Annotated in this window: 90 protein-coding genes, 5 tRNA genes, 1 other RNA gene and 1 pseudogene (1 of these 97 running past the window's edge); 36 read left to right on the forward strand and 61 right to left on the reverse strand. The window is 36.4% G+C overall.

Features of this window, described 5'->3' with window-relative positions:
* Positions 1-3,775 (reverse strand): DUF7507 domain-containing protein (locus DZ858_RS00005; protein WP_147309547.1); only part of this gene is annotated, 3,775 nt, incomplete at its 3' end.
* A gap of 487 nt (positions 3,776-4,262) precedes the next feature.
* On the opposite strand from DZ858_RS00005, the gene DZ858_RS00010 reads away from it, so the two are divergent.
* Positions 4,263-5,849, forward strand: a complete 1,587-nt coding sequence (locus DZ858_RS00010; protein ID WP_117157541.1) for a peptide chain release factor 3 — start codon at positions 4,263-4,265, stop codon at positions 5,847-5,849.
* 25 nt (positions 5,850-5,874) lie between these two features.
* Here DZ858_RS00010 and DZ858_RS00015 read toward each other — a convergent pair whose 3' ends face one another.
* The 29 genes and pseudogenes from DZ858_RS00015 to DZ858_RS00155 all read right to left on the reverse strand — a co-directional run bounded on the left by DZ858_RS00015 (position 5,875) and on the right by DZ858_RS00155 (position 33,252).
* Positions 5,875-6,711: an alpha/beta fold hydrolase gene (locus tag DZ858_RS00015; protein ID WP_117157542.1), complete on the reverse strand. Its 837-nt coding sequence runs from the start codon at positions 6,709-6,711 to the stop codon at positions 5,875-5,877.
* Positions 6,712-6,840: 129 nt separating this feature from the next.
* Positions 6,841-7,164 carry a DUF3467 domain-containing protein gene (locus tag DZ858_RS00020; RefSeq protein ID WP_117157543.1) on the reverse strand — a complete coding sequence of 108 codons (324 nt, stop codon included), beginning with the start codon at positions 7,162-7,164 and terminating at the stop codon, positions 6,841-6,843.
* Positions 7,165-7,290: 126 nt separating this feature from the next.
* Positions 7,291-11,589 (reverse strand): DNA-directed RNA polymerase subunit beta', encoded by a 4,299-nt coding sequence (rpoC, locus tag DZ858_RS00025; protein ID WP_117157544.1) that lies wholly within the window; start codon positions 11,587-11,589, stop codon positions 7,291-7,293.
* Between the two features lie 96 nt (positions 11,590-11,685).
* Positions 11,686-15,498: a DNA-directed RNA polymerase subunit beta gene (rpoB, locus tag DZ858_RS00030; protein ID WP_117157545.1), complete on the reverse strand. Its 3,813-nt coding sequence runs from the start codon at positions 15,496-15,498 to the stop codon at positions 11,686-11,688.
* A gap of 136 nt (positions 15,499-15,634) precedes the next feature.
* Positions 15,635-16,009, reverse strand: a complete 375-nt coding sequence (rplL, locus tag DZ858_RS00035) for a 50S ribosomal protein L7/L12 (RefSeq protein ID WP_117157546.1) — start codon at positions 16,007-16,009, stop codon at positions 15,635-15,637.
* A 57-nt stretch (positions 16,010-16,066) separates the two neighbouring features.
* Complete coding sequence (gene rplJ / locus DZ858_RS00040) at positions 16,067-16,588, reverse strand: 50S ribosomal protein L10 (RefSeq protein WP_117157547.1); 522 nt, start codon at positions 16,586-16,588, stop codon at positions 16,067-16,069.
* Between the two features lie 12 nt (positions 16,589-16,600).
* The gene (rplA, locus tag DZ858_RS00045) at positions 16,601-17,296 is read right to left on the reverse strand and encodes a 50S ribosomal protein L1 (protein WP_117157548.1); all 696 of its coding nucleotides are present in this window, start codon (positions 17,294-17,296) and stop codon (positions 16,601-16,603) included.
* Between the two features lie 21 nt (positions 17,297-17,317).
* Positions 17,318-17,755, reverse strand: a complete 438-nt coding sequence (gene rplK / locus DZ858_RS00050) for a 50S ribosomal protein L11 (protein ID WP_117157549.1) — start codon at positions 17,753-17,755, stop codon at positions 17,318-17,320.
* 72 nt (positions 17,756-17,827) lie between these two features.
* Positions 17,828-18,382 (reverse strand): transcription termination/antitermination protein NusG, encoded by a 555-nt coding sequence (gene nusG, locus DZ858_RS00055; protein WP_117157550.1) that lies wholly within the window; start codon positions 18,380-18,382, stop codon positions 17,828-17,830.
* Between the two features lie 2 nt (positions 18,383-18,384).
* Entirely contained in the window at positions 18,385-18,573 is a 189-nt protein-coding gene (gene secE / locus DZ858_RS00060; RefSeq protein WP_117157551.1) for a preprotein translocase subunit SecE, read from the reverse strand.
* 24 nt (positions 18,574-18,597) lie between these two features.
* A tRNA-Trp gene (locus DZ858_RS00065) sits at positions 18,598-18,670 on the reverse strand.
* 110 nt (positions 18,671-18,780) lie between these two features.
* A complete protein-coding gene (gene tuf / locus DZ858_RS00070) occupies positions 18,781-19,965 on the reverse strand; it encodes an elongation factor Tu (RefSeq protein WP_117157552.1) in 1,185 nt (394 codons plus the stop codon).
* Positions 19,966-20,020: 55 nt separating this feature from the next.
* Positions 20,021-20,092 (reverse strand) — tRNA-Thr (locus DZ858_RS00075).
* A gap of 201 nt (positions 20,093-20,293) precedes the next feature.
* Positions 20,294-20,366: transfer RNA gene (locus DZ858_RS00080), tRNA-Gly, on the reverse strand.
* A 167-nt stretch (positions 20,367-20,533) separates the two neighbouring features.
* Positions 20,534-20,616 (reverse strand) — tRNA-Tyr (locus DZ858_RS00085).
* Between the two features lie 36 nt (positions 20,617-20,652).
* Positions 20,653-20,726: transfer RNA gene (locus tag DZ858_RS00090), tRNA-Thr, on the reverse strand.
* Between the two features lie 110 nt (positions 20,727-20,836).
* Positions 20,837-21,139, reverse strand: coding sequence for a ribosome hibernation-promoting factor, HPF/YfiA family (hpf, locus tag DZ858_RS00095; protein ID WP_117157553.1), 303 nt, complete (start codon positions 21,137-21,139; stop codon positions 20,837-20,839).
* A gap of 23 nt (positions 21,140-21,162) precedes the next feature.
* The gene (locus DZ858_RS00100) at positions 21,163-22,053 is read right to left on the reverse strand and encodes a tyrosine-type recombinase/integrase (RefSeq protein ID WP_117157554.1); all 891 of its coding nucleotides are present in this window, start codon (positions 22,051-22,053) and stop codon (positions 21,163-21,165) included.
* Between the two features lie 153 nt (positions 22,054-22,206).
* The gene (gene rpsU, locus DZ858_RS00105) at positions 22,207-22,401 is read right to left on the reverse strand and encodes a 30S ribosomal protein S21 (protein ID WP_117157555.1); all 195 of its coding nucleotides are present in this window, start codon (positions 22,399-22,401) and stop codon (positions 22,207-22,209) included.
* An 80-nt stretch (positions 22,402-22,481) separates the two neighbouring features.
* The gene (locus DZ858_RS00110; RefSeq protein ID WP_117157556.1) at positions 22,482-23,906 is read right to left on the reverse strand and encodes a carboxypeptidase-like regulatory domain-containing protein; all 1,425 of its coding nucleotides are present in this window, start codon (positions 23,904-23,906) and stop codon (positions 22,482-22,484) included.
* Between the two features lie 20 nt (positions 23,907-23,926).
* Complete coding sequence (locus tag DZ858_RS00115) at positions 23,927-25,093, reverse strand: acyl-CoA dehydrogenase family protein (RefSeq protein WP_117157557.1); 1,167 nt, start codon at positions 25,091-25,093, stop codon at positions 23,927-23,929.
* A gap of 76 nt (positions 25,094-25,169) precedes the next feature.
* On the reverse strand, positions 25,170-26,042 hold the full coding sequence (locus DZ858_RS00120; protein ID WP_117157558.1) for a ComEA family DNA-binding protein: 873 nt from the start codon (positions 26,040-26,042) through the stop codon (positions 25,170-25,172).
* Positions 26,043-26,054: 12 nt separating this feature from the next.
* Positions 26,055-27,728 (reverse strand): alanine/glycine:cation symporter family protein, encoded by a 1,674-nt coding sequence (locus tag DZ858_RS00125; RefSeq protein ID WP_117157559.1) that lies wholly within the window; start codon positions 27,726-27,728, stop codon positions 26,055-26,057.
* Positions 27,729-27,834: 106 nt separating this feature from the next.
* Entirely contained in the window at positions 27,835-28,845 is a 1,011-nt protein-coding gene (locus DZ858_RS00130; RefSeq protein WP_117157560.1) for a potassium channel family protein, read from the reverse strand.
* A gap of 83 nt (positions 28,846-28,928) precedes the next feature.
* Positions 28,929-29,159 carry a PspC domain-containing protein gene (locus DZ858_RS00135; protein WP_117157561.1) on the reverse strand — a complete coding sequence of 77 codons (231 nt, stop codon included), beginning with the start codon at positions 29,157-29,159 and terminating at the stop codon, positions 28,929-28,931.
* A gap of 58 nt (positions 29,160-29,217) precedes the next feature.
* Positions 29,218-30,497, reverse strand: a pseudogene (locus DZ858_RS00140) (DUF2851 family protein).
* Between the two features lie 46 nt (positions 30,498-30,543).
* On the reverse strand, positions 30,544-30,900 hold the full coding sequence (locus tag DZ858_RS00145; protein WP_117157562.1) for a DUF202 domain-containing protein: 357 nt from the start codon (positions 30,898-30,900) through the stop codon (positions 30,544-30,546).
* Positions 30,901-30,976: 76 nt separating this feature from the next.
* Entirely contained in the window at positions 30,977-31,957 is a 981-nt protein-coding gene (locus DZ858_RS00150; protein WP_117157563.1) for a PLP-dependent cysteine synthase family protein, read from the reverse strand.
* Positions 31,958-32,016: 59 nt separating this feature from the next.
* On the reverse strand, positions 32,017-33,252 hold the full coding sequence (locus DZ858_RS00155; protein ID WP_117157564.1) for an ABC transporter permease: 1,236 nt from the start codon (positions 33,250-33,252) through the stop codon (positions 32,017-32,019).
* A 10-nt stretch (positions 33,253-33,262) separates the two neighbouring features.
* Between DZ858_RS00155 and DZ858_RS00160 the strand changes: the two genes are divergently transcribed.
* The 3 genes from DZ858_RS00160 (at position 33,263) to DZ858_RS00170 (ending at position 35,949) form a co-directional block, all read left to right on the forward strand.
* Positions 33,263-34,606, forward strand: coding sequence for an exo-beta-N-acetylmuramidase NamZ family protein (locus tag DZ858_RS00160; protein ID WP_117159465.1), 1,344 nt, complete (start codon positions 33,263-33,265; stop codon positions 34,604-34,606).
* Between the two features lie 64 nt (positions 34,607-34,670).
* On the forward strand, positions 34,671-35,333 hold the full coding sequence (locus DZ858_RS00165) for a carboxypeptidase-like regulatory domain-containing protein (RefSeq protein WP_117157565.1): 663 nt from the start codon (positions 34,671-34,673) through the stop codon (positions 35,331-35,333).
* On the forward strand, positions 35,317-35,949 hold the full coding sequence (locus DZ858_RS00170; RefSeq protein ID WP_117157566.1) for a hypothetical protein: 633 nt from the start codon (positions 35,317-35,319) through the stop codon (positions 35,947-35,949). Before DZ858_RS00165 ends, DZ858_RS00170 begins: the two co-directional genes overlap by 17 nt.
* Here DZ858_RS00170 and DZ858_RS00175 read toward each other — a convergent pair whose 3' ends face one another.
* Entirely contained in the window at positions 35,950-36,441 is a 492-nt protein-coding gene (locus tag DZ858_RS00175; RefSeq protein WP_117157567.1) for a YkgJ family cysteine cluster protein, read from the reverse strand.
* 96 nt (positions 36,442-36,537) lie between these two features.
* Here DZ858_RS00175 and DZ858_RS00180 point away from each other — a divergent pair, with 96 nt between their 5' ends.
* The gene (locus DZ858_RS00180; RefSeq protein ID WP_117157568.1) at positions 36,538-37,242 is read left to right on the forward strand and encodes a class I SAM-dependent methyltransferase; all 705 of its coding nucleotides are present in this window, start codon (positions 36,538-36,540) and stop codon (positions 37,240-37,242) included.
* Positions 37,243-37,379: 137 nt separating this feature from the next.
* The gene (locus DZ858_RS00185; protein ID WP_147309548.1) at positions 37,380-38,168 is read left to right on the forward strand and encodes a hypothetical protein; all 789 of its coding nucleotides are present in this window, start codon (positions 37,380-37,382) and stop codon (positions 38,166-38,168) included.
* A gap of 120 nt (positions 38,169-38,288) precedes the next feature.
* Here the strand turns inward: DZ858_RS00185 and DZ858_RS00190 are convergent, their stop codons facing one another.
* The 3 genes from DZ858_RS00190 to DZ858_RS00200 all read right to left on the reverse strand — a co-directional run bounded on the left by DZ858_RS00190 (position 38,289) and on the right by DZ858_RS00200 (position 44,902).
* Entirely contained in the window at positions 38,289-39,926 is a 1,638-nt protein-coding gene (locus DZ858_RS00190) for an amidohydrolase (protein WP_117157570.1), read from the reverse strand.
* 117 nt (positions 39,927-40,043) lie between these two features.
* The gene (locus DZ858_RS00195; protein ID WP_239990688.1) at positions 40,044-41,834 is read right to left on the reverse strand and encodes a TonB-dependent receptor; all 1,791 of its coding nucleotides are present in this window, start codon (positions 41,832-41,834) and stop codon (positions 40,044-40,046) included.
* A gap of 47 nt (positions 41,835-41,881) precedes the next feature.
* Positions 41,882-44,902, reverse strand: coding sequence for a tetratricopeptide repeat protein (locus DZ858_RS00200; RefSeq protein ID WP_117157571.1), 3,021 nt, complete (start codon positions 44,900-44,902; stop codon positions 41,882-41,884).
* A gap of 146 nt (positions 44,903-45,048) precedes the next feature.
* Here DZ858_RS00200 and DZ858_RS00205 point away from each other — a divergent pair, with 146 nt between their 5' ends.
* From DZ858_RS00205 to DZ858_RS00215, 3 genes are all read left to right on the forward strand, one after another.
* Positions 45,049-45,510, forward strand: coding sequence for a tail fiber protein (locus tag DZ858_RS00205; RefSeq protein ID WP_117157572.1), 462 nt, complete (start codon positions 45,049-45,051; stop codon positions 45,508-45,510).
* Entirely contained in the window at positions 45,510-45,836 is a 327-nt protein-coding gene (locus tag DZ858_RS00210; protein ID WP_117157573.1) for a hypothetical protein, read from the forward strand. The genes DZ858_RS00205 and DZ858_RS00210 overlap by 1 nt, the downstream gene beginning before the upstream one ends.
* A gap of 70 nt (positions 45,837-45,906) precedes the next feature.
* On the forward strand, positions 45,907-46,590 hold the full coding sequence (locus tag DZ858_RS00215; protein ID WP_117157574.1) for a cell division ATP-binding protein FtsE: 684 nt from the start codon (positions 45,907-45,909) through the stop codon (positions 46,588-46,590).
* 239 nt (positions 46,591-46,829) lie between these two features.
* On the opposite strand, the gene DZ858_RS00220 is transcribed toward DZ858_RS00215, so the two are convergent.
* Positions 46,830-48,410, reverse strand: a complete 1,581-nt coding sequence (locus tag DZ858_RS00220) for a S8 family peptidase (protein ID WP_158548327.1) — start codon at positions 48,408-48,410, stop codon at positions 46,830-46,832.
* A 50-nt stretch (positions 48,411-48,460) separates the two neighbouring features.
* Positions 48,461-49,285 (reverse strand): 2OG-Fe(II) oxygenase, encoded by an 825-nt coding sequence (locus tag DZ858_RS00225; RefSeq protein WP_117157576.1) that lies wholly within the window; start codon positions 49,283-49,285, stop codon positions 48,461-48,463.
* A 97-nt stretch (positions 49,286-49,382) separates the two neighbouring features.
* Here DZ858_RS00225 and DZ858_RS00230 point away from each other — a divergent pair, with 97 nt between their 5' ends.
* Both DZ858_RS00230 and DZ858_RS00235 read left to right on the forward strand, forming a co-directional pair.
* Entirely contained in the window at positions 49,383-50,273 is an 891-nt protein-coding gene (locus tag DZ858_RS00230) for a glycosyltransferase family 2 protein (protein WP_117157577.1), read from the forward strand.
* Positions 50,266-51,213, forward strand: coding sequence for a glycosyltransferase family A protein (locus DZ858_RS00235; RefSeq protein WP_117157578.1), 948 nt, complete (start codon positions 50,266-50,268; stop codon positions 51,211-51,213). Before DZ858_RS00230 ends, DZ858_RS00235 begins: the two co-directional genes overlap by 8 nt.
* Here DZ858_RS00235 and DZ858_RS00240 read toward each other — a convergent pair.
* Positions 51,196-51,597: a sugar 3,4-ketoisomerase gene (locus tag DZ858_RS00240; protein WP_117157579.1), complete on the reverse strand. Its 402-nt coding sequence runs from the start codon at positions 51,595-51,597 to the stop codon at positions 51,196-51,198. The two genes, DZ858_RS00235 and DZ858_RS00240, sit on opposite strands and share 18 nt — an antisense overlap.
* A 2-nt stretch (positions 51,598-51,599) precedes the next feature.
* A complete protein-coding gene (locus DZ858_RS00245) occupies positions 51,600-52,706 on the reverse strand; it encodes a glycosyltransferase (RefSeq protein WP_117157580.1) in 1,107 nt (368 codons plus the stop codon).
* A 47-nt stretch (positions 52,707-52,753) separates the two neighbouring features.
* Here DZ858_RS00245 and DZ858_RS00250 point away from each other — a divergent pair, with 47 nt between their 5' ends.
* The gene (locus tag DZ858_RS00250; protein WP_117157581.1) at positions 52,754-53,890 is read left to right on the forward strand and encodes a glycosyltransferase family protein; all 1,137 of its coding nucleotides are present in this window, start codon (positions 52,754-52,756) and stop codon (positions 53,888-53,890) included.
* 83 nt (positions 53,891-53,973) lie between these two features.
* A complete protein-coding gene (locus DZ858_RS15195) occupies positions 53,974-54,465 on the forward strand; it encodes a DapH/DapD/GlmU-related protein (protein WP_117157582.1) in 492 nt (163 codons plus the stop codon).
* Positions 54,466-54,480: 15 nt separating this feature from the next.
* Here DZ858_RS15195 and DZ858_RS00260 read toward each other — a convergent pair whose 3' ends face one another.
* The 6 genes from DZ858_RS00260 to DZ858_RS00285 form a co-directional block, all read right to left on the reverse strand.
* Positions 54,481-55,131 (reverse strand): acyltransferase, encoded by a 651-nt coding sequence (locus DZ858_RS00260; protein WP_147309549.1) that lies wholly within the window; start codon positions 55,129-55,131, stop codon positions 54,481-54,483.
* Between the two features lie 95 nt (positions 55,132-55,226).
* The gene (locus DZ858_RS00265) at positions 55,227-56,678 is read right to left on the reverse strand and encodes an O-antigen translocase (protein ID WP_158548328.1); all 1,452 of its coding nucleotides are present in this window, start codon (positions 56,676-56,678) and stop codon (positions 55,227-55,229) included.
* 35 nt (positions 56,679-56,713) lie between these two features.
* The gene (locus DZ858_RS00270) at positions 56,714-58,015 is read right to left on the reverse strand and encodes an O-antigen translocase (protein WP_117157585.1); all 1,302 of its coding nucleotides are present in this window, start codon (positions 58,013-58,015) and stop codon (positions 56,714-56,716) included.
* A gap of 45 nt (positions 58,016-58,060) precedes the next feature.
* Entirely contained in the window at positions 58,061-58,426 is a 366-nt protein-coding gene (locus DZ858_RS00275) for a four helix bundle protein (RefSeq protein WP_117157586.1), read from the reverse strand.
* Between the two features lie 91 nt (positions 58,427-58,517).
* Complete coding sequence (locus DZ858_RS00280) at positions 58,518-59,624, reverse strand: DegT/DnrJ/EryC1/StrS family aminotransferase (protein WP_117157587.1); 1,107 nt, start codon at positions 59,622-59,624, stop codon at positions 58,518-58,520.
* Positions 59,621-60,622, reverse strand: a complete 1,002-nt coding sequence (locus DZ858_RS00285) for a GNAT family N-acetyltransferase (protein WP_239990689.1) — start codon at positions 60,620-60,622, stop codon at positions 59,621-59,623. Before DZ858_RS00285 ends, DZ858_RS00280 begins: the two co-directional genes overlap by 4 nt.
* A 76-nt stretch (positions 60,623-60,698) precedes the next feature.
* Between DZ858_RS00285 and DZ858_RS00290 the strand changes: the two genes are divergently transcribed.
* The gene (locus DZ858_RS00290; RefSeq protein ID WP_117157588.1) at positions 60,699-62,000 is read left to right on the forward strand and encodes a glycosyltransferase family 39 protein; all 1,302 of its coding nucleotides are present in this window, start codon (positions 60,699-60,701) and stop codon (positions 61,998-62,000) included.
* A gap of 54 nt (positions 62,001-62,054) precedes the next feature.
* Here DZ858_RS00290 and typA read toward each other — a convergent pair whose 3' ends face one another.
* Complete coding sequence (gene typA / locus DZ858_RS00295) at positions 62,055-63,851, reverse strand: translational GTPase TypA (protein WP_117157589.1); 1,797 nt, start codon at positions 63,849-63,851, stop codon at positions 62,055-62,057.
* A 66-nt stretch (positions 63,852-63,917) separates the two neighbouring features.
* Between typA and DZ858_RS00300 the strand changes: the two genes are divergently transcribed.
* The 4 genes from DZ858_RS00300 (at position 63,918) to DZ858_RS00315 (ending at position 70,706) form a co-directional block, all read left to right on the forward strand.
* Positions 63,918-65,399 (forward strand): T9SS type A sorting domain-containing protein, encoded by a 1,482-nt coding sequence (locus tag DZ858_RS00300; protein WP_117157590.1) that lies wholly within the window; start codon positions 63,918-63,920, stop codon positions 65,397-65,399.
* A gap of 84 nt (positions 65,400-65,483) precedes the next feature.
* Entirely contained in the window at positions 65,484-66,302 is an 819-nt protein-coding gene (kdsA, locus tag DZ858_RS00305; RefSeq protein ID WP_117159468.1) for a 3-deoxy-8-phosphooctulonate synthase, read from the forward strand.
* A gap of 469 nt (positions 66,303-66,771) precedes the next feature.
* Positions 66,772-68,736, forward strand: a complete 1,965-nt coding sequence (locus tag DZ858_RS00310) for a DUF3857 domain-containing protein (protein WP_117157591.1) — start codon at positions 66,772-66,774, stop codon at positions 68,734-68,736.
* Between the two features lie 5 nt (positions 68,737-68,741).
* On the forward strand, positions 68,742-70,706 hold the full coding sequence (locus tag DZ858_RS00315) for a hypothetical protein (RefSeq protein WP_117157592.1): 1,965 nt from the start codon (positions 68,742-68,744) through the stop codon (positions 70,704-70,706).
* 6 nt (positions 70,707-70,712) lie between these two features.
* Here the strand turns inward: DZ858_RS00315 and DZ858_RS00320 are convergent, their stop codons facing one another.
* Complete coding sequence (locus DZ858_RS00320) at positions 70,713-71,921, reverse strand: NAD(P)-dependent oxidoreductase (RefSeq protein ID WP_117159469.1); 1,209 nt, start codon at positions 71,919-71,921, stop codon at positions 70,713-70,715.
* Positions 71,922-72,076: 155 nt separating this feature from the next.
* Here DZ858_RS00320 and ssrA point away from each other — a divergent pair.
* Positions 72,077-72,476, forward strand: a transfer-messenger RNA (tmRNA) gene (gene ssrA, locus DZ858_RS00325).
* Positions 72,477-72,536: 60 nt separating this feature from the next.
* Here ssrA and DZ858_RS00330 read toward each other — a convergent pair.
* On the reverse strand, positions 72,537-77,246 hold the full coding sequence (locus DZ858_RS00330) for a M36 family metallopeptidase (protein WP_117157593.1): 4,710 nt from the start codon (positions 77,244-77,246) through the stop codon (positions 72,537-72,539).
* A 492-nt stretch (positions 77,247-77,738) separates the two neighbouring features.
* On the opposite strand from DZ858_RS00330, the gene DZ858_RS00335 reads away from it, so the two are divergent.
* On the forward strand, positions 77,739-78,233 hold the full coding sequence (locus DZ858_RS00335) for a YqiA/YcfP family alpha/beta fold hydrolase (RefSeq protein WP_147309550.1): 495 nt from the start codon (positions 77,739-77,741) through the stop codon (positions 78,231-78,233).
* A gap of 135 nt (positions 78,234-78,368) precedes the next feature.
* Entirely contained in the window at positions 78,369-79,193 is an 825-nt protein-coding gene (locus DZ858_RS00340; RefSeq protein ID WP_117157595.1) for a T9SS type A sorting domain-containing protein, read from the forward strand.
* A gap of 100 nt (positions 79,194-79,293) precedes the next feature.
* On the opposite strand, the gene DZ858_RS00345 is transcribed toward DZ858_RS00340, so the two are convergent.
* Positions 79,294-80,040, reverse strand: coding sequence for an arylesterase (locus DZ858_RS00345; RefSeq protein WP_117157596.1), 747 nt, complete (start codon positions 80,038-80,040; stop codon positions 79,294-79,296).
* A 23-nt stretch (positions 80,041-80,063) separates the two neighbouring features.
* Here DZ858_RS00345 and DZ858_RS00350 point away from each other — a divergent pair, with 23 nt between their 5' ends.
* The 3 genes from DZ858_RS00350 to DZ858_RS00360 all read left to right on the forward strand — a co-directional run bounded on the left by DZ858_RS00350 (position 80,064) and on the right by DZ858_RS00360 (position 83,825).
* The gene (locus DZ858_RS00350; RefSeq protein ID WP_117157597.1) at positions 80,064-80,753 is read left to right on the forward strand and encodes an ABC transporter ATP-binding protein; all 690 of its coding nucleotides are present in this window, start codon (positions 80,064-80,066) and stop codon (positions 80,751-80,753) included.
* A 47-nt stretch (positions 80,754-80,800) separates the two neighbouring features.
* Positions 80,801-83,296, forward strand: coding sequence for an ABC transporter permease (locus tag DZ858_RS00355; RefSeq protein WP_117159470.1), 2,496 nt, complete (start codon positions 80,801-80,803; stop codon positions 83,294-83,296).
* Between the two features lie 67 nt (positions 83,297-83,363).
* Positions 83,364-83,825 (forward strand): RlpA-like double-psi beta-barrel domain-containing protein, encoded by a 462-nt coding sequence (locus DZ858_RS00360; RefSeq protein WP_117157598.1) that lies wholly within the window; start codon positions 83,364-83,366, stop codon positions 83,823-83,825.
* A 28-nt stretch (positions 83,826-83,853) separates the two neighbouring features.
* Here DZ858_RS00360 and DZ858_RS00365 read toward each other — a convergent pair whose 3' ends face one another.
* From DZ858_RS00365 to DZ858_RS00395, 7 genes are all read right to left on the reverse strand, one after another.
* Complete coding sequence (locus DZ858_RS00365) at positions 83,854-85,029, reverse strand: AraC family transcriptional regulator (protein WP_158548329.1); 1,176 nt, start codon at positions 85,027-85,029, stop codon at positions 83,854-83,856.
* A 70-nt stretch (positions 85,030-85,099) separates the two neighbouring features.
* Positions 85,100-86,797, reverse strand: a complete 1,698-nt coding sequence (locus DZ858_RS00370; RefSeq protein ID WP_117157600.1) for an SBBP repeat-containing protein — start codon at positions 86,795-86,797, stop codon at positions 85,100-85,102.
* 345 nt (positions 86,798-87,142) lie between these two features.
* Positions 87,143-90,454 carry a fibronectin type III domain-containing protein gene (locus DZ858_RS00375; RefSeq protein ID WP_117157601.1) on the reverse strand — a complete coding sequence of 1,104 codons (3,312 nt, stop codon included), beginning with the start codon at positions 90,452-90,454 and terminating at the stop codon, positions 87,143-87,145.
* Positions 90,455-90,487: 33 nt separating this feature from the next.
* Positions 90,488-91,972: a T9SS type A sorting domain-containing protein gene (locus DZ858_RS00380; RefSeq protein ID WP_239990690.1), complete on the reverse strand. Its 1,485-nt coding sequence runs from the start codon at positions 91,970-91,972 to the stop codon at positions 90,488-90,490.
* 304 nt (positions 91,973-92,276) lie between these two features.
* Positions 92,277-93,929 carry a tetratricopeptide repeat protein gene (locus tag DZ858_RS00385; protein ID WP_117157603.1) on the reverse strand — a complete coding sequence of 551 codons (1,653 nt, stop codon included), beginning with the start codon at positions 93,927-93,929 and terminating at the stop codon, positions 92,277-92,279.
* A gap of 483 nt (positions 93,930-94,412) precedes the next feature.
* Entirely contained in the window at positions 94,413-94,640 is a 228-nt protein-coding gene (locus DZ858_RS00390; RefSeq protein ID WP_117157604.1) for a hypothetical protein, read from the reverse strand.
* 126 nt (positions 94,641-94,766) lie between these two features.
* Complete coding sequence (locus DZ858_RS00395; protein WP_117157605.1) at positions 94,767-96,341, reverse strand: serine hydrolase; 1,575 nt, start codon at positions 96,339-96,341, stop codon at positions 94,767-94,769.
* 158 nt (positions 96,342-96,499) lie between these two features.
* Here DZ858_RS00395 and DZ858_RS00400 point away from each other — a divergent pair, with 158 nt between their 5' ends.
* The 4 genes from DZ858_RS00400 (at position 96,500) to DZ858_RS00415 (ending at position 103,677) form a co-directional block, all read left to right on the forward strand.
* Positions 96,500-97,648 (forward strand): DUF2254 domain-containing protein, encoded by a 1,149-nt coding sequence (locus DZ858_RS00400; protein ID WP_117157606.1) that lies wholly within the window; start codon positions 96,500-96,502, stop codon positions 97,646-97,648.
* 185 nt (positions 97,649-97,833) lie between these two features.
* A complete protein-coding gene (locus DZ858_RS00405; RefSeq protein ID WP_239990691.1) occupies positions 97,834-99,330 on the forward strand; it encodes a TolC family protein in 1,497 nt (498 codons plus the stop codon).
* A 19-nt stretch (positions 99,331-99,349) separates the two neighbouring features.
* Positions 99,350-100,558 (forward strand): efflux RND transporter periplasmic adaptor subunit, encoded by a 1,209-nt coding sequence (locus DZ858_RS00410; protein ID WP_117157607.1) that lies wholly within the window; start codon positions 99,350-99,352, stop codon positions 100,556-100,558.
* Between the two features lie 26 nt (positions 100,559-100,584).
* Positions 100,585-103,677, forward strand: coding sequence for an efflux RND transporter permease subunit (locus DZ858_RS00415; RefSeq protein WP_239990692.1), 3,093 nt, complete (start codon positions 100,585-100,587; stop codon positions 103,675-103,677).
* 61 nt (positions 103,678-103,738) lie between these two features.
* Here the strand turns inward: DZ858_RS00415 and DZ858_RS00420 are convergent, their stop codons facing one another.
* From DZ858_RS00420 to DZ858_RS00440, 5 genes are all read right to left on the reverse strand, one after another.
* Positions 103,739-104,119, reverse strand: a complete 381-nt coding sequence (locus tag DZ858_RS00420; RefSeq protein WP_117157608.1) for a hypothetical protein — start codon at positions 104,117-104,119, stop codon at positions 103,739-103,741.
* Positions 104,120-104,243: 124 nt separating this feature from the next.
* Entirely contained in the window at positions 104,244-104,525 is a 282-nt protein-coding gene (locus DZ858_RS00425; RefSeq protein ID WP_158548330.1) for a rhodanese-like domain-containing protein, read from the reverse strand.
* Between the two features lie 123 nt (positions 104,526-104,648).
* Positions 104,649-104,957 (reverse strand): rhodanese-like domain-containing protein, encoded by a 309-nt coding sequence (locus DZ858_RS00430; protein ID WP_117157610.1) that lies wholly within the window; start codon positions 104,955-104,957, stop codon positions 104,649-104,651.
* A gap of 165 nt (positions 104,958-105,122) precedes the next feature.
* Positions 105,123-105,815 (reverse strand): thioredoxin family protein, encoded by a 693-nt coding sequence (locus DZ858_RS00435; protein WP_117157611.1) that lies wholly within the window; start codon positions 105,813-105,815, stop codon positions 105,123-105,125.
* Between the two features lie 12 nt (positions 105,816-105,827).
* Positions 105,828-106,400: a TlpA family protein disulfide reductase gene (locus DZ858_RS00440; RefSeq protein WP_117159473.1), complete on the reverse strand. Its 573-nt coding sequence runs from the start codon at positions 106,398-106,400 to the stop codon at positions 105,828-105,830.
* A 188-nt stretch (positions 106,401-106,588) separates the two neighbouring features.
* Here DZ858_RS00440 and DZ858_RS00445 point away from each other — a divergent pair, with 188 nt between their 5' ends.
* The 8 genes from DZ858_RS00445 to DZ858_RS00480 all read left to right on the forward strand — a co-directional run bounded on the left by DZ858_RS00445 (position 106,589) and on the right by DZ858_RS00480 (position 112,256).
* The gene (locus DZ858_RS00445) at positions 106,589-107,044 is read left to right on the forward strand and encodes a MarR family winged helix-turn-helix transcriptional regulator (RefSeq protein WP_117157612.1); all 456 of its coding nucleotides are present in this window, start codon (positions 106,589-106,591) and stop codon (positions 107,042-107,044) included.
* Positions 107,037-107,669, forward strand: a complete 633-nt coding sequence (locus tag DZ858_RS00450) for an NAD(P)H-dependent oxidoreductase (protein WP_117157613.1) — start codon at positions 107,037-107,039, stop codon at positions 107,667-107,669. Before DZ858_RS00445 ends, DZ858_RS00450 begins: the two co-directional genes overlap by 8 nt.
* Positions 107,670-107,684: 15 nt before the next feature.
* Positions 107,685-108,257: a YceI family protein gene (locus tag DZ858_RS00455; RefSeq protein ID WP_117157614.1), complete on the forward strand. Its 573-nt coding sequence runs from the start codon at positions 107,685-107,687 to the stop codon at positions 108,255-108,257.
* Between the two features lie 188 nt (positions 108,258-108,445).
* On the forward strand, positions 108,446-109,843 hold the full coding sequence (locus tag DZ858_RS00460) for an anthranilate synthase component I family protein (protein ID WP_117157615.1): 1,398 nt from the start codon (positions 108,446-108,448) through the stop codon (positions 109,841-109,843).
* 1 nt (position 109,844) lies between these two features.
* Complete coding sequence (locus DZ858_RS00465) at positions 109,845-110,411, forward strand: anthranilate synthase component II (protein ID WP_117157616.1); 567 nt, start codon at positions 109,845-109,847, stop codon at positions 110,409-110,411.
* Between the two features lie 64 nt (positions 110,412-110,475).
* Positions 110,476-110,715, forward strand: a complete 240-nt coding sequence (gene yidD, locus DZ858_RS00470) for a membrane protein insertion efficiency factor YidD (RefSeq protein ID WP_117157617.1) — start codon at positions 110,476-110,478, stop codon at positions 110,713-110,715.
* Positions 110,716-110,811: 96 nt separating this feature from the next.
* Positions 110,812-111,645: a prolipoprotein diacylglyceryl transferase gene (gene lgt / locus DZ858_RS00475; RefSeq protein WP_117157618.1), complete on the forward strand. Its 834-nt coding sequence runs from the start codon at positions 110,812-110,814 to the stop codon at positions 111,643-111,645.
* Positions 111,646-111,761: 116 nt separating this feature from the next.
* Positions 111,762-112,256: a DUF192 domain-containing protein gene (locus tag DZ858_RS00480; protein WP_117157619.1), complete on the forward strand. Its 495-nt coding sequence runs from the start codon at positions 111,762-111,764 to the stop codon at positions 112,254-112,256.
* Between the two features lie 517 nt (positions 112,257-112,773).
* Here the strand turns inward: DZ858_RS00480 and secDF are convergent.
* Positions 112,774-115,343 carry the 3' portion of a protein translocase subunit SecDF gene (secDF, locus tag DZ858_RS00485; RefSeq protein ID WP_117157620.1) on the reverse strand. It continues 523 nt past the right edge of the window, so 2,570 of the gene's 3,093 nt are visible here — the last part of the coding sequence; the start codon falls outside the window, past its right edge; it ends in the stop codon at positions 112,774-112,776.

A 115,343-nucleotide genomic window follows, 5' to 3' on the forward strand; every position in this document is an offset into this window, starting at 1 on the left:
TCGTGGAATCATCTTCTGTATAACTGTTGTTATCAGATTCATCTGTTACATCATCTCCTTGTGGAGGTGTTCCTGTTGCTAATGCTCGGTTCTCAAACTCTCCAGCATTCAGGTCAGCTTGTGTCAACGTATAGGTTGCAGTAAAGGTCGTCGTGTCTTCCTCATTTGGATCAAGACTTGCAATTGGACCGCCACTCATTGTTACCCCACCTACTAGGTCGGTTACGATTATATTGGTCAACGTTACATCACCCGTGTTCTTAACTTTGAACGTATAGCTGATTTCTTCACCTACTTCACCTGCATAACAGCCAGTGTTTGGATCGATATTCAAGGTAGATTCTTTGATCAACGCGATACTCGCATCTTGACAGATGGGTATCGTAATTGTATTACTTGTTTCGTCGACAGGTCCTAGCCCTGTGGTACCATTTACTGTTGCTGTATTTTCAATCTGACCATCATTTATATTATCTTGATCTACTGTATATATAGCTTCATACTCCCAAGTTTCTCCTACATTTAAAACTCCATTACCATCACCATTATCTACTAATTGTATTGTAACTACTGGGTTTGGAGCTAAAAATAACGGATCTGTTATAACTACATTTGAAATATCAACATCACCTTCATTTTTTACAACAAATTTGTATTCAATAGTATTTCCAACTTCAAGATTTAAACAATCTTGAGATTCACTTGTACTTGATTTAACAATAGATATTTCAGCATCTTGACATAGATTTACTGTTACAGAATCTGAATCGTTCACATTAAATGATGCTGATGAACCTGTTACTGTACCGTCAACCGTAGCAGTATTGTTTACTTGGCCGTTAATAATGTCTTGTTGTGTTACTGTATAAGTAGCTTCATATGTCCATTCTTCACCTATATCAAGCACTCCTGAATTAACAGTATCACCACTATCAGGGCCTGGAATAGGATTTGTATTATCAATTAATGGATCGTTTACTTCTACGTTATTGATTGCTACATCGCCTAAGTTTTTAACCTTAAAAGTATAGGTTATCATTTCGCCTGGTGCGATTGTGTTACAATTTTGAGTATCGTTAGGGCTAGCTGTTTTCTCGATTGAGATAGAGCAGTTGTAGATTGTCAAGGTAACCGGTGTCCGGTCTGAACTTGAACAACTTCCTGTATCACTTACTGCTTCAGCATAATAAGTAACGTTTCCAACCGTATCAAGAATTGGATCGTTAACTACAGTATTACCTGTAGCGTCTGTGTACCAAACGATACTTGTTCCAGTCGCAACTGTAATTGCATCGTTAGCATCTAATGTTTGCGTGGTCGTTTCGTCTTTACATTCAGCTATGTCACCGCTGCTTATTGGAGCATCAGGAGATACATTTACTACTATATCCGCAGTGTCATTGTCTGAACAATTATTGCCATCTGTATAAGTATACGTTGCCGTGATTGTACCGTTCAATCCAGTTGGATCAAAGTCAGCCGTACCGTCACCATTATCTATTACTCCGGTTCCTGTCCATTCTCCGTTTGAATTAGTTGGTTGACCGGTTAATGTAATCGTATCTGCATTGTCACAGATTGGACCATAGGTTCCTGCTTCTACTACTGCTGTTTTATTAACAACAATATCAGCTGTATCGGTGTCAGAACAGTTGTTACCGTCTTCATAAGTATAAGTTACCGTGATAGTTCCTGTTAAACCACTTGGGTCGAAACTTGCCGTACCGTTACCATTATCTGTTACTCCGGTTCCTGTCCATTCTCCGTTTGAATTAGTTGGCTCTCCGGTTAATGTTATTGCGTCTGCATTGTCACAGATTGGACCGTAATTCCCTGCTTCTACTGTTGCTGTTTTGTTGATGACAATATTAGCTGTATCTGTGTCAGAACAGTTATTACCATCTGTATAAGTGTATGTTACCGTAATAGTTCCTGTTAAACCACTTGGATCGAAACTTGCCGTACCATTATCATTGTCTGTTACTCCGGCTCCTGTCCATTCTCCGTTTGAATTTGTCGGTTGTCCAGTTAACGTAATGGCGTCTGCATTGTCACAAATTGGACCGTAATTCCCTGCTTCTACTGTTGCCGTTTTGTTGATGACAATATCAGCCGTATCACTATTAGAACAGTTATTACCATCTGTATAAGTGTATGTTACCGTAATAGTTCCTGTTAAACCACTTGGATCGAAACTTGCCGTACCATTATCATTGTCTGTTACTCCGGCTCCAGTCCATTCTCCGTTTGAATTAGTTGGTTCTCCGGTTAAAGTAATAGCATCTGCATTATCGCACAATGGGTCATACTCATTGGCTTCTACATTTATTTGATTTGGCTGAGTTATCTCAATACTTTTATCAATAGTACATATACCATCATCTACAGTTACTTTATAAGTACCTGCAGTTAGTCCTGTTTGATCTTCGGCGGTTGTGTTTAATCCACTTCCATCGCTAGTTGTCCATAAATATGTATACGAAGACGATCCGCCTGTAACAGTTATATTAATCTCACCATCATTCTCACCATAACAAGTGACATCTTCCTTAGTATGAGCTATAGCTATATCTGAATTTGTTAGCGTAAGCATTCGTGATGGCGAAGTACAACCTAAATCTGGATTATAATAGAATGCATACCAAACACCAGGAGTTGTTACAGTTGGATTATTTGGCAAAGGATTACTTAAATCTGAATTAGCACTCCATCTTAATTCAGCTCCTGTAGGAGTTGTTGAAGTAACAAAATCATTAAGTTGCACCTGTGTAGGCTCACAATACGTTTTTGAAGTTACAGAAAGTTCTGGTGAGTTTGCATACCCCTCAACAGACAGTCTTAAACCATCTACCAATACCACAGATTCTCCTGGATTTCCAGTACTATAAAAAACCTCTACAGAAGTAGCGGTAGGTCCTGACTTGAAAGTTATACATCTATTTTCCCAGTACGGGTTTATTTCTGTCCATCCACCAGGGTTTTGATTACCTCCATTTCCGCTCGTGGCAAAAGATAACCTCGTTGGAAAATCACTAGTTGGGTGCTGAACAAGATCAGCATCTGTATAAGTAAGCGGATCGCTAACTACAACGGCACCATTTCTAACACCAAATCGCAAGTTAGGCTCATATTCTAATATCTGCCCTCCATTATTATTGCTGTTTACGGTATTGTAACGCGGTATTACAGCAATTTCAAAACATACTGTATATACTGTATTAGGCACTACAGTCAACGTTTGATCTATCGATTCATTTTGAAATGAAAATATAGCAAAACCACCTCCATCATAAGTTGAAGGCTCAATGATACCAGGATAAACCACATTAGAGTTCGTTGTTGAATAGGATATATACTGCCCTTCCGACCAATCTACTGTACCATTATCATCCCAACAAGAATATCTTGCATCAGCTTGGTATTCACCATTTGTCCCACCTATTGCAGTACGAAATGTTCCGCCACTTACATCATCTTTTTCAAAAGATCCACAGGTAATTAAGTTACACCCTCCTACAGTTTTAGAATTTGTATGACTGTGTAAAGCTTCAGCTTTTGACTTAGAACGAAACGTTTTATTATATTGTGCAGCTTTCTTATCTAAAGTTGCATTATATTGATCCAAATACTCTTGAGTATAAGGCAATAATACTTCCCCCTCATCTGTTGAACCTTTAACCTGAGCATATCCTTGATTACCCAAGCAAACTATTAAAATGAGACCTATTAAAAACCTCTTATCAGAAGCAAATAATTTAGTAATTATTTTATACATAAGCTTGAATTTTATTAGTATTCATAATTTTATAATTAATTATAATTTTTAATCTCAATTACAAGAACTTACCACTAAAGGGATAAATTTTCTTTCAATTTTTATAGGTTATAAGCTTTAATTTGATTTGGGAAAAACGAAATTTAGTAGAGGAACATCTATTATAAAGTACATACATTTATCACTAAACAAATAGATTACTTATCGTTTGCTTAGAACAAATATACGTAGGAAAAACTGTTAAGGTTTTACTAATTTGCAACTATTAGTCTAAGTGTAGAATTATTTCGTTGAAATACAATATTTATTACATTTTAACCTTTTTTTTTGTAGGAATGACATGTACGTATAAATACGTACATAAGCTATTTTTAGAAGGATTACAAGACTTTTATTTGTGGGAAAAGCCTTTTGAAATCAATCCATACAGAGCCGTAAAGGTACTTCAAAAACTTGTATATTTGCCCTCAAATCTACACACACAACCATGTCAATTAAACGTGAAATTGAACGCAGGAGAACCTTTGGGATAATCTCTCACCCTGATGCTGGGAAAACAACTTTAACTGAAAAATTATTACTATTTGGAGGTGCTATTCAAGAAGCTGGTGCTGTAAAAAGTAATAAAATAAAAAAAGGAGCCACTAGTGACTTTATGGAAATTGAAAGACAAAGGGGTATCTCGGTTGCCACTTCTGTTTTAGCATTTGAATATGAAGGGATTAAAATAAATATTCTAGATACACCCGGTCACAAGGATTTTGCCGAAGATACTTTTAGAACCCTAACAGCTGTAGATAGTGTTATTGTTGTTATTGATGTTGCCAAAGGTGTGGAAGCACAAACCGAGAAGTTGGTTGAAGTGTGCCGCATGCGTAATATTCCTATGATTGTTTTTATAAATAAAATGGACCGAGAAGGGAAAGATGCTTTTGAGTTGTTAGATGAAATAGAACAAAAATTAAACCTTCGGGTTACACCTTTAAGCTTCCCAATTGGTATGGGGTATGATTTTAGAGGCATATACAATATCTGGGAGAAAAATGTAAATCTATTCAGTGGTAGTAGCCGAAAAAATATTGAAGAAACTATTGAAATTGAAGATCTTGCCAATCCTGAACTCGACCAATTGATTGGTACTGACGCAGCCGATACGTTGCGAGAAGAACTAGAACTTGCTGAAATATACCCTAAGTTTAGCCGTGAAGAATATTTAGAAGGGAAATTACAACCAGTATTCTTTGGTTCTGCCTTGAATAATTTCGGCGTTCGAGAACTATTAGATTGTTTTGTTGAAATAGCTCCTAAACCACGTCCAAAAGAAAGTGACACTCGGGTGGTAAAACCTGATGAAAAAGATTTTACAGGCTTTGTCTTTAAAATACACGCCAACATGGACCCCAAACACCGGGATCGCTTAGCGTTTGTAAAAATTGTGTCAGGTGTTTTTGAAAGGAACACCCCTTATTTACATGTACGCAATGGCAAGAAGCTGAAGTTTTCTAGTCCGAATGCGTTCTTTGCTGAAAAGAAACAAATTGTAGATATTTCATATCCTGGAGATATCGTTGGATTACATGACACCGGTAACTTTAAAATTGGTGACACCCTTACCGAAGGAGAAGAAATGAACTATAAAGGAGTACCCAGCTTTTCACCGGAGCACTTTAAGTACATTAATAATGCCGATCCAATGAAAAGCAAACAGCTGGACAAAGGGATTGATCAATTAATGGATGAAGGTGTTGCACAACTCTTCACTCTTGAATTAAACGGACGAAAAGTAATCGGTACCGTTGGTGCTTTACAGTTTGAAGTAATACAATATCGGTTAGAGCACGAATATGGCGCTTCCTGCCGATATGAAAACCTAAACGTTCACAAAGCTTGCTGGGTCGAACCAGACAATCCAAAAAGTGATGAGTTTAAAGAATTCAAGCGTGTTAAAGCTAAGTTTTTAGCGAAAGATAAAAGAGATCAATTGGTTTTCTTTGCCGATTCCGCCTTTAGCTTACAAATGACACAATCAAAATATCCGAACGTAAAACTTCATTTTGTAAGTGAATATAAGTAAGGTATAATACCTTTATTTATCAAAATTATTTCTTCAGAAAATCTAGCAATAATTTGTTAACGTGCTCCGTGTGTGTAAAAACACAACCGTGAGGAGCATCTTCTATAACCGTAAATTCACTGTTTTCAACTATTTTTGCACCTTGCGCCGCAGTGGGCTCCATCGGGACAACATTATCTGCATCCCCATGCAGGAATAACGTAGGAATGTCTATCTTTTTAAGATCACCTCTTAAATCTGTTTTTCCGAAAGCATCAATACAATCTAATGTTGCTTTAGGAGAAGCTCCCGCAGCAATGTTGAAATTATATTGTAATTGTTCTTTACCTATTAAGTGTTTGTTATTATCATAATCGATAAACTGTTTGCCAAATTTATCTAAGAAGTCACAACGGTCAATTTTAATTGCTTTTTTGAATTCTTCAAAGGTTTCAGCTGGCACACCATCAGGGTTATCATCAGTTTTCAGCATAAAAGGAGCTATTGAGCTTATAAAAACTAACTTAGATAAATTTTCCGTACCATAGTTACCTACATAACGTCCTACTTCTCCTCCACCCATTGAAAATCCTACTAAGACAACATCTTTTAAGGAAAGATGATTGATTATATCATTTAAATCTTGAGCCATCGTATCATAATCGTATCCGTCCCAAGGTTGATCACTTTTACCAAAACCTCTACGGTCATATGAAATGCAACGGTATCCAGCCTCAACAAGTTCTTGTTTTTGGTATTCCCACATAGCTGAACTCAACGGCCAACCATGGATTAGAATAACAGGTTGCCCTTTACCGTAGTCTTCGTAGTATAAATTTATGTATTCATTTCGTTTTTTTGAAGAAGTCTTTAAATATCCCATAATTTAATTTTCCTTTAAATTACTATGGAATTTGCAAAATGTAAAATAAGGCGAAGACTTTAATACTTATTTAACTGAATATCTTAACAATAGCCTATTAAAAAACCCACTAAAAAGTGGGTTTACTATCTATGCTTCTCCGGTTGGACCAAAGTTTAAAGGCATCGTCGGTTGTTCTTGTTCTTTAACCTTACCGTGGGCTTTTTCAAACCGTTGAATATTATCATTCAATGCTCTTAATAGTCTCTTGGCGTGTTGTGGTGTTAAAATTATTCGTGATTTCACCTTACTTTTAGGCACACCCGGCATAATACTTACAAAATCTAGAATGAACTCTGATTGTGAATGATTGATGATCGCCAAGTTACTATAAATGCCTTGTGCTACATTCTCATCTAATTCAATATTGATTTGTCCTTTTTTTTGTTTTTGTTTGTTTTGATCGTCTGCCATTGTTGGTTATTTTAATATTCCTATTAATATGGAATGAGTTTATAGTTCTAATTTAGCTACCTAATATAATAAAAGAATCCCGCTTTTGGCGGGATTCTTTATTTTGATTTATAAGAAGTTTTTTAATTAATTGTAATTCACTTCTTGTTTCTCACGGGTCATTTCTTCCAGCTCTTCCTTGCTTCCTACAATTATAGAATCGTATTCACGCATTCCAGTACCAGCAGGTATTTTATGACCTACAATTACATTCTCTTTCAATCCTTCTAAGGTATCAACTTTACCGCTTACTGCAGCTTCGTTTAATACTTTAGTGGTTTCTTGGAAGGATGCAGCCGAAATAAACGACTTAGTCTGTAGCGATGCTCTAGTAATACCTTGCAATATTGGTGTTGCAGTTGCATTAACAGCATCTCTTGCTTCAACTAAAGCTTTATCATTACGTCTCAAGATAGAATTTTCATCACGTAAATCACGTGGTGAAACTATTTGCCCTTCTTTAAGGGTTTGACTATCTCCTGCATCTTCAACTACTTTCATTCCGAAGATTTTATCGTTTTCTTCAATAAAGTCATCTTTATGAGCTAGTTGATTTTCTAGGAAGGTAGTATCTCCACTATCCACAATACGTACTTTACGCATCATCTGTCTAACTACTACCTCGAAGTGTTTATCGTTAATCTTCACACCTTGTAGACGGTATACTTCTTGAACTTCATTCACCAAGTACTGCTGTACTGCTGAAGGTCCTTCAATACGTAAAATATCTTCTGGTGTAATAGATCCGTCTGAAAGAGGCATACCAGCACGCACATAATCGTTCTCCTGAACCAAAATCTGGTTAGACAACTTCACTAAGTACTTTTTAAGCTCACCTAATTTAGACTCTACTATAATTTCACGATTACCACGTTTAATTTTTCCGAAGGAAACAACACCATCAATCTCACTAACTACAGCAGGATTTGATGGATTACGAGCTTCAAAAAGTTCGGTTACACGTGGAAGACCACCTGTAATATCACCTGCTTTTGAAGATTTACGTGGTATTTTAACCAATACTTTACCAATCTTAATTTTATCTCCGTCATCAATCATTAAGTGGGCACCCACTGGCAAGTTGTATGAACGAATTACTTCATCTTTTTTACCTAAAATTTGAAGTGTTGGTATTTTCTTTTTATTTCTAGATTCTGAAATTACTTTCTCTTGGAATCCAGTCTGCTCATCAATTTCAACTTGGTAGGTAACCCCTTGTTCGATATTCTCGTACTTGATTTTACCTGCAAATTCTGAAATAATCACACCGTTATATGGATCCCATTGACAAACCACATCACCTTCTTTCAATTTATCACCATCTTTTACATATAGTGTAGAACCGTAAGGAATGTTGTTGTTGCTTAAGGTAATTCCGGTTTTTGGATCAGTTAATTTAATTTCTGAAGTACGAGAGATTACAATATCAATTTCTTTTCCTTCAGCATCTTCTCCTTTAACTGTTTTTAGATCTTCAATTTCGGCTTTACCGTCATATTTAACAACTAGCTTGTTGTCTTCTGAAATGTTACCTGCAATACCACCCACGTGGAAGGTACGAAGTGTTAACTGTGTACCTGGTTCACCAATTGACTGAGCAGCTACAACACCTACAGCTTCTCCTCGCTGTACCATTTTATTGGTTGCAAGGTTACGACCGTAACATTGAGAACAAATTCCTTTTTTAGCTTCACACGTTAATGCAGAACGTACTTCTACACCTTCTACAGCAGAGTCGCCAATAATTTTAGCAGTCTCTTCTGAAATGTGCTCACCAGCCGTTGCCAACACTTCTTTATTAAGTGGGTTTATTACATCGTTTAATGCAATACGACCTATAATTCTAGCTTCTAAGGTTTCAACAATCTCTTCATTTTTCTTCAATGCTGAAACTTCAATACCTCTTAATGTACCACAATCTACTTCGTTAATAATAACGTCTTGTGACACATCTACCAGACGACGCGTTAAATAACCCGCATCGGCAGTTTTAAGTGCGGTATCAGCAAGACCTTTACGTGCACCGTGAGTAGAGATAAAGTATTCAAGAATTGAAAGCCCTTCCTTAAAGTTAGAAAGAATCGGGTTTTCAATAATTTCACCACCACCAGAGTTAGATTTTTTAGGCTTCGCCATCAATCCACGCATACCGGTTAGCTGTCTAATTTGCTCTTTACTACCACGCGCTCCAGAGTCAAGCATCATATATACAGAGTTAAACCCTTGCTGATCTTCGCGGATACGTTTCATAGAAAGCTCCGTTAATTCAGCATTGGTTGCTGTCCATATATCAATTACTTGGTTGTAACGTTCGTTGTTGGTAATAAGTCCCATATTGTAGTTTCCTACAATACCGTCAACTTGTTTGTTGGCGTCGTCAATCATAGTTTGCTTTTCAGCAGGGATAATAATATCTCCTAAACTAAAAGACAATCCACCTTCGAATGCGAACTTATATCCTAATGTTTTAATTTCATCAAGGAAAGCAGCAGTTTTTGGTACACTAGTAACTTTAAGGATATTACCAATAATATCACGAAGTGATTTCTTGGTTAATACCTCGTTTATATAACCAGCTTCTTCTGGTACTTCTTGGTTAAATATCACTCTACCTAAGGTAGTTTCGATAATTTGAAAAACCAATTCGCCTTTATCATTAAAGTCCTTGGTACGTATTTTTATTTGCGCATTGAGGTCTACTTGCTTCTCATTGTAAGCAATCACAGCTTCTTCTTCTGAATAAAAAGTTAGGCCTTCACCTTTTACTTTTACATCTTTTGTTGAAGTTCTAAGCTTGGTCATATAATACAGACCCAAAACCATATCCTGAGAAGGTACTGCTACCGGCGAACCGTTTGCAGGGTTCAAGATATTGTGAGAAGCTAACATCAATAACTGACATTCCAAAATTGCTTCTGGTCCTAATGGAAGGTGAACCGCCATCTGGTCACCATCAAAATCGGCGTTAAATGCAGTACATACTAATGGGTGTAACTGGATTGCTTTTCCTTCAATCAATTTTGGTTGAAAAGCTTGAATACCTAATCGGTGTAAAGTAGGAGCCCGGTTAAGCATAACTGGATGTCCTTTCAATACATTTTCAAGGATGTCCCAAACTACGGGTTCTTTTTTATCTATAATTTTCTTAGCAGACTTAACTGTTTTTACAATTCCTCTCTCAATTAGTTTTCTAATTACGAAAGGCTTGTAAAGTTCAGCAGCCATATCTTTTGGAATACCACATTCAAATAGCTTCAATTCTGGTCCTACAACAATTACCGAACGTGCTGAATAATCCACACGCTTACCAAGTAAGTTTTGACGGAAACGTCCTTGCTTTCCTTTCAATGAATCTGAAAGTGATTTTAATGGACGGTTGCTATCTGTTTTTACTGCTGAAGATTTACGCGTGTTATCGAACAAGGAATCAACAGATTCTTGAAGCATACGTTTTTCATTACGTAAAATTACTTCTGGAGCTTTAATTTCCATTAATCGCTTTAGACGATTGTTTCTAATAATTACACGACGGTAAAGATCATTTAAATCTGATGTTGCGAAACGACCCCCATCTAGTGGTACTAACGGACGTAATTCTGGTGGAATAATTGGCACCACCTTCATAATCATCCATTCTGGTTTGTTTTCACGGTTTTTGTTTGCATCACGCAACGCTTCCACAACTTGAAGACGTTTTAGTGCTTCCGTTTTACGTTGTTTAGACGTTTCATTGTTTGCTTTGTGACGTAAATCGAAAGACAATGTATCAAGGTCGATACGCTGTAACAATTCAATTAAACACTCAGCACCCATCTTAGCGATGAATTTATTTGGATCGCTATCTTCCAAGTATTGGTTTTCTACTGGAATAGCTTCCAACGCATTTAAATATTCTTCTTCTGTTAAGAAGTCCATTTTCTGAAGTGGTTCCCCTTCTTCATTTTTTGCGATACCCGGTTGGATTACAACATATCGTTCGTAATAGATAATCATATCCAACTTCTTAGACGGCAATCCAAGAAGGTATCCTATTTTGTTAGGTAAACTACGGAAGTACCAAATGTGTGCAACAGGAACCACTAAATTAATGTGCCCTACGCGATCACGACGTACTTTCTTTTCAGTTACCTCTACACCACAACGGTCACATACGATCCCTTTGTAGCGAATTCGTTTATATTTACCACAGGCACATTCGTAATCCTTAACAGGACCAAAAATACGCTCACAGAAAAGTCCGTCACGCTCTGGTTTGTGCGTACGGTAGTTTATCGTTTCAGGTTTTAGTACTTCCCCGCGCGATTCTGCCAAAATCGATTCAGGAGAGGCTAAACCAATAGAAATTTTATTGAATTTCTGAACTGTGTTTTCTTTATTTCTTGCCATAATGCTGTGTACTATGCTTTGTTGTTATTTGTTTTTGGAGTGTTTTTTCACTCCGTTTGAAGCGTAAAGATTCCCTCCCAAAGGAGGGAATTTCTTTTATTCTTCTAATCTAATGTCAAGTCCTAACCCTTTTAATTCGTGCATTAACACGTTAAAAGATTCTGGTAGCCCTGGTTCTGGCATGGTTTCGCCTTTAACAATACTTTCATATGTTTTAGCTCTACCAATAACATCATCAGATTTTACTGTCAATATTTCACGTAATGTGCTGGATGCTCCGTAGGCTTCAAGTGCCCAAACCTCCATCTCACCAAATCGCTGACCACCAAATTGAGCTTTACCACCCAATGGTTGTTGTGTAATTAATGAGTATGGTCCAATAGAACGTGCGTGCATCTTATCATCTACCATGTGACCTAGTTTCAGCATATAAATAACCCCTACTGTTGCAGGTTGGTCAAAACGCTGTCCGGTTCCACCATCATATAAATGCGTGTGTCCAAATCTTGGTATCTCAGCTTCATCAGTCAATTCGTTAATCTGGTCTATAGTTGCACCATCAAAAATTGGAGTAGCAAATTTGCGACCTAATTTTTGCCCAGCCCATCCTAGTACCGTTTCATAAATTTGACCAATGTTCATACGTGATGGTACCCCAAGTGGATTCAACACGATATCTACAGGGCTTCCATCATCAAGGAAAGGCATATCTTCTTCACGAACAATACGTGCTACAATACCTTTGTTACCGTGACGTCCCGCCATTTTATCACCTACTTTAAGTTTACGCTTTTTAGCGACATAAACTTTAGCAAGTTTTAGAATACCAGAAGGCAACTCATCTCCTACAGAGATGGTAAATTTCTCACGACGTAATCCACCTTGTAAATCGTTCTCTTTAATCTTATAGTTGTGCAATAAATCGGCAACTAATGCATTAAGGTCATCATCGGTAGTCCAAGTACCTCCTGTTAAGTGTGCGTAGTCATCTACTGCATTTAACATTTTTTGGGTGTACTTTTTACCTTTTGGAAATACCGTTTCACCAAGATCGTTAGTAACACCTTGAGCGGTTTTTCCTCCTACAATTGCAAATAGTTTTTCAACTAACACATCTTTTAATGCATCAAATTTAGCATCGTAAGCGATTTCTAGTGCAGAGATATCTTCTTTATCTTTTGCTCTTTTACGCTTATCTTTAATAGCACGTGCAAATAACTTCTTATTAATTACAACACCTCGTAATGATGGAGAAGCTTTTAATGAAGCATCTTTTACATCACCTGCTTTATCACCAAATATCGCTCGAAGTAATTTTTCTTCAGGAGTTGGGTCGCTTTCTCCTTTTGGAGTAATCTTACCAATTAATATATCACCTGGTTTTATTTCGGCACCTACACGTATCATCCCGTTTTCATCAAGGTCTTTAGTAGCCTCTTCTGAAACGTTAGGAATATCATGAGTTAATTCTTCATTTCCTAATTTGGTATCACGTACCTCAAGTGAATATTCATCAATGTGAATCGATGTAAATATATCGTCTCTTACTACGCGTTCAGAAATCACAATCGCATCCTCAAAGTTATACCCTTTCCAAGGCATAAAGGCTACTTTCATGTTTCTACCCAATGCTAATTCACCTTTATCGGTTGCATAACCTTGACAAAGTACTTGTCCTTTTTTAACTCGATCACCTCTACTTACAATTGGCTTCAAGTTAATGGATGTACCTTGGTTTGTTTTTCTGAATTTTACCAGCTGGTATGTTTTTGAATCACTATCAAAACTTACCATACGCTCATCATCGGTACGGTCATATTTAATAGAAATTTCGTTTGCATCAACATACTCTACTTCGCCATCTCCTTCTGCATTAATCAATACACGAGAATCTGAAGCTACTTGACGTTCCAAACCTGTACCAACAATTGGAGAGTCTGCTCTCAATAAAGGTACTGCCTGGCGCATCATATTCGATCCCATCAACGCACGGTTGGCATCATCATGTTCCAAAAATGGAATTAAAGATGCTGAAATAGAAGCAATTTGGTTAGGCGCAACATCGGCATAATTAACCGTATTTGGCTCTACAACCGGGAAATCACCTTCCATTCGTGCAATTACACGATCGCTATCAATTTGTCCATTATCTTTAAGTGGAATGTTTGCTTGTGCAATCAATTTATCCTCCTCTTCTTCAGCCGAAAGATATATTGGTTCACTTTTCAGATCGATTTTACCGTCTTCAACCTTTCTATAAGGTGTTTCGATAAAACCTAAGTTGTTTACTTTGGCATATACTGAAAGTGAAGAAATCAAACCAATGTTTGGCCCTTCCGGTGTTTCAATAGGACAAAGTCTTCCGTAGTGTGTATAGTGGACATCACGAACCTCGAACCCTGCTCTTTCTCTTGAAAGACCTCCAGGTCCTAAAGCTGAAAGACGACGCTTATGCGTAATTTCAGCCAGCGGGTTTGTTTGGTCCATAAACTGAGACAACTGGTTGGTACCAAAGAACGAATTGATAACTGAAGAAAGTGTCTTCGCGTTGATCAAATCAATCGGGGTAAACACTTCGTTGTCACGAACGTTCATACGCTCACGAATAGTACGTGCCATACGGGCTAAACCAACACCAAATTGAGATGACAACTGCTCTCCTACGGTACGTACACGACGGTTGCTTAGGTGATCAATATCATCAATCTCAGCTTTTGAGTTGATAAGCTCGATTAAGTATTTTACAATGGTAATGATATCTTCTTTGGTAAGCACCTGCTTTTCCATGTCGATATCAAGACCTAGTTTTTTGTTCATCCGGTAACGACCTACTTCACCAAGGTTATAACGTTGGTCTGAAAAGAACAACTTATTGATGATACCACGAGCGGTTTCCTCATCTGGCGGTTCAGCGTTACGTAATTGTCTATAGATATGCTCTACCGCTTCTTTTTCTGAATTGGTAGGATCTTTTTGCAATGTGTTGTGGATAATCGCATAGTCTCCTTGCTGATTATCTTCTTTATGTAATAAAATCGTTTTTGACCCAGAGTCTAATATCTCTTCAATGTGCTCTTTTTCAAGCTCAGTATCACGGTCTAATACAATTTCGTTACGCTCAATAGAAACAACTTCTCCTGTATCTTCGTCCACGAAGTCTTCGTGCCACGTTTTAAGAACACGGGCAGCGAGTTTACGGCCTAAGAATTTTTTAAGACCAGTTTTTGTTGCTTTAATTTCTTCAGCAAGATCAAATATTTCAAGAATATCCTTATCTCTTTCAAAACCAATAGCACGGAACAATGTTGTTACCGGCAACTTTTTCTTTCTATCGATATACGCGTACATAACGCTGTTAATATCGGTAGCAAATTCAATCCATGACCCTTTAAAAGGAATTACACGAGCTGAATATAATTTGGTTCCGTTTGCGTGAAAGGATTGTCCAAAGAACACACCAGGTGAACGGTGTAACTGAGATACTACAATACGTTCTGCACCGTTGATACAGAAAGTACCACTTGGAGTCATATAAGGAATCACTCCTAAGTACACATCCTGTACGATAGTTTCAAAATCTTCGTGCTCAGGATCGGTACAATATAATTTTAAACGTGCCTTTAAGGGAACGCTGTACGTAAGACCACGCTCAATACATTCCTGAATGGAGTATCTTGGCGGATCTACAAAATAATCTAAAAACTCTAATACAAATTGATTTCGGGTATCTGTTATTGGAAAGTTTTCCATGAAGGTGTTATAAAGGCCTTCGTTACCCCTTTCTTCTGACTTTGTTTCAAGCTGGAAAAAATCCTGGAAGGATTTAATCTGAATATCCAGAAAATCCGGATAATCCGGTTTGTTCTGTACAGAAGAGAAATTCAATCTTTCAGTTTGCGTTGCTGACATCTATGGACGGAATTTAATTAAAAAAACTACTTTTGCCTATACTCAAAAAACTATTAACCTTTATATACGCAAAATGGTTTAGGCCTATTCCGGATATCCGGAAGGCCTAAACCGTAAGGTTTGAAACGTGGAGAGCTTACTTAAGCTCAACCTCTGCTCCTGCTTCTTCTAACTGAGCTTTTACTGCTTCAGCTTCGTCTTTTGCTACACCTTCTTTAATTGGAGATGGAGCATTATCTACTAATCCTTTAGCGTCTTTAAGACCAGCACCTGTTAATTCTTTTACCAGTTTTACAACTGCTAACTTAGAACCTCCTGCGGCTGTAAGGATTACGTCGAATTCGGTTTGCTCGTCAGCTTCTTCGCCTCCGCCAGCACCACCACCAGCAACAGCTACAGCTGCAGCAGCAGGCTCTATACCGTACTCTTCTTTTAATATTTCAGCTAACTCATTAACTTCTTTTACTGTTAAGTTAACCAATTGTTCTGCGAAATCTTTTAAATCTGCCATTTTCTATCGTTTTAAAATAATTGTATTAATATGTGTAATTTAATTAGTGCTAAATTTTTATCCTTCTTTTTCAGAAAGGGTTTTAACAATACCCGCGATTGTAGTACCACCTGATTTAAGTGCTGAAATAACATTCTTGGCAGGAGATTGAAGCGCTGATATAATGTCTCCAATAACTTCTTCCTTAGATTTAATTTCAACTAACTTGTCAAGTTTCTCATCGCCTACGTAAATTGCTTCTTCAATAAAGGCTCCTTTAAGTAGAGGCTTTTCAGATTTTTTTCTGAATTCCTTAATTACTTTTGCTGGTGCGTTTCCTGTTTCAGAAACCATTAACGATGTATTGCCTTTAAGTACTTCGGATAACTCACCAAAGTCCTTATCACTGCTTTCCATAGCTTTAGAAAGCAAGGTGTTTTTTACTACATTCAAACTTACTCCCGCTTTAAAACAAGCGCGACGCAATTTTGTTGTAGCTCCTGCATCAAGCCCCGAGATATCTGCTAAATATATAATAGTGTTCTCGGATAACTGTGCAGTCAAACTTTCAATTACTTGTGATTTTTCTTCTCTTGTCATAAGTTCTCAATTTTACTGCTCAGTGAAACGTTTGGTGTCGATCTCTACACTAGGACTCATAGTACTAGACATATAGATGCTTTCTATATACACACCTTTTGCGGCCTGAGGCTTCAGTTTAACGAGTGTTGTTAATAATTCTCTTGCGTTTCCGGCAATTTTTTCGGCATCGAAAGATGCTTTTCCAATTGCTGCGTGTACAATACCAGTTTTCTCAACTTTAAAGTCAATTTTACCAGCTTTTACATCAGAAACTGCTTTAGCAACATCCATTGTTACTGTACCTGTTTTTGGGTTAGGCATTAATCCACGTGGTCCTAAAACTCGTCCTAATGGTCCTAATTTACCCATAACGCTTGGCATAGTTACAATAACGTCAACGTCTGTCCATCCCCCTTTAATTTTCTCGAGGTACTCATCTAATCCAACATAATCTGCTCCAGCTTCTTTAGCTTCAGCCTCCTTATCAGGAGTTACTAATGCCAACACCTTAACATCTTTACCAGTACCGTGTGGTAAGGTAACAACGCCACGAACCATTTGGTTTGCTTTACGTGGATCCACGTTAAGACGAACCGCAAGGTCTACAGAGGCATCAAAATTTACATTGGTGATTTCTTTTATTAAAGCAGAAGCTTCAGCTACAGTGTAGGATCTATCCTCTACTTTAAGCGTTGCTTCTTTTTGCTTTTTTGTTAATCTTGCCATTTTATAGATTCTTTTTCTTGATTAAAAAGGAGCAGCTCCTTTTACTTTCACTCCCATTGATCGTGCAGTACCAGCTACCATTCTCATGGCAGACTCAACAGTAAATGCATTTAAATCGGGCATTTTGTCTTCTGCAATAGCTCGAACTTGATCCCATGAAATAGATGCTACTTTTCTTGCGTGTGGCTCACCAGATCCTTTTTTGACCTTAGCAGCTTCAAGAATTTGTACAGCAGCGGGTGGGGTTTTAATAACAAATTCAAATGATTTGTCTTTATATACCGTAATCGCAACTGGCAACACTTTTCCTTGTTTATCTTGGGTTCTAGCATTAAATTGCTTACAGAACTCCATAATGTTCACACCGGCAGCACCTAAAGCTGGTCCTACTGGAGGCGACGGGTTAGCGGCACCACCTCGAACTTGCAACTTTACTACTTTATCTACTTCTTTTGCCATTGTTTTAATTTTACTGTGATTTTCTCTTTTATGGAAGCTAAAGAAAAAACCTATTTATATAGCGTGTAACAATTAAATTTTCTCTACTTGCATATAGCTTAATTCTAATGGTGTTTTTCTTCCGAATATTTTCACCATAACTTCAAGCTTGCGTTTTTCTTCGTTTATTTTTTCAACCGTACCGTTAAAGCCGTTGAAAGGACCGTCAATTACTTTTACAGTTTCACCAATTACAAAAGGAATGTTTACATTATCATCTTCTACAGCTAACTCATCTACCTTTCCTAACATTCTGTTTACTTCAGACTGTCTTAGCGGAACAGGATCCCCTCCTTTGGTTTCACCTAAAAAACCAATAACTCCATTAATTGATTTTATAATATGTGGTACTTCTCCAGCCAAACTCGCTTGAATCATAATATAACCTGGAAAAAAAACACGCTCTTTATTGATTTTTTTTCCATTACGAATTTGAATTACTTTCTCAGTAGGTACGAGAACTTGTTCAATATAGTCTTCAAGATTTAATCGTGTAATCTCAGTTTCGAGATACGACTTAATCTTATTTTCTTGTCCACTTACCGACCGGACTACATACCACTTTTTTGTACTCTTAGTTTCAGTCATAATTACGACTTGATCCATTCAAAATAAAATTCTATAACTCTACTAAACACCTTGTCAACACCAAAAACAAGTAATGCCAGTATAATTGAAAATACTGCCACAACAACTGTTAGTTTTTGTGCTTCTGACCAACTTGGCCAGGTTACGTGGTTTTTAAGTTCACTATAGGATTCTTTTATATAATTTACCATTATAATTGGTTTTAACCTATTTAGCACGGGCGGTAAGGATCGAACTCACGACCTTTGGTTTTGGAGACCACTGCTCTACCAGCTGAGCTACGCCCGTAAATAAAGGAATTCAATATCTATTATTTTATAGACTTAAACAATCCCCTTAATAAAAGCCAAGGCATCCACCTATGGTGGACACCTTTAGACTTTTCAAATTAACTTTATTTATAAAATTTCAGTTACCTGACCTGCACCTACAGTTCTACCACCTTCACGGATAGCGAAACGTAGTCCAACATTCATTGCGATAGGCTGGATAAGATCTACTGTAATTGTAAGGTTATCTCCTGGCATTACCATTTCTACACCATCAGGAAGATTAATTGTTCCTGTAACATCAGTTGTACGAACGTAGAACTGAGGACGGTAGTTATTATGGAATGGCGTGTGACGACCACCTTCTTCTTTTTTAAGGATATAAACCTCTGCTTTAAACTTATCGTGTGGAGTAACAGAACCCGGCTTACAGATTACCATACCTCTTGATATTTGAGACTTTTCAATTCCTCTTAATAAGATACCTACGTTATCTCCAGCTTCACCTCTATCAAGGATTTTACGGAACATCTCAACACCAGTAACAGTAGAAGAAAGTTTTCCTGCTCCCATACCAATAATATCAACAGCATCACCTGTGTTAGCAACACCTGTTTCTATACGTCCAGTTGCAACTGTACCACGACCTGTAATAGAAAATACATCCTCGATTGGCATCAAGAAAGGCTTATCTACATCACGTTCTGGCAATTCAATCCAGTTATCAACAGCTTCCATCAACTCCAAAACAGTGTCTGACCATTTTTGTTCTCCGTTCAACGCTCCAAGAGCAGAACCAGAGATTACAGGACCATTATCACCATCATATTCGTAGAAAGAAAGCAAGTCTCTTACTTCCATTTCAACTAATTCTAACAATTCTTCATCGTCAACTAAATCAACTTTGTTTAAGAATGTTACGATTTTTGGAATACCAACCTGACGTCCTAAAAGGATATGCTCACGAGTTTGTGGCATTGGACCGTCTGTTGCAGCAACAACCAAAATAGCACCGTCCATTTGAGCAGCACCAGTAACCATGTTCTTCACGTAATCCGCGTGACCAGGACAGTCAACGTGTGCGTAGTGACGATTAGCTGTTTGGTACTCTACGTGTGAAGAGTTAATTGTAATACCTCTTTCTTTTTCTTCAGGAGCATTATCAATTTGGTCAAAAGCACTAGCTTCTGAATAACCAGCATCAGCCATTACTTTAGTAATAGCAGCTGTCAAAGTTGTTTTTCCGTGATCTACGTGTCCAATTGTACCTATGTTTAAGTGAGGCTTCGACCGATCGTATGTTTCTTTTGCCATGTTGTATTAATTTAAATCTTAGTTATATATTAGTGTTCAATTTTAAACAAAGTTGAGCCAATGATGGGAATTGAACCCATGACCTCTTCCTTACCAAGGAAACGCTCTACCCCTGAGCTACACCGGCGTAAAGTGTTGAATCTACTCACCGAGACATCGCTCATGCAAGAGATTCCTGCCTTCGCAGGAATTTTAAGCGAGAGATCAGGTTTGCTTCGATACTTCGACAAGCTCAGCAAAATGCTTTGCTTAAGGCAAACTTTTCATTCGCTCAAAAAAGCTATTTCCAAAACACTAAACTGTTTTAAAAACAACTGTTTCTTTATTGAGCGGGAGACCGGGTTCGAACCGGCGACATTCAGCTTGGAAGGCTGACGCTCTACCAACTGAGCTACTCCCGCTTAATTTTTAATCTTTATACTTTCTGAAAAAGGAGTACAAAAATAAACATTTCAATATTTATTAGAACATAGTTTGAGTTAAATATTTTAAAAAACTCAACTAATGAATTACACCCAGCATATTTGCTTTGTAAATTCAGAAAAACGACTTAATAATTAAATCGTAGTGGGGAGAGCAGGATTCGAACCTGCGAAGTCGAAAGACAGCAGATTTACAGTCTGCCCTCGTTGGCCGCTTGAGTATCTCCCCAATGTTAAAAGAACTAATTTCTCTTGCTTTTCAAAGAGCCGATGGAGGGACTCGAACCCACGACCTGCTGATTACAAATCAGCTGCTCTAGCCAGCTGAGCTACATCGGCTTTGAAGCCCTTTTCTAAGTTGAAAATTCAACATAAAAAAGTCCGCTATTTCTAACGGACTGCAAATTTATATAAATTTATTATTTAAAAAAATATTTTATCAAAAAAGTTTAAGAAAAAGCTCTTTGTTTTTGTTTTCGTTTTTTTAATTGCCGCTGTAATGCATGCACACACTCATCTGTTCCCTCTTCAAAAGATTTGGCTTCCTTTTTGACTATCAGATCGTCACCAGGAATACTTAAGAGTATTTCTACATTTTTATTTTCTTTATCGCTGGTTTTTTGAACTTTTAAAAACACATCGGCATAAATTATACGATCATAAAATTGTTCTAGTTTAGAAAGTTTCTTTTCAATAAAATTGATAAGCTTACCATCTGCAACAAAATTTGGAGTTTGCACATTTACTTTCATAAGCGAAATTTTTAAGTTAATACTTATTTTGAATTGCGAGGATGTGAATTTTGGTACACTTGTTTTAGCCTTGCAATACTACTATGCGTATAAACTTGCGTAGAAGCCAAACTAGAATGCCCCAATAACTCTTTTACCGCGTTTAAATCTGCACCTTCGTTTAAAAGATGGGTAGCAAAAGAATGCCGCAGAATATGCGGACTTTTCTTTACCTTTTCAGACGCTTTACTAAAATAAGAATTTATCACCCGATAGACAAGCGTTTCATATATTTTAACGCCCTTAGTGGTCAATAATAAATAATCAGGATCTTTTATTTCTTCTAATTTTGATCGCTCAGCTTTATATTCTACAACTGTATTGATTACCGCTGCCAGTAATGGTATAATACGTTCCTTATTACGCTTTCCTAAAACCTTAATTGTTTTTGATGTTTCAGAAATAGCGCCAATTTTTAAATTTACTAACTCAGCCCGACGCATACCCGTAGTATAAAAAAGCTCGACAATTAATTTATTGCGAACGCCTTCAAACCCTTCGGCTTCTTGGAGCAATTGCAATACTTCGTTTATTTCTTTTTCTGAAAAAGGTACCTGTACTTTTTTTGCAGTTTTTAAAGCTCTGTGTTTAACTAAAGGGCTTACTTCAATTTGTTTTGTTTTCAGTAAAAACTTGTAGTAGGTTTTTAGCGAGGAAATTTTACGGTTTACACTTCGGTTAGAAACTCCGTTATTTACCAATGTAATAATCCAGCTCCGGATAATGGAATAATGTACTGTTGCAATTTCAGGATATTCAAATTCGGTAGAAGCAAATTCTAGAAAAGTTTCTAAATCTTTTTTATAGGCAGTGACGGTATGTGGAGAATACTTTTTCTCTAGAGATAAATAATCTATAAAGGCTGAAAAAGGCATGTTCGAGATACAAATTATAGGTTGTGTGAAGATACTGAAATTGCCTTTAACGAACTGAAATGAAATGCTATTTCATAAAAAAATCCGTTGGAAAATGCTTCCAACGGATGTATAGTTTAGAGTCGGCAGGAAATTCCTACCTCGCAAGAAAATTTAAATTTCTTCCTGATCTCTTAAGTTCTGAATATATTCGGCTTTCTGGATTTGCGCTCTGCGCTTAACAGATGGCTTCGTAAATTGTTGTCTTTTACGTAGCTGACGCATCGTTCCCGTACGGTCAAACTTACGCTTGAAACGCTTTAACGCTCTATCTATATTTTCGCCGTCTTTTACTGGTATTATTAACATAGTGTCATCACCTCCTCTCTTTAGATCGGCAAAGATACTATTTAATTTTAGATTGATGTATTACCAATTACGATTTTTTTTTACTCTTTAAATAACGAAGCTCTTTTACTTAAATCTTGAATAAGCTGTTCTTCTTCATTACTCTCTAACAACACATTGTAGTTTTTCCAGAATGTTGCGTTGTAAGGTCTGGTTACAAAAATATCGGAAGACCATTCGTTTTTCAACGCTTGCTCAACTTGTAATGGATCTTCAATTATTTCAGTAAAGAGGATTTCTTGTACAGTGTAATAAAATTGTTCTTCTTTATCAGCTTGGGCTTTTTCTTCATCTATTTTATCGGAAGATCGATTTCCTACCTGTACTAATTTTGGAGTTTCATAATACATATAACTAGGATACATTTTATCGTTATACTCTTTATAAGTAAGTTCTAGCTTATGGTTTACAAGCGTATCGAAAAGACTTTTACTCCTTCTTCTTTGTGCTGTAGAAGCTGCTATTAACTCATATTCTACCTTTTTAAAGGCGTAATTATCCCAATATATATATAACCATCCTTTTGGCTCGAATCCTTCGTTATAGATGTTTTTTGTGTTTAAGCCTACGTATTCTTCCCCTTTTAAAATTTTGATTTTATAGAGTTTTCTGTCATTATCTACCAAAACCGTATCAAGCTTAAATTGATGTGTTTTTAGCACATCTTTTCCAAAAAGCGCTCCAGTGACATTGGCATTCCTTACTAGGTTAAGCTTTCCTTTAAATAAGTTATCCATACCATTTACTCGCTCGTCATTCCATTTTATAGCTTTGACTAAAGAGGCTGTTTCAATCGTGTCGCGTCGTAACGTTTTTGAGCGTACTTTTACTTTGTGTTCATGGTATTTAAGATAGGACGTATACGCAAAGAGACTATCTACAGCCCTTAAATCATAACTCTTTCTAATTTCGTCTATGTTTACTTTTAGGTTGTTTTTAGCACCAGAAGCATAACTAGAGTCGTATAGAGTTAATGCTGCCTCAATAAGCCACTTAAACTCCTTTTTATTTCGCTCTTTATGTCTTAAAAAGCCTTTCTGTAAATAAGGCTGTTCTGGCAGATTATCAGGCAATTCCTCAATGGCACGTAGCACAATATCATTCCCTGTTTTAGGTCTTGTTTCAGCGATAATCATTACTTCGTCTAACGAGGCAATATCTTCTTCTAAAAAAACATCGACAGAACCATCAAACTCCTTTACTGAAATTTTATAGCTTTTAAACCCTATGGAAGAAATAACGAGCGTATCATTCACAAACTTTTGTGGCACGGTCAACGAGAACTTACCATCAGTATTTGTTATGGTTCCAATGGTTGAATTTTGAACATATACACTGGCACTCTCAATGGGCAACAATTGTGTGAAATCAACAACTTTCCCTTTAATTTCAGTTTGAGAAAATAGCTGCAAGCTTATAAAACAAATAGTGATACTAAAAAAGTATTTTAGAAATGATAAACGCATGATTGATGTTTCAATAAAGGTTAAGTCGCCGGTTTGTATTCTACTCCGTCCATCACCATTTTGGCAATAATTTCACGAAGTATCTCCGACGTACCTCCGCCGATTGGCCCCAATCTACTGTCACGTGCTAAACGGGCTAATGGATAGTCTTCCATATACCCATAACCTCCTAGAAACTGAAGGCAGTCGTACATCACCTCATCTGATACTTTAGTGGAAATCAACTTAGACATCGTGGCTTCTTTCACCACATATTCACCATCGTTAAGCCGTTTGGTGGTTACATAGTTAAACGTTTTACAAACTTCAACTTCGCTTGTTAATTGAGCTACTCTATGACGGAGTGCTTGAAACTTTGAAATAGATTTACCAAAAGCAACACGATCTTTCATATATTGAATAGTATACTCCAAAGCAAATTCGCTACGGGCGTGAGCGTTTACACCCATTATCAAGCGTTCTAATGCAAAATGCTGCATAATGTAAGGAAAGCCTTTATTTTCTTCGCCCATTAGGTTTTCGACAGGAATTTCTACATTATCAAAGGCAATTTCGCCCGTATCACTAGCTCTCCAACCTAGTTTATCTAATTTTGTGGATGATATGCCTTTAGTGTCGCGATCCATCACAAAAATACTGATACCTTTATTACCAAGCTCAGGAGACGTCTTTGCAGCCACTACTAGATAATCGCTATACACGCCATTAGTTATAAAAGTTTTGGAACCGTTGATAACATATTTATCTCCTTTTTTAACTGCTGTGGTTCGCATGCCTCCTACATCGCTACCCCCAAAAGGTTCAGTTATACAGAGACAGCCTATTTTTTCACCAGCAATACTAGGGGCTAAATACTTTTCTTTCTGCTCGTGGTTACCTTCTTTGTTTAAGTGCGTCTGTGCTAAATAAGCATGTGCCCACATAGCGGCTGCAAAACCACCAGAATTAACCTTCTGAAGTTCTTCTAGAAAAATCACTGTGTAAAATAGATCTAAATCTAAACCGCCATATTTTTCAGGATAGTTGATTCCGAAATAACCCATTTCACCAAATTTTTTCCAGATAAAACGCTCTATATCTCCTGTTTTTTCCCACTTTTCAATATGTGGTACTACTTCTTTCTGCAAAAAGTCTTGAAAGCTTTTTCTGAAAAAATCGTGTTCTTCTGTAAAGTACATGCTACTCATATATAATTGTTTCGTTTTTTATTGTTTTTCTTTGAAATGTATCTTATTTCTGCACTTCAAGGTATAGAATCCTTGATTACTCTGCATACAAATATAACTGAATTAGCTGTAACTTACTTTTTGAGAGCGCTTCAATTTTCTGTAATTCTGAAATGTCTGCTATAGTTTCTCTAAGTTTTCTATACTCCCAAATCTTTTTTGCCAATTCAAAAGAAACATTAGGTATGGTTGCAATATCAGATGCCGAAGCAGTATTAATGTTCATTTTTTTAATCTGCTTTGGTGTTTTTACGGTAAACTGAAGCAAAGCTCGTTTTACTACTGTTGCATCAAGTCCATACACATTATATAACTGTATATCGTCTGTAAACCCTCCTAACTTCTCCCTGTAGTTTACAATTCTGTCGCTGTATGCCTCCCCAATTCCGCTTACTTGCTGTAATTCTTTTTTGGTTGCTCTATTAAGGTCTATTTTTTGAGCGTAAGGTTTTTCGGCATTGTAATTAGTATAGTTTTCCTTTTTTGGTTTAGGGTTGGTAACCCACTCTGGAAATTTAAAGTAGGGGCTTATTTCAGCTAACAGCGAATCAGGAACTTGTGTTACTTTCTTAAAATCTGCTACAGAATTAATCCACTGATCCTTGCTTCGAAATTCTTTTAAACGATCATATTCTTCAGTAGAAAGACCAAGTGTATAGGCTTTATAATCGGTTATAAAATTGGGGTTAAACGGATAGATTTTTGGTTTTTTAGCTTCTGCTTCAGCAGCACGTAGCGAATCTAACTCTTCTTGTAATATTGCTATTTCTTCCGAAGCCGTATCAAATGTAGACTTCTCGGAAAAATCCATAAAATAATATACACTTAGCAAACCAAGTATTAGCAATACTAAAAGCAAAACCCCACTCCGTTGAGTTCTATTGAACGTGAAGTGGGGTTTTAGTTTCATATTAAATATAGTTTATTCAGTCTTTCTCACATCTTTACTGTCGTGATCAATATCGGCATTCATTTTACCAATTTTAATGGCGTTAAAATATTTTTTAAGTTCATCTCTAACTTTAGGCGAAAGCAGCACCAAACCAATAATATTGGGGAATGCCATTGCAAAGATCATCGCATCAGAGAAATCGATTACTGCTCCTAAACTAGAAGCTGAACCTATTACTAAAAATACTAAAAATAATATTTTATAGGTAGTATCAGAAGCTTTTCCTTTTCCGAAAAGATATTTCCAAGACTGTAAACCATAGTACGACCAAGAAATCATGGTGGAAATAGCAAATAATACAACAGCTATTGTCAATACTATTGAGAAGTATGGAATAGCAGAGTCAAACGCTACCGATGTTAAATCAACACCATTAATAGGTGTATTGGTTGCGTTTAACATTACGTTACTGTCCGCATCTAAATTTCCGTAGGTAAATAAATTATGTTTTGCATTAGTGATGATGATTACTACCGCTGTCATAGTACAGATAATAACCGTATCAACAAATGGCCCAAGTAAAGCTGTTAGTCCTTCACTAGCAGGATACCTTGTTTTCACAGCAGAGTGTGCAATCGCAGCCGAACCTACACCAGCTTCATTAGAGAATGCTGCTCGTTGAAAACCAACAATTATTACCCCAACAACACCTCCAAAAGCGGCATTTGGGTTAACTGCACCATCCCATATTTGATTAGCTGCAAATGGAATCATATCATAGTTTATACCAATAATAATAGCTCCGGCCAATACATAAACAATAGCCATAAATGGCACTACTTTTTCGGTAACCGAACCAATACGCTTAATTCCTCCTATAATTACAAGCCCTACAATAACTGCCATTACTAAACCGCAATATAAACCTGCGTTTCCGTAACCTTCGCCTGTCCAACCCATCATTTGTGTAAACTGAGATGCCGCTTGGTTAGATTGGAACATATTTCCACCACCAAACGATCCTCCAATACACATAATGGCAAAGAATACCGCCAATACTTTACCAAATCCAGACATTTTAAGTTCTTTCAGTCCTTTTGAAAGGTAATACATAGGACCACCATAGGTTTTTCCATCTTCATCTACTTCACGGTATTTTACACCTAAGGTACATTCAACAAATTTTGAAGCCATACCAAATAGACCCGCTACAATCATCCAAACGGTAGCACCAGGACCACCAATTGCAATTGCAACGGCCACACCGGCTATGTTACCAAGCCCAAAAGTTGCAGACAATGAAGCCGTTAACGCCTGAAAGTGTGTTACTTCTCCTGGAACTTCCCCTTTAAGGTGTACCGTGTCTTTAATTTGACCATCTTCTACTGTTATATCATCTCCAGCAGGTACGTGATGGTCTAAATCGTCATACTTACCCCAAGCTGTTTTTATCGCTGTTTTAACATACCGTAAGTTAACTCCTTTAAAATACAGGGTAAAAAAGATAGCACCTAATAGTAAAAGTATGATCACTATTGGCAACTCTTTTCCTGCGATTACAACAGGGTAAAAGATGACCTTTACAATAGGTTCTGTGTGTTCTCCAAAAGCTTCGTTTATAGATTCTCCAATGCTTTTTTCTATCTGAGCGTATGTTAATAATGGGGTTAAAATTGTAAATAGGGAAAGAAGTATCTTCTTCATTTTCGTTTTTAGTTAATTACTATTCGCTTGAAAAAATTTGTTTTGGCAATATGCTAAAAAAAATGGCGTATTTCAAACATTTACACGTTAAAAAATTAACAGTTCCTTAAACATTGTATAACTTTTTTAGGTTTTTAATTTGATCAGGTCTTCCAATTAATATTAAACTAGAACCTTTTTCAAGTTTCATAGATGGCTCAGGATTAACAATATATTCTCCTCCTGAAGCTTTATACCCTATTACTGAACAGCCTGTTTTATTACGTATATCCAGTTCTAATATTGCTTTTTGATTACCATCTGGGCACACGTTTTCAAAAGGTATTTGCTCTACATTAATACTATCTTTCTCCCCTGAAACCGAAAGGTTATCCAGAAACTCAACCAAATCTGGGGTCACCACCAAATTTGCCATGTGGTCACCACCTATTTTGTCGGGCATGATTACGTTATCTGCTCCTGCTAGTTTTAGTTTTTGGTAGCTAGTTTCTTCACTAGCCCGACTTATTATTTTTAATTCTGGATTCATCTGCCTTGCAGAAAGCACAATAAAAAGGTTATCAGCATCACTAGGTAATGCACAAATTATAGTAGACGCCTTTTCAATTCCAGCTTGTAGTAATACTTCATCTTCATTAGCGTTTCCGGTTATAAATAACATTTCGGTTTCAAAAAAACGCTCTACTATTTGTTCGTCAATTTCAACAACTACAAATTCTTTTTTATAATCATCTAATTTTTCTATAGCTTGCTTTCCGTTACGTCCATAGCCACAAACTATCACATGATTTCGCAATAAATCTATTTTTTTTTGCACTCTCTTTTGTTTTAAATTCCCGATGTTATTTTTACTTAAAATATATTCTGTTATTACTGAAATGGCATAACCCACTATAAATATACTCGAAAGTATGAGAAGAGAAGTGAACATTTTTTCAAAAGGCCCTAACGGGCGTACTTCTTGAAACCCCACCGTAGTGATGCTTATCACGGTCATATAAATGGCATCAATCCATGTATAACCAGAAAAAAATCTAAAAACCAATATTCCTATTGAAAAAACAAAAATTAAAAGAAAGACCGCTCCGTATATTTTTGAATTGACTAATCTTTTCATCCCTATAAATTATATAATAAAGCGGAAGATAAAATACCTAAATTATTGATTATCATCTGATTTTCACTTTTTTTAAAGACATCTTATAAATCGAAAACCGAGGTTCGTTTAGCGTACACCAAATCTTTTAAACGTAACCAAAAAGCAAATGTTACATAAATTGCAAACCCTACGCCTAATGTTGCAAAGGAAAGGTAGATAAAAAAAAGTCGTACATTTTTCACCCGCATTCCTAGGCGATCGGCCAAGCGTGAACTTACGTAAAAGCCACGTTTTTCAAAAAAATACCGTATGCGGTATACTGATTTTAACATACTTGCAAAATACTATTTTTTCGCTACATTCTTAAAGCTAGAATGTAATCATGCCAAATTAAGTTTTGTTTAGAGATAAAACGGCATTCCCTACCGCGCATTGTAAACACTTTACTTTATCACAATATTCATTTTTTAATTGAAGTAAACCCTGCGAATCTAATGCGGTCTTTGCACTTGGTTTTAAAGCATTAAACTTTTTAATAATACTGTTTTCTTCCTTATCTATGGAAGAAGCAAGCTGAATAATCTCTTCGGAAATGTCCTTTTTAGTATAATTAGCATAACAAAACTGTAAAGGAATCACCGTATTGATAAGCAGTAAATCGATAAATGCTTTGGTTAATTTCTTTTTTCGTTTTGCAGATGTAACTCCAAAATTATAATGTGTATTCCAATATTCAGATGCAGTGACATCCAAAATCTCATAAAACGTTGACTTTCTGAAGTGGAAATGAATTTTGAAAACAATTGCTTTTGCTCTCGATAGAGCATCGCCAATTGCGATAAACGAATCGTAGGGAAATTTGGCGGCCGTAACCTGAAATATTTGGGTGTTACTACCTCAGCATTTGAAAGATGAAACTTATGCGCTAAATAACTGTATGTTTTGTGAAGCTCTTTAAAGTAAGAGTCTTCATTACTCGTACCCAACAAACCTGCCTGTCCTAAAAGTAAAGCTTCCAATTCCAATGGTTTTTCCGCACACTTTTTTATTATAGAAAAATCAATCGATTGTGCTACGCTATAAAAAGAGTCCCCATTCACTTTTAAACCAAAATTCTTTGCAAGCAATTTAAACAAAACAGCTTCCCAGTGATTGTTGGACGTTTTTAGTTCTTTTAAAATCAACTTAGATTTTTGTTGAAGTCGTTCAAAGTATAATCGTTCTAACCAGTTGGTTATAGTGAAATCATCAACCTTTGAAAAATCTTGCTCACAAGGAATCCATTGATTTCTTTTCGAAACTAGTTTCCGGTACTTTTGTAACGTGTAATTGCTTATAACATTCTTAATCTCTACTGTTGGAATCGATGAATCATCTTTCGTAAAAACCTCAGCATCGTGTTCCCAGACCACATGGAGAATCACCGAATCGTACGCCCTATCTTTTTCGTGGTGATGCGCATACCAATCTGAAGATTTTACATGAATTTCAACATTTCCTGCCCATAATTGATTTCCTAATGAAAGTTTCGAATTAAAAAAATCAGGTCCGGAATCATGATTATGTTGCCCAACTGAAATTACCTTTACGGGTTGTCCTTCCGTAGTTTTTAATTGGGTGGTGGTAAATTTCTGAAACTTCCACACGTAATGCAGAAAATCTTCTTTCATGATTTGAAAAAGTTACGGGGAGTTTCAGTAACGAATATACACTTTATTATGAAGCTGTACTATCTGAGCTTTTTCCGGAGTCTTCAGGAATGGTATCGGTAAACAAAACCCGATGCCATTTATAAAGCCTTCTGTTTAAGACAATGTAACGCATAATTCCAATACCTAAAAAGACGATACACACTACTAGAGCGACATACCCTAGCCACCGAATACTTTGAAAATCTTTAAGTCCTAGCAAAGCCAAGCCACCTAACAATAAGTATAAAGATGCTTTTATATAAGCTAAGAGTGTTCGTTCGTTCGCAAGCTTGGTACGCTCTAAAGCGAGTATTTCGCGCGTGTTTACAGGCACTGGTTTGGTGCGTAAATATTTAAACAATTTTTGTGCTTCGCGTTTCATGACTCTCTAAAAGTAAAAAAATCCCGCTCCAAATGCAATGGAACGGGATGTATAAAATATTTTTTTTCTGAAAAGCCTACTCGATAAACCCTTGCTCACGCATCCAATCGTCATTATATATTTTGGCTACGTAACGACTTCCATGGTCGTGAAATAAAACAACTACCACATCATCTTTGGTAAATTCTTTTTTTAACTGAAGCAAGCCTTTCATAGCTGCCCCAGCAGAATTTCCTAGAAACATACCTTCTATTTCAGCTAATTTACGTGTATAAACTGCAGCATCTTTGTCGGTTACTTTGGTAAAACCATCAATTATATCAAAATCTACATTGGCTGGTAGAATATCTTCCCCAATCCCTTCGGTGATGTATGGGTAAATTTCGTTTTCGTCAAACTCTCCGGTTTCATGGTATTTTTTAAAAACGCTTCCGTAGGTATCAATTCCCCAAATTTTGATATCTGGATTTTTCTCTTTTAGATATTTCCCAACGCCGCTAATAGTTCCACCAGTTCCAACACCCACTACAAAGTGTGTAATTTTCCCTTCGGTTTGTTCCCAAATTTCAGGTCCGGTGCTTTCGTAATGCGCTTTGGCATTGCTTGGGTTGTCATACTGATTTACATACCAACTATTTGGAGTTTCCTCAGCTAAACGTTTAGAAGTAGAGTAATACGAACGTGGATCATCTGGTTCTACATCGTTTGGGCAAACCACTACCTCACTTCCTACAGCTCGTAGAATGTCCATTTTTTCTTTACTCTGCTTGTCACTGATAACGCAAACCATTTTATAACCTTTCACGATTGCTCCCAGCGCCAAGCCCATTCCTGTGTTTCCTGAAGTTCCTTCAATGATTGTTCCGCCAGGTTTTAAGCGACCATCTGCTTCGGCTTCTTCAATCATTTTTACTGCCATTCGGTCTTTTACCGAATTACCAGGATTAAATGTTTCGTATTTTGCAAGGACTAAAGCAGGGATTTCTTCCGCTAGTTTATTAATTTTCACCAACGGCGTATTACCTATAGTCCCCAATATATTTTCTGAGTATTTCATAGCTGTTTTTTATGCAGGGCAAAGGTACGGTTTAGCCAAATGAACTACAAGACTTTATATTATTCAAACCGAATGGCTTTTACTGGAGAGATTTTAGCAATGATATAAGATGGTATTAACAACATTAATAAACATAAAATAAACGTACCACCATTCAACAATAAAATGTACCCAGCATCAATATAGACAGGTGCTTCGGTAACATAATACGTGTCTGGGTTTAGTGGAAATAGTTTAAAATATTTTTGAAGAAATAAAAGTCCTAATCCTATCAAGTTTCCCCAAAACAACCCTACACCAATTAGGTACATGGCGTTATAAATAAACACTTTTCGCACACTCCAATCGTTGCTTCCCAATGCTTTTAAAATACCTATCATTTGGGTGCGCTCTAAAATTAACACCAGTAAAGCAGTAATCATATTAATTCCTGCTACTAAAATCATGATTCCAATTATAAGAAAAATATTGAAATCAAACAGATCGAGCCATTCAAAGATAGCTCCATATTTTTGTCGAATTGTCTGAGTATCGAGTGTACTGGCAGTCTCGTTATATACCGCATTTCCTACCTCTTGAATATTATCAAAGTCATCAACAAAGACTTCAAAAGCACCTATTTGGTCATCGTCCCATTTGTTAAGGCGTTGAATGTGGCGTATATCAGTTATTAAATATTGCTCATCAAACTGCTGGAAACCGCTATTATAGATTCCTACTATTTTTAAACCAAGACTTCGTGTTTTCTTATTTTCAGCATCTTGTAAAAAGAACGTATTTACTCGGTCGCCAACTTTAAAAGCTAATCGATTGGCTAGGTATTGTGATAGTAGAATTTCATCATTTAAATTTTCAGAATAATTGGGCAACCTACCTTCAATTAAAAAATCACTGAAAGCATTCCAGTTATAATCATCACCAACCCCTTTTACCACAATACCTTCAAAATTTTCGGCAGTTCGAATTACCCCACCTTTTAAAGCAGTAACTTGTATATGGTCAATACCGTCCACACTTGAAAAGTTAGGATAAAAATCTTGGTTTTTTGAAATAGGAATTTGCGAGTCGTTGGAGAAATTAGTGTCAAAATTGGTAATAATAATATCTCCGTTAAAAGCAGAAACTTTTTCACGAATTTTTTCCTGAAGCCCAACTCCAGTAGCAATAGAAACCAGCATCATAATAATTCCAATAGCAATTGCTGTGATGGCAATTTTTATTATTGGTGCCGAAATACTACTTTTATAGTCCTTGGAAGCAATTATGCGCCGGGCGATGAAAAATTCGAAATTCACAAATTGGGTTATGCAGTTATTAGTATTCAAAAATACAGTTTTCATTCTGCTTTTCAGTTTTTTTTCCTGCGGAACTTCAGTTACCGAAAAAGAGCCTGTAAAACAAAGTACACTTGATCAATATATTGAAGTAGGGGCAGATATAAAAGAAGATAACGATAGGGACTTAGAACGAAGGAGAAAAAGAGCAGAAAAAAACAAGAAATATGAAATTGAAGTAGGAAGCTTAAAAACAGAAGACGGAATGCTTGCAGAAAAGTCTATTGTAGTAGGAGCAGATCAGTTTTCATTGTATTCTGAGTTATTAAAAAACAAATCGGTTGGTGTGGTTGCCAATCAAACTTCGAGAGTGGATAACAATTCTAAGCACTTAGTAGATTTTTTAGTTTCTGAAAATATCAATTTAAAAAAAGTATTTGCCCCCGAACATGGGTTCCGAGGAAAAGCAGATGCCGGCGAAGTAGTTAAAGACGGCGTTGATACCAAAACAGGCTTGCCTATTATTTCACTTTACGGAAAAAACAAAAAACCATCTTCTACACAAATAGAAGGAATTGATATCATGATTTTTGATATTCAAGATGTAGGCGCTCGATTTTACACCTATATTTCCACTTTACATTACGTAATGGAAGCCTGTGCTGAAGCAGGTATTCCTGTGCTTATTTTAGATAGACCTAACCCTAATGGACATTACATAGACGGTCCTGTTTTAGAACCAGAGCACTCTAGTTTTGTAGGCATGCACCCTGTGCCAGTTGTTCACGGAATGACGATTGGCGAATATGCTCAAATGATTAACGGTCAAGGATGGCTAGAAAACAATATAAAAGCGGAACTTCAAATAATTAAAGTTAAGAATTACAACCACCAAAAAGCATATTCGTTACCCGTAAAGCCGTCTCCTAACTTACCAAACGATACAGCCATTAGCCTCTACCCAAGTCTCTGTTTTTTTGAAGGAACCATTGTTAGCGCCGGTCGTGGTACCGATATGCAGTTTCAGGTTTTTGGTGCACCATCGCTGCCTTCAAAATTTTATCCTTTTACATTTACGCCACAAGCTAATGATGGATCGAAATACCCCAAATTTAAAGGTGAAACTTGCAATGGATTAGATCTTCGGAAGCATAAAAATTTAGACAAATTAAATTTGGAATGGCTTATTGAAGCGTATGTAGGCTATGGAAAGAAAAAAGACTTTTTCAATAACTTTTTCACCAATCTTGCCGGTACAACCAAATTACAAAAACAAATAGAGAACGGTTATACCTATCGCGAAATAAGAGCCACTTGGCTTCGTGATTTAGAAAAGTATGATGCTATGCGGAAGCAATACATGCTTTATGAATAAAAAACAACTTCTCTTTAATTAGGAACCATATTTTAATATATTTTAGTAAAAAAACACACACGATTTGAAACTACAAATACCTCTTCTCTTCTTTTTAGTAAGTATAATATTATATTCTTGTGAACCAGAAATTAAAGAAAACGAGCGGACTGCCATTCAAGGTACTGTTATAGATTTTGAAGGAAATACGATTCCCAATATTCCCATAAAGGTTAAAACCCAAAACTTGCTATTGGGAGAAGGCACTACTGATAACATTGGAAGTTTTAAATTTACTTCTCTACAATCCAAATTTGATGAATTAAGTATTAATGTGAATACAGAAGGCGGTAATTCTTCCTTTGGGACATATTCTATTATTTATAGCAAAAAGCCACTTCAACAAGGTTATAATCTTTCAGATATCACCTTGCGTAGAAAAGCAACGCTTGCTTTCAATATTGAAAAAACCAGTAGCGAAAACAATACACTAAATTGGTCCCTTCAATACACCGAACCCTTTTGTGAAGTGTATAATGACGAAGAAACCAGTCAAAATACAAGTCGATGCTACGAAACCACCTCTTTAATTGAGGTTTTAGATACTACAAACCCAAATTTTGAATCTGAAATTTTTTCAGTACAAAACTCAACTGTCCAATTTACGTATCAACTTAATGATGCGGAACCTCAAACTATTTTAATAGAACTTACTGAAGCAACCAATTTCTATGAATTTGAATATTAAGCTACTTTTAATTGCTCTATGCGTTGGTTTTATCACCGTTACCAATGCCCAAGAAGAAGAGAAAACTCTAGAACAAAAAAGTGATATTGTACAAGACGATCATTACGCTATGTTTAAAATTGGTTATTATAATCCAATTGCTATAGGAGATAATTTTGCAAATGAAGCACTTGAACAAAAAGGTGGCGTAGAGTTTTCTTTTTTAGCGAATCTTTTTGATACCCCTTTTTTAATTGGGCTGCAATACAACTATTTCCACAGTAATGTAACAAACCAACAGTTAGTTGGCGCATATAACGACTCAAAGATTCATTCCTTTGGACCGCTTTTAGGATACCAAATTCTGTATACCAATACGTGGCGCGCAAATATAGCTTCTGGTGTAGGCATAACACATTATCACAACAGAAACCCAAGTGATCATTTTAACGACACTGCAACTACATTGTGGGTAATCCCGAGTTTAAGTTATCATTTCAACAAAACTGTAGGAGTTTATTTCTCAAGTTCTTATCGAAGAGACTTTATGAATATTAAAACCCCTGCGCAATTAGACTCATTTTTTAAGTCGGCCAATTACGTAAGTTTTAGCCTGGGGCTCCATATACTTATTTAACTAAGGTAAACGTTTTTTCATTTCTTCTACAATATTGAACGCTGCAGGGCAAATAGCTACGTTTTTTAGCGTTAAATTTGAAATCTGCTGAAACTTCTTCCGGTCTGTATGCGGAAACTCCTTGCAGGCTTTTGGACGCACATTGTAAATACTGCAGTAATTATCTGCCCCTAAAAACGTACATGGAACACTTTGCAACACATAATCGTTCTCTTCATCTATCTGTAAATAGGTTTCAATAAATTTACTAGGTTTCATCTTAAAATGTTTGGCGATACGTCCAATATCTTTCTGTGTAAAAAGTGGCCCCGTGGTTTTGCAGCAATTGGCGCACGTAAGACAATCGGTACGATCAAACTCTTCGGTATGCAATTCCTGCATTAGCGAATCTAAATTTTTAGGTGGTTTACGCTTCAGTTTTTTAAAGAACTTTTTGTTCTCGTTATGTGTATCTTTGGCGCGTTGCGGGAGTTGTTTCAGGATTTCTTCCATAGCAATGGCAAAAGTACGAAATCGAGTTACGAGGCACGATTTTCGAAGTACGATTTTTGAAATAAAAACTCATAGTTCAAAACCGAAAAATTATTTATGACCGATATTATAGGCACCGCACTGCTTGATTATTATCACGGGAAGTATACCGAAGATATCCTAACCGAAACCAATATTACCGAAGAAGATGTCATGCCTCTTCCCTACTTATTCCGAAGTTATGCTGAAATGCCACAAGTTGAACAAAAAGCGCTCGATTTGTCATATGGAAAAACATTAGATGTGGGTTGTGGTGCAGGAAGCCATTCGCTACACCTTCAGGAACAGGAATTAAAAGTAACCGCAATTGATACTTCAAAAGGAGCTGTTGAGGTCTGTAAACTTAGAGGCGTTGATTATGTGGAGCAGATTGATTTACTTGAGCTAGAAAATAAAAAATTTGATACCATTCTATTATTAATGAACGGTACCGGGATATTTCAGAAATTAGAATTTGTTTCAAAATATCTTCAAAAATTAAAGTCGTTACTTACTTCCAAAGGGCAAATTTTAATTGACAGCAGTGATTTAAAATATCTTTGGGACGCTGCGGAAGATGAAGGTGTATTTCATTCAGAAGCAAATTATTACGGAGAGTTGGAGTTTGTGATGAAATACAAAGGGGAGGAAAGTGCTCCATTTAGTTGGATTTACTTAGATGAAACACTTTTCAAAAAAAAGTGTCACGAGAATGAATTTAACTTTGAAATTGTGCATAGAGGAAACCATCACGACTATTTGGCAAAACTCACCAATGAATAAAACATAATATATTGAAAGGTTTTTCAAACTATTTCGGCTACATACTGAAATACGAGTAAAAGCGTTAAAATAAAGCTACCCATTTTTAAAATATTCATTTTAAGGGTATGTTTGCTAAAAATATTAATGATTACACTATGAAATTTTCCCTTACTACCCTATTCCTTTTCTTTTTTTCAATGCTTTTATTTATTGGCTGTAAGGATGATGACTCAGATAGTGTAAATGATCCTACCGCTGAAAACAAAAAATCTTTAGGAACTTCGGCAGAAGATATACTTTCCAACGATATTTATAATAGCCTGACCCTTGAATTTGTTTACGCAAATGGTTTTGGACCTACAGAAGAAACCAAACTTGCAATAACTTCTTTTTTAAACGAACGCGCTACAAAGCCCAATGGTATTATAATTAAAGAAACCGTCATTGAAACACCAACTGGTGCTCCTTTTGATATTGATGAAGTAAAGGAAATTGAGGAGAACAACAGAACTGCTTTTACAACTGATGATGATTTGGCCGTATATGTTTTCTTTTCCAATGGAAATTCGAACAAAGACACTGATAAAACTGTAACATTAGGATCGGCTTACCTTAACACGTCTATTGTAATTTACAAAAAAACACTTCAAGACTTAATTGACAACAATCAAGGATCGGACTTGACAACTCTAGAAATCACGACCCTACAACACGAATTTGGACATATTTTAGGACTTGTAAATATTACCGATGACGATATTCATCCTGAAAACCATGAGGACACAGACAATTCTCGCCATTGTGTAATTGAAGATTGTTTAATGTATTTTCAAGCTACTAATACCGGGCGTAGAGAAGTGGCGCGTTTTTTACAAGGTAGAGCAACGGTACCTGAACTAGACCCACTTTGCATTGCCGATTTACAAGCAAAAGGAGGGAAATAGCTTCAGGCAAAATTTTAAAAGTTGTGAAATAAGAATTAGAATGTCGCTAAAGTCTTTTCACAATAATGTTGCTTTATTCTAAATCATTCACAACCTATAATACGCTCTACGCCTTAAGACTTATTCTTCTTCTGAACTAAATTCTTTTTTACCATTTATAAACGTAGCTAATACTTTGGTGTTAGGAATACTATCCTCTTCTACTTTCATGATATCTCTATCTAATACTGTAAAATCAGCAAATTTACCTTCTTCAATACTACCTTTCTCAGTTTCCTCAAAGTTAGAATACGCTGCCCAAATGGTCATTCCTTTTAAGGCTTCTTCTCTAGACAAAGCATCTTTTTTCTGAAAGCCATTTTCAGGATAGTGTTTTAAATCTTTTCTAGCAACAGCGGCATAAAAAGTATACATTGGGTTTACTTTTTCAACAGGGAAATCTGTTCCTAAAACAACAATTCCTGCTTTATCCAACAATGTTTTATAGGCGTATGCTCCTTTTATTCTTTTGGACCCTATTCTGTCTTCTGCCCAATACATATCGCTAGTAGCATGTGTTGGTTGTACAGATGGGATAATATTTTTTGAAAATTTATCAAAATCTTTTTCAGTTACAATTTGAGCATGTTCTATTTTCCACCTAGCATCGGTTTTACCTTTTAAAGCAGTTTCATAAGCTCTTAAAACTGAAATATTAGCCGAATCACCAATGGCATGTGTATTCATTTGAAAATCTGCTGTAGCAATTTTATCGGCAAGTGTTTGTAAACTATCCGCCGGTGTTATCATAGCCCCAAAATGTCCTGGCATATCGCTATATGAGTTTCGCATAGCTGCTCCTCTAGAGCCTAAAGCCCCATCTGCATACACCTTTACTGATCGAACATTTAGCCGATCGGTTTTAACTTTTCCATTGTTCAAATAATAGTCTAAGTTCTTAGGCTTATTACTTACCATTGCATATACACGCAATGCCATACTATCACGTCGCTGTAAACTATCTATTAATTGTATTACTTCTTTATCTAGCCCTGCATCATTAACAGTGGTCAGCCCCATTTCAAGACAAATACGTTCGGCATCTAGTAATGCTTGCTTATTGTAACCTCTATTCTGTTTAGGGAAGGATTCTTCAACCAAACTCATAGGACTATCTACTAAAATTCCAGTAAGCTTCCCGCTTTCTACACCAATGACACCTCCGTCCATTTTAGTTTCAGTTGTAATACCTGCCAATTCTAAAGCTTTACTATTTACAATCATTGCATGACCGTCGATTCTAGTAAGCGCTACAGGAGTTTCAGGAAAAAGGGAATCTAACTCTTTATTGGTTGGAAACTTTTTTTCTTCCCAATCGTTTTGATCCCAACCGCGACCTATAATATAGTTTTTACTTTTTTCTTTCTGAAATGTTATAACTCGCGCCAAAACCTCATCATAACTAGTGGTTTCAGTTAGATCTACATCTTGCAGATTTAACCCTAATCCATATAAGTGAGCGTGTCCATCAATTAAGCCAGGTACAATTGTTTTTCCTTTGGCGTCGTATGTTTCAGCAATGTTATATTTTAACTCTAATTCAGGTTTTATGCCTATTTCTAATATTTTCCCGTTTTTAACTATAAAAGCATTTTCGGTGTCAAAATTTTCATTCACTGTATAAATAGTGGCATTTTTCACCAAAAGGTCTGCCGGTATTTTCTCCGGAGCACAAGCAATTAATAAACATAAAAGAAAGAGTGGGAATATTTTTTTCATAATCTATTTTTAAAATATGCTGCAAAAATAAAGAAAGCAACTGAAAATGTAGCTGCTTTCTTTATTTTGAAATTTTATATAACTATAAAATAAGTTTTCAGGTTTAATGTAGAGGAACTACCAATCAAATTTATAGGTAGCACCTAATAAAGCTTGAATTCCTTGTACGGGATAATTAAGCCATTTTTCATAATTATCACTCAACAAGTTGCTTCCTTTGGCAAAAACAGATAACCGTTCGTTAATGTTGTAACCAAGATGAATATTTGCATCTAAATAGCCATCTAATGTTCTTTCTCCAAATAATTGAGGTTCAAAAGGCATGATACGATTAGAATACAAGTCTTTACGCTCACCTACGTAAAACAAAGAAGCGCCTCCGTACAATTGTTCGGTAATATTGAAATTTGAGAACAAGGATGCTTTCAGCTCTGGAAGATTCCATGGTTGGGCTTCATTGGTTGTATCATAGCTAAAATATTCACCAGTTACTCCTAATGAAAAAGTATTGCTAACATCTATTTTTAATTCTCCAAAAACAGAAAGGGTGTTTACATCATCATATACCACATTAAAAGAGTTTCCATATTCATACCCTTCTCCTGTGGTTGCTCCTGTGGTGAATTGATTGGCTTTAAATAAAGCTTTATTTTCATCTTTTCCATAGGAAGCGCGAACGTTATAACCTACCGAATTAGATAGCTTCCCTTTTAAACCAGCAAAGCCTTCGTACAACTGACTTGTTGGTGCTATGAATAAGGTAGGCGACACATACGGATTGATTTCCTTGAAATCGTAATAGGTGTTTTGTTTTAAATCGCCTTCTGCCCCACCGTACACAATTAATAATTCATCTACCAAACGATACGAAGCATTAATTCGCGGATAAATAAAGAAATCCGTTTCACTATTTTCTGTATCTAAACTTACATAAGCGGCTGCCCCTAAGGAAACCGACAAATCTTCGTTTACATATACCAAAGAAGGTATCACCCCTGCGTTTAAATAGCTATAATCAATCCCCTCGCAAGAAAGGTAGCCTTTATCAAAACTTCCACTTAGGTAATCCACATCACCATCTACTTTTAAGGTTAAATCTGCTAATGGAAATGAAAATTCAGGTTGCGCATTGATATTAATTTCAGAAGAAGAAAATGCATCGCCTGTGTATCGAATATTGGCTGTAGCTTTTTCAAAAAACGAATCATCTACCGAAATACTTCCGCCTACATATCCACTATAATATTGTTGTTGTGGGTCTATTTCAGAACCAATTGTTTCAAAGTTTTGTGTATAAAAATCATTTAGTCCATACCAATTAAAAAGTTGATGTTCAACTCCTGCATCCAACTTATAGCTTGTATACCGTTGACGGCTGCTGTAATTAGCATCCAGTTTGGTGTCGTAGTATTTGTTTTCTAATAACACACCGTCTATATCGCCTTGTGAGGAATTATGCCGAAAATAAAACCCTGCATTATCGGTTCGGCTTAATTGAAAATTGCTGTACAATTCACCTAAAATAGAAGTGTAGTTACCAAATCCTAATGTTGCGTAATTATCATATAGTTTAATTGGCTCAGCTTTTTCAACCGTTTCTGCTTTTCCTTTGGCAGGGGTAAAAGTGGATGCTACGGGAACCGAAAAAATCTCGTATTTCACTTCTTTCTTTTGCGTAGTAACCGAATCGTTTAAAACCGGTGTTTCTTTTACTTTAAAGGCATCAGAAATCGTCGGCGTGTATGGTTTTACAATGTTGACCACTTCGGTGTCTAAATCGTTTTCTTGCTCTTCGCCGTCTTTATCCTGAGCAACAGCAGATAGTGAAGAACACATTAGTGCGGCTAAAAAAAGTAGGTTTCTTTGTGTTTCTGAAAACGGACTCTTATAATTTTTCAATAAAGTCATAAGTTATGTTGAGAGGTTTGGTTCTTTAATTTTTTGTAGCTAAAACTTTAGTTTTCTTCGGTTTCTACCGAAGCATTTGTTTTTGCTTCAGCAGCTTTTATCTTGGTCAATTCAGCTTTGGCTTCATCTACAATTTCCGTGAAATCACTGAAGTTTTTTATCAAACTATCTAAAATATAAGTGGCTTGATAGGCATCTTTTAAATCATAAAAATTCTTCGCCATTAGTAACAATCCTTTTGCTCCGTATAGTTTATACCCAGGATAATCTTTGGCCAATCGCTGCACTGATTCATTTGAAGCTTTCAAACTTCCTTCTTTTCTTTTAAAATAAGCATCATAATACAATGCTTCAGCAGCTAATTCGCCGGTTGCTATTTTGCCAACCTCAGCATATGCTTTCTTAGCCTTTGCTTCGTCATTGGTTTTCATTGCAGAACGGGCAATAATTACCTGCGCATCACTTTGAATGCTATTGTCAATTTTTGAATTCTGAAGTACTTTTTCAGCATAATTAACCGCTTCAGCATATTGTTTTAGCTCGTAGCTGGCTTTCATACTATTGGTTTGTGCAAAGATGATATTCTGTTGCGAATCGGCACTTGTCTCCAAGCGCTTTAAATAACTAAGGCCTTTTTCGTAGTTATTTTTACCCAGATACAATTCTGAAATTCGCGCTAAAGCCGGTTCTGTAAATTCACTTTGTTCTCGAGAAACCACATATTCATAATGCGGAATGGCTTTTTCTGTTTCTGTTTCAGCAAAATACAACTGACCTAAATAAAAGTGCGCATCTAAGGCATTTTTTCCATTTGGAAATTCTTTTAAATACGCTTCAAAACGAGTGATCGCTTGACTGATTTTATTCTCTAAATACGGCTTTTCAGCAGCTTGATACGTAGCATCATCAAGTTCACTATCTTCTACCGAAACATAATCTAACGTATTTACCCAATTGGCATATTGATCTACTTGCCCTTTATCTATGTAAATAATTTTTGCCGAAGAAACAGCTTGCACAGCTTCTGGCGTGGAAGGATATTCACTAGCTACCTGCTTAAAAATAGCCAACGCTTCATTACTTCGTCCGGTATTGTCTAAAATCAACGCTTTTTTCATTAATGCTCTTGGTTTATAAATACTTTTCGGGATATTTTGAACCAAGTTATCATAGATTCTCAATGCCTCGTTGTTTTTATTTTGAGATACATAAGTGTTTCCCAATTCATATAATGCATCGTCTCGATATACCGATTTTACATACGTTCGTAAGAAATTTTGCAACCCTTCAATTTTATCTTCGGTTCTATCGACAAAGCCATAACTGATTGCTTTTTGAAATGCGGCATAATCTTCGTCTGTTGCACCAACTTCTATGGCTTTGTTATAATTTTCCATCGCCGGCCAGTATTGACTCGTCACAAAATAACTATCTCCCAATCGTAAATACGCATCTTGCTTTCGAGCACCGTTTGCCGATGAACTTTCTAAATATCCTTTAAAATTGGTAATGGCTTCGGAATAGTTTTTCAACTTGAATTGGTTGTACGCTAAGTTATACCGAGCATTGTCGTATTCTGGAGTTGAAGCTGCTTCCGGTAATTGTAAATACTGTTTGTAACCTATTGATGCTTCATCAAAATCGGATAGCTGATAATCGCTTTCGGCTTTCCAATAAGTCGCCCTCGCTGTATATTTTGCGTCGCGAGGTTCTTGTAAGGATTTATTGAACAATGCTTTAGCTTCGGTATAATTTCCTGCATTGTATAATTCTACGCCACGAAAAAAAGCCACTTTTTGGTACGCTAACTTATTTTCAAATGCCTTATTATTTTCCAACAGCTCCATCGCTGCCTTGTAATTTTTTGAAGTGATGTACGAGTCGATCAACAAATTTTGCAACGCTTCGTTGTTCTTGTTATTTGGATAGGTTTCAATAAATGACAACAACACTTCGGGTGCGCTCTGGTAGCTGTTTCCTATTTCGTAACTCAGTTTTGCATAATTTAAAAACGCATCTTCTTTAATTTCTGCTGAAAAATCCATTTCCGAAGCATTTTTAAACGCATTTAGCGCCTGCTGCTTTTGGTCTAACTTTAAATAGCTTTCTGCTAAATGATAATACGCATTTTGTGCTACGGAATTATTTCCGTCGATAATTTTGTTAAATTCGTTAATCGCGCTCTGGTAATCACCTTGCTTGTAATACGCGTAGCCCAATTGGTAGTAATCGGTATTATTCCACTTGCCGCGTTTTCCTTTGTATTCTTTTAAATATGGGATGGCTTCGGCATACTGACCCAAATTGAAATAGCTTTCCCCAATGATTTTAGAAAGTTCGCTGCGTTCCTGCGGACTTGAGGAATCGTACTGCTCCTTCCCTAAATCAATTGCTTTTTGAAAGTCTCCCAACTTAAAATTCATATCGGCTTGATAGTAGGACAAATCTTCGGCGTAGCGTTCATCGCCTTTAATTTCTTCAAATTTTTGATTTGCCTGTTCGTAATCACCGCCTTCATATGCAATATACCCTAAGTAATATTTGGCTTGCGAACCGTATTTTTGAGAGGCAGAAACCCGATTGAAGTATTTTTTAGCTTCGCTGTATCGTTTATTTTTAAAATACGCATACCCATTATTAAAATTGTAGGTTTCCATTTCGTTACGACTTAAGCTGCTTTCATCTACTTTATCGTACCATTTGCGAGCATACGAATATTTTCCGTTTTCAAAATAATAGTTGGCTACGTTAATATAGGCATCGTTGCGTTTGATACTGGTTGGATAGTCTTCCATAAACGCTTCCATTAATTGATCGGCATCCTGCTGGTTCAAACGGACAGCACAATTGGCAATATAATATGCGCAATCGCCTTCAATAGTTTCTTCATCTGTAGCAGATTTTACTTTTGAAAACAACGTTTGAGCAGCCAAAAACTGATTGTTATTATATAATTCAATCGCTTTGTTGTAATCCACTAAGGCGTTTGTTAATGCAGCGGTTTGCTGTGAAAAAGCGATCGTGGAAATAAATAGAAAAACAGTAAATGCAAACAAGGTTCTGCGCATGGGCTTGAGATTTTTGATAACAAAATTACATTATTGTCTTAACCTGTAACGAAAGTTGCTTGCGATAATTATGTTTTTAAGAAACCTTTAGCAACCTCTCAAAAAAATCAAGTACATTTATGTTTCATTTTAGAATTCATACGCAGATGAAAAATATATTTTTTGCATTTCTCATACTACTTACAACCCTTACCGTGACCGCGCAACGCAATCCGTTTAAAAATTTGAACGAAAAAAACGGAAAAATTGGCATTGGTACCGAACAGCCAGACGAACTATTAACCGTTAAAGGCAAAATACACACCCAAGAAGTATTGGTCGATTTACAAGGCGCCGTGGCCCCCGATTATGTGTTTAAACACTATTTTGAAGGTGCTTCGGAAGTAATGCCAAACTACCAGCTTCTTACCTTACCTGAATTAGAAAGCTATCTAAAACAGCACATGCATTTACCTGAAATCCCTTCTGCTGAAACCATGGAAAATGAAGGCATGTCGTTAAAAGAAATGAACTTGTTATTACTGAAAAAGGTAGAAGAGCTTACCATTTATACGCTTCAGCAACAAGAAGAGATTGAAAAGTTGAAAGAAACAATTTCTGAAGATTAATGAAGTTATACTCTAAAATCATTTTGACAATTCCAGTAGTTATTGGATTGATTTATACATTAACGTTTTTCAGTGTTGATTTTTTTCTTTGGATTTCGAAAAATATCGCTCCTTTTGAATACCAAACCTTAACTGTCGGAATTATTATCTACCCACCAATGATTTACATCATTTACAGGCTTTGGTCTTTCAAAAATATAGAAAAAGAAATCAAATGGAATTGGACCTTTCTTTTAATACTCTTTACTATTGTGACTATGCCGATGTACATATGGAAAAAAGATGACGAGTTATTTAAAGAAAACAAACATAATACTATTACGTAAAGAAAAAAATATCAACTCTTGCAGTTCGTTATATTTCAAGCTACATTTGAAACAATAAAAAAACTCCACTATGTCGCAACCGGTTTTAGAATTAAAAGACGCCGCTATTTACCAACGAGAAAACCTGATCTTATCTGATGTTTCCGTACGGGTTGAAAAAGGGGAATTTGTTTATTTAATTGGAAAAACTGGAACTGGGAAGAGTAGTTTTATGAAAACCTTGTACGGCGACCTACCATTACAAGAAGGAAAAGGCGAAATTGTAGGCTACGATTTGCCTACCTTAAAAGAAAAAGACATTCCGTTTTTACGAAGAAAATTAGGGGTTGTTTTTCAAGATTTTAAATTATTGAACGACCGTACCGTAAAAAAGAACTTGCACTTTGTTTTAACCGCTACTGGCTGGAAAGACAAAAAAGAGATGGATGCCAAAATTGATGAAGTTTTGGGAAAAGTAGATATGAAAACCAAAGCGTTTAAATATCCGTATCAACTTTCTGGCGGGGAACAACAACGTGTAGCGATTGCAAGAGCTTTATTAAATGATCCAGAATTAATATTAGCCGATGAGCCAACCGGTAACTTAGACCCACAAACCAGCGTAGAAGTAATGGAAGTATTGCAGGAAATAAATAAAAACGGCAACACTATTTTAATGGCCACACACGATTATGCCTTGTTGTTAAAATACCCTTCCAAAACCTTAAAATGTGATGAAAATCAAATTTTTGAGGTGGTACAGAAGACGGTTTAGGTTAGAGGTTAGAGGTTAGAGGTTAGAGGTTAGAGGTTAGAGGTTAGAGGTTAGAGAAAATAATCTTTATTTTTCAATGTCTGGGATTCTCTACTTCAATTTTCTCTTTTTTACCGGTATCTTCGATACGTTTTGAAAGCAATCGAAATTGGAAGAAAAAACAAGTTGGTTTGGCTTTCAAAACACTCAGACACCTTATTCGGTCTAAAAAGTAATCTCCATAAACTCGCAGATCAACTCTACTTTTTCAAAATACTCGGATCCCGCAGTTGCAAATCACACCCTTTTTCCAGAGTTGGATCGATTTTTAGATGAATGCTTCCTTCGGCATTGGGTTTGAGTACCGTGTTTTCAGAAAGGACAATTTGGTTTTTCGACGTTAAATTAAGCATCGCAGCATCTGTAAATTGTTGGTCTTTTAAGATTGTTTTTTTAGAATAGGTAGTCAGTTTGAAATCCGACCGAGAGAAGTTTTGATTATCAATCGTTACTGTTTCATTATCAGAAACCATTTGATAAATCATTTCTACCGCATCACCAGTTTGCAAAGCACCAGCACCGTAATTTCCTTTGTATTTCATATTATCGCCAATACTATCAATATTCCAAGCGCTAAGTTTTAAAATGCTTTCCACTTCATCTGTAGGTAAACATGGGTATAAAGAATACATAAGGCCTATAGTTCCTGTAACTAATGGAGCCGTAGGAGAACTGGCTTCCCAAATATATTCAATTTCATCTTCGAACATCCACTTTGAGATACGGAACTGCCCAGATGATGGTGCTACCAAATCCACCTCAGAGTTTAAAGTAGTTAATGAAACAGGGTAATTATATGGGCCAGTGAGCGCTTCTTTATCTTTAAATCCCAAGGTCCTGCCCAAATAACCACGAATGTTTTCTCCATAATAGTTTCCTGTTTTGCTCAATAGTGTATGGTCTTCGATAGTTTCATGTTTATAGCTTATAGATGCTACCGAAATTACATGGTTATAAGATGCAGGATAATATAATTTTTCACCTTTTGTTTTAGACCAATCAGCATTTCCAGCTGCTGCAACGATAATGGTTCCGTTGTTATACATTTCGTCAATAGCATCTTGGGCCGTTTGATAGAATCTAGTACTTACCCAACTACAATTTATCACTTTGGCACCAGCTCGGGAAAGTTCTAACAATTGATTTAGATCTTTAAAATGACCATAATCTGTTGCATAAATAGAACAATCGTAACAAACCCCAGGCACGCCATAACCGTTATCTCCTTGTGCAGCGGTAATTCCCGCTACTCCATTACCGTGACCCTTAGAAAGTGATGATGCTCTGAATACTTTCGTTTTTCCTTTAAATTCAGCATTTGTGGTATCTACAGAAGCATCGGCTATGCCTACGACAATACCACGCGAACCGGTTGTATAATACCATGCTTTGGGTACTTTTAAAAAGTCAAAATAATCCAGGTTTACTTGTACGCCTTTATTGGCTCCTATTGTACTAGTTAATCCGTAATCGTTAGGTTCGAATATTTTTTTATCTTCAGGAGCTATTAATTCGCCAGATTCAAAAAGATGATTTGTTTTTTGAAGCAAATCGGTCAATAAAGTTTTTTTATCCGCTATTACAAAAAAGGTTTTTTTTAGATTTTTATTCGTGGCTTTTTTGAAGGTTTTTTTGAATTCAAATATTTTATATTTCTGAAGTATATTTTTAAGTTTTGTATCATTTCCGTCGTAAACCAAATGATCATCGACTTTTGAAAATTTTGGTGCAAACAAAGAATCCTGTGCCCGTAAATACATCCAAGCTTTTTCTTGCGACAAAGAACAAAGTGTCACAAAACAGAAAAAAACGAAAAAGCTATACTTCATATTTACTGCTCTTTATCTTTTTTATAGACGTGTGGGTTTTCAGTAATTCCTTTTTTAAATACTTTTCGCACACCCATTCGTAAAAACGCATCAGCTTGAAGAATAACATCTTTTACCTTTTGACCAGGTCTGGCTCTAAAAGAAGTTACATGAAACTGATCTTCATTAGTTAAGGGAGTGTCTGAAAAATAGTAATTGGACACGCAACAACGTTCCCCATTGTGTGTCACCGGACTCACGCTATGCCACGATTTTTGGTGTGTAGCCATAACGGCCAACCTATTAAAACGGCTGTAGATGGTTATTGGGTCGTTATCCAATCCTTGTGGCCATACTTCTAAATGCCCACCATAACTATCTTCCCAATTTGGCGTAACATAGTACAATAAGTTCAATACTCGCCATTTATCTCTGCTTTTATCGTGTGAGTTATCTAAATGAGGGTTTAAAAAATTACCTTCAGCCATTAAAGAAATACCGCCGGCATATAAGTTTTCATCCGGCTCCGGGTTTTCAATACCGCATATTTCTCCTACTAATTTTACAATACGTTCATCTTGAAAGGCATAAATAATCTTTTCAAGCAACGGATTATATTGATTCATCTGTGCCGCTACATGCTTATACTCACGTAAACTTTTCTTTAAAACCATGGCCTCCTTTTTAGGAAAAGCATTGCTTATTCGTAAGGCAAGTTCATCAGGTAGTAAATTATCAATGTAGAAATAACCTATCGAATCTTTACTTTTTTCAAAATTTGAAATAAGCTGAGATTTATCTTCTAAGATGCGGTTATAGATTATATTTGCAATGTCCTGTGTTTTCATAGTCAATAACAAACAATTTAAGTGTTTAAGTTACCATTAAATGGTTAAAAAGATGTTTTTAAAACCTTAAAATTATACTTTTCTTCTGAAAGAAACGATGATTTCAATACTCATTCCCACATATAATTATAACATTGTAAAGTTGGTTACCAACTTGCATGGGCAATGCACCGAACAACCAATCGATTATGAAATCCTTGTTTTAGATGATTATTCTTCAAATAAGGAAATAAAAAACCATAACCGAATTATAAACAATCTAGACAAGTGTCGGTATATTGAAAGTAAAGAAAATAGGGGACGGACCGCTTCAAGGGAACATTTAGCAAATGAAGCTACGTATAATTGGTTGTTGTTTTTAGATGCCGATGTAATGCCTAAATACGAAGATTTTATGAACCGCTTTATTGAAAATTTGAATAAAGCTCAACTTATTTTTGGAGGGATAACCTATGCTGAAACAAAGCCTAGTGCAGATCTCATGCTACGTTGGAAATATGGACATTCTAGGGAATCATTAACCGTTTTACAACGAGATAAAACCCCTTATCTTTCGATTAATTCAGGATGTTTTTTAATTGAAAAGGAACCCTTTGTTTCAGTAAACAAGCATCTTGCTTTTAAAAGTTATGGACTTGATAATTTATTTAAACAGCTGTTAGAAAAGAGAGAAGTGAGTGTTCTTCATATTGATAACCCTGTATACCATTTAGGGTTAGAAAAAAACACGGTTTTTATAAAAAAATCGTTAGAATCTGTGGAAACCACCATTTTATTAGAAAAAAAAGGGTTGATAAAATCAGATTTGAGACCCATTCAAAAAACATATTTAAAAAGTAAAAAGTACGGGATTTTACCTCTTTTTAGAAAAATTATAACTCTTTTTGAAAAGCAATTGATTTCAAATTTCAACTCTAAAAATCCATCGTTATTTTTATTTGATTTGTATCGCTTGTATTATTATGATAAATTGAAAAGAAATGCCTAAGTTTTCAGTAATCATACCGCTTTACAATAAAGAACGGGACATCCAAAAGACATTGGATAGTCTCTTGTCTCAATCGTTTACCGATTTTGAAGCGATTATTGTGAATGATGGTTCGACCGATAAAAGTGAACACGTAGTAAAAGCTGTTAAGGACACTAGAATTAACTATTTCAGTAAAAAAAATGAAGGTGTAGGCCCCACTCGAAACTACGGCGTAGAAAAAGCCACAGCAGAATATATTGTTTTTTTAGATGCCGATGATTATTGGTATCCGTTTCATCTAGAAAACATAAATAATATTACCGAAAAGTTCCCAGAAGCGAAGTGGTTTGCTACCGCTTATAATAAAAAACACAATAAAAACTTAACCACTTCTATGATTTCTCCTATTTTAAAAAAAGGTGAAGGTTGGATAGGTTTGGTTGACGATTACTTTAAAAACAGTTTAGCTGATGCCCTAGCTTGGACTTCCGCCGTTGGGATGAAGAAAGGTTTTTTTGAAATGCTAAATGGTTTTGATACCTCCATTACCCACGGAGCCGGAGAGGATACCGATCTTTGGTTGCGGGCAGCATTAGCTTCTCCGTTGGCTTTTTCTACAAAAATTTCAGCTACGCATAATCTAGACGGAAGCAATCGAATTTCGCATACCAATACCTTAAAGCGCACGTATATGAACTTGGATACATACGAGGCTGAAGCCCTAAAAAACCCTTTTCTTAAACGGTATTTAGACCTAAACCGCTATTCGTTGGCCATTCAATATAAGCTGGCCGGAGATAGTGCTGCTTTTAAAAAATATGCAACAGCAATAGACCTAAAAAATTTGAATGCTAAACAACGTAAATTACTTAAACAACCTGCAACTGTATTAAAACTACTAGTTAAAAGCAAAGTGCTGTTCGAAAAGTTTGGACTTCGGTTAACGGCTTACAAATAATTTAAAATCTTCATACTCCCTAATATAATCGGCCTCATCAAATTCGCCAGAAGACAATACAATACATACCGAACCCGAAGAAAAGTTTTCAAGCTCTCGCCAAGTTTTAGTGTCGATTAACAACCCTTTGTTAGGTTTGTTCAAGGTCACCTTTTTCTTTTCGCTTCCATCGTCAAGGATTACGTCAAAACTACCGCTTACCGCAATTAAAAACTCCAACTGCTCTTTGTGTGCATGTCCGCCGCGACTAGAATCACTAGGAACATCATACAAATAATAGACCCGTTTTACCGAATACGGCAATACATCTTTTTCTATTACGGAAAGATTTCCTCTTCCTTCTTTATCTACTATTTTTGGAATGTCGATTATGCTACTTTTCAAAATTAAAGGTGTTTATTTTTTAATACCGTTGCCCATTTTTCAGCAATAGCATCCATGGTTAGATGCGAAATACTTTCTGGGGCACTCTCTTTACAGGTTTTATATAGATCTTCATCAAAAGCTAAGGTATTCATAGCTTCTGATAATGCTTCAACCGAATGATTTTCAATCAATAAGCCGTTGTTTTTATTGACTATGATTTCATCTGGCCCGCTTTCGCAATGTACGGAAAGTACCGGAGTACCCACTGAAAGTGCTTCAATTAAAACCATAGGAAAACCTTCGTACCTGCTTGTTAAGGTTAAATATAAGGCGTTTTTTACATACGGAAGTATAGCAGGGGTAAACGGATATAACGTTACTGTTTCGCTAAGCCCCATTTCTTGTATTTTTTGTTGTATAAAATCTACATCAGGACCATCACCTACTATTTTTAAATAAATATTACCTCCCGAAAGCTTTGAGGCCTTATAGCCTTCTAATAATAACGTGAAATTTTTAACTTTCTCTTCGATACGCCCCAAATAGAGAATGTATTTTTCTGAAAAAGGATTTTCAGTTTCCTTTTCAGAAAAGGGTTCAGAAGGGTTGTAAATAGTTATAGCTTTATTAGTTTCAAATTCAGTATTTATTTTTTCTGAAATAGCTTTTGAAACCCCAACCACAGCTTCTGCTTTATTAATCATTTTCTTTGCAAGCCATTGCTGTTTCGGAAAATACTGAAAAATATTAAAGCTATGCACCACATAAATAATTCGCTGTTTTTTATACAAATAGTGAAGGTAAAACAAATCTTTGGCTGCTGAGCCTCTACTGCGGGTGTCAATTATATAATCAAACTGTTCTTCTTTAAAAAAAGCTTTTAGTTTTTTAAACCGCGCCAATCGTTTTGAAAGCGTATCTGGTTCTGTTTTCAATGCTCCTAGATTGAATAATTTTCCTTCGTACGGATAATCCACCATATCGTTTAAGATAGCAATGGAGACATTAAAACCCTTTTTATGAAGCATTCTGGACAGTAACGCTGTGGCACGCTCTGCTCCTCCTCTTCCCAATGAAATAGCCACCAAACAGACTTTAATTTTTGTAGACGGTTGCTTACTGGCCATAAATAATTGTACTTTTGGTGGGTCGTTTCAGCAAATATAACGCATTTATGAAGATACTCCTCGTAGGCGAATACAGTCGGTTGCATAACTCCTTGAAAGAAGGGTTAACTGCAGTGGGGCACGACGTCACTATTATTGGTTGCGGCGATTATTTTAAAAATTATCCGGTTGACATTAAACTGAATAGAAAATACACCTCCGGTCTTGCTAAAAAGTGGAAAGTATTGCTCTACAAATTGTTCAATATTGATCTTGCTGCGGAAGCTATTAAAAAACAATTTTTTAGTCATTCTGAAAACCTAAAAGGTTACGATGTGGTGCAGCTTATCAATGAAAGTCCGTTGGGGGTTACGCCAAAAATTGAAAAGGAAGTAGTGTCTTTTCTGGCAGAACATAACAAAAAACTGTTTTTACTGTCCTGCGGAACGGATTACATCAGTGTAAAATATGCATATGATAAAAAATTCCGTTACTCTATTTTAAGCCCTTTGTTTGAAGGTAAAGTTTCAGAAAAAGAATTCGATCCTGTTTTAAAATACATCCAGCCGGAGTTTAAATCGTTGCACGAATTTGTGTTTCAGCATATTTCAGGAGTGATTGCTACCGATATGGATTACCACATCCCTATGAAAGGACATCCGTTGTATGTAGGGTTGATTCCAAACCCTATCAATACTGAAGAATTACCATATATTCCTTTCTCTGTTGAAGATAAAATTGTGATATTTCACGGTATAAACCGAAGTAACTATTACAAAAAAGGAAGCGATTATTTTGAAGCAGCACTTTCCAAATTAAACGAGAAGTACGCTGATAAAATTGAAATCATTACAGTAGAAAGTGTTCCCTACGCTGAATATATTGAACTCTATAACAAAGCTCATATTGTCTTAGATCAAGTATTAGGTTTTGATCAAGGGTACAATGCCTTGGAAGCAATGGCCAAAGGAAAAGTAGTCTTTACCGGTGCTGAAAAAGAGTTTGTTGAATACTACAACTTAGAAAAACAAGTTGCGATTAATGCATTACCCGATGCGCAAGCTATTTACAACGATTTGGAGCAACTGATTTTAAATCCATCGGAGCTTACTGGAATATCTAAAAATGCGCGGAAGTTTATTGAAAAAGAACATCATTTTATTAAGGTTGCTGAAAAGTATGTAGAAACTTGGCTAAACAATTAAAAAAGAGTATTTCTTTTCCTTTACAAATTAAGTTTCTATTTATTTTCTTCTAAATTTGCTTTCAAATACTAAAAAATTACATTTTGAATACTTCTATAATTTCAGATAAAGCAACCATTGGAAAAAATGTAACAATTGGAGCCTTTTGCATTATTGAGGACGGTGTTGTTATAGGTGATAATACAGTAATCAAAAACTATGTAGAACTTCGAAAGAACACTATAATCGGTGAGGGTTGTTATATAGATTCAAGGGTTTCTTCTTCTGGCGACTGTAAGGTTGGGAACAATGTAACAGTACGTTATGATAGTATTTTAGCTAGAGGTGTAAACATTGGAGATAACACCTATATATGTCCAAAAATGATGAGTAACAACCTCAACACGGAACATGAACAAATTGGCGGAGCTTCTATTGGAAAAAATGTATTTATAGGTACTAGCTGTGTGCTTCAACACGGTATTATTATAGGCGATAATAGTGTTTTGGGGTCACTTTCATTTATTAATAAAGATATCCCAGCTAACGAAACTTGGTTTGGAAACCCAGCTAAATTCTATAAAAAGAACAGTTAACGCTGCTTGATATTGTTACCAAATAATCTTATTTTGTTTTAAGATTTCTTTTTCGCTTTCCCAATCTCGGTTAAAATTATCCTTTATCTTTTTTGCAGGGATTCCACCTAATAAAATATTTTCTCCCAGATTACTATAATCTTTATTACACAAAGAGTTTGAAGCGATTACACAATTATTTGGGGTTTTTGTATGTAACATAATACTGACTTTATTAGATACCGCATTATAACTCCCTAATTCTATTTCACCATGTAAAGGATAATTCTCTCTTGTTTCAGTATTAAACATAGGATGTGAATTAGTATCTACTAATTGAGATTGATACCCGATACCAGCCCAGTTACCAAGCTTTATTTTATTGGTGCAAACAACTCTAACATCTGATCCGAAACAAGCCATATGACCCATTTCTAATACAGCGCCTTTTATAATTTTAATACAAACATCTTTGCCTATATGCACATTTCCCTTACAGATCATTTTTCCTTGTAAAAAAAGTTCTGCCGTTCCTTTAGAGGTTGATGGAAATTCAAAATGCTGCCCAAAACCTATCATTCCTTTGGTTATAGGTGCATCAATTATCATTTCTCCATCTAAATTCGAAAAACGGATTTTCCCGTAGAAAAAAACAGGAAGCTTTATTGCTGTAGAAAAAGGAAACATTTTTAAATTAAAATACCACGTAGCAAACCAGTTTACCGAAAGATCTAGCTTCAGCTTCTTTTTAAAATTTCTATATGTCATCCTTAATCCGGCCATTATTTTTTTCTTCTGAAAAAGTTTTGAATCAAATCCCGTATCGCTATTTTTTCGTCAATATTATAGACTGAAAAGATACTTGAAATTAGTATCATCACACTTAAGGAAATATATTTCAACACATCATCTTCTACAAACGACAGTAAAAACGAAAGAGTACAAAGTACGATAGAAATTCCGAAAATGTAATAAAACTCTTTTCTAAATGTAAAATTATAACGGTAATAAGTTATGAGCCAAATCACTATAAAATGAATAATAAAATAGATAAAATAACTAATCCCTAGGCCTTCAAGTCCCCAATAGGTGTATCCGATGATATTCATAACCACTAAAATACTATTAAACCCAATAGCTGTTTTGATAAATATTTTGGAGTCACCTTTCGCAATAATAATGTACCCTAATGAAAAGGAAACCGCTTTAAACAACATTCCTAAAATACCCCAACTTACAAATTGTACAGTTGGTGTAAACTCTTGACTATACAGCAATGTTATAAAAAAGGGTGCAAAAGCAACAAATATGACAATAATCGGGACAATAATTAACACTGCAACATACGCTTGTTCAAAAACTATGTTTCGTATTTTTTCAATGGCATTAGAAACTGCCGAAAGACGCGGAAAATAATCCGTACTCATTGCATTGAACACCAACCCTACGTATGTGTTTAAAATCATCATCCCCGCATTGTAATACCCAACCGAATCGACCCCACCTTCATTACTAATATAAATTTGAATAACATACGCCGCAATCAACGTTATTACACTACTTACACTCAACGTAACGCCCAAGTGAATCATCTCTTTCCCTTCGGAAAAGGCTTCTTTATTGGTCAGTGATACCTTTTCAACTTTGGTTTTGTTGGTGTAATACAGCGTAATCACAAAACTGATAAGCGAAGCAATGATAATAGCCGGTATGATGGCTTCTATTCTGAAAAAATAATATAACGGCACGGTTATAATAAGTCCAACCGTATTCCCTACTAAATTGGCTTTGGCCAAATTAACCAGCTTTTGCAATCCTTGTAAAATGGCCAAATTGCTATGTGTAAACTGTTTAAAAAGAAGCGCTAATGAAAGCCAAATAAACGAAACAGTATATTCTTTACTTTCAAAAGCTATTTCACTCAACCAAGGTGACATTATCATCATTAAAACAGCTCCAATAACTGCTGTAAACCAAACCAAGCGTTTTAAAACGTGAATTGTCCGGGCTACTTTATTGGCTTTATAATTTTCTTTGGCGTACGAAATATCCTTGACCGCGCTTCGATTAAGGCCAAGATTGGTAACAGCATCCACCACATTAAGGGTCGTGTTAAACAAGCTGGCAATCCCCATTCCTGTAGGACCGATAAACAACGCAATAAACTTAGACCGCACAATAGAAATAAGAATGTTGAAAACCTGAACCCCGCCAAATAACGAAGTGGCTTTCATAACATGCCTAAATGAGTTTTTGTACGGTTGCATCGTTATGGTTTTAAGGCTTCAGGGTTATTCTTTTGCTTTTTAAAATAGCGCATCACCAAGAAAAAGACCAAGAAAAAATACAGTATATACCGAATAAAATGTGCTATTACCACACCTTCCACTCCGTATTCATCTACTAACAAATAGGAAAGACCGTAGAATAAAGCAAGCGAAAATAATTCAGTAAAAATAAAATTACGCACCATTTTCTTTGCAATAAACTGGTGTAGTAGTACCAAAGCGGCCAGTTTTATAAAATCGCCTAACAATTGCCACTTAAATAACGGAGCCATTTCGTCAAAATCGATGAAGATGTATTCTATAAATTGAAAGCGTAGAAAATAGATGACCACCATTCCGACACCAAATAACGGCAACAGAGTTTTATAGATGTTAAACAGTTCTTTTTTAAAACCTGACTCTGTTTTTAATCCAGTAAATTTAGGAATCACATATAAGGTAAATATAGCCCCTGAAAACACCATATAATTTTTTGAAAGCGTAGTCATCCCAGTCCATATACCTGCATCATCTGCACTCAATCGTTTGGCTAACATAGAACGAATATCTATTTCCACGTAACTTACCAGTACAGTTGCTACAAAGGACATTAATGAAAAGGCCAATAAGCTTTTTGCATAGGGTGCTTTAAACGAAATGTTGGAAAAATGTAGATACTCGCGAAGCACTTTTATAAAAATAAAAAGCATCACAGCAACCTGAATAACCGGAATTAGCGCAATAGCAAGCAACGCTCCATCTATGCTATACTGATACAACATTAGTAAGGTTAACGTAGCTCCTAACAAGTATGCAACTAATTCTATTTTTGCAAATTTCTTGTAATCAGACAGGCCATTTACAATTCCGTTAAATACGCGTTGTATCGCAATAAAAGGTGCCACAACGGCCACTATTTTAACGATGTATTCAAAATCGCGGGTATAAAAAAGGTGCTCACTAATAAAGCCAGCCCCAAAAAATAATACTGTAAACGAAGTGACACTACCCAAAACAGTAAACACAAAGGCAGTTGAAAACAGTTTTTGAAGCCTTTCACTGTCATCTTTATAATCTGCTACATATTTTACTACGCCATTAAAAATACCAAACGAGGTAATAGACGTTAACATTTGTAACAAGTTACGCAATGAACCGATTTTTGCGTATCCAGCTTTCCCAACGATATCAGTCAACTCTCGTTGTAGAAAAAAAGCAACAAATAACCGTATAACGATAACCCCAGCGTTTAAAGAGGTCATCTTTAAAAGTAGGTTGTCGCGTATAAATTTTGGGATTTTCAAGGTTAGTTGGTAGTGGGTAGTTTATAGTGGTTAGTAAATGGTTTATTATTTGTTTCTGAGATATTTTTGCAAGCTACTAGTCATTTTTGAGAGTTCCACGAGTTTTTCGCGTGTGTTCCTATCTTTGTCCTCAGTTATATATTTTCTCCTTTTTGCAATTGTGGAACAAACAACACATTCTTTTATCGAATTACCCGAAATCTGTAAATAACGGTTAAATTGTTTATCTGTATCCCCGGAACCTTCGGCAATATTCAATGATATGGAGATAGCCGCCCGAATATATTGAGAAGAAAGCCGATACATTTCTTCTTTTGGGAAATCATCAGTAATATCATAAACCATATCCACAAAATCCAACGATTTTTTATATACTTTTAAATCTTCAAAATTAAATTTAGTTGGTTCCATAAAAATTATCTTTAGTTAACAATTAAAATGTCCACTATATTCAAATACCTACTCTCTATTTCACTACCCTCTACCCACTAGAAACTACCCTCTATTCCTGCCAACCATTTAAAACTAAAATAATCTCATCTACCTCTTCATCACCCATCACTGGACTTATTGGAATACTCACTACTTCATTATGGATTTGCTCCGTAATTGGAAATGATAACGTATTATACTCTGGTAACGCCTCTTGTTGGTGTGGGGGAATGGGATAATGTATTAATGTTCCTATTTCGTTCTCCTTTAAATATTCTATAAAGTCTGTACGGTCTTTTACCCGAACCACAAACAAATGAAAAATATGATTATCACTGCTATCCCATTCGGGAAGCGTGATTTTTTTATTATTTATTTCAGAAATGTACTTTCTCGCCAAATTGCGTCGGCGTTCATTATCAGCATCGAGCTTCGGTAATTTTACATTTAAAAAAGTTGCTTGTACTTCATCCAACCGGGAATTGAAACCGGTTAATTCATTTACATATTTTGAAGAAGCGCCGTAATTACGAAGTTTCCACAGTACGGAGGCTAACTCATCATCGTTCGTTGTAACTGCTCCACCATCGCCTAAGGCACCTAAATTTTTGGTGGGATAAAAACTGAAACCAGCTGCATCTCCCAAATCTCCGGCTCGTTTACCATTTGTATTTTTTGCTCCGTGAGCTTGTGCGGCGTCTTCAATCACTAATAAGTTATTTTCTTTTGCCACTTTTGAAATCGCGTCCATCGGAGCCAACTGTCCGTATAAATGAACCGGCATAATGGCTTTTGTGGTTTCAGAAATCGCTCCTTCCAACGCTTGTATATTGAAGTTGTATGTTTCCAATTCAGCTTCCACCAAAACTGGAGTCATTCCAGCTTGTTTAATGGCTAAAATAGTAGCGATGTAGGTATTTGAAGCTACCAAGACCTCATCACCTTCGTGTAGCTTTCCTAACACCTTATAGCCTTCTAAAATCAATCGTAGGGCTTCTAATCCGTTAGCAACTCCAATACAATGTTTTGTTCCGCAGTATTCAGCAAAGCTGGTTTCAAAAGAACTGACATTGTTTCCTAGAATATAATATCCAGAATCTAAAAATGCTTTAAACCGCAACTGAAATTCAGCTTCAAAACGGGCATTGATTTTATGTAAATCTAAAAATGGAATCATATCAATGATAGGTCTAAAGTTTTATACACAGCAGTCTCTACAACGTAATTATCTGCTGTAAACGTACGTGCACCACAGCTTTCTTTCCAGAAAATAAGCCCTTGATTTAAATGCTTACCGTTTTCTTCGCTTGAAATATTAAAATCAAAATACCGCTTATCAGTTTTGAAATGATTAATGATAAAGTCGTACGCCAAGTCTAAACTTCCGTAGGTGTTTTTATCTACATTCCCTGAAACATATTGCGGATGAATAGTGGTTTTAGTTAAAAAAACCGTTGTCCCGGCGACTATTTTTTTGTCTTTATAGACACTTACTTGTTTAATATGCTGAGGAAAACGGGATGCTAGCAATTTAATCTCTTCTAGTGTATGAACAGGCTTAACTCTGTGTTTTTTCTGAAGGTTTGGGATTAAAATTTCATTCCAAAATCCTTCGTAATTATCATCAATTTGTACTGTTAACCCGTTTCTGATCGCTTTGTTAATGCCTTCTCGTCTGTTTTTCTGAAATCGTAATTTATTTTCATAATCAATCACCATTAATGCATCACGCTTTACTACGGTCGCATTTGCTTTAAAAAGAAAGTACGATAATTCATCTGCTGGAAGGGTGTTGTAAAAAGTTGGGATGACACGAATATCAAGGGTTTTAATTCCCTCAGTATATAAAAATTCGAGCGCAGCTTTAAAAGCTTCAAAAGCAGCTAATAGTTTCCCTTTTTCCTGTAACACAAAACTTCCATACGTCAATCCTTGATGCGAAATAACCGTATCTCCTTTTTTATTTGCCGGTAAAACAGCGTAAAGCTTTTCATCTTTATAGACCATCAATGAAAAATCTTCAAATCGATCACTGTGATACTCCATAAAGTTTCGGTTGAATAAAAAGGTTGCGTTTTTTGCCGAGGCGATAAAATCATTCCATTCCGCTTTATGCGAAGTAGTATATTTTTGTACCTGAAATTCAGGATTGTTTTTATTTTTCGGTGTATTCAAGAAACTAATATTGGTTACGCCATGTAAAACTAAAATTATTTTTACTTTTAGCAACGGTTTTACAAGTATATACTATATGGCGTTGTTGAATTTTATTGATAAGCAGTTTAATCTTTGTGTGGGCGCCCTGTTTTGTACTGTTTCCATCCTTGTGTTTATTTCTCCTATAGCGTTACAGCCAGACTCCCTTGGTTATATTGATGTTTGGTTTAACCGCACGCCGGTATATCCGCTTTTTGTAAATACTGTTCTAGCTATTTTTGGTGATTATTATAAAACAGCTTTAAAGGTATTACAACTGCTGTTAGGACTGGCATCGGTTTGGTTTTTTATCACCCAGCTACGAAAACACATCTCTTTACAAACTTTTTGGTATTTGCTGTTGACTGGTATTTTATTAATTCCATATGTGTACAACCATAAAATTGCAAACAACATACTTACAGAAGCAATTGCCTACCCACTGTATTTATTGACGACCGCTCATTTTTTATTGTTCTTTTTTAAGGAGCATACAAAAAACTTAAGCTATGCTCTCATCTTCCTGTTTATACTTTTATTAACGCGAAAACAGTTTTTGTATTTTGTGCCTATCGGTTTGGTGATCCTGTTTTGGGTAAGTTACAAATCAAAAACATTCAAACGGAACATTCCACATCTAATCGTTTTGGTTTTACTGCCTTTTGTGGTTTCGTTAACTGACAGCACCTACCATAAAATCGTGCACGGTCATTTTACCAATACCCCTTGGACCGGAATCCATCTGTTGGCTCCAGCGATGTATGTAGCCGATAAAGAAGATGTAGCTATTTATACTTCGGAAGAAGAAAAAGCCTATTTCAATGCTATTTACACCGAAATTGAAGAAAATAACTTTAATGAAGCTGCTGCCATTTCTGAAGGGCAAGATGTTATCTCACACTATATAGCCAATTTTGCAAAAATTGCAAATGGCACAATTTATCCTATCGGGAAAGAGCGGTACGAGAAAGAACTTTCGGAAGATGATGCCTTAATTAAAGTTGATGAAACGACTACGGCAATGGCCATACCATTGATAAAAGACAATTTTAAAAAGTGGCTTTCGCTGTATATTAAAAATTTCAGTTACGGATTTGAAAACTCAAAATACGTGTTGCTATTTGTTATTTTATTTCTCTTCGGAATTAGTAAAATAAACGTCTCAAATACCAACCGATTTAAAGCTATTGCTTTTGTAACGTGTGTCACTATAAGCAATATAGCTATTGTAGCTGTGGGAATGCACACCTTAAAACGGTTTACTTTTTATAATGATTGGGTGCTGTTTTTTGTGATTTTTATTTTATTGAACAGTATAAGCACTCATTATATTGCCAAAAGAAAAACACACCTATAAAAAAACCACCATCAAAAATGACAGTGGTTTTTTCTATAAAATTTCAGAAATAAATTACATTATCTTATTTCTTTTTCTATCTACTTCTTTTAAGTACACTTTTCTAAGTCGCAGGTGGTTTGGCGTAACCTCAACATATTCATCTTTCTGAATATATTCCAACGCTTCTTCTAATGAAAATTTGATTGCCGGTACAATTTTGGCTTTATCATCTGCACCAGAAGAACGTACGTTACTCAACTTCTTGGTTTTTGTTATGTTCACAGTCATATCATCTTGACGGCTGTTTTCACCAATAACCTGACCTTCGTAAATATCTTCTCCCGGATCTACGAAAAAGCGACCACGATCTTGTAACTTATCAATAGAATATGGTATTGCTTTTCCTTTTTCCATAGACACTAAACTACCGTTTTGTCTTTCAGGAATACCTCCTTTTAAGGGTTGGTATTCTAAGAAACGGTGTGTCATAATAGCTTCACCTGCTGTAGCGGTCAATAATTGGTTACGCAAACCAATAATTCCTCTTGACGGGATATTAAACTTACAAACCATTCGTTCTCCTTTGGCTTCCATGCTTAACATTTCACCTTTACGCAAGCTTACCATTTCAATGGCTTTACCGCTTACGGTTTCAGGAAGATCGATTGTTAATTCTTCAACTGGCTCACATTTTTTACCATCAATTTCTTTGATGATTACCTGTGGTTGTCCAATTTGAAGTTCATATCCTTCACGGCGCATGGTTTCAATTAAAACTGAAAGGTGCAATACCCCACGACCAAATACCAAAAATTTATCGGCACTGTCGGTTGGGTTTACACGCAATGCTAAGTTTTTCTCTAATTCACGCTCTAAACGTTCTCTTACGTGACGAGATGTAACAAATTTTCCATCTTTTCCGAAGAAAGGTGAATCGTTAATGGTGAACAACATACTCATTGTTGGTTCATCAATAGCGATGGTTTTCAATGCTTCTGGGTTTTCAAGATCTGCAACGGTATCACCAATTTCAAATCCTTCAAGACCAACCAAGGCACAAATATCACCTGCCTGAACTTCTTCAACTTTTATGCGGCCTAAACCTTCAAATGTATGTAATTCTTTAATTCTAGATTTTACTTTAGTACCATCACGTTTTACCAAAGTAACTTGCATATTTTCTTTCAATGTACCACGCTGTAAACGCCCAATAGCAATACGCCCGGTGAAAGAAGAATAGTCTAATGAAGTAATCAATAATTGAGTGGTACCTTCTTCAATTTTAGGAGAAGGAACATGTTCTAATACCATATCTAAAGCTGGCTCGATAGAGTCGGTTGGCTTTTGCCAATCGTCACTCATCCAGTTATTTTTAGCCGAACCGTATACGGTTGGGAAGTCTAGTTGCCATTCTTCGGCACCTAATTCAAACATTAAATCGAAAACAGCTTCATGTACTTCATCTGGCGTACAGTTATCTTTATCTACTTTGTTTACAACCACACATGGCTTTAAACCTAGTGAGATTGCTTTCTGCAATACAAAACGAGTTTGCGGCATCGGACCTTCAAAAGCATCTACTAACAATAAAACTCCATCGGCCATATTCAATACTCGCTCCACTTCACCACCAAAATCGGCGTGACCAGGAGTATCGATAATATTAATTTTTGTGTCTTTATACGTAACAGAAACGTTTTTAGAGGTAATTGTAATACCGCGCTCACGCTCCAAATCATTATTGTCCAAAATTAACTCCCCGGTTTGTTCGTTTTCACGAAACAAACTACAGTGGTGCATAATCTTATCTACCAAGGTAGTTTTACCGTGGTCAACGTGCGCAATAATGGCGATGTTTTTAATGTTCATAATGTTACCAATTTTTAGGCGTGCAAAAGTACTGTTTATTAATGAAATATCAACTAATTATATATTATGATTTTCATTCTATCTTTTAAAGTATCGAATAATTTGATTAAATTTAAAGAACTAACCAATTTTTCAGAAAAAATGATTTCAAAAAAGGCTCTTTTTTACAGTATATCTACTATTCTAGGAATTACAACTGCACAAGCTCAATTTGAACCGCAACAAGTAATATCAACAGAAGTTGAAGCTCCTTACATTTCTATTCCTTTTGACATTGATAACGATGGAAAATTGGATGTGGTGACTGCCTCCAACCAAGATTTTAAACTTAGATGGTTTAAAAACAATGACGGAGCAGGTAATTTTGAAACTGAAGCCATACTTAATGAAAGTCCAGTATTTTATCTATCTATCGATTTTGTAGATTTAGATAGCGATGGAGACAAAGACATTTTATTTTTAGAAAACAACCCACGAAATGTTGTGTGGCTCGAAAACATAGATGGTTTAGGAAATTTTAGTACAGAACAAATTATTATTGCCGAGCAACAGGATTTTATTACCAGTGTTTCAGTAATAGACATAGATAATGATGGAGATTTAGACTTGATGACTTCAACAACTGACACCTTTACAGATAAAATTAGTTGGTATGAAAATACGAACGGTTTGGGAAATTTTGGACCAGAAATTCTATTGATAGAGAATGTTATGGAAATCTACCCTCCCGTATTAAAAGACATCGATAATGACGGCAATATAGATATTTTAACGGCTCACGAAAATAACGGTCCTGCAAAACTTGTTTGGTATAAAAATGAAACCAACGGAAGTTTCGGTCCTGAACAAGAAATTTATCAGTTTGATTTTCTTGTTTCTGATCAAACAAGCATTACTTATATCCAGTATGTAGATGTTAATACCAATGGTAAAAAAGATATTGTTATTACAAGTCATAATGATGATACGGGAACATTTGTCTATTGGCTGGACAACCTGAATAACCAAGGTAGTTTCGGTTTGCTACAACCTCTTCCAAATATATCTAGCAACCAATACCGATTTTTCGATCTAGATAATGACGAAGACATTGATGTGTTACTTTGGAATAGATATACCAATAATTTTTCTTGGCTGGAAAACAGTGATGGCGAAGGAAACTTTACCACTGAAAGAACAATAACAACAAATATTGATTTCCCTGCCGATGCAACTGCAGGTGATATTGACGGGGACGGACAGCTTGATGTAATTTCTGCCTCCATTAGTGATAATAAAGTGGCTTGGTATAAAAATACAGGCTTGGGCATCGAAGAAAACTATCCATTATCATTTTTTTTACACCCAAACCCTACAACTGGCAAAGTTAAAATAACATCAAACCAAACAGTCGAAACCATAGTAGTTTTCAACTTATTGGGACAAAAAATTAAAACCGCTCGGCAATCAAATAGTATAGATTTATCAAGTTTTGAGTCGGGCATTTATTTTTTACAGTTAAAAACTGAAACAGGAAAATCACAAACACATAAAATTATTAAGAAGTAAAACTCCCTATTTTTCCTTACTATAAAATTAGGTTTTCTGAAATTTGACACACTTTTAGCTATCTTTGCATAACAAATGAAAGCTATGAACCTCAACGAAATTCCAAGACTAAAACATACCAACTCCAACAACTTTTTCCTTTTAGCCGGACCTTGTGCCATAGAAGGCGAAGATATGGCTCTTCGTATTGCTGAAAAAGTAGTTTCAATAACCAATAAGCTTGAAATTCCTTACATTTTTAAAGGCAGCTTTAAAAAAGCAAATAGAAGTAGAATTGATAGTTTTACTGGAATTGGTGATGAAAAAGCATTGAAAATACTTCGGAAAGTTTCTGAAACATTTGATGTTCCTACCGTTACTGACATACATGAAAATAGCGATGCAGCTATGGCTGCAGAGTTTGTTGATGTGTTACAAATACCAGCTTTTTTAGTACGTCAAACCGATTTAGTTGTAGCTGCGGCAAAGACAGGAAAAGTAGTCAACTTGAAAAAAGGACAGTTTATGAGTCCTGAAAGCATGCAACACGCAGCAAAAAAAGTTACCGATAGTGGTAATGAAAAAGTAATGATTACCGACCGTGGAACCATGTTTGGTTATCAAGATATGGTGGTAGACTTTAGAGGCATCCCAACTATGAAACAATATGCTTCTACTGTTCTAGACGTTACCCACAGCCTCCAACAACCCAATCAAAGTGTTGGCGTAACAGGTGGGCGACCAGAAATGATAAGTACTATTGCTAGAGCTGGAATTGCAACAGGAGTAGATGGATTATTTATTGAAACCCACTTTGATCCTGCCAATGCCAAAAGTGATGGCGCCAATATGCTGGATTTGTCAAAGCTTGAAAAATTATTGACTGATTTAGTTGCTATTCGAAAGACAATAAATGGATTGTAAAGAATATTTTGAAAATTATTTAATTAAAAAAACCTGCCTTCTTCAAGCAGGTTTTCCTTTTAAACTATATTATTTGGCTAAAAATAAATTATAAGTTTCTGAATAAAAAAGGGCTGTCAACATAAAATTGGCAGCCCTTGTAATCGCTATTATTAACTCCCCAATTAATTAAGCTATCACAAAGATGGCATGAAATAAGGTTCTAAACAATAGGTAAAAACACCTAATTGATAGAGGGTTTTTCCTGTTTTTAAATAATTCAACGAAAAAAGACCACTCAAAAAAAGTGGTCTTTATATATAATCGCTTTATTAACTCCCCAATTAATTTAGCATTGATTAATTATAAAGTAAAGATGCAACGATTTATTTTATCTTTCAAGGGGGTTTTTCCTGTTTTTGCACAGGGTTTCTCCTGTTTTGTGTTTATTTCATTTTAGTATATTTGGTGTACTTTACCTTATTATATTATGAAATTAAAATTTATCGCTCCTCTTTTATTTCTGTTCAGTATTAACTTTTCACAAGCACAACAACGTAAAACAGCAGAATTTGGAAACCCAACACGGTCAGAATTTTCACTTATTAAATACCAAAAAGATCCTACTGCAAATGGGGTTGTTCTTTTTGAAAGTGGGAAAAACTACGTAGAAATCGTTGATAATTATATTCGGCTAATAAAAGAAGTGCATCGCAAAATAAAAGTATTCGATGCCAAGAACTTTAAACACGGTACTGTAGAAATCCCTTTTTATCATGATGGCGATGCCACTGAAAAGATTGCAAAACTTAAAGCGATTACACATAATGATCAAGTTAAAACCTATGTAGCCGCCGATGCTTTTTATACCACAGATGAAACTCAAAATTGGTCACTCAAGAAATTTGCTTTTCCAAATGTTAAAGATGGAAGTATTTTAGAATATACCTATAGAATAGAATCCCCTTATTTTTCAAATTTCGGTGGGTGGAACTTTCAAGGCCTCTTGCCTAAAATGTACAGTGAATTTGAGTCTAAAATACCCGGTAATTACAATTATAACCGTACTTTATATGGAAATATGCAGCTCGACATCAATGAAGCCGAAGTGAAAAAACATTGTTTTAACGTTCCCGGTTTTGAAATAGCGGCTGCTTGTGAAGTTGCAACATATGCCATGTTTGATGTTCCAGCTTTTAAAGAAGAAAAATACATGTTGGCTACAAAAAACTATACCGCCCGTTTAGATTTTGAATTAATGAAATATACCGACTTATCTGGTAGTACGGAAAAGTTTTCTAAAAGCTGGGACGATGTAGACAAGCAATTTCGTTATGACAAAGATTTTGGTAGGCAACTTAAATACAGCAACTACTTTGAAGACAAACTGCCCACAACCGTACTCTCCATTAATGACAAAATGGAAAAAGCTAAAGCGGTGTATTATTTTATACAAAATCATTTTAACTGGAACGGCAATTACCGGGTTCGTTCAGACATTCGTGTAAAAGATGCTTTTGAAAAAAAGTCGGGCAATAATTCTGAAATTAACATAGCACTCCTAAATGCTATGGAAGCTGCTGGTTTAAAGGGTGATTTAGTGTTATTATCAACCCGGGGAAACGGACTTCCAACAACGGATTATCCGGTTATGACAGACTTTAATTTTACCATTGTCAAAATCAACGTTGACGATACTGATTATTTGCTGGATGCCACTAATAAAAATACTCCTTTTGGGGTCTTGCCTTTTAGAGACTTAAATGTTCAAGGTCGGGTAATGAATTTTAAAAAAGGTAGTTATTGGCAACCCATTGTTCCTTTTTCCAAAAACGTTCATTATGTAAATACTCAAATAACGGCCAACAAGGGTGGAGTTTTTACTGGGGTTGTTAATGAAATCAATACAGGGTATATGGGCTGGCAAAAAAGGGAAGATTTGGAAAAGAATTCAAAAGAAGAATTCCTAAAGGAAAAACAGGTAAGGCTTTCTCAACTAGAATTATCTGACTATACCATCGAAAACCAAAAAGAGCTTGAAGAACCATTCAAAGAAAGCTACTCCACTAAATTAGAAAAAAGTAACAGTGGAAAAATATTCCTGAACCCATTTTATATAGAAACTTATTTTACCGAAAACCCATTCAATCTTGAAGAACGAAACCACCCCATCGATTTTGGCTTTCCACTAACCAATACCTATTTAATTTCCATAGATTTAAACAATTTATACACTGTTGAGCAACTACCCACCAATACCGCTTTAAAACTCCCCAACGACGATGGTTCGGTATCGGTTGTTTATAGCAAAGGAGCAGGAAAAGTAACGATACGTTTAAATTTAAAGCTAAACAACCACTCATTCCCAGCTGAAGCGTATCAAGGATTAAAGGAATTTTTTGCCCAAGTGATGACCATCCAAAACCAACAACCTATTGTGTTGAAAAAGAAGTAAAAAACATGAACAAAAAACGCTACTTCAGTTTTCTTTTTCTAGTATTAAATACCATGGTACTTTCTGCTCAAGAACGTCAAACGGCAGAGTTTGGCAAACCCACCGAAGAGGAGCTAAACTCATCATATAGCGAAAAATTTCCTGATGCCGCTGGTGTGGTGTTATTTGAAAAAGGCGACACCCACTTTAAAGTTACTGAAGGCCAACTATTTATATTTAAGGAAGTTCATAAAAAAGTAAAGGTGTATAATGCTAAAAAATTCACTTATGATATAGTCTCCATTCCACTACACAAAACCCATTATGACACCGAACTACTAACATCCCTTGTAGCTTATACACATAATGGTGAAGAACGATCTCAAGTGGAAGAGAAAAATATTCTAGAGGAACAAAAAGATAAAGAGGTGCTACTTAAAAAGTTTGTATTTCCCAACATAAAAGACGGTAGTGTACTCGAATATCATTATGTTGTTAAATCGCCGTTTTATTTTCATGTAGATAGTTGGAACTTCCAAAACCTCCTTCCAACCTTGTATTCGGAATATAAAACCAAGGTACCTTCAAATCTAGTTTTTAGAAAAAAAATCATCGGAATGGAATATCTGGATTACAATGAAAGTTCCATACAAGAAAATTGTTTTTACATTCCAAACAGAGACCTCGGAAACTGTATTATAGACACTTTTATAATGAAGGATGTACCTGCTTTTAGGGAAGAAAGGTTTATGTTATCCCTTAAAAATTATGTGTCCAGAGTAATGTATTCGCTCGAAATTTATTTTAGTTTCTATGGTAAAAGAATAGATTACAGTACCACTTGGCAAGAGTATGATAAAAAGTTAGAAGAAAAGGACTGGTATAAAAAAAGAAAAATTTCCTATTCATTTTTTAAACGGAAAATTCCTAAAGATCTTCTTACTATTAGCGATAATTTAGAGAAAGCTAAAGCTATATTTTATTATTTTCAAGAGCATTATACATGGAACAATTATGTGGGTGTAAATCCACGTGACATTACAGATGCATACAAGGATAAAGAGGGCACCCAATCACAAATAAACCTATCCTTATATAACGGCTTAAAGGTTGCCGGGTTAAACCCAAGAATATTATTTTGCAGTAGCACTTACTATAGTGTTCCCGATGAAAAGGAACCGCTTTTCACAAATTTTAATTATTTATTGTTACAGATATTAATAGATGGTAAGGAGTACGTTCTTGATGCCTCTAGAAAAGAACTGCCCTTCGGTTTGATACCAACACAGGCTTTAAACCTCAAGGGACGAATTATAAACTTTAACACTGTAAATCATTGGACTCCTATACGCCCTTCTATTAATAGTCAACATACTGTAAGAGCAAAACTTACTGCAAATGAAAACGATACCTTTAAAGGAGAAATTTCAGAATCGCATAGTGGCTACCTAGCTTTAAAAGAGCGAGAAAGACTCAACGTAATGAGTATTAATAAATATAAGACAGAAAAAGAAACGTATTTTAAAAATTCGATTATCAATGATTTTAAAATTACGGACAGAGATAATAAAAAGATACCTATAAAATTCTCTTATACTACAACTGTTGAAACTGAAAAGGCTGGAAAAAAGATAATTCTAAACCCCATATTTTTTGAAACTTTCTTAGATGAAAACCCTTTTAAATTAGAAGATCGAACTTATGAGGTGTATATTGGCTACCCTTTAAGTAATACATACCTTATTACTATAAATTTAAACGATATATACAAAGTAGAACAATTACCAAATAATACCCATTTAAAACTCCCTAATAACGACGGCGCAATTTCTGTTATTTACAATGCTACTCAAGAAACAATAAATATTCGTCTAAACTTAACACTCAATAAACATCAATTTCCAGCAGAAGCATATCAAGGTTTGAAGGAGTTTTTTTCGCAACTAATGACGATTCAAAACCAACAGCCTATTATATTGAAAAAAAAGTAAAAAATATTACTCTTTTCCATCTACATAATCCTGTAAATAACCAAAGTTTTTAGTCAATTTGCCTTCACTAGTTGTCATCTTGGCTCGTGCTAAAATACCATCTTTATCACCGTTGAAAAAAGCAGGAATGACACTTTCCAAAAACATCTCTCCAAAGCCTTCACTGGCGTTTTTGGGTAGTTCGCAAGGCAAATTATCCACGGCCATTACAGTAATCGAACCAGGAATATCGTAAAAAGTTTCTTTTTCGGTGACAGGGTCATACCCATAAAACGGATCTTCAATGGTTGAAGGTCGTATGGTACTAGCCACAGGGCCATCGATATCGCACGATACATCGGCTACCAAATTAATATTGAAGTGTGGATGGCGGGCATCCTCTCGAGTAAATAGATAAGGCGCTCCCTCTCCGTGAAAATGACCGGCGATAAAGAAATCGCTCACTGTAGCAAATCGCATAAAGTCACTTTCGTAGCCCGAAGGATTGTTGTAAAATTCACGCTTATTACTAGGCAAACCATCTGTGCGTTTGTTGTAATCCAATACATCGATCATGCAATACACCGGCTGGTCAAAATCCTTAGTAAGGTAATCGGTAACGTTTACTTTTTTTATGTTTAAATAATCCAGAATTTCTTTAGCACCGTAAGCCACTTTCCCACTTCCGCTAAGCAGGATTTTGATGGTTGGTACTTTAATTTTGTCTAATTCTTCCTTAACAGCATCTAAATCGGGTAAGACATCTACTTTTTCCAAGTTAAACAACTTATCACGTAACCCTAAAGCTCTAAAGCCATTGTAAGCGCCTACTAATCCTGCATAACGCCCAAATCCAATTAAGCGACTCCCATTTTTTTTGGTAATAGTTTCGTGATCGTATAACTCTATGCTTTTCTGAAGAACAGCCTGTAACAACTCACGGTTATAAGGTTGTTTTTTTATTGTATGGCTAAAAAAGAAATATTTTTTGTTAGGTATTAATGCCTCTACTGGTACTTCTTTCACGCCCAAGAGCACGTCAGCTTTTGAAATATCTTCTTGTACTTCTACGTCTGCTTTTCTATATGCTTTATCATGAAAAATTCGAATATCAGATGTTTCAGCTATAATACGAGCGTCTGGGTATTGTTTTATGACTTCTTGACACATTATTGGTGAAAAAACGACACGACGGTCGGGTGGATTTTTACGTTCTTTGATAAGTGCAAAGGTTATTGCCATATGGAATGCTTTTTGTATAATTATAATTGTCTTTTCATTTTTGAACAGACAGCTCCAAAGATATGGATTTTCATGTATCTTTGTTAGTTCGTAGCTAGTAGAATGTGATTGTAAATTACTACATACTGGCAACAGTTTATTACAAAAAAGGGGCCGACTGGTTTTGACAGCGGGTCTTATTGTATTGTAAGCATGCCGAGCGCCGGGACACAGCTCGTAAATATCATGTTTCAAACTTTTTTAAACGGCGAGAATAACTACGCCCTAGCAGCATAATCTGAATTATAGTAGGATATGCCTCGGCCCGTAAGACGGGCATGCAGGAAGTCACTCAAAGGCCTTGGTTTGCGGCGTTTGACTTAGTGGCTTCGTAAAAGTAAACCTAGCTTGTGTAGGGCTTTGATGCACTTGCGAAATTTAAGCGAAGATAAGGAGTGCGTTGGTAGTTTCCGACCGGCAAGCTCACGAAAATTCAAATGGAAACTAAGCATGTAGAAAGCAGTATAATTGCGCGTTTGGACGGGAGTTCGAATCTCCCCGGCTCCACTAATATAAACAAAGCCACGCTAATTAGCGTGGCTTTGTTTATTAAAACTACTATAACTCAAATTATTCTTTTAAAAATCTTTTTGTTATAAAACCATCTGCTGTATAAATCGAAATAAAGTATAAAGCACTTTCCAGTTTAGAGACATCGACAGCCCCATTGTTTTGGTTATTTAACTGTTTTTCTAATACTTTTCTTCCACGTATGTCAAATACTTCCACCGTCGTAATAGGTGTATTCGGTGAGGTAATATTCAATATACCATCTGTAGGATTAGGAAATACCGAAATAGTCTCTAATACATTATCTGAAGTATTCAATACCGTCCCTTTGTATAGTATCTTAAAACGGTTATGGTACGTTCCTACATTACTACTGAAGGTATAATCCTCTTGGCTTAAATTGGTTAGATTTCCATTTTTAGTATCCAATAGATACACTGTAGCATCGCTTACATTAATCCCTTCAAGGTTGTGGATACTGATTCTGTAGGTCTGTACTTCTTCTATCTGTGTAGAAAAACTCAGCATCACTTCATCTTCAATATCAAAAGGCTTACGACCTTGAATAACCAATTGTTCTCCAGTTTCCAATTCAGAATATATCGATACAGGCGTTGCCAATCGTTTACTGTCAACTCCATCATCAAATCCATCAGTGGTTACCTCAGAATAGCCTATCATTGTTGTGCTTCCCAGTTTATAAGCATCATTAAACACATTAACCCATACACGGTCTTTTTCTATTTCATTGTTTCGGTATGTATTATTGTTATCGGTTACTCGCATGGCGTTGTTGAAAACTACCGTTCCTCCACTGTTTGGCTTTACTCCAAATCCTTGTCCCGAAGCAATATACTCATTAGGTGTCGCCCCGCCATTTGCTGCTGGTACGCCTCCCATTGTTTCATTGTATATGGAAATATCGCCCATATCATAATTACTGACATTGTAGCCTGGGTAATTTGATGGTGGGTTCAAGTGTTCCCAGAAATACACATCGTCTATCATTGTGTTATCGTCAAAAAACACATCTACATCTATGGCTGAAGCATACGGGTTACCCAATATGTTCGGACTTCCATTTTGTGTACCGTTATAGCCCAGTGTAAAGCTAATTACACCATTGTTAAGGGTTCCTTGGTCAAACTCAAAATCATAACTAGCAGGAGTTCCAATAGTCGGCGTGGTCTGGGGCATCATTAAATACCCTTCCCCGGGGTTCATCATCCCTACGTATTGTTGCCAGTTATCACCATTGTCATCAGCAAAGTTATTGGCATCTGGAAAATCATCTTCAACATCTTGATTGGGCACAAAATTACTCGTTATATGATTTCGGAATTGTATCGGGTTGCCAAAAGCAGCTTTTGTATCTTCAGTCATTGGGCTGGAGGCGATCATAAAACCTCGATTGCCAATGCTCGGACTTGTTTTTTCAACTGTAATAGTTCCGTTGTTAGTCACAGTGGCATTGTCATCTACTTGTACTACACTACCTTCGTGGACTATCACTAAACTGGCACCACTATTTACGGTGATATTTCCTTCTACCTTCATATAATCCCCACCACCAACGGTAACTTCAGCATTATTCCCTACTTCACAGGAACAGGCATCAATATCGGCGGTACTCGTATTATAATTTGAATTGAAAATAGCTTTCTTACTGGTATCTGGCACGCCATTATCCCAAGTACCGGTATAGGTAGTGGTTGGGCCTTCTACTGTGACGATGGCTTCACAAGTAGCTATGCCCCCGTTACCATCATCGGCGGTAACTGTTACTATATTATCTCCTATATCCTTACAGGTAAAATCCATTTTACTCAAAGAAAGCACTACAGGGTTTCCGCAATTATCGGCTAAATTATTAGTTATCCCAGGGACAAAAGCTACATAATCATTGTTGGCAGTCCAAACCTGATTGTTTCTTCCGGTAGCGGCCAGAGCGGCTGTCCCGTCTGCATTTTCTATTCCCATCGTTCTAGATCCGCCATTATTTTGAACATCTGTACTATGGATTTCAATTAAGGAAGACCCTTCATATATTTGTACTTGAGCGGTGATTGTAGCAGCATCATTATATAATGGTACGCCTACAAAATCAATTACTAATTTCCTGTTTGGAGCTGTTCCAATGGTCTCATAGTTTATCGCACCCCCATTATTTGGGCTCAAATCATCCCAAACTACGGCAATCATATTGTTAGGGGTATTGGCATTTGGTAATGCAGTAGGTGTATAAGAAGAACTCCCAGTCATTCCACTCCCGTCAAAAGAAATAAAACCATTGGATGCAATATAAAAACTTGAATAGGTGTTTCCATAGAAACTAAAATCAAAACCAATTGGCAGTGCAGTTGTACCGTTATCATCTCCCAAAGAAATCGGAGTACCTGTAATGGTTTCCAGAGCAAACGTTCCAGATTCATCTAAGGTATATGTAGAGGTATCGGGAATCGTGTTGGCTATCACGTCTGAATTTTCAATAGAAGCATTCCCAGCTCCATCTAAGGTTATGCTAGTATTTTTACAAATAAGATCGGGTAAACCGTCTGTAATTTCTATGGTATCAATCAAAGCAGTATTACTTCCAGGATTACAAGCATCTGATACAGTATAGGTAATGCTCGCCGTTCCGATACCCGCTATTGAAGGATCAAAAGTAAATGTTGTACCATTACCATCATCACTAACCCCCGTACCACTGTAGATACCCCCTGTTGGTGTTCCACCACCCAAACCTGATTGGATACCAGCGGTAACACATAAAGTTTCCGGAGCTGTATTAAAAAGAGCAATATTAGGCGGCATATCAAATGCCTCCGTACCATCTGTAATACTTGTTGAAGAGCCTTGACTGGCACTAAAACCTAGACCGCGACGGGCAAAAGCTTTCCAAATAGTACAATAATTAGCTCCTCCATATAACGCTTGGTCTGCTGCAAGAATGGCATCCCTTCCATCTACAAAACCAGGGCCACAAGGCTGTAATTTTAAACCTTCCATGACCAAGTTCATAGCAATATTATTCCCTCCGTTTCCATTATAAATATCAGGATCGAATCCGTACACATCAATGAGGTCCCACGTCATGTCCCATAACATTACAGCCCATATTTCTCCAACCCCATGAGGCACTACTGCAGATTTAACAGCATCATAGGTATGAGGATTTTCAGCAAGGTCGGTACTGTATCTATAAGTTCTAATACCTTGACCATTAGGACCTTCTCCTAACAACCATGTTCCCACACCACGGGCATCGTCACCTTGTTCGCCGACGTTCATGGTAAATACAAGCCCAAAGAAATCACTCCATCCCTCACCCATTTGTTCTGGGTGTGTAAATCTGTTTAAACAGTTTGAATCTCCAGCACCGCCGGTTAAACGGGTAGATATCCCATGACCATACTCGTGTGTAATAACAGCATTGTCAAAATCACCATCCCGACTATTACATACATACATCTGCATTCTTCCTTTATTACCGTCGACCGGGGTAGAAAAATTAGCGTTACATGTACCAGAACCATCTTGAGCTTCAGCACGTACTGAATCGCCTCCTATTCCACCATTTCCGTAGTTATTAATTTGAAAATTTCCTGAAGCTTCATCAAAACCATATTGATAGGTAATATCATGTATTATATTAGACCAATAAAACACATTGGTTACCGCTGCATCAATACTACGATCTCCATTAGAATAAACAGGGTTGAAAGGATCGTTGAAAACCAAACCTGCGCCTCCAAATGCACGTTCGGAATTATCACCTTCTCCAGTTCCTGTTTGAGTACTGCTACTGTCATCATAGGCATCAGCATTGTTACCAACCGTATATTCAGACTCTGCACCTGCCACACCATCGGTGTCATGCCAGCCATAGGGAGAAGCCACTGCATTATCTGGATTTGTAACGACACTTCTTGAGCCAAAATTGGGAGACTCTAAGGGTAGTTCTATTACATTATAACTCCCCACCATAGAAGTGGGCTCATTTTCGACTGTATATATCGGTTTTTCTTCCTTAACAATACCTTCATTATTTAACTTTGAATGGTGTTCGTGAGATTCTTCAATACAAGAAACTGTAAAGTTTACCTTATCGATTATTTGACCTGTTTGAGCATCTACCCTAAAATTCCACCAATCTGAAGAGTTTTTTTCTTCTACGGATAATTCCCAGATTAATGTAGTACCTACTCGTTCTCTATAATAATACATTAATTTAACTGGGATTTTAGAGTTGGAAATACCAGCTTTACTGTAAACTGCCGCCTTATTTTTACCTTTTTCAGAAGTAATCTGACCTAAGTTTTTAACTGCGCCATAATTCATTTGTTGTGCTACCGAACGAATAGCTTGCTCAGCTTGTATAGAACTAGAAGTGTTTAGCAAGGTATTATTAATGTTTTCTAAAAAATTTGAATGCTCCGCAACAACCTTTCCGGTGGCATCCAAGTGAACGCTAGACTCCGTTCCTACCACTTCAAGATCACCAATGGCCTGCCGTAAGTATATATGGCGTATGCCTGTTGTAGAACTTACATGCTCCGCCGTAATTACATAATCAGGGCTTTTTTGTTGAATCAGTTTTTTTAAATCAGCCGAAGCTTTTTGCACGACATCTTTTTTAGTAGTTTTTGGACGGGTGGATTGATTTGGGTTTACTTGTGCGATGGCAAAAAGTCCACTTAAATAAAATACTATTAAAAAGAGTAAATTGAAATTAAAGCTCAAGCTGGAAGGTTCGTTATGCGTTTTCATCGTTTGGAAGGTTTTGGTTAGTTAGTAAAACATCTTTTTTTAACATCGATAAAAAAGGACTATGTCATCCTTTAAAAAGCAACGGGTTCTTTTAATTGGTGGAACTATTTCTATATTCTCCTTTTTTTTTATAATGGTATAGTCTGTTCTTCGTCTACAAGGTATCTTTTTATTGTGAATTTCACAACTACAAAACTCCCACAAATTGTTATTTTATAGGTGTTTATGTGCGATTGGTCGAATAATTACAATGCTCTTTAAAGATCATTACTTATAAGAGCTTGTATCATGGTATTTTTAAAGTAAAGCCATTTCAAAAAAAAAATGTTATATTTTCCAATAGTACCATGTGTGCATAAAGTATCCTAGATGAATGGAAAGGTTTAAGAAAGCCACTTTTTTTAGTGCTTCATATGTTTGGTTGCATTACACACCTTGTCTATCTTGAAAGCTTCTAATACAACTTACAACTCCATTTTTAAATTAACCCCAATGAACATACTATACCTCCATGGCCTTGACAGTAGATTAAACAATGAAAAGCGAACGGTTTTAGAAAAGTTTGGAACCGTCTATGCTCCAAACATCGATTACCGAAATAAGCCGAATACTATTAATCAGCTACTTACAACCTATAAAAACCACGACCCAGAAATAAATGTAGTGATTGGTAGTAGTATGGGTGGTTTTGCTGGGTATTATATTTCAGAAATATTAAACCGTCCAGCTTTGTTGTTTAATCCGGCTCTGGCTTCTCGCTCGGTAACACAAGAAATCCCAGATTCTATTATTTCGTCCTTAAATCTTAAACATATTATCTTGGGCGCAAAAGATGACGTAATTGACCCTAATAAAACCTTACAGTTTTTATCTAAAACTACCCTTGCAGAATATCGCATTCATACACTTTTAAACTTGGAACATCGTATTCCAGTTGCTGTTTTTAAAGAGGCTGTGGAAGAGTTTTTTGCTGAGCTTTGTTATTAACCCTAACCCATTTGATTCTATATTTCTTTAATGTCCTTTTTTTTCAAGAGTTTCAGGGTATTACAATAACATTAAATCTTTAGCCAAACATTATATTTTTTACTAACTTACGTTTTAATTAAATTTTATCAAACTATGAAAAAAATTACGTTACTACCTTTACTATTTATCTTATTAACTTTTGGAATGCAGGCACAGGTATTTCCAAATCCATATTGCGAAATAGCAGATCCTTCCGACACTACTGTTGAAGAAATCACTGCCGTTAATTTCGCAGGAACTAACATCACGAACAATGATGCTTCTGCGGTTTTAATTAACAAAACTGAAACGATTATAGGCATTACACCTAGCGAAACCTACACTATTTCAGTGGAAGGAGACACAAAAGGAGATTTCGACAATGATATAGTTGCTTTTATCGATTGGAACCAAAATGAGGTTTTAGATGATGCGAACGAAATTTACGAAATAGGAACGCTTACCAACTCTACAGGAGATGATGGAGTTTCAGTAAGTATGGATATTATGGTTCCTTCTGATGCCGTGTTGGGGACAACGCGTATTAGAATTACCAAAACATACACAGATGAAGATTCCGTTGCTGAAATAGATCCCTGCGCAATTGCTTTTAATCCATTCGGACAGGGTATCTTCCCTGGATATGGACAAGCCTTAGATTTTACCCTAAATGTTGGCACTTTGACAACTGAAAACTTTGATGTTAATTCTTTCTCGGCATACCCAATACCAACACAAAATGTTTTAAATTTAAGTTACAAGTCCGAGATAAGTTCCGTTAAAATTTATAATCTTTTAGGACAAGAACAAGAAGTGTATACACAAAATAAGACAGCATCTACACTACAATTAAACGTTTCAAAATTAACTACTGGAGCCTATATCGTCAAGTTAGTTAGCGAGGAAGGTTACTATAGCTTTAACATGTTAAAACAATAAAAACCAACACAGTTTGTCTTGGCTTAAAAGGCATTTACATCGCTTAGCACAAATTAAATAAACACTGGAAAAATAGTTGGCACTATACAATTGAATAGTGTCAACTTTTCAACAACGGCCTCAGTGTCTCCCACACTGTATTCGCCACTATTTTATGTCCTTCAACAGTTGGGTGAATACCATCGGATTGATTCAATGCCGCAACGCCACCAACATCTTTCAAAATAAAAGGTATAAACGCGAGGTTATTTTTTTCGGCCAAATCTGCGTAAAGTTGTCTGAATCCCTTTGTATAATCCTGTCCCATATTTGGAGGCAATTCCATACCCGCAAGCACGATTGTGGTTTCGGGGCTTTTTTCTCTTACTATGTCGATAATTGCCTGCAAATTAGCCCGTGTTTCAGATAAAGCCACACCACGTAATCCATCATTGGCACCAAGCTCCAATAAAAATATGTCCATATTCTGTTTTATTACCCAATCAATTCGGCTTTTACCACCAGCGGTTGTTTCACCACTTACACCAGAGTTGATCACCGTATATTCTAAACCTAACGAATCAATCTTTTCTTGCAATACGGCCGGATAGGCATCATCGGTATCGTCCAGCCCATAACCCGCGGTAATACTATCCCCAAAACATAAGATCGTCTTTGTTGAAATATCGGTTGCTACAGTATCTTCAATCTGTTCCGCAGCTTTTTTATTTTCAGTTGTTTTTTCGGTTTTTGTATCGCCACAAGACAAAAGAAACAGGGCTATAAAAAAATAACTAAACTTTATGAGTTTCAGCCCAAAAGAAGGTAGTAAATTAATGTGAAAATGATTATTATGTGCGCTGAACATTCGTTGTTATTTAAATTAAGATCATGCCAAAGATATTAAACATTACCAACTTGGAAAAGACATATGCTAGCGGTAACAAGCAATTAACAGTATTGCAAGACATTACTTTCCATGTGGAAAAAGGCCAAACCTTTTCCATTGTAGGACCTTCAGGAAGTGGTAAGACTACCTTATTGGGGTTATGTGCCGGTTTAGATGAACCCAATGCGGGTTCAGTAGAACTTTGTGGACAGGATTTGAAAAGCTTGAATGAAGACCAACGTGCGCAATTACGAAATGAGGAAGTCGGGTTTATTTTTCAGAATTTTCAATTGTTACCAACCCTTACGGCGCTTGAAAATGTAAGCGTGCCTTTAGAATTACAAGGTGCAAAAGACGCCATACAAAAAAGCAGGAATCTATTAGAAAAGGTAGGTTTGGCAGATCGTGTTCATCACTATCCATCACAATTATCTGGTGGCGAACAACAACGTGTAGCACTGGCAAGAGCTTTTGCGAATGCACCTTCCATACTATTTGCAGATGAACCTACAGGAAATCTAGATGCCGAAACCGGTGAAAAGGTAATCCAGTTATTATTAGATCTAAATAAAGAAAATGGAACCACCTTGGTGATCGTTACCCACGATTTAGAGTTAGCCAACCGTACGCAGCAAATATTAACGCTAAAAGGCGGAAAAACAGTTACCAACCAATCTACTCCCGTATTTTGAACAAGTTAAAACCTAACAAAAATATAAATGCACTTTGGCTATTTAAAATGGCGTGGCGTGATGCCAAAGCCAGCAAAGTACGTTTGCTTTTATTTATGGCATCGATTATTTTGGGCATTGCGGCAGTCGTTTCCATACAATTATTCAGCACGAATTTAAAGGATAATATTCAGCGCCAATCAAAAAACTTGATGGGTGCCGATTTTATTATTGATTCTAAGCAAATACCTACAGAAGGAGCGCAAGCAATCATCGATTCGTTAGAGCCTGATGCTCATGAAGTAAACTTTGTTTCCATGGTGGCTTTTCCGAAGAACGGTGGCACCAAATTGGTAAAAGTACGTGGCATGGAAGGTAATTTTCCCTTTTATGGAACTATTGAAACCCAACCGACTGCCGTAGCAAAAACCTATCAAGAGTCAGGGGGTGCTTTGGTAGATGCCACGCTTATGCTTCAGTTTAATGCGAAACCAGGCGATTCTATAAAAGTAGGTGAACTAACGCTTCCCATTGCGGGTGCTTTACAATCGATTCCGGGAAGCTCCGCGATTTCGACTTCTGTGGCACCGCCCGTCATCATTCCTTATCGATTTATAGAAGCTACAGACTTGTTGCAGTTTGGAAGCCGAAAAGAATACCAATACTTTTATAAGGTACAAGATACCGTAAACCTAACCCATCTTGAAGACAAACTCGAACCCGCACTGGATTTAGAAAATGCCGATCTGGACACACATACCAGTACTACCGAACGCTTGGGCAGACGGTATGACAATGTGGGAAAATTTTTGAACTTGGCGGCTTTTATCGCCTTACTTTTAGGATGTATCGGTATCGCCAGTTCGGTACATATTTACATAAAAGAAAAATTAAAAGCCATTGCAATTTTAAAATGTATGGGTGCCTCCAGACTTCAAAGTTTTTTAATTTTCTTGATTCAAATTGCTGGAATTGGAATCATTGGAGGACTCATCGGGTCGCTAATAGGCATCGGAATTCAAGGGTTATTTCCATATTTGCTTAAAGAGTTTTTACCCTTCACGCTTGAAATAACTATTATGGCGCAACCTATTATTATTGGCGTGTTGCTTGGGGTATTTATGTCTGTTTTATTTGCACTGCTACCCTTGTTAAGAACTTGGTATGTTTCACCTCTAGATGTGTTGCGTGTGGATGAAAAATCATCTCAAGAGCCTCGAAAAGTACGGTATCTAGTGTTCGGAACCATTTTGGTATTCCTATTTTTATTTTCATTGTGGCTTATTAAAGATGCGTTGTATGCATTGGCATTTGTAGGCGGCACCGTTATTACTTTTGCGATTTTAGCAGGGGTAGCTTCTTTATTTATAAAGATGGTAAAACGTTTTTTTCCGAAGCATTGGAGCTTTACGGCACGCCAAAGCCTGCTTAACCTATTTAGACCAAACAATCAAACTGTTGTATTAGTCGTTGCTATAGGTCTGGGAACATTTTTAATTAGCACCTTGTATTTTACGAAGGATATCCTTTTAACAAAAACAGAAATTGAGCAGACCGCTAAAAATGCCAATATCATCATTTTGGATATCCAACCTGAACAGCGCGATTCTGTAGCCGAAAGTATTACCGCTAAAGAATTACCAGTGCTCAACAAAATTCCGCTGGTGACCATGCGAATGCATAGCCTCAATGGGACGTTGGTAAATAAACTCCGCCAAGACACTACACGCCAAATACGCGGTTGGATCCTGAACCACGAATTCAGAACTACCTATCGCGATGCGCTTACACCCTCTGAAGAGTTGCTGGAAGGCACGTGGACTCCACAAGTAAAGGAAGACGAGCCTGTTTATATTTCCATTTCAGATAATCTTGCTGAAGATGCTAAACTAAGTGTTGGCGACCCTGTTGTTTTTAATGTGCAAGGGGTGCTAATGGAAACCATCGTTGGCAGTGTACGCCAAGTAGATTGGGCACAAATGCAGCTTAATTTTAGCGTTGTATTTCCTGAAGGCGTGTTGGAACAAGCGCCACAATTTAATGTTTTTACAACCCATGTGGCAGACGAGCAAGGTTCCGCAACCTTGCAACGGGACTTGGTCGCTACATTTCCGAACGTGACCATTATCGATCTGCGACAGGTATATAGCTTGGTAGAAGATATATTAGAGCAAGTATCTTGGGTGATCAATTTTATGGCATTCTTTAGTATTCTTACGGGAATTATCGTACTCATTGGCTCCGTGCGGACAAGTAAATACCAACGGATTAAAGAAAGCGTACTGCTTCGCACCTTGGGAGCCAAAAACAAACAGATACTAAAGATCTCAGCATTGGAATATGTCTTTTTAGGCCTGTTGGGTAGCTTGGTTGGGATTATACTGGCATTAATAAGCAGTTTGTGTTTGGCGCTTTTTGTATTCAACGAACCCTTTGTACCATCCTTTATTCCATTTGTGGTATTTGTACCGGGAATTACCCTACTGGTGTTAGCAATTGGCTTAAGCAACATCCAAACCGTACTGCGTAGTTCGCCATTAGAGGTGTTGCGCAAAGAAGGTTAGTTTATAAGAAGATCTCGAAAAGCGGCTATTTCAGGCATTCCCGCCAATTTTTCGTATATTTTATAGTATGAAGCCCAAAAAACACAACTACCTCATCCCACTACTATTCCTCTCCATAGCCATACTATTGTTTGGTTGTGCCGAAACAAAAAAACAGAAGAAAAAAATGACCACCATGACCTTAACCGCAACGGCCTACAATTCGGTGGAGCACCAAACCAAAAAAGGAAATCCGTCCCTAGCAGCTTGGGGCGATATTTTAGAACCCGGAGAACGCGCTATTGCCGTTTCGCGCGACCTCATCAAATTGGGACTGGATCACAACGAGGAAATCGAGATCTATGGCCTACCGGGCACCTACATTGTAAAAGACAAAATGCACAAACGCTGGAAACAGAAAATCGATATCTATATGGGATTAGATGAAAATGCCGCCCGCAACTGGGGCAAGAAGAAAGTGGAGATTCGGTTTAATAAAAGGGATCGGCCGCATGATAAGTTTTCTAGGCAAGCGGAGGATGCTAGGTAAGGAAAGATTCCCTTTTTTGTACTAAGAATTATGGGCCTGTCGTTTTATCCTGCAATTGCCGGAATTTTGAGGGTGACATCCCCGTTTTCTGTTTAAATACACGATTAAAACTGGTTTTGGATTGAAATCCACAATCGAAGGCAATGCTTAATAGAGTATATTTTTCGTTCCCTTCTTTAATCAGTTTTTCTTTGACTTCTTTAACGCGATAGTCATTTATAAAATTATAGAAATTAGTGTGAAGATGCTGATTAAGCAGTTCCGATAGCTTTTTATCAGTAATATCCAACTCCTCTGCCAATTGAGAAAGACTTAATGATTCATCTAAATATGGTTTTTTAGTGATGAGCAATTCATTTAATTTATTTTTAAGTCCTTCAATTTCTCGTGGGGTAAATACATCGAGTTGTCGTACTGGTTTTATAGAGCTTTCAGCCTTCACTTTAGGATTTTTCAAAGGTTTCTGGTTACTGCTAGCTTGTTCTTCTAATAAAAAATGTGGTAATAAAATTTGCGATTGAAACATCCCTTTATATCCTAACACACAATATAAAAGAATTAGAGCCACTGCTATGAGCGTACCAATATTCCATGGGATTCTTGGAAAGATCAGTTCGTAAACTGAAAAGAAACTATCTACTACTACAATGCAAAACAACCCAATAATTAAATAGGAAATCCACTTGAGATTGCTACTTTCAACAAAAGAATACGTTTGTTCCCGTGCTTTTCGAATGGATTCTACCAATTGAAAAGACATCCAAATATAGCCCAGAAAGTATGCATTTTCAACTAAATTAATATAATCTGCTATTTGAACATATTGTGTGTGATATGCTTTAAACAAACCAAAAACCATACTTAATGCTACTGGCAATGAAATTGCAATCCAATACATGTAAAAGGGTATTAGATGAACCAACAATGGTTTTATAACTTTATTTAGGGGCTGTATAAGAGACCGAATGTAAAATAAGAGAAAAGGACCTAATAAAAAACCGGAGCCACTTCCAAATAAAACGGCAATCCCCCCTAAAGGGCGTGATGTATGTAAATAGGCGTAGTAATACAGTAAAAAGAAAATAGAGTTAATAAAGAAAACCGATAAGAGTTTCTTTGAAAAGCCCGTATTTGATTTCAATAAAAAGACCACCAATAAGAATAGCAGGGACATCCCTGCTATTAATATAAAGTCTACAAACATTGCCCAATTTTCCACGTTGAAAAATAGCATATAATTTGCTAAAAAACAACGTGGCCTTCTTATCTGATTGCTACCGTTTTATAAATTTAAAGCTATTTTGATTGGCTATTGTAAGCACATAGAGTCCGCTTTTTAAGCCATCAACTGGTATTTCTAAATTTTCTGTTAGGGTCCCATTTGCTATTTTTTGGCCTATTAGATTATAAATAGTATACTTTTCTCCCAATAGTTTGTCAGTTGTCTGTATGCGTAAACGACTAGTAGTCGGATTGGGATACACTTGAATGGTATCGAGTTTATTTGTAGATGTACTGAGTGTTCCGTCTATAAATTTAAACAAGTAGTTATCTCTAAAATCGATACTAGTTACTTCTTCGGTTTCAGTAGGAAGCGGATTTAAATCTACTGTTGTTTCAAACTGAGCCGCTAAATAAATATTATTTTCGTCATCAATTCCTAATTGATGGGTATCGATAAAGCCTACCCCTCCAAATTGATAAGCACTTACAAATTCTCCATCGGAATCTAAGCTAAGCAAAAAAGCCTGAGACGGGTTCGTAGACTCATTAGAGAGCATAAATTCTTCCGTTGGATCTGGGTTAAAATCTGCAGTACCACTAAAGTATCCAGTAGTATATACATTTTCATTAGCCCCCACTACTATATCGTAAGTAAAATAAGCATTATCAGAAGCCATATGTTTAGCCCAAGCTACACTACCATCTGCTAATACTTTTAGTACAAAACCGTTATATGCTTCATTACTAGTAAAGGTATACTCACTACTTCCTGATGCTGGAGCAAAATTAACTGTACCATCAAAATTACCTGTAATATACATATTGTTACTAGTATCATACGCAATTGCATATACATTGATGTTCCCTCCTTCTGTAAGGGCTATATTCGTTATAGCTCCGGTTTCATCAATTTGCATCGTATAGCCTGCAAAACCTGTTCCTGAGGCCGTAACTGTATACTCCTCAATAGGGCGGGGATCTAAATCTGTAGTTCCTGCAAAATAACCTGAAATAAATAGTTCACTACTACTCTTTACAGAAAGGTCAAGGGCTAAATCTAAATCCTCTCCGCCATAACTATAGACATTTACAAAATTGCCTGCACTGTCCAACTGTAATAAAAAAGTATCACTCCCTCCTTGACTCGTTAATAATGCTTCTCCTAGATTGGGGTCAAAATCTACAGTTTCATATAAATACCCTAGAATATATACGTTTCCTAATTCGTCTACATCAATAGAGGTCGATTCTTCATATCCGGTACCGCCTACACTCTTTGCCCAAACAAATTCTCCATTGCTAGTAAGTTTTAGTATAAAAATATCACCTCCACCTTGTGAGGTTAAAAGCCATTCGCCTCCGCCAGGGTTAAAATCAACCGTTTCATCAAAATAGCCGGTGACGTAAACATTACCTTGACTGTCTGTTGTGATACCCGTACCATAATCAAACATAGCTCCCCCTATACTCACTGCCCATTCTAGATTGCCTTCTGTATTGGTCTTTTGAACAAACACATCATAAAACCCGTTGGAAGTAAGGTTGGATTCGTTATTGGTAATATCAAAATCGGCGGTATCTGTAAAATATCCGGTTACGTAGCTATTGCCTTCCGCATCCACGTGCATTTTTTTTACGACATCCTCTCCAGCACCTCCAAATCGGCCACCCCATTCATAGGATTGTGCGAAGGTGGTAAACGAGATACAAAGACAAAAAAGCCATACACTATAATTTTTAATCATCATATTATTGAAATTTAAACAAGGTTAATTATTAATTTATGAAAACAAATAAACCCATAAAAAACCAATTACGTGCTCCATTGGAAGCAGTGAACCCTATTTATAGCCCCCTAAAAGTCTGGAACGACGTAAAAATTCTATATATATGATTTTCGACATCCGTTCGTTATCCAATTCATTTTACCTTGGTTAACCATCCCAAGAATACCAAACGGGGCAATTTAAGAAAACGAAAGTTTAAGGTTTGGTTTTTCTGTACAAAACAATACAAAAAAAAGGCTGCTCATACTGAGCAGCCTTACCTGTTAAAAAAATACAAATAGATTCCGGATTACTAACTAAGTAAATTTATTCTTTTAATAAGCGGAAACTCTTTTTACTGCCATCAAGGGTTACTTCCATAAGGTATACACCTGGGCGTAACGTTGCCATATGCATGGTCATGTGTGAAGCGTTAGGGGTAGCTTCTTTCATTACTTGACCTAATAAATTGTAGATTACAACCTGGTCGATAGACTCTTGTGCTGAAAGCGTCAATTCATTTTCTATAGGGTTTGGATAAAAAGAAAAGCTCGTAAAGCTATTCGAAGCTACCGTTAATTCCATAGTTGTAAATGGGATAGGCCCTTCAAACACACTTTCTGTATCACTACTACACAGAGCACGTACGTACACATCATATTCGGTATTGGCATTTAAGTTGTCTATTGTAATACCAGGATCGCCATCGGTATCTATCTTAAAGAAACCTTCTGTAGTAGGATTGAATCCTATTGAGCCATATCTAACTTCCCATTCGGTTTCAGTTCCGTTTACACGCCAACTTACATCAGCAGTCGTGGTTGTTACATTAGCCACTTCTATATTACTAGGAGCTGGACAAGCCATACCATCGTCACGTACTTCTATACAAAAATTTCCTTCTTCGCCGTTATAGCCATTAATTTGAACATAGTAGGTTTCCCCTGCTGTAAGTGCTGTTAACTGTACAGTAGATAAGTATTCGCCATTACCTGCATCTACATCATCGTTACAACCTATTTCAGCCCCCATAGTGGTGAGATTTGTACAATCTGAAGGCGCTTCATATACCGTCATTTGTGTATCTTCCAAATCACTTGCTCCTATATTGGTAGTTACCGTTACATTTCCACTTGCTGGAGCTGTAAACGTAAACCATACTGTGGCATTAGGTATCGGGTTTAAACATGCTCCTTGTGTCTCATCACGTTGTGCCGTTGCCCCTATATTGGCATATGAGTTTCCGTTACAAGTTTGATCTACAATCAAAGAAAGTGCATTACATACATCGTCGTTCACTGGGGGTGCTACCACCGTAGTAAACGTTACCACCTCACTTAAAAAGCTCTCATCGATTGGGTTGCAAATAGCACGAACGTAAACATCATAAGTTATATTTGCTTCTAGACTGGTAAGTGTTTCTCCTAACGTACCATCATTGTCAATTACAAAGGTGCCCCCTGTGGTTGGGTTAAACCCAGTAGGACCGTATAGAATTTCCCATTCTGGTTCTCTATCACCTGGTGTCCAGCTAACTGTTGCTGAATTTGGTGTAATGTCATTAACCACTACATCGGTAGGAGCTGCACAACTCGGTCCATCGTCTTGTACTTCAATACAGAAGGTTCCTTCAAAAGTACCATCACCAAAACTTACAAATCCGTTTACTTGCGCATAATACGTAACCCCCGGAATTAAATCGGTTAAGGTAACCGTCGATAAAAATCCCGTTCCGGTAGTACCTCCATCTTCATCACAGCCTATTTCTTCTCCCATGGTTGTAAAATCATTACAATCACCTGGTGCTGTATATATTGCTAATTCATTATCTGAAAGGGTTCCGCCTTCAAAATCGGTTGTCACTGTTATATTCCCACTTGGTGGTGCTTCAAATGTAAACCACACGGTTTGGTCTCCGGCAGCTTCAAAACAACTTCCTTGTGGCTCGTTAGCCTCAAGCGTAGCACCCACATTGGTAAAGCTACCAGTAGTACAACCTTCGTCCACTATTAATGGAGCTGCATCACAGATATTATCATTTACCGGACGGGTTTTTACCGTTAACGGTCCTGTAAAAGCACTGTTTCCATCGCTTCCTCCACATTGTGCTTGCACATATACATTATAAATATGGGCCGGAATAAGATCTGTTATAGTACCATTAGGGTTGCTGTTTACCTGTAATGAGGTTCCTTCTGTTTCGGGATCAAAACCAGGCTCACCGTATTTTAACATCCATTCTGTTTCAGCTCCAACTGGACTCCAGCTTACATCTGCTGTGGTAGCGGTAGTAGCATCGGTTATTAAATCAATTGGTTTAAAACAAGATGTAGTTTCGGTAAAAGAAATATCATCTACTGACATATAAAATGGAAAGAAACCACTATTTATTTTTCCCTTAACTCCAATATATATGGTTTCTGAACGTGTTGCAGTGAATGAATTGGTTACTTCTTGATAATCACCACTGGTTATTTGGGTAACTGGTACTATTTCTTCCGTCATAGCACTGGCCGTATTCGAAGTTCCATACTTTACTGAAATCTCTGCCCCAGCTGAATTACTTTGTCTCGCATATAACGTAAAGGTATAATTTACATCTGTTTGGACCGACACTGGATAATACATCCAAGTTTCGCTTCCGTACGTCAAGTAAATATTCCAATCGCCCGTTCGCGGTGCTCTATCGTCATTGGTAATGGAGGAGTTTGTTTTCCAATACGTATTGCTTATCAACTCTTGAGACCAACACCCATCTAGCTGATTTCCATCGGCATACCCACTTTCAAACCCTTCATTAAAGGGGGTTCTAGCAGGCATACAAGGAGTCTGTACTTGTAAAGGCCCAGCTTGTTCGCTTTCATCTGTTCCCCAAGCACATATTGCTCTTACATATATATCATACGTAGTGTTTGGTGTTAGGTTAATTAAAGTAGCGGCAGGTGTACCTGAAACTACAAGTGTTTGTCCATCTCTTTCTGGATCGAATCCTATTTCTCCATAGGTTACCGTCCACTCTGTCTCGTCTTGTCCTTCATTCCAACTAACATCTACCGAGGAAGCGCTTATGTTCGCAGCCGTGATATTTGAAGGTTTTGGACAACTAGGTAAAGCAGTAACCGAAAATTCATCAACATACAATTGGAATGCTGGTGGACTTGTTGCTACTATCGCTACATATACATCTTGTCCTGTATAAGAGGCAAGACTATAGCTATAATTTATATACTGCCCTAGATCATCTACATCGGCAATAGTGATTTCAGACCCTAATACTACTGTAAAATCGGACGGTCTTGTCCCTGTAGTAGATAATTTAACGTCGAAGGTTTCTGGAAATGTAGCTCCTGTACCTCCAGCATAAAAAGAGACTTGATCTGAAATACCCGTATTTACTGTAAATTGAGGGCTAATTAAATAATCGTCATGTGGATTGTCTTCATAATTAATACGAACTCCACCAACACCGCGGTAGCTATGAGCAGTTTGATGCTGCCACGTTCCCCCTTGACCATCGTTATCATCTATCGTCCAATCGCGTGGGATTTCAGTATCAAAACTTTCTAAAAATTGGGCTGAACTCTGCCAAGTAGTCAAAATGAGTACTATAACAAAGGTTAAAACTGTATTATTTTTCATTCCTTTATCTTTATAACTTACTGTTTATCTCAATTAGTTTTTAAGTACTTTTTGAATAACTTTTGAACCGTCTTCAAGCGTTACATTTATAAAATAAACCCCACTGCTATAGCTTGATGTGTTTAATGTTATATTGTTTTTGTTTAATGCATTAACTTCTTGTAGTAATACGCCACTTATGGTATAAACCTTTAGTTGAGTTATTGCATTTGACTGACTTTCTATATGTAAGTCGTTCTGTGTTGGGTTAGGGTATAAGCGAATTTGATTAGCAAACACTTCATTATTTTCTCCACCTAATAAGGTTGGATCCTTAAATATATAAGCTGCTCCTGCATCTCCTATTTCGTTATCTCCATTTACGTCATGGTCTTCTCTTGGTGACCCCACAATTACTTGATCTTCATACATTGCTACACACCATCCATAAAAATCTTCGCCTTCTGTATCTTCACCCTGGATTCGTTGATCTTCTACCCATGTACCTGATGAAGTTTTTTTATACATAAAAACTTCCCCCACTTCATTACCATAAATATGTGGTGCTGACACCATAATCATATCTTCTTGAATATCAGTAGACCATCCAAATTGCGTTCGATCTGTTGTAGGATCGCTCATTACTATTTGCACCTCTTCCCAAATACCTTCTGAATTTTTTTCAAAAATGTAGGCTTTACCCAACTCATTATCTACACCATAGGCTCCTATGACCATTTGGTCATCTAAAATGCTAATAGAGTTTCCAAAGTAATCTTCAGCCACACCATCAGATGCTACTACTGTTTGATCATATTCCCATATACCATCATTATTTTTGGTATACATAAAAACAGCACCTTTAAGGTCATAAACCTTATCGGATCCGACTGCTAATTGATCCCCCGATATTGCCACACCTATTCCAAATGCCTCAGGCGATTGCGGATTAGGAGCCATTATCTTTTGTGTTTCTGTCCAAGTACCTTCTTGCTCGGTAAATATATACACAGAGCCTGTCCAAGCATTCTCTCCTGGCGCTCCCGCAACTATGGTATTATTTTCTGTGGCTAGGGACGTAGGATTCATCCCCATCTTAGCATCACTACTATAATCTGAAGCAATCAATTTTGAATTTAATTCCCAAACGTTGTTATTTTGTTCGTACACATATAATGCACCGGCACGGATAACACCTTCTACATCGGCTCTTCCTGCTGCAACCACTACATAGTCATCAACAAAGGCTGCTCCGCCGCCATATTCTGCTCCATTATTAGAATCGGTTGCAGCTATTTTTTGCATAAAACTCCATTCACCCTCATTATCCTTTGCATACATATATGCAGCTCCTGACGCTCCATTTTCTCGTGAAGCTCCTACAACAGCAAAATTTTCATTTATTGCTACAGAGGTTCCGTATTCAGCTCGGCCTTCTCTGTCTTCACTAACCACTTTAGTCACTTCTTCAAATTGAGCAGTTCCTGTTACACTGGCTAGAAGACATAAAAGCACAGTAATCGTCTTTGTAGTATTCATCTTTATCATATATTTAAAATTTATAATTGGTTACATATTTTGGTCAAAAGAAAACAGGGATGCCTAAAAAAGAATCGAAAATGATAATTCGATTGAAGTAAACAACTATAAAGTAAAAAAGTATGCTTAGACACGTTACTATTAAGAAGCAAAAGAAACCTTTTCACCTTTTTAAACACTCCCTGCTTTTCTTATGATTAACAAAAATTTACTTATTGATAAATATAGAAGTCAGTTGTATGTTTTAAGGAAAAATAACTTGGACATTTCGTGACATGCACAAAATAAAAAGTGACAAAATCAATTAAATCGCTGAAAGATAGGCTTGAAGAGAAATATGGTCTGGAACGTCCATTTTTTTGGAAATACGCTCTTTTCGTTTTCGGCAAGACTGAGAAGTAATGTTTAATAGCGATGCTATTTCCTTATAACTTAAATTCATATATATAAATGTTAAGAATCGGATGTCGTTAGAAGTAAGTTTTTTGTGTTTAGCCATGAGTCTGGTGAGAAAACCGCGATTTAGCTCTTCAAAATGGGTGAAAAAACTATCCCACTGAGTGTCATTTTTAAGATGCGCTTTTAAATCGTTTATTTGAGTTTTAAGCCGGACATCATTGGCTATTTTCACATTGCTAGATAAAGATTGTACCACCTCTTCTATCAATTCATTTTTGCTAGCTAGAGACATAGCTTTAGCCGTTAACTCTCTGTTTTTTCTTTCTAATTCGTTTTTTAGGCGCTCTTTTTCAAGTAATACCATAGCCTCCTTTTGTTGTTGTTGTCTTTCTTGTAGCAAATGATCGCTTTTCTCTTTAGCTAATTCAAGCTCTACAATTTTTTTTCGCTGTTTGTATTTAAGTGCGTTATTTTTATAAAGCCATATAAGAAAGCCCATCACGACAATAACACCTATAATTAATTTGTAGAAAAATTGTTTTTCTTGTTCTCTAATTTTTTTACTCTCTAATAAGTCATGCTTGTAGTTTTGAATTTGGAGTTTCACTTTTTCACTCTTAAAAAGTGCCCCATTTTTTTTTGCATCCAGAGAATCTGAAGCAATTTGTACTGAATCTTTATAGGCCATGGCAATAGGAAGTAAATCCTTGGTTGGATAGAGTGTTGAAAGACGCTCGTAAATCTCTATACGCCCCTCAATATTTTTTTGCTCTCCTCTTGCTATTAATGCGTACTCTCTAGCTTTTTGATATTTATTTTGTTGCTTGTATATATTGCTAATTATTAATAGTAGTGTGATTTTAGAATTTACTGTAGCGCCTTCTGCAACTATAGAAAGGTTATCTAATTGCGGTAATGTTTTTAATGCTAATCTTTCAGCTTGAACTAATTGATTTCTTAATAGCAGGTTTTCAACTCTTGCAATTTTTGCCAATAAGATTACATTCTTTTTTTTATCTAATAAAGGTTCTGCTTCTTCTATATAGGCACTAGCAACATCAACTTTTCCCATTTCATTAGCTAGTAAAGCTAAATTAACAGCGCATGCTCCTATTTGTTCTTTATCTCCTATTTGTTTGGCAATGTTATAAGCCTTTAAAAAATACTCCTCTGCCTTTATGGAGTCTTTTTCTTCTATATATAACACCCCTATATTATTATATACCGTCTTTTTTTGTCGAGCCTCCAGATGGTTTATTGCTATTTCATAGGCTTGTAAATAATACTGCAACGCCTCCCCATAATCCAACATCATATAATAGTTAGTACCAATATTTAACGTTGCTGTGAAAGCTTGTAAATACCATCCTTCTTGAAGAGCCTTTTCTTTTGCTGAAAACAACTCTTCAATAGAAAGAAGGTGTTCCTTTTTTGACATGTACTCTATCCCTAAATCAATACGTTCTATAACTTCCGATTTGGTTTCACTTTGAGCGATGCCTTGTAGTGGCAGCAATAAAGTTAATAACAAAAACAGATGATAATAATAAAAGCGCATTAACCTTTTTTTTTGAAATTAAATGTTAGTAGCGGTAGTTAAACCCTTAGTAACTACTATAATTAATAATCTATGACCTCTATGTTGAATAATATTTATAGAAACACAGCATATTCATAAAAAAAATTACATTAATAAATTTAATTAATATGAATCATGCTTAGTAGCCTATAAAGATAATTGGTTTACGTTTTAAAATTATCTTTTATATAAAGAAAGTTTGTATTTAGTACTCTTGATAAACCCGTACAGCTTCATTAAAAAATAGTTCAATGAAAAAAAAGCAAGAAGTGATAATTCCGTTTAAGAAAAATAGGGAATGTACGATAGAGTTACTAGGCAGATTGAAAAGTTAGGTGGAATAATGCAATTAAAAAACCTTCAACATCCATTGGAATGATTCCATTTAAAATAACAGAGGGCTATCTCTCGATATCCACATAGTAAGTTATAAGGTTATGTTTGCTTCCGTATGTACACCTACTATTTATTATTTCCCTCTCTTTGTCCCGAAGGTGATTCTTTTGTATCACCATTATCACTATAACCAGCAGGATCGTTAGATTCAGGAACCTTTTTTGGGTTTTCCTTGGTAGGTTTTTTAGGTTTTTCGGGTTTGCTATTGGGTTCACCCGAGTAGTCTTGGTTTTCTATATCTTGCTCATTTTTCTTATCCTTATCGAGCATCGGTGTTTTTTTATTTTTTGCCATAACAATCTTTTTAAATGATATTTCTTTTTAAAGTTAGTTTTGTTTTTCCTTTTCTTCTAAAACTTTAATACCCTTTAACATGCAGTGTTAACAAGGTTCAAAAGGATGGTTTTGCCCCTATTGAAGTTACTTTTCATTTATTCTAGCAAAATCTAAATCTTGAAAATCATAACTAAAATCAGTCAATGGTGAAATAGCTTTCATGGTAAAACCATTAGCACGCCCTTCGGTATCTAATGAAAAGATGACAAAAGCATCGGCCTTTAATGAAGGATCATCCCAGCGCACTACATAAGTAGTTCCTTTATAGAATTGCAAGGTTCCAGTAAGATCTTTGGATTTTTCAGAAGTAAAATAAAGTTCGTTACTTTTTTGACTAACCATCACTTTCCCGAACCAAGGATCGCTATACGTTCCGGTATATGCCTTTACATTTGGTTTTGAAGCTTTGTTTTTCAACGATGCAGCAATCTTTTTTTCTACCGAAGCAGTGATGCTATCTGCTTGTTTTTCACGCTTAAGTCGAGACTCATTGTATTGCTTTATACGGTTAGCATTAGATATTCCAAAATAACCATCTTTAATAGAATTAGTAATAGCCGTAAACGCAGCACCCGATTGCTGATTAGTAAGCACAATAATACCCAAATCTAGTTCTGGAATTAAAGTCACTTGACTTACAATCCCCAACAGACCACCAGTATGACTGGCTTGAAAATAACCGTTTACATCTTTTAAAAACCATCCCAATCCATAGGCATAAAAATGAGTATTGTATGCTCCTTTTCCGGTGCGGAGTATTGTTTGTGGGGTCCACATTTCTCGATGAGCTTGTTCACTGAACAAACTGTCTTGCTTTTTAAAACCATACTTCCCGTGATCCAATCGCACTTGTACCCAGTTCGCCATATCATCGATAGATGAATAAATTCCGCCTGCAGGATCAGATACTTTTGTAAAGGTAGCGCCTGTGATTTCCAGTTTGCCATTTACGGGCGCGTGACCATCAATACAGTTGTCATCGTTTGCAATTTTATTTCCATCCAGTGTAGTACGATCCATATTTAATGGATTAAAGAAGTGTTCTTTTATATACGCATCATACGGTTGCCCTGAAACCCGAGCAACCACTTCCCCAGCCACTATATACAATAAGTTGTCATAATCAAACTTAGACCGAAAGGATGAAACCGGCTTTAAATACCGAAGGTTGTGGATCATTTCTGCCTTGGTCGTTGTGTTGTTTGCAGGGAAGATCATCAAATCTCCGGCACCCAACCCCAAACCACTGCGGTGCGTCAATAAATCCCGTACGGTAAACGCATTGGTCACATACGGATTGTAGAGTTTAAACTCCGGAATAATATCGCTTACCTTGGTGTCCCATTCCAATTTCCCTTGGTCAATTAATTGCGCCAAAGCCGCCGAAGTAAATGCCTTGGTATTGGAAGCCACTCCAAACATGGTTTTAGTATCAACAGGTTTATTTGTTTTAAGCGACTGCACTCCATATCCTTTTTTTGAAATCACTTCTCCATCTTTTAAAACAGCAACCGCCATACCGGGAACATTGAAGGTTGTCATTGTTTTTTCTACCAGACTGTCAATTTGTTTAGAGGTAAGTGCTTGTGAAAAGCCAATTGAGGTGGCTAAAAAGAAAAATATTAAACTAAAAATAATATTGAAAGTAACTTTTTTCATAGAAGTACATATATGGAAAGAAGAATTATTTAATTTGGTATAAAGGTATTAAATTCTTTAAGGATAGTAAACAGGTGACTGAGTGAATCTCAAAACACAAAGGAGTTTTAAAATGTATACCAAAGCTCCGAAACCCAAAAAAACCTATATTTGTTACTATGCTTAACCGACTAAAAAGACTAATACATAACATCGCCTTTGTGCCTTTTTTAATTGCCTTTGCTTTTGGAGCTTTGGCCACCGTAATTGTAGCATTCCCCATACAAGTTAAAGGCACCGCTTTAGAGTTTCTTGCGATAACCGATAAAAGCAATATTCAAACCATTATCAGTTTTGTTATTACGGGTATTTTCACCTTAACGGTTTTCAGTTATACCATGGTGATGAATGTGTTAAACCGAAGTATTAGCAACTTTTCGCCACGTTTAATTCCATTATTACTATCACAGCGAGATCATAAAATTATTTTGGGCTTTACTAGTGGAACTATTGTATATGGATTGGTTTTGGCACTATTTGTCACAAACAGTTCAGAAAAACCTTTTCCCGATCTTGGCGCAGCATTAGCCTTATTATTCGCAGTGATATGTGTGGGTATTTTTATATATTTTCTGCACACCGTTTCACAAAGTATTCACATTAACTATATACTTAATGAATCTTTTGAAAATACTCGAAAAAATCTTCAAAAGAGTATAGAGCCAAACGGTACGTTTTTAAAAATCGATGAGCCCGAAAATTTGGCTCACAAAATAAAAACAAAAAAATGCGGCTATCTGCAAAATGTCGACCTTGACTACTTATCCAAACTTGCAAAAAAACATGGTTTTATAGCGAAGATAGCTCCCGAAATTGGCAATTTTGTGTTAGAAAATGAAACGCTTTTATATATTTCTATTAAACCAGACCACAAGCTTTTAAAGAAAATTTGGCGCGTACTTGAAGTAAACCTCAACGAGCCTATGGATGTTCCTGAAATAGGATTTAAACACTTTGTAGAAGTAGCTATTAAAGCCAGCAGTCCTGCTATTAACGACCCCGGCACCTCCCTTACTACTATAGATTATATTACACAGCTTTTTATTCTTCGTGCCAAAATAAAAGATCACAATGCATATAAAACTGTAAATGGTGAACTCATTTATTACAAAACAGTTCCATTTAATAAACTACGGTATATCTGTTTTACTGAAATGAAACGATATATGAAAGATGATCCCGCTCTTATATCAAAACTCAACAACGCTTTGGAAATAATAAACAAAAGATGCCAAAATTATAAGACTTGTAACTATTCAGATATTTAAAGTTTGAAAAAAAATATAAACTTCAATTTAGCTTTTCTACAAAATCTAAAGCCCTACTAATTTTAACTATAGAAATACCCTTCAATTTTAATCAAATAATAGCTTGAGTACAAGCTTATGTTTGTCAACTCATTAAAAAAGTCATAACTTTAGAAAAAAGAGGATTAATTTCCTAAAGAAAAAAATTGCACCTCTATTGGTTTTACAAGCACACAATAAGAGGTATTTGCACTAAACTGTACCTTACTATTAGTTTTAATAACATCAATAGTACGCACTCTTGCAGCCAATCTGCCTCTCGGTATCTTTGTTCATTAAGGGTACTCATTATTCTATGCGTTCTATTTTTAATCAATTCTTGTGCACCAAAATTAACTAATATTTCACCTCCTGTAGAGGAACCACAATCTTTTTCATATACAGGTACAGAAGTAATTCCCGAAAAATGGTGGACCACCTTTAAAGACACAACATTAAATACATTAATAGATTCTGCTTTAAGCAAAAACATGGAATTAGCGGCTACTTGGCAACAAGTTTTAGCTGCAAGAGCCATAAAAAAGCGTCAAGCTTCCACCCTATGGCCACAAGTTGAAGCCAATGCAAGAACATCCTTAAACAGACCACAAGCTAATTTTACTGGAGGTGAAGATATTCAACTAGGATTCTCGGCCTCTTATGAATTTGATTTATGGGGACGGCTCCGTTCTGCAAAACAAGCAGAAGCTTTTCGAGCACAAGCTAGTTTTTACGACTACCAAACTACGGCTCTAGTTCTTTCTACACAAATAGCCACAATTTGGTATCAGCTAGTAACCGCGCAACGTCAATTAACATTAGTTAATCAACAAATTGAAACTAACAACGATATTGTAAAATTAATTCAAACAAGGTTTAGCAGTGGTCAAACTCGAGCAGTAGATATCTTACGCCAGCGACAATTATTAGAATCTACCCGCAATATAAAAATAGGCTACGAAACTGATGTAGCTCTTTTACAAAATCAATTAGCCGTATTACTAGGAGAGGCACCTCAAAATAACCCGATACCAATCGCTAACGACAGTTTACCTGCCTTACCTCCGTTACCAGAAACTGGACTGCCATTAGAACTTATTAGAAAACGCCCTGATGTACAACAAGCACAACATCTATTATTAGCAGCAGATCGCGATATGGCAGAAGCAGTGCGCAGTCAATATCCCCGCCTTTCAGTATCTGCAACGGGACAGTTTCGATCTAATGCTTATGATGATCTTTTTAAGGAATGGGCCTATAGTTTAGCCGCAAATATTGTAGCACCCTTATTTTATGGAGGGCAAATACGTGCCGAAATAGACCGTACCGAAGCACTAAAAAACCAGCAATTATATACTTATGGACAAACCGTACTTACCTCCTTTCGCGAAGTAGAAGATGCTCTTCTTCAAGAACAAAAACAAAAGGAACAATTAGAAAGCCTAAAACGGCAATTAAAACTAACAGAAAAGGTAAATCGTCAATTAAAAATTGAATTTTTATATGGCGCTAGTGAATATTTAGATGTCTTACTTTCCTTAAATCAAGAACAACAGTTAAGAAGGGATGTAATTTCTGCTGAGCAAACACAACTAGAAATAAGAATTGATTTATACCGCGCCTTGGCTGGTAGTTTTGAAATAGAAAACCCAGCAACACCATAGCAAACAAAGCACTACCAGTATGAAAAATAAAAAAATACTCCTTATATGCTTGGTTATCCTACTTGCAGCTGTAGTGATTACCTTTTTTATCTTTTTTACAGAACCTACTGCTGAAAGTGAAGGTGCGACCAAACAAACTGCTATGCTTGTTAACACGGTACAAGTAAAGAAAGGAGACTATCAACCTACTTTACAAGCTACTGGAACGGTACAGCCGGTTGAAGATATCATGCTTAGTCCTTTAGTTAATGGGCAAATAATCCGTAGATCTCCAAAGTTCACGCCGGGTAGTTTTGTAAAAAAAGGACAAACCTTATTACAGATAGACCCTTCAGATTTCAGAAACACCTTAGAACTAAGACAAAGTGAACTGCTTCAAGCACAAACTAATTTAGAGGTAGAAATGGGAAGACAACAGGTAGCGGAAAAAGATTTAGAATTAGCCGGAATTGACTCGTTAAGCGATAAGGAACGGCAATTAGTCTTAAGAAGACCACAATTGGATGCTGTTCGCGCCACCGTTAAAGCAGCGAAAGCTTCCGTCAACCAAGCAGAAACAAATGTTACAAGAACTACTATCAAAGCTCCTTTTGATGCCCATGTGATAAGCCAAAATGTGACCGAAGGGTCTCAAGTAGCACCGGGAGATAACTTAGGGCGCTTGGTAGGTTCCGATTATTATTGGGTAACTGTTACTGTTCCGGTTTCTCAATTAAAATGGCTCACTTTCCCCGACACCGATTCTGAAAAAGGATCTATAGTAAAAATAAAGCACACAACAGCCTGGGATAAAGACACCTATCGAATAGGCTATTTAAACAAACAGATAGGTGCATTAGACAATCAAACTCGTTTGGCGAGAGTTTTGGTAAAAGTACCAGACCCCTTAGGTTATGAATCAGATTCTAATCTGCCTAAATTAATAATAGGTTCTTTTGTTGAAGCTCATTTAGAATCTAAAATCATAGAAGATATAGTTCGGTTAGATAGAGGCTATGTTCGCAGCAATCAAACTGTTTGGGTTATGGACGAAGGAAAATTAAGCATTCGGAAAGTAGATATAGTACTCACTGATTCAAAATACGCCTATATCCGCTCAGGATTAGAGGACAATGAAAAAATAGTCACAACCAATTTAAGTACTGTAGCCGAAGGCATTGCCTTGCGAAATGAAGAAAGTGATTCCATTCAAGAAACAACTCAAAACAAAAGTAAAGAGGAGCAATAATCGTGGAGGATAATCAAGAAAAAAAAGTGAGGAAAGAAGGAGCTATTGGGTATATGGCCAGGAATTCCATTATTGCAAATTTAATCATGATCCTCTTAATTGGCGGTGGTATTTGGACGATGTTCAATATTCAAAAAGAGGTTTTCCCGCAGTTTCAGCTTGACTTTGTTGAAGTAAATGTGGTATATCCAGGGGCAGCACCTGCCGAAGTAGAGCAAGGTATCTTATTACCTGTAGAAGAAGCCATACGCGGCATACAAGGTATTAAAGAAATTGTTTCTACCGCTAATGAGGGTTCTGGTGAAATTCTTATTGAATTAGTAGCTGGCACCGACCGGATGAAAGCTTTTCAAGATATTGATCAAGCAGTTAACCGCATTCGTACTTTTCCAGACGATATAGAGCAACCTCAAGTGGCACTTCAGTCTAGACAGCGAGATGTTATGCAAATTAGCCTCTACGGAAATGTAGACATCACAGCCTTACGAAACCTTACCGAACGTTTACGAAACCGTCTTTTAAGTAACGATGAAATTACACAAGTTGAAATAGGAAACGTACCTGATTACGTCACCCACATTGAAATACCAAGGCACAATTTACGGCAATACAACCTTACATTAGGGCAAGTAGCCGATATTGTTGCGCAATCTAGTGAGGATGTACCTGCCGGAGCCGTAGAAACACAAAGTGAAGAGATTTTATTGCGAATGAAAGAACGCAAGCAATGGGCGGAGGAGTTTGGAGATATTACCATACTATCCTCTAATTCTGGAGCTCGAGTAACCCTCTCTGAAATTGCTACCATAACGGATGGTTTTGAAGAAACTGGCTTTCATGGTCAGTTTAATCAAACTCCATCCATCGACTTAGAAATTTTTCGCATAGGAGACCAATCTCCTTTAGATATTGAAGAAAAGGTGAAAGAGATCATGGAGGATTTTCAGTTGCCTCCGGGTGTGCAATATCGTATTGATAGTAACCGTGCAGAAGACTATCGGGAACGTCTTTCACTCTTAACTGAAAATGGAGTGCTTGCAATTATCATCGTCCTAGTGATACTTACTTTATTTTTAGAGTATCGGCTTGCCTTTTGGGTAATGATTGGGATGACTATTTCCTTTATAGGGGGTGTTATTTTGCTTCCGCTTATAGGCATCAGTATCAATATGATTTCCATGTTTGGATTTTTAGTAGTATTAGGTATTGTGGTAGATGATGCGATTGTAGTAGGTGAAAACATCTACGAATACCGACAAAAAGGATTACCCTTTATGAAAGCCGCCATTAAAGGGACAAAAGATGTGTCAAAACCGGTTACCTTTAGTATTATCACTACTATTGTGGCATTTATACCGCTTTTATTTATGCCTGGTGAAACAGGGAAATTTTGGCAACCCTTACCCGCTGTAGTGATTGTTATTCTAGCAGTTTCACTTTTAGAAGCTTTGTTTATTCTGCCTTCACACTTAGGGCATCTTTCAGAAAAAAAGAAAAAGAAAAAATGGGTATTGCGTTTAGAAAAAGGACAACAATATTTTTCAAATGGTCTTACACGTTTTGTTGACACACACTATCGCCCATTTTTAGATAAATGTCTTAAATATCGATATATCACATTGTCAATTGCAGTAGCGCTACTATTAGTAGTGGGAGGTTATGGCTACAGCGACCATATGGGAATGATTATGATGCCCGAGGTAGCAGCAGATGAAATAGAAGCTGGCGTACGACTTCCGGTAGGTACAACGCCAGACCAAGCTGCTAAAGTAGCTGAAGAGATTACAAAGTCTACGCAACAAATGTTTGAAGACCACAATCTATACGAAGCTGCTGAAGGGATTAAAACTAACGTACGCGGTCAAAATTTTATCGATGTAGAAATTGTAATGCTTCCGCCCGATGACCGCGATATGACAGCTAGAGAAATGATTGCTATTTGGCGTGATAACATTGGGGATATTGAAGGAGTGGATCAAATAACTTTTGAAGCAGAAAGAGGTCCTGGCGGAGCCAGTCAAGCAATTAGTATAGATTTAAGTCATACCGACGTTGAAACGTTAGAACGTGCCAGCAAAGCTTTTTTTGAACGGATGGAAGCATATGACAACACAAGAGATGTGAGTGATAATTACAACAAGGGAAAACTTCAATACGACTTCAAACTACTACCGGAAGGCAGAAACCTTGGTCTCACTTCTAATGAAGTAGGGCGACAAGTTAGAGATGCTTTTTACGGAGCATTAGCAATACGCCAATTAAGAGGTATTAATGAAATTGAAGTTCGCGTTAAATTACCTTTAGAAGAACGTAAAAATTTACAAAACCTAGAGAACTTCTTAATCCGTACCCCTGATAGTGTAGAAGTTCCGTTATTCGACGTGGTAACAGTTAGTCAACGAGAGGCTTTTACTAGTATAAACCGCCGGGATGGACGCCGTGTCATTAACGTAGGTATGGATGTGGAACCTTCAAATGCAGTAGGGCGCGTATTAGCTTCTATTAATAATGAAGTGTTACCACAACTTCGTGCTGATTACCCTGGTATTACATGGACCTTTGAAGGAAGTCAAGCCGATATGAGAGAGTCCACACAATCTCTGTGGAGTGGGTTTTCTTTAGCTATGATGATTATGTATGCGTTATTAGCTATTGCCTTTAGCAGTTACACACAACCTTTAATCGTCATGACGGCTATTCCTTTTGGAGTTGTAGGTGCCGTGATTGGACATATTCTTTTAGGATACGATCTTTCCATTGTTAGTTTAATGGGAGTGATTGCTTTATCTGGAGTGGTTGTAAACGATTCGCTTATAATGATAGATTATGCAAATAAAAAACGAAAAGATCATTCTATATATGAATCGATTCATGAAGCTGGACTGCGCCGTTTTCGGCCTATTTTATTGACTACCTTAACCACTTTTGGAGGATTAACGCCTATTATTTTAGAAACGTCTAGTCAAGCGTTTCATTTAATTCCGATGGCCATTTCATTAGGTTTTGGGATTGTTTTCGCCACATCGATTATTTTAGTAATTGTACCGTGTTTGTATTTAGTTTTGGAAGATGCCGTACTATACATTCAAAAAGGAAAAACAGTGGAGCGAAAAAAATAATTACAGAACTAAAAAAGCTACCCTTTTTGGGTAGCTTTTAAAAATATATAAAAGGTTTTACTTACGCACTAATAGCATCATCTACTACTACTTGTGCTACATTATTATAATGAAACAACTGCGATTTATAAAACCGTGATTCTTTTTCACCTTTCTCTAGGCATCCCTTTAAAGTTTCTTCTAAATTACTATATGATATATTAGTCGTTGCTAGTTGGTTAATAGTATATAAAGAACGAGGAGAGTGATCTACAATAGCACCACCATATAAAGTAATGGTTTTTCTATCCCTATCAATTAGTACCGAAGCAGCATTAAAAAAGAACTTCAATAATGACTTCTGAAAGCTATAAAATTCAGGATTTAATTGTGAATCTACAACGCAACTTTTCTTAATAAGTTTACGCATTTCTTCGTGAATAATTTGATCTTGATTTTTCATAGTATATCAATTTATATGTTAAATATAGCTATAGAAAAGAATAGACACTTGAAGTTAACAGCAGTTTAGCGTTATTTTAACCTGATAAAAATCAATCTGTTAATATTTTAAGAAGAAATGAAAGTTATTGTTCAGTTTCTAATCCTTGTTCATCCCAAGAAGTAATCCCCCCTTGTAGATCGTACACTTTAGTAAAACCGTTTTCTTCAAGAATCTTTGCCGCACGGGCACTTCGTCCACCACTTCGGCAATAGACATACACAGGCTTTGTTTTGTCTAAGTCCTTAATCTTTTCTTGAAAATCAGCATCTGTTACACAGATGTTTTGAGCATCTTTTAAATGGCTAACACCAAACTCTTCTGTGGTGCGTACATCTACCAACTGACTTTGCTCATCGCTTTCCATAGTTTCTAAAAAGTGGTGAGGATCCATTACCTCAACTCTGCTAGAATTATTTTGACCGCACGAAACGACTAGGATTAACAAACTAAATATAGGTAGTAAAATATAATTTTTCATGATAAAGTTTTAAGAAACGGTTTCGCCTTCCCATTCGGTAATACCTCCTAATAGATTATAGCAATTTTCGAAACCTTGCGACTTTAAAATAGCACAGGCTTGAGCACTTCGGGCGCCAGAACGGCAATACACATAATAATTTTTTGAAGCATCCAACTGCTGTAGCTTCTCCATAAATTTTGGCGGATTCTGAATGTCCATCTGTTTAGCATTGGGTATATGCTTTTCAGCTACTTCTTCGTCCGTGCGGACATCTAAAATCTGTGCATTATCGTCTTCGGTAAGCTTTTCGCTCCACTCTTGTTGGCTTAAATCCATCGGTTTTAATTTTTTGTAAAAATAATGATTCTCATTGCTATAGACGCAAAAAAATTAAAAACGTTACAGGTTTTGATATAAAGTGCATTAAGGGTTTAAAAAAATGCTAATGATAAAACCCGATTACATTATGTAATCGGGTTTATAAAAACACAAGGTTATATTTTACTGCTTTACAGTACAACCAATAGCTTTTGTTTCGGTTACGGTTACTTCTTTTCCAGCCAATAATTCGTTTACTGCATTTGCTAAAAATCGATCTTTTACCGCCTCGGCATTACGCACATTATCGTCAATGGCTCCAATGTATTTTACTATGTTTTTGTCATTCTCTTTTTTCAAAAGGTATACGTGTGGTGTTTTGGTCGCGCCGTATTTTGCATAAATAGTTTGGCTTTCGTCATACAAATATGGAAAGGTAAATCCAGCTTCTTTTGCTTTTTCTTGCATTAACTCGTAGGTATCGTCTGGTTGCACTTCTGGATTATTAGGATTAATGGCAATTACAGGATAGCCTTTGCCTTTAAACTCTTGGTCCAAAGCAACCATACGCTCTTCACTTGCGACTGCAAATGGACAGGTGTTACACGTAAAAATCACAACAAATCCTTTTGCATCTGGATAGTCAGATAAGGAAACCATATCGCCATCAACATCTTTTAATTTAAAATCGGTTGCTTGGTCACCAATTGTATAGCCTTTAGCATTTTCAACTTCTGCAGGCGTAGCCATCGCAACTTCTTCATTTTTATGAGTGGCAACTTCCTCTTGATTTTTATTTTCGTTTTTACAACTGCCTAATCCAATTAATAAGAAGGCTATTATGGCCATAGGCAAGTATTTTGATACTGTTTTCATTGTGTTATTGCTTTATAGTAGTTTTTGTATTTCAGTTTTTAACTCTTCATAGGTAAACGATTTTTCGTAAAAAGTACGACTATCATTTTTATAAATTACCGTGGCAGGAATAGCGCCACTCCATTTTTCGGAAACTTGCGGAATCCAGCTATTGGCATCAGCATCGTCCAGCAAAACAATTTCAGAATGTAATTTATTCTTTTTTATAAAAGGAACCACCTGACTCTGCACCTTATTAGGAAAGTCTAAACTTGCCAAGATTACTTTTACTTTTTTATCGGCATATTCTCTATTGATTCTTTCAAAATACGGCAACTCTTTTACACAGGGCTTACACCACGTGGCCCAAAAGTTAACTACGTAGGTAGTATCATTGCTTTTCTGAAGTATTTTTTTCTGAAATGCTTCAAAATCATAGGAAGGTATTCTAACCGAAATTGGTTCTTCTTTCTTCTCATCTTTAGCTAAACTTTGAATGTCTTCAGAAACCTCCTCCGAAAGTTCGACTCTTGGTTCCGTCTTCTTTTTATCATCTGCACAAGCTTGAAGTATCAATATTAACAGTAGTAATGCTATTTTTTTCATGGTCGAAATATATTCAAAGTAATTGATTGTCAGTTTTCTTTTAACGTTTATTTCACGCAACATATTTCCAATCTTTCAAAATTAAAAGTCATTCTTTTCAGCATTAGTTTTTGTTAAAATTTGTTAAACTATTATTTCGTTTGAATTAAACGCATACATTTGTATGCACAACAATTGTATATACAATTATGGAAATTGAAGATGTAATAAAGACAAAAAAACCTATGGAAATCACCTCTAAAACGGTGATTAATATAGCTTATACTTCTCGGGTTATAGAAATGGCTACTTCGGTTTTTAAAGATTTCAACCTTACCAATCAACAGTATAATGTACTACGTATTTTAAGGGGCCAAAAAGGAAAACCAGCCAACTTATCTACGCTACAAGAACGTATGATTGACCGCAATAGCAACACGACGCGGTTAGTAGACAAATTGATTCAAAAAAAATTAGTGACCCGAAAGGTTTGTCCCGAAAATCGAAGAAAAATAGAAATTCTTATTACTGAAAAAGGTTTGTCTGTTTTAAAAGAATTAGACCCTATTATCACGGAAGCAAATCAAAATGTTGTCAAAAACTTAAATACTGAAGAACTAGAAACTTTAAATAATCTATTAGATAAATTAAGAAACGATGAGTAAATACCTTGAAAATTTAAACTGGCGATATGCCACCAAAAAGTTTGACACCACAAAAAAAATAAACGATACAGATTTAGAGTTTCTAAAAGAAGCGATGCAGTTATCGGCTTCTTCGTACGGACTTCAGCCATATGAAATTTTAGTAATTGAAAATAACGAACTTCGAGAAAAGCTTAAACCAGCTGCATGGAATCAATCACAAATTACCGATGCTTCTCATCTAATTGTAATTGCTAATAAAGTAGGTTTTGGAGATGAACTAATCGATTCATACATAGAAAATGTTAGTGCCGTGCGTGAGCTTCCTTTGGAAAGTTTATCAAATTTTTCAAGTTTCATGAAATCTAAAATTGGTGAGTTCTCTATTGAACAAAAAGCTCAGTGGGCGCAAAACCAAAGCTACATTGTTTTAGGAAACCTTCTTTCAGCAGCTGCCGAAATTAAAGTGGACGTTTGCCCTATGGAAGGATTTGATGCCAAAGTCTTCAATGACATTCTTGGACTAGATAAAAAAGGCTTGAACACAGCTGTTATAGCAACAATAGGCTACCGAAGCGAAGAAGATGAGACACAACACAACCTAAAAGTAAGAAAAGAAAAAGAAGAATTATTTACTACTATTTAACTTAAAAAAATTGCTATGAAAAAGAAAACAATTTTAAAATCAGTATTAATCTTGGCTGTCGCAGCAGGCACAGCCGCATTTACATCAACTATGGAAAAGAAAATAGATATTTCAGAAAGTTCAATTGAATGGAAAGGAAAAAAAGTATTAGGCTCACATACTGGGACTATTAATTTACAAGATGGCCATCTTGAAATGGAAGGAGACCAATTAACGGGCGGAAAATTCACTGTAGATATGACTTCCATTACCGTAACAGACCTTAAAGGAGAAGATAAAGGAAAATTAGAAGGTCACCTAAAAAGTGATGACTTTTTTGGAGTGGAAAATCATCCCACAGCTCAATTGGTTATCAATAATGCCACTAAAGACGGAAATACCTATACCGTAACCGGCGATATCACCATAAAAGGTAAAACAGAACCTGTAACCTTTGATTTAATCATGGGTGAAAGTGCTGCAACGACTAGTTTTAAAATAGACCGTACTAAATTTGGTGTACGCTATGGTTCGGGTAGTTTCTTCGATAACTTGGGTGATAATACCATCTCTAACGATTTCACCTTAGATGTAACCTTAAAATTTTAAGCATTGGTTGTTTGTGGATTACAACTTTCATTTCTATCTTTGAAATCATAAGTTTATGAACACAAACAAACAACATACCTGGTGGCATATTTTACACACGTAGCACATCGTGAGTAAAAGCACCATGGTACTTAAATAAAACCAAAGGCTTGTCTTTCACGACAAGCCTTTTTTGTTTACAACATATTATGAAATATCACTTAAAAACACATTCAAAAAAATTATTAGCAGACACGTTAACGCCGGTTTCGGTGTATTTGCGGCTGCGGGACAAATTTCCTAATAGTCTTTTGTTAGAGTCCAGTGACTATCACGCCAACGATAATAGTTTCAGTTACATTTGCTGCAACCCCATTGCTTCGATTAAAATAGCAAATGGAGTGATTACGCAACAATTCCCAGACGGAAAAGAAGCCGAAATCACCATTAATCCTGAAACAAACGTACCCGCTATCCTTGATAAATTTGCTGCTTCTTTTTCTTCCGAAGAAAACGATTTAAAATTTATCAATAACGGTTTGTTCGGATATATGGCTTACGATGCTGTTCAGTATTTTGAAAATATTGACATGACGAAAAAAGAGGAAACACTTGAAATGCCCGATGTGTACTATGCCGTGTATCAAAACATCATAGCAATCAATCATTTTAATAACGAAGCCTATCTATTTGCACATTGTTACGAAACAGAAAACAACATTCCACAACTGGAGCAATTGCTAAAATCTAAAAATTTTGCTGAGTATCCATTCAATACGCAAGGCGAACCAAAAACAAATATTGACGATGAAGGCTTTAAAGAATTGGTGAGAAAATGTAAAGAACATTGCGCACGTGGCGATGTATTCCAGATTGTACCCAGCAAACGGTTTTCACAAACTTTTACGGGAGATGAATTTAATGTATACCGTGCGCTACGAAGTGTAAACCCATCCCCCTATCTCTTTTACTTTGACTACGGAAACTTTAAAATCTTCGGAAGCTCGCCAGAAGCACAATTGGTTGTAAAAGGGGATGTTGCCGAAATTCATCCCATTGCCGGAACCTTTAAAAGAACCGGTAATGATGAACAAGACGCCGAATTAGCGAAACAACTTTCTGCAGACGAAAAAGAAAATAGTGAACATGTGATGTTAGTCGATCTGGCTCGAAATGACTTAAGCCGTCATGGAACCAACGTAACGGTTGATACGTATCGGGAAGTTCAGTTTTTCTCGCATGTAATCCATTTGGTAAGTAAAGTAACCGCCAACAAACATAAGGAAACGCCTACTATGCAAGTGGTGGCCGATACCTTTCCGGCCGGCACGCTAAGTGGCGCTCCCAAACACAAAGCCATGCAGTTACTGGAACAATACGAAAATAGAAGCCGTGAGTTTTATGGTGGTGCGATTGGGTTTATGGATTTCAGCGGAAATTTCAACCACGCCATCATCATCCGTTCGTTTCTAAGTAAAAACCACACCTTACATTATCAAGCGGGAGCCGGAGTGGTTTCAGAAAGTAAAGAAGAAAACGAATTACAAGAAGTGTATAACAAATTAGGTGCTTTAACAAAAGCCTTGAAATTAGCAGAGAAAATTTAATATGAGAATATTAGTAATTGATAACTACGATAGTTTTGTGTACAATTTAGTGCATTATCTGGAAGAATTAGACTGTGAAGTCACCGTAAAAAGAAACGACAGGTTTACCATAGAAGAAGTGGAACAGTACGATAAAATACTTTTGTCCCCAGGACCCGGCGTACCCGATGAAGCAGGATTGTTAAAAAAGATAATTGAGGTGTATGCTGCCAAAAAACCTATCTTAGGGGTTTGTTTAGGGCAACAAGCCATTGGCGAAGTTTTTGGTGGGACTATCAACAACTTAAGTGAAGTGTTTCACGGCGTTGCAACCAAAGCTTCAATTCTAGTGGATGACGAACCGCTTTTTAAAGATCTAGGTGATGAAATTGAAATAGGTCGCTACCACTCGTGGGTTGTTAATAAAGAAGATTTACCGGAAGTATTAGAAATTACATCGGTAGATTCCAACGGACAAATTATGTCGCTACGCCACAAGTTGTATGATGTTCGTGGCGTACAATTTCATCCCGAGAGTGTCTTGACGCCTAAAGGGAAAGAGATCATAAAAAATTGGGTGGAAAGCTAATTGTAGTGAGTAGTGAGTAGTGAGTAGTGAGTAGTGAGTAAAAAATATTATTTTAGTATTACCAATGAAAAAAATCTTAATCGCTCCTTTTGTATTTTTAATTCAGGTGTATCAACAGGTGATATCTCCACTCACGCCTTCCACATGCCGCTACACACCGACTTGTTCACATTATAGTGTAGAAGCCTTAAAACGACACGGATTGCTTAAAGGTGGCTGGCTGGCTATAAAACGCATCGCTAGTTGCAATCCTTGGGGTGGTTCTGGTTATGATCCTGTTCCGCCAAAAAAAGAAAGACCGTAGCGTTTGTATAGCTATTGGATTTTCTATCTTTACAATCGCACACGTACTCTTTTAAATGACTGAAATTAAAAAGGTACGTTATATAAAACATACTACATGACACAATTTTTAGCTTTCACCTGGGACCCTTCTCAAGGGATCGATCTTGGTTTTTTTGTTATCCGTTATTACAGTTTAATGTTTGTAGTCGCCTTTACACTGGGGTGGTTTATTATGAAACGGATATTTAAAAATGAAAACATTTCAGAAGAAAAACTAGACAGCCTTTTTATTTACACAGTTATCGCAACGCTTTTAGGAGCACGTTTAGGGCACGTAATTTTTTATCAAACTGAACTTATTTGGCAAGACCCTCTTTCGGTATTGCTTCCTATTCGTACCGTACCAGAGTTTGAGTTCACCGGTTTCCAAGGGCTTGCTAGCCACGGAGCGGCTATTGCTATTATTATTGCCATGTTTATGTACAGTAAAAAGGTGATTAAAAAACCCGTGCTATGGATTTTAGACCGAGTAGTAATTGCCGTAGCTTGTGGTGGTATTTTTGTACGTATTGGTAATTTTATCAATTCTGAAATAATAGGAAAACCTACTAACGGCGACTTTGGTGTTATCTTTAAACAGTTAGGAGAAACTTTTCCGCGCCACCCAGCGCAGTTGTACGAAGCGGGAGGTTATATTTTGGTATTCCTTATCCTTTGGTTTATCTACTGGAAAACAGATAAACGAAAGTACTTAGGGTATATTTTCGGGCTGTTTTTGATCCTACTTTGGACCGTTCGCTTTTTAGTAGAATTTGTAAAAGAAGCCCAAGTGGAAAACCGTGCCGAATGGGCGCTTAACACCGGACAATGGCTAAGTATTCCTTTTATTTTAATAGGTATCTATTTAATGGTACAATCGGCTAAACGAAGATATCCGAAAGAAGCATAAATTTTACTGTCATCCCGAAGGAGGCACGACGAGGGATCTCATCTGAGTGAATAACTACACGTAATTAATAGGATGTGATTTCTCTTTACAGTCGAAATGACTACAAACAATATCTCATGAAAAAAGCAATCATACTGCTACTTAGCATCACCTTAACGGGTGCTATTTTTAGCTGCAAAGACAAAACAAGCGAACAAAAAAGCATTACCAAAGAAGTTTCCTTCACTAAAGAAGGCGAACTGACCTTAAAAGAGGCTAAAACCGACTCTATTATTACTACGTTGGATATAGAAATTGCCGACGACGAATATCAAACTCAAACCGGCTTAATGTATCGCAAAGGCATGGGCGATAACCAAGGGATGCTTTTTGTATTCGAAGACTCACGCCCGCGATCATTTTATATGAAAAATACTGAGTTTAGTATAGACATTATTTATATAAACAGTGACAAGGAAATTGTTAGCATCCAAAAAAACGCCAAACCCATGGACCCAACTTCCCTACCTTCTCAAGGTGCCGCCCAATATGTGCTGGAAGTAAACGCGGGTCTTAGCGATACGTGGGAATTGGAAAAAGGAGATGTTGTGGGGTGGACGACAAATAACTAATTTCATTAATTATTGGGTTACCCTCATAACTCTTGTATTTTAAATGAATGTTGAAAATTGTTAATAATCATTTCTAACAAACTATTAATAAATAGTTAATTTTATACAATGACATTTTGGGATATCATAAGTATAATTTCTTCTATAATTGGAATCATAACCTTTTTCGGGATTGATTTTCATCATCTACCCTTTTTAAAAAATTCATATTTAAATTCGGTACCTATAACAACTAATTGATTTACAGGTTACTAAAATATAAAATTTTTTTAAATAAATCAGTTAAACTTCGAATTCAGGATTAAGATAAAATATCTTTAAGCATTGAAACTAAATTTAACTTCTACAGAACCATAACGTAAGTACGGAAACTAACCTCTAACCATCTTATGATCAAAGGCCACTAATCCCAAGTTAAATAAATTTATAAACTAAACTAGCTAATTTAGACCCAAGAAAGCCCATCTTCTCATTTGAAAAGACGGGCTTTTTTATAGTTCCGAAGAAACTAGAAACCTTATTTTTTAAGAGCTTCTGGTGTTTCTTCTTCCTCTTCTTCTTTTTTCTCAGTAAGATCAATTCCTCTTTTCTTAACCGTATCGTAGAATACTGGTGTTGCGATGAACAGCGATGAGTAGGTACCTACTACAACCCCAACCATCAAGGCGAAAATTAATCCACGGATAGATTCTGCACCTATAAGGAATATCGATAACAATACAATTAGCGTAGTAACCGAGGTGTTTAACGTACGACTTAACGTACTGTTTAATGCACTGTTAATAATACGGTTCATCTTCCAACTGTTATGCTCATTAAAGAATTCCCGGATACGGTCAAACACAACCACGGTATCATTCAGCGAGTACCCGATTACTGTCAAGATCGCGGCAATGAACGATTGGTCAATCTCCATATTAAACGGCATAAATTTATAGGTAAGTGAGAAGATACCCAACACGATCAATACATCGTGGAATACTGCCGCAACAGCACCTAAACTGAATTGCCATTTTCTAAATCGTAGTAATATGTATAAAAACACGACAATCAACGATCCCAATACGGCCCAGAATGAGTCCCTTTTAATATCATCGGCAATCGTTGGACTTACTTTGTAGTATTCCATTCTACCAACTTCTTTTCCTTCGTCGTCAGCTTTAAACGTTTCGTAAGTCATCCCAGAAGGTAAGTTTGGTTGCAAGCCTTCAAATAACATTTGTTCAATTTCTTGATCCACTTCCGCATTGGCTTCATCTACCTTATACTTCGTAGTGATTTTAAGTTGATTATCACTACCATAGGTTTTTGCTTCAGCACTTCCAAAAACTTCGATTAAATCGTTTTCGATGTTTTTGGCATCCACTGTTTTATCAAAACGCACAGTATAAGTACGTCCTCCCACAAAGTCAACACCTTGGTTTAACCCGTTAGTGAATAACGATATCAAACTGATTGTAACTAAAATACCTGAAATGATAAAAGCCACTTTACGTTTTCCTAAGAAGTTAATATTTACATTCTTAAATAGGTTTTTAGTAGCCCCTGTAGAACACGTTAGCGGTTTTCCGTTTTTAGCATACATATCAACAAACAATCGAGTAATGAAGATTGCCGTAAACAAGGAAGTAAGAATACCTATTAATAAGGTAGTCGCAAAGCCTTGTATAGGCCCTGTACCAAATACCAATAATATTAAACCGGTTAACCCAGTTGTAATATTGGCATCGAGAATAGATGACAATGCATTGTTAAAACCATCTTTAATGGCATCGCGTTGTGCTTTTCCTTTTGCGAGTTCTTCCCTAATTCGCTCAAATATAAGTACGTTCGCATCTACCGAAATACCAATAGTCAATACAATACCAGCAATACCAGGCAACGTTAACACGGCTCCAAGTCCTGCTAAAATTCCGAAAATAAACAAGATGTTCACGACCAAAGCAATATCCGCAAAAGCACCGGCTTTACCATAGTAAAAGATCATCCAAATTAATACAAAAGCCAAGGCAAGTACAAATGATAGAATCCCGCTACTAATAGCTTCCTGCCCTAGTGTAGGTCCTACTACTTCCGATTGGATAATATCAGCAGATGCTGGTAGTTTACCTGCACGTAATACGTTTGCTAAATCCTGTCCTTCCGTAATGGAAAAGTCTCCTGTAATCTGGCTACTTCCACCTGCAATAGGCCCTGTAGTAACGCCTGGGGCAGAATACACAATGTTATCAAGCACAATAGCTATCTGACTTTGGTTTTTATATGCTTCGCCGGTTAATTCTTCCCAAGCTCGGGCTCCTTTTCCGTTCATTTGCATAGAAACGGCTACTTGCCCTCTTTGGTCGTAGGTTTGACTTGCATCGGTCACCACACCACCAGCAATCGGTGGTTCATTGTTTCGGTTTCCTTTAATTGCATATAATGAGGTTACTTCCCCTAAATCTTCTACTTGACTCTCTGTTGGAAGTCCCCAAACAAATTTTGCATAACGGTATTCATTAGGTAATAAAGATTTTACTTGCGGCATACGCAAATAGCTATTAATTGCTGCAGTATCTTTTACTTCAAACGTAGCCAATATTGGGCTTCCCTGAAATCCAGGAGAAACCATTTTATCTAATATCGGGTTTTCTTCAGCTGTTTCTTCTACATCTTCTCCACCCAATAATTTACTAATATCATCCTCATCGGTAGCCGTTGTATCTTGAGCTACTTCTGTAGAATCGTTTTCTGTGGAAGCTTCTGCCTGCTCTGAAGCATTTGAAGAATCTCCCGTCTGGGCAGTTTCTTCTTTCTCTGAAACATCACTTCCTTTTAATGCTTTTACTTTTTCATTGGCTTGAGATAAAAAGCCTGCCATATCATCAAACTTGTAAACATCCCAGAACTCTAACTGTGCTGTACTCTGTAGTAGTTTAGTAACACGCTCTACATCTTTAGCCCCTGGTAATTCTACCAAAATACGTCCAGAGTTTCCTAAACGCTGTAAATTAGGTTGCGTCACCCCAAACTTATCAATACGTTTACGTATAACCTCGAATGCTGAAAGGATAGCCTCATCAATCTTTTGCTCCAATACCGACTTTA

Source organism: Marixanthomonas ophiurae (genome assembly GCF_003413745.1).
Lineage (GTDB): Bacteria > Bacteroidota > Bacteroidia > Flavobacteriales > Flavobacteriaceae > Marixanthomonas > Marixanthomonas ophiurae.

Bases quoted from the DNA above. Each gene is read 5' to 3' on its own strand.
- DZ858_RS00205 (WP_117157572.1), top strand. From the start codon at position 45,049: ATGAAAAATATATTTTTTGCATTTCTCATACTACTTACAACCCTTACC.
- nusG (WP_117157550.1), bottom strand. From the start codon at position 18,382: ATGACTGAAACTAAGAGTACAAAAAAGTGGTATGTAGTCCGGTCGGTA.
- DZ858_RS00125 (WP_117157559.1), bottom strand. From the start codon at position 27,728: ATGAAGAAGATACTTCTTTCCCTATTTACAATTTTAACCCCATTATTA.
- DZ858_RS00215 (WP_117157574.1), top strand. From the start codon at position 45,907: ATGTCGCAACCGGTTTTAGAATTAAAAGACGCCGCTATTTACCAACGA.
- DZ858_RS00370 (WP_117157600.1), bottom strand. From the start codon at position 86,797: ATGATGATTAAAAATTATAGTGTATGGCTTTTTTGTCTTTGTATCTCG.
- DZ858_RS00115 (WP_117157557.1), bottom strand. From the start codon at position 25,093: ATGAGTAGCATGTACTTTACAGAAGAACACGATTTTTTCAGAAAAAGC.
- DZ858_RS00460 (WP_117157615.1), top strand. From the start codon at position 108,446: ATGAAATATCACTTAAAAACACATTCAAAAAAATTATTAGCAGACACG.
- DZ858_RS00425 (WP_158548330.1), bottom strand. From the start codon at position 104,525: ATGGAAAGCGATGAGCAAAGTCAGTTGGTAGATGTACGCACCACAGAA.
- DZ858_RS00480 (WP_117157619.1), top strand. From the start codon at position 111,762: ATGAAAAAAGCAATCATACTGCTACTTAGCATCACCTTAACGGGTGCT.
- DZ858_RS00260 (WP_147309549.1), bottom strand. From the start codon at position 55,131: ATGTTTCCTTTTTCTACAGCAATAAAGCTTCCTGTTTTTTTCTACGGG.
- DZ858_RS00385 (WP_117157603.1), bottom strand. From the start codon at position 93,929: ATGCGCTTTTATTATTATCATCTGTTTTTGTTATTAACTTTATTGCTG.
- DZ858_RS00190 (WP_117157570.1), bottom strand. From the start codon at position 39,926: ATGAAAAAAATATTCCCACTCTTTCTTTTATGTTTATTAATTGCTTGT.
- DZ858_RS00450 (WP_117157613.1), top strand. From the start codon at position 107,037: ATGAGTAAATACCTTGAAAATTTAAACTGGCGATATGCCACCAAAAAG.
- DZ858_RS00350 (WP_117157597.1), top strand. From the start codon at position 80,064: ATGCCAAAGATATTAAACATTACCAACTTGGAAAAGACATATGCTAGC.
- DZ858_RS00230 (WP_117157577.1), top strand. From the start codon at position 49,383: ATGATTTCAATACTCATTCCCACATATAATTATAACATTGTAAAGTTG.
- DZ858_RS00340 (WP_117157595.1), top strand. From the start codon at position 78,369: ATGAAAAAAATTACGTTACTACCTTTACTATTTATCTTATTAACTTTT.
- DZ858_RS00180 (WP_117157568.1), top strand. From the start codon at position 36,538: ATGACCGATATTATAGGCACCGCACTGCTTGATTATTATCACGGGAAG.
- DZ858_RS00410 (WP_117157607.1), top strand. From the start codon at position 99,350: ATGAAAAATAAAAAAATACTCCTTATATGCTTGGTTATCCTACTTGCA.
- DZ858_RS00435 (WP_117157611.1), bottom strand. From the start codon at position 105,815: ATGAAAACAGTATCAAAATACTTGCCTATGGCCATAATAGCCTTCTTA.
- DZ858_RS00275 (WP_117157586.1), bottom strand. From the start codon at position 58,426: ATGGAACCAACTAAATTTAATTTTGAAGATTTAAAAGTATATAAAAAA.
- DZ858_RS00120 (WP_117157558.1), bottom strand. From the start codon at position 26,042: ATGAAACTAAAACCCCACTTCACGTTCAATAGAACTCAACGGAGTGGG.
- rpsU (WP_117157555.1), bottom strand. From the start codon at position 22,401: ATGTTAATAATACCAGTAAAAGACGGCGAAAATATAGATAGAGCGTTA.
- tuf (WP_117157552.1), bottom strand. From the start codon at position 19,965: ATGGCAAAAGAAACATACGATCGGTCGAAGCCTCACTTAAACATAGGT.
- DZ858_RS00365 (WP_158548329.1), bottom strand. From the start codon at position 85,029: ATGTTTGTAGACTTTATATTAATAGCAGGGATGTCCCTGCTATTCTTA.
- hpf (WP_117157553.1), bottom strand. From the start codon at position 21,139: ATGAAAGTAAATGTGCAAACTCCAAATTTTGTTGCAGATGGTAAGCTT.
- rplL (WP_117157546.1), bottom strand. From the start codon at position 16,009: ATGGCAGATTTAAAAGATTTCGCAGAACAATTGGTTAACTTAACAGTA.
- DZ858_RS00200 (WP_117157571.1), bottom strand. From the start codon at position 44,902: ATGCGCAGAACCTTGTTTGCATTTACTGTTTTTCTATTTATTTCCACG.
- DZ858_RS00355 (WP_117159470.1), top strand. From the start codon at position 80,801: ATGGCGTGGCGTGATGCCAAAGCCAGCAAAGTACGTTTGCTTTTATTT.
- rpoB (WP_117157545.1), bottom strand. From the start codon at position 15,498: ATGTCAGCAACGCAAACTGAAAGATTGAATTTCTCTTCTGTACAGAAC.
- DZ858_RS00420 (WP_117157608.1), bottom strand. From the start codon at position 104,119: ATGAAAAATCAAGATCAAATTATTCACGAAGAAATGCGTAAACTTATT.
- DZ858_RS00300 (WP_117157590.1), top strand. From the start codon at position 63,918: ATGATTTTCATTCTATCTTTTAAAGTATCGAATAATTTGATTAAATTT.
- DZ858_RS00145 (WP_117157562.1), bottom strand. From the start codon at position 30,900: ATGAAACGCGAAGCACAAAAATTGTTTAAATATTTACGCACCAAACCA.
- yidD (WP_117157617.1), top strand. From the start codon at position 110,476: ATGAAAAAAATCTTAATCGCTCCTTTTGTATTTTTAATTCAGGTGTAT.
- lgt (WP_117157618.1), top strand. From the start codon at position 110,812: ATGACACAATTTTTAGCTTTCACCTGGGACCCTTCTCAAGGGATCGAT.
- DZ858_RS00160 (WP_117159465.1), top strand. From the start codon at position 33,263: ATGCAGTTATTAGTATTCAAAAATACAGTTTTCATTCTGCTTTTCAGT.
- DZ858_RS00380 (WP_239990690.1), bottom strand. From the start codon at position 91,972: ATGAATACTACAAAGACGATTACTGTGCTTTTATGTCTTCTAGCCAGT.
- DZ858_RS00010 (WP_117157541.1), top strand. From the start codon at position 4,263: ATGTCAATTAAACGTGAAATTGAACGCAGGAGAACCTTTGGGATAATC.
- DZ858_RS00395 (WP_117157605.1), bottom strand. From the start codon at position 96,341: ATGAAAAAAGTTACTTTCAATATTATTTTTAGTTTAATATTTTTCTTT.
- DZ858_RS00130 (WP_117157560.1), bottom strand. From the start codon at position 28,845: ATGAAAAGATTAGTCAATTCAAAAATATACGGAGCGGTCTTTCTTTTA.
- DZ858_RS00170 (WP_117157566.1), top strand. From the start codon at position 35,317: ATGAATTTGAATATTAAGCTACTTTTAATTGCTCTATGCGTTGGTTTT.
- rpoC (WP_117157544.1), bottom strand. From the start codon at position 11,589: ATGGCAAGAAATAAAGAAAACACAGTTCAGAAATTCAATAAAATTTCT.
- DZ858_RS00250 (WP_117157581.1), top strand. From the start codon at position 52,754: ATGAAGATACTCCTCGTAGGCGAATACAGTCGGTTGCATAACTCCTTG.
- DZ858_RS00345 (WP_117157596.1), bottom strand. From the start codon at position 80,040: ATGTTCAGCGCACATAATAATCATTTTCACATTAATTTACTACCTTCT.
- DZ858_RS00175 (WP_117157567.1), bottom strand. From the start codon at position 36,441: ATGGAAGAAATCCTGAAACAACTCCCGCAACGCGCCAAAGATACACAT.
- DZ858_RS00330 (WP_117157593.1), bottom strand. From the start codon at position 77,246: ATGAAAACGCATAACGAACCTTCCAGCTTGAGCTTTAATTTCAATTTA.
- DZ858_RS00185 (WP_147309548.1), top strand. From the start codon at position 37,380: ATGAAATTTTCCCTTACTACCCTATTCCTTTTCTTTTTTTCAATGCTT.
- DZ858_RS00440 (WP_117159473.1), bottom strand. From the start codon at position 106,400: ATGAAAAAAATAGCATTACTACTGTTAATATTGATACTTCAAGCTTGT.
- DZ858_RS00390 (WP_117157604.1), bottom strand. From the start codon at position 94,640: ATGGCAAAAAATAAAAAAACACCGATGCTCGATAAGGATAAGAAAAAT.
- DZ858_RS00245 (WP_117157580.1), bottom strand. From the start codon at position 52,706: ATGGCCAGTAAGCAACCGTCTACAAAAATTAAAGTCTGTTTGGTGGCT.
- DZ858_RS00235 (WP_117157578.1), top strand. From the start codon at position 50,266: ATGCCTAAGTTTTCAGTAATCATACCGCTTTACAATAAAGAACGGGAC.
- DZ858_RS00375 (WP_117157601.1), bottom strand. From the start codon at position 90,454: ATGAAAAATAATACAGTTTTAACCTTTGTTATAGTACTCATTTTGACT.
- DZ858_RS00100 (WP_117157554.1), bottom strand. From the start codon at position 22,053: ATGCCTTTTTCAGCCTTTATAGATTATTTATCTCTAGAGAAAAAGTAT.
- rplK (WP_117157549.1), bottom strand. From the start codon at position 17,755: ATGGCAAAAGAAGTAGATAAAGTAGTAAAGTTGCAAGTTCGAGGTGGT.
- DZ858_RS00225 (WP_117157576.1), bottom strand. From the start codon at position 49,285: ATGAAAACACAGGACATTGCAAATATAATCTATAACCGCATCTTAGAA.
- DZ858_RS00360 (WP_117157598.1), top strand. From the start codon at position 83,364: ATGAAGCCCAAAAAACACAACTACCTCATCCCACTACTATTCCTCTCC.
- DZ858_RS00110 (WP_117157556.1), bottom strand. From the start codon at position 23,906: ATGCGTTTATCATTTCTAAAATACTTTTTTAGTATCACTATTTGTTTT.
- DZ858_RS00015 (WP_117157542.1), bottom strand. From the start codon at position 6,711: ATGGGATATTTAAAGACTTCTTCAAAAAAACGAAATGAATACATAAAT.
- DZ858_RS00195 (WP_239990688.1), bottom strand. From the start codon at position 41,834: ATGACTTTATTGAAAAATTATAAGAGTCCGTTTTCAGAAACACAAAGA.
- DZ858_RS00445 (WP_117157612.1), top strand. From the start codon at position 106,589: ATGGAAATTGAAGATGTAATAAAGACAAAAAAACCTATGGAAATCACC.
- DZ858_RS00310 (WP_117157591.1), top strand. From the start codon at position 66,772: ATGAAATTAAAATTTATCGCTCCTCTTTTATTTCTGTTCAGTATTAAC.
- DZ858_RS00020 (WP_117157543.1), bottom strand. From the start codon at position 7,164: ATGGCAGACGATCAAAACAAACAAAAACAAAAAAAAGGACAAATCAAT.
- typA (WP_117157589.1), bottom strand. From the start codon at position 63,851: ATGAACATTAAAAACATCGCCATTATTGCGCACGTTGACCACGGTAAA.
- DZ858_RS00430 (WP_117157610.1), bottom strand. From the start codon at position 104,957: ATGGATTTAAGCCAACAAGAGTGGAGCGAAAAGCTTACCGAAGACGAT.
- DZ858_RS00135 (WP_117157561.1), bottom strand. From the start codon at position 29,159: ATGTTAAAATCAGTATACCGCATACGGTATTTTTTTGAAAAACGTGGC.
- rplJ (WP_117157547.1), bottom strand. From the start codon at position 16,588: ATGACAAGAGAAGAAAAATCACAAGTAATTGAAAGTTTGACTGCACAG.
- DZ858_RS00210 (WP_117157573.1), top strand. From the start codon at position 45,510: ATGAAGTTATACTCTAAAATCATTTTGACAATTCCAGTAGTTATTGGA.
- DZ858_RS00455 (WP_117157614.1), top strand. From the start codon at position 107,685: ATGAAAAAGAAAACAATTTTAAAATCAGTATTAATCTTGGCTGTCGCA.
- kdsA (WP_117159468.1), top strand. From the start codon at position 65,484: ATGAACCTCAACGAAATTCCAAGACTAAAACATACCAACTCCAACAAC.
- DZ858_RS00465 (WP_117157616.1), top strand. From the start codon at position 109,845: ATGAGAATATTAGTAATTGATAACTACGATAGTTTTGTGTACAATTTA.
- DZ858_RS00150 (WP_117157563.1), bottom strand. From the start codon at position 31,957: ATGAAATACTCAGAAAATATATTGGGGACTATAGGTAATACGCCGTTG.
- secE (WP_117157551.1), bottom strand. From the start codon at position 18,573: ATGGTAAATTATATAAAAGAATCCTATAGTGAACTTAAAAACCACGTA.
- DZ858_RS00265 (WP_158548328.1), bottom strand. From the start codon at position 56,678: ATGAAAGCCACTTCGTTATTTGGCGGGGTTCAGGTTTTCAACATTCTT.
- rplA (WP_117157548.1), bottom strand. From the start codon at position 17,296: ATGGCAAGATTAACAAAAAAGCAAAAAGAAGCAACGCTTAAAGTAGAG.
- DZ858_RS00335 (WP_147309550.1), top strand. From the start codon at position 77,739: ATGAACATACTATACCTCCATGGCCTTGACAGTAGATTAAACAATGAA.
- DZ858_RS00315 (WP_117157592.1), top strand. From the start codon at position 68,742: ATGAACAAAAAACGCTACTTCAGTTTTCTTTTTCTAGTATTAAATACC.
- DZ858_RS00400 (WP_117157606.1), top strand. From the start codon at position 96,500: ATGCTTAACCGACTAAAAAGACTAATACATAACATCGCCTTTGTGCCT.
- DZ858_RS00290 (WP_117157588.1), top strand. From the start codon at position 60,699: ATGGCGTTGTTGAATTTTATTGATAAGCAGTTTAATCTTTGTGTGGGC.
- DZ858_RS00280 (WP_117157587.1), bottom strand. From the start codon at position 59,624: ATGATTCCATTTTTAGATTTACATAAAATCAATGCCCGTTTTGAAGCT.